The sequence below is a fragment of the Ruegeria sp. CF1 genome (genome assembly GCF_056537445.1).
The window spans coordinates 1-103,472 of sequence record NZ_JBQFRN010000013.1; the positions used below are offsets into that span (position 1 = coordinate 1).

The following is a 103,472-nucleotide window of genomic DNA, read 5'->3' on the forward strand; positions in this document are numbered from 1 at the left end:
ATGAGGGCGGCCCGCCTGGGGGCTTTGCGCCACATAGGGTGGGTCAAATTTAAATGCTGAAACCGGGTCAGTTTTGAACGCTCATTGACATCTTTGCGGGCCATTCCGGTCAGGTTGCGCTCAAGAAAAAGTATGACGAACTACGAAAAAAGAGAAAGCAAGCGCCTAATTCAGTCACCAGCGCTGCGATTTCTGCACCGGAAAGAGCTCAGCAGTTCGAAACCATCGTGACCGACTACTTCGAACGCTTTGGGGCGAAGTTGTTCAACACCAGTCATGTCACCATTCTCTCGGGCAAAGTCATCGAACCGGTCAAACCCGATCTTGTCGTGGACTGTGCAGACGGACGCCGGTTTGCAATCGAAACAAAGTCATATCGTAGTCAAGTCAACCGCCGCGATATTATCGGTATACTGGGGCAATTGGCGTTAATTCAAAAACTTGTGCCCGAAATTCTCATGATTGTGCCCGAAGGAAGCGCATATGACTTGCATAGGATGAACGACCTGCGCGACAAGCTCTCCTTAAAGGGTATTCGCTTTGCGACACTGCCCGAAAAGAGAGCTGAACGAGCTACAGACCTTAGGGTATCCGAATAAAGCTATTTGCTGTCAGCATCATGGGATACAGCATTTTCAAGGGTCTGGTGACTTTCAAGGACGACGGGACACCTAGGTTTTCGAGTAAATTGTCCGCACCGGCAATGAGCTCGTTTTCTGGACATTCCAAGCAGGTCTCTGGTCAAACTGCTGGGCACAAGGAGAACCTGATCTGGTATCGCGATCAGGTGTTCAATCCTTGAGCAACTGAAACCTATCCTTCGACACCCGCATAAGGCGATTTACTTGCTCTCCTCTGCACTATTATCGTGAAACAGTGCAAACTTATGGGCAAATCGTGCAAACTTATGGGGTGCGTGAAGGTTTGTGCGCGTCCCTACAACCGCTCAAAAATCCAAATTCTCCACACTCAGAGCATTCTTTTGAATGAATTCACGGCGTGGCTCTACCACATCACCCATGAGTTTGGTGAACAGATCATCGGCCTCGACCATATCATCCACGCGTACCTGCAACAGGGTCCGCGCGTCCGGGTCCAGCGTTGTTTCCCAGAGTTGATCGGGGTTCATCTCTCCCAAACCTTTGTAGCGTTGCAGCGACAAGCCCTTTTCGCCTTCTTCCAGAATCGCGCGCAGCAGGTCGAGCGGGCCGTGTATGACTTGACCCCGATCGCGACGCACCAATGTTGCGGGGGTGTTGTAGACCTCTTGCAGGCTTTGGGTGAAACTGCCGGTTTTGCGGGCCTCACCCGAACGCAACATGGGGCCGTCCAGTGTGCGTACTTCTTCCACACCGCGCAGGATGCGCGCGAGGCGGATGCCGTGATCCTGTGTGATGCGGCCTTGCCAGCCGCGTTCGTATTCCAGTGCGATCAAGTCAAGGCGCGCCGCGACCTTGTCGGCCACGCCCTGCAAATCGGCATCAACAGCGCCGGGCACGAAAGCACCGGCTACAGCAGCCTGCTCCAGAATATGGCGTGGATAATGCGTTGGGAAGGCGTCCAGCACACGCTTCAGCTGGCGCGCTTCATCCACTACGCGGGTCAGGTCCTGGCCGATGATTTCCTCGCCCGAGCCTAATTTAAGTACTGCGCCTTCGACGCCCTGATTGATCAAATAATCATCCAGCGCAGCCTGGTCCTTCAGGTAAACCTCTGATTTACCTCTAGAAACCTTGTATAGCGGTGGTTGAGCGATGTAGAGATACCCGCCCTCGATCAACTCTGGCATTTGCCGGTAGAAGAAGGTCAACAAGAGGGTGCGGATATGCGCGCCGTCAACATCTGCGTCCGTCATAATGACGATTTTGTGGTAACGCAGTTTTTCGATGTTGAATTCGTCGCGGCCAATGCCGGTGCCCAACGCCATCACGAGGTTACCGATCTCTTGGCTCGACAACATCCGGTCAAACCGCGCCCGTTCCACGTTCAAGATTTTGCCACGCAAAGGCAGAACAGCCTGAGTCAGCCGATCCCGACCGGTCTGGGCAGAACCACCAGCCGAGTCCCCCTCGACCAGGAAAACTTCAGTCTTGGACGGATCTTTTTCAGAGCAATCCTTCAGCTTACCAGCCAGATAGTTCACATCCATCGCAGTCTTGCGGCGGGTCAATTCGCGAGCTTTACGGGCGGCCTCGCGCGCTAAAGCCGCCTCGATGATCTTACCGACAATCCCCTTAGCCTCATTCGGGTTCTCTTCGAACCATTCAGCCAGCTTCTCGTTCATCAGACCTTCGACCGCCGGGCGAACCTCAGAGCTGACCAGCTTGTCCTTGGTCTGGGACGAGAATTTCGGATCGGGCACTTTCACAGACAACACGCAGGTCAGGCCTTCGCGTGCATCGTCACCGGTAAAGCTGACCTTTTCCTTCTTCGCGATCCCGCTGGACTGAGCATAGTTGTTGATCGTCCGGGTCAGTGCACCACGGAAGCCAGCCACATGGGTGCCGCCATCGCGCTGCGGGATGTTGTTGGTGAAGGGCAGCACGGTCTCATGATAACTGTCATTCCACCACATCGCGATTTCCACGCCGATATCGTCACGCTCGCCCTTGATATAAATCGGTTCGGGCATCGCCGGGGTCTTGGACCGGTCGAGATATTTGACAAACTCTTTGACGCCGCCCTCGTAGAACAGCTCGGTTTCCAGCCGCTCAGCAGGGCGCTCGTCGATCAGGATGATCCGCACGCCCGAGTTCAGGAAAGCCAGCTCGCGCAAGCGCTTTTCCAGCGTCTCAAACGAGTATTCGAGGTTCGAAAACGTGTTGGTCGAGGCCAGAAATCGTACCTCGGTTCCCGTGCGATCGCCACACTCGCCAACGACTTTCAGATGTTCCGCCGTCTCTCCACCTTCAAAACGCGCCACATGTTCCTTGCCGGCCCGCCAAATGCGCAGTTCCAGCCAATCGGATAGCGCATTCACCACCGAGACGCCCACCCCATGTAGACCGCCTGACACCTTGTACGAGTTGCTGTCGAACTTACCGCCAGCGTGCAGTTGGGTCATGATGACTTCAGCCGCTGAAACACCTTCCTCGGGGTGGATATCCACCGGGATTCCACGTCCGTTGTCGCTGACCGAAACGCTGGAATCCGCGTGAATTTTTACAGTCACATGGTCGGCATGACCGGCCAGTGCCTCGTCAATTCCGTTATCGACAACCTCGTACACCATATGGTGCAGACCCGAACCATCGTCCGTATCCCCGATATACATACCGGGACGTTTGCGAACTGCCTCTAAGCCTTTGAGAACTTTGATGGAATCAGCGCCGTATTCTTGGGGTGCCTGTGCGTCTTCGGACATGCCGTTAGTACCTATATTATTTTGGTAACTTATACGTTTTCTGGTGGGGATTGTCACGTGCTCCCCCTATATTTTGTGGTTCTGATCCGCTTAATTTGCGGATCAAAGCCGATCAAGGTCTGCTGCAATATCCTCGGCGATTTCTGCCGCGTTCACATCGTCCCGTTCGGCTGACAATCGCAACCCCAGAAGGTCGGATTGATAGCGCGCCGCCAAGCGATCCGGGTCATGACTTGGCGCGATTTCTCCGGCCTTCTGCGCGCGGCGAAAGAGGTTCGCAAAACAAGCTTTCATGTCAGCCATATGGCTCTGCGCCTGATCAGCCAAATCATGGTCTTTGGCTTGCAATTCCGCATAAGTCTTCGCCAACATGCAGGCTTTTGTTGGCAGCTCCGACGCCTCGATCACACGACGAGGTTGCACCTTAAGAGCACCAAGCGGGCCCAATTCCTGCGCCAAAGCGTTCATATTGGCAACCCCTTCCTGAGTATACCGCTCTAACGCCAGGGCGTAGAGCGCATCTTTCGACCCGAACGCCGCGTAGAAGCTACCCGGTTTGAGCTTCAGCTCTCGCTCGAGATCCTTAAGCGACGTCCCCGCCCAGCCGTGACGCCAGAAAATATCTCGCGCCTGCGCGATAAGCGCGTCTCGGTCATATGAGGGTTTGCGGGGCATCGTTTCACCAATTTTTGAACGTTCGCTCAAATATATACTTGAGTGATCGCTCAAGAAACCCTAAATACGACTCATCGCGCCAGAAACAGGAGTTTTGACATGGCCAATTTCCCGTCTCACGACCTAGAAACCGCCCCGGAAGGGTCCAAGCCGCTGCTTGAGAAATCTCAGGCTGCATTCGGCCGCCTGCCCGGTCTTCATAAAGTAATGGCTGAAAGCCCCCAGCATCTGGAAGGCTATCAGGTTCTGCACGGCCTGTTTCTGCAGACCGATTTCAACAACGACGAAAAAACCGTTGTCTGGCAAACCATCAATGTCGAAAACGAATGCCATTACTGCGTGCCTGCGCATACCGGCATCGCAAAGATGATGAAAGTCTCTGACGAGATCACCGAGGCGCTGCGCAACGAAACTCCGCTGCCCACGGCCAAGCTGGAAGCGCTACGCACCTTTACCCTGCAAGTGATGGAAACCCGTGGAAACCCGACTGAAGAACAGCTGCAGGCCTTCTTTGACGCTGGCTATTCCCACCGTGCGGTCCTGGATGTCGTACTGGGTCTGGCACAAAAAACCATGTCGAACTACGTCAACCACATGGCCAAAACCCCGGTCGACGAAGTGATGCGCGGCTTCCTTTGGGAACGCAAAGTCGGCGAGCCTGCCTAAACGCTGACGACCGAGCCCTCGTCGCCTTCGGTAACGACCAGCGTTTGGGCTCGATCCCCCAATTCCGCAAATAGCTCAGGCCCGGTGCCCGTCATCCAGGCCTGTGCGCCCAGCGCACAAATCTCATCATACAACGCAGCGCGCCGACCCGCATCCAGATGCGCGGCCACCTCATCCAGCAATACAATAGGAGGTGCTCCAACCATCTCCGCCAACGCTCGCGCGTTTGATAGGATCAGCGATACCAGCAGTGCTTTCTGCTCACCGGTCGAGCAATCTTTGGCAGGAACGCCCTTGGCGGAATATACACCATACAGGTCTGATCGATGCGGGCCGACCAAAGTCCGCCCGGCGGCCAGATCGCGAAACCGGCTTTCATCCAAAGCTTCTCGCAAGTCTTCCGCCGTCTCAGGCATTGCACCTTCGGTTTGAACCAATTCAAGATCCGCTGACGGAAAGGCCGTCTCAGCTTTATCCTGTGCTGAGCGCAGATACTCCAACGCACTCAACCGCGCGGCGTGGATGCGATGCCCCATCTCGGCCATCTGCCCTTCCAGCGCCGCGTACCAATGGGCATCGCGAACTTGTTCTTTCAGCAACCGGTTCCGCTCGCGCATCGCTTTTTCATAGGTCAGAGATGCCTCGGCATGTGCCGGATCAAAACTCAGCGCGATCCGGTCGAGGAACCGCCGCCGCCCTTCGGCCCCTTCGATCCAGAGACGGTCCATCGATGGGATTAACCAAACTACCCGCGCCAGCTTTCCCAATTCAATCTGGCTTGAGGTCTTCTCATCAATCCGCACCTGCCGCGCCGCACCACCTTCGGACCAAGTTTCAATCTCGAAATTCTGTCCTTGCGCATTCAATAGCCCAATCAGCTTCCACCCCAGCGCCTCGGGGCGCCGTGTCATCTCAGCGGCGCTTGCCCGCCGCATCCCGCGCCCGGGTGAGAACAGAGAAACCGCTTCCAGTATGTTGGTCTTACCGGCCCCGTTTGGCCCATGGATCGCCACCGGCCGCCCGTCCAACGACAGGCGCGCCAGCTTATGAGACCGAAAATGCGAGACCGTAAGCTCGGTCAGGGCCAGTCCCATGACCCCTCTCTTTCGTTAGAGATCACCCCGTCGAGGCAATCAGACGCGCATCGGCATTACGACGTATACTGCGCTTTGGTCGTTGCCTTCGCGCATCAGTGTCGGATCACCCGCCGAGTTGAACATAAACACCGCATTTTCACGATCCACCTGAGACGCGATTTCGAGCAGGTATTTAGCGTTGAACCCGATCTCCAGGCGCTCATCCCCGTAAGCAACTGCAAGCTCTTCCTCAGCCGCACCACTGTCGGGTGCATTCACTGACAGAACCAGCTTATCCGCATCCAATTGCAGTTTGACGGCCCGCGACCGCTCGGACGAAACTGTCGCCACACGATCCACGGCCTGCGCGAATTCAGCCGCGTCGACTTCTAACTTGCGCGTGTTACCTTGCGGGATGACACGTGTGTAATCTGGGAACGTTCCGTCGATCACTTTCGAGGTGAGCGTGATGTCAGGCGTTGCAAACCGCACCTTGGTTTCACTGACCGAGACGGCGATGTCCATCTCGTCATCATCCAGCAGCTTGCGCAGTTCGCCCACGGTTTTGCGGGGCACGATCACGCCCGGCATATCCGCTGCACCATCCGGCAGATCCGCATCGATCCGTGCCAAGCGGTGACCATCAGTCGCCACGCAACGCAGTACCTTGCCGCCCTCGGAACCATCCGCAACGTGCATGTAAACGCCGTTCAAATAATATCTCGTCTCTTCCGTGGAAATGGCAAACTTCGATTTATCGAACAGCCGGCGCAACAATGCCGCCGACGCCGTAAAGTTCGATTGGTATTCTGAAGACGCCATAACCGGGAAATCTTCTTTCGGCAGCGTGGCCAGAGAAAAATTCGAGCGCCCCGCTTCCACGGTCAACCGCCCAGCTGCACTATCTGCGGTCAGGGTCACCAGCGCCCCATCGGGCAGTTTGCGTACGATCTCATGTAGCGTTGTGGCCGCAACAGTCGTGGCGCCCGCTTTCTCGACCTGCGCAGGGGCCTTGTCGACCACTTCGATGTCCAGATCGGTGGCACGAAACAGCGCCTGATCGCCTTCGGCCTCGATCAGCACGTTGGCAAGTATGGGAATGGTGTTGCGACGTTCGACAACTGACTGGGCCTGCGAAACGGCCTTGAGAAGGGTGCCGCGTTCGATGCTGATCTTCATACCCTCTGTTCCTTTGACTTGCGTGCCGAAATAGGCGGGACTGGCACGTTAGCGTCTCAGCCCTGAGGCACAAGGATTTTTTACGGATTTCTGGGTCGGATTGCCTCGGTGGTCAAGAGCAGCGCGCGTGAAACACACCAGATCATTCTCAACCGTGGACAATAGCGCACAAGAAAACACCCCGAACGCAATAGCCCGGGGTGTTTTTCAAGGATTCAGTGCGGTTTAGGCTTCCAAGGCCCGGCGCAGCATCTCAACATCTTCGGCAATCTGGCCATCGGTCAACTTCAGCTCTTCGATGCGCTTCACGCCATGCATGACCGTGGTGTGGTCGCGCCCGCCAAATCGACGGCCAATCTCAGGTAGCGACCGACTGGTCAGTTGCTTGCACAGATACATCGCCACCTGACGCGGACGCGCATAGGACCGCAGGCGTTTAGGGCCGATGATATCGCTGAGGCGGATGTTGTAATAATCCGAGACCTTTCGCTGGATCTCTTCGACGGTGATCTTGCGCTCGGAGGCGCGCAGTACATCGGCCAGACAATCCTGCGTCAGCTCCATATCGATCTCGCGCCCGACCAGCGAGGCAAAGGCAAACAGGCGGGTCAGCGCCCCTTCCAGCACGCGCACATTGGTCGAGATGCGGTGTGCAAGGAACTCCAATACACCATCAGCAATGGTCAGATCGGGATAAGTGCTGCTGTACTGCTGCACTTTGTTCTGCAGGATTCCCAGACGCAATTCGTAGTCTGTGGGATGAAGATCGACGACAAGGCCACATTGCAGGCGTGACTTTACGCGGTCTTCAAGGTCCTTGATCTCGCCCGGCGCGCGGTCGGCCGAGATGATGATCTGCTTGTTCTGATCCACCAGCGCGTTGAACGTGTGGAAAAATTCTTCCTGCGTCGAATCCTTGCCAGCGATGAACTGCACGTCATCGACCATCAGCACATCGACCGAACGGAACAAGTGCTTGAAATCCATCATGCGGCGTTCACGCAAGGCCTGCACAAAGCGATACATGAACTGTTCTGCTGACAGGTAAAGCACATTCAACTCGGGGTGCTTGGTTTTCAACTCCCACGCAATCGCGTGCATCAGGTGGGTTTTACCCAGTCCAACACCGCCGTAGAGCACGAGCGGATTGAAAGTTACCGGGCCGCCCTCGGATACGCGGCGAGCTGCGGCATGTGCAAGTTCGTTGGGTTTGCCAACAACAAAGCTATCAAAGGTAAACCGTGCATCCAGTGGCGCAGCCTGTAGTGCTTCAAGTGCATCATTGGCTGTATCTGTAACAGCGGGCCGGGTTTCTGGCGCGGGAGATGGCTTGGACTCTTCCACCAATGTGGGACGGGCTGACGAATTGGCCGCTGTGCGAAACGCCAAGCGCTGAACCTTTTCGCCCGATGTGTTCAGCTCATAGAGAATAAGGTCCGCAAAATTCTGACTGACATAGTTGCCCATGAAGTTGGTCGGCACCGAGAACACCGCTACACCATCCTGCAACTCCTGAAACTCCAAGGGTTCAATCCAGGTGGTAAAATTGTTCTTCCCAACCGCCTTCATCAATTTGCTACGCAGTTGTCCCCATTTCTCTTGTGTCATTCGGCGCCTCACGCATCCCATTCATTATTGGCCTTAAGGCCTTTTTTAATGTGTCCCGAATTACGGGCCTTTATGGCGCTCACACACAAGGGAACGTTTCGCCAAACCTGATGGTCTGGCGGGTACGCTCGAATATCATCGCAGTCCAATACAGCACGGCCCCAAAATGGGGGCACACCCGGAATCCGGGATGCGCATGATATTCCAATTTATCGACAGGGCCAGGATCTTCGGCTAACCCGAGACCCAGAGCAGATCGTCCAACTGACCGAAGCCAGCTTTCGAACATTCGTTCCTAAATCTTTCCGATGCCCGTCGGTCAGATCCTTGGAACAGCCTGTCCCCCCAAGCGAGTGAATCGCTGACTAAGTCGTAGCAAGAGCCCAAGGGTCCGGGCAACGAAACTCTGATATTGACTCGGGGTTCTGGGCGAAAGAATCTCTCGGCTTCGTGAAGACGCGGCTTTCCGGCAACAATGAAAAAGGCGTCGCAATCAGCGACGCCTTTTTCGTAAATCAACGCTTGACGCGTTTTCCCAAAGAATCAGCCCAGCGCTTTGACGCGCGCCGACAGGCGCGACATTTTGCGGGCTGCGGTGTTCTTGTGGAAGACGCCTTTGGTGACGCCACGCATCAACTCGGGTTGAGCGGCGCGCAGGGCTGCGGTAGCTGCGTCCTTGTCGCCGGATGCGATCGCTTCCTCAACTTTGCGCAGGTGGGTACGGATGCGCGAACGACGCGCTTTGTTGACGGCGAAGCGCTTTTCGTTCTGACGGGCGCGTTTCTTTGCCTGGGGCGAATTTGCCATGTGTCTCTGACCTTTTGTTCGGTACGTTTATCTTGGGTTGCGCGCCACGGACATATCCGCACCGGATCAGAAATCACGAGTGTGAGTCGGGCCAAGCGGGCCGCACGCGCATGTATGACGGCGGTCTCTAACCAAGTTTGGCAGGTTTGCCAAGCTGATTCTTCCAGTATGTGATGAGGGAAAAAGGCGGGGTCTGCCCGCCTAATATCACTAAGCGACGATTATGATCACTTGTCGCGGAACTGAGCCGCACGTTTTTCCAGAAACGCGGCCATGCCTTCTTTCTGGTCCTCTGTCGCGAACATCGAATGGAATACCCGACGCTCAAACAGCATGCCTTCGCTCAGCGGCAGCTCATAGCTGCGGTTCACAGCCTCTTTGGCCGCGATGGCCGTGATCTGCGATTTCTCTGCAATCTTCTGCGCCGCCCCGGTTGCCTCTTCGATCAGCTTTTTGGCGGGCACGACACGACTGACCAATCCCGCGCGCTCGGCCTCTTCAGCGTCCATGAAGCGGCCTGTCAGGTTCATGTCCATCGATTTGGACTTACCAACGAAGCGGGTCAGACGCTGACTGCCACCAAGCCCCGCGATGACTCCCAGATTGATCTCGGGCTGGCCGAACTTGGCGGTGTCGGCAGCGATGATGAAATCGCACAGCATCGCCAGTTCACACCCACCGCCCAGCGCGTAACCGGCAACGGCGGCGATGATAGGTTTGCGGATCGCGGAAACCCTATCGTTGGCGTCTGCAAACAGATTGACGTCGAATACATCGACAAAACTCATCTCGGACATTTCCTTAATGTCCGCACCGGCGGCAAAGGCCTTGTCCGAGCCGGTGATGACGATGCAGCGCACCTTGTCATTGCTATCCGCATCTTCCAGCGCCTCGCACAGCTCACCCAGCAACTGGGTGTTCAGCGCGTTCATCGCATCGGGGCGGTTGAGCTTGATAAGGGCGACGTGGTCTTCGATTTCGACGATGATCGTCTCAAAAGCCATGAGGTGTAAGCTTCCGGTTGTTCCGTTCAGGTACGATTCCTTATCACGCGATTTCGCTGGATCAAGTTATCTTTGGCATTGCGCGCAATAGAAGGATGAGCGACCGGACTGGGTGATTCTCTTGATTTCAGCGCCACAACCCTCGGTTCGACAAGGCTCTCCTTCGCGGCCGTAGACGTCAAAGCTGTGCTGAAAATATCCAAGTTCTCCATCGGCTTGGCGGAAATCGCGCAGCGATGACCCCCCCGCTTCGATCGCGTCCTGCAACACTTTTCTGATGATCGGCACAAGGGCCGCAACGCGTGGCGCAGAAATCTGTCCCGCTTTGCGACGTGGCGACACCTTGCCGCGATAAAGCGCTTCGCAGACGTAAATATTACCCAAACCGGCAACGATTCCCTGATCCAACAACGCCGATTTGACCGGGCTGTTCTTGCCTTTGAAGGCGTCTATCAGGTGCTGTTCGTGAAAATCGTTACCCAACGGTTCAGGTCCCAGAACCGATAGCAGCTTGTGCTGCTCTGCCGTTGCCGTCGGCAGCAGATCCATTGCCCCGAACCGGCGCGGATCGTTGAAGGTGATGCGTGCGCCATTAGCCATATGAAACACCACGTGATCATGTTTCTGCGCCATCGGATGCTCATGCGCATACTGTCCGAGCGGATCGCCAGAGACCGTCATCCGCCCCGACATGCCCAGATGGATCAACAACGTCTCGCCACTGCTGAGATCCGCCAGAATGTACTTCGATCGTCGCCGCAGCCGATCCACCCGTTGCCCCGTCAGCCGCTCGGCCATCCGAGCCGGGAAAGGCCAACGCAAATCGGGGCGATTCACATCCGCCCTTTCGATCACTGCGCCCTCCATTGCGGGGCTCAGGCCGCGTCTTACTGTCTCGACCTCGGGCAATTCGGGCATTACAGGGCTCCTATTCCAAAGGGCCGCATTGTGCCCGCCTCTTATCGCCCTATAACAGAGGCGAAATTCGACAAACGGCAAGGCAAATGTCCGACACCAACGACAAGACCACCCATTTCGGGTTCGAAACCGTGCGCGAGGCTGAAAAAGCCGGCCGCGTGCAGGGCGTGTTCAATTCGGTCGCCTCGAAATACGACGTGATGAACGACGTGATGTCGATGGGCATCCACCGGGTCTGGAAAGACGCGATGATGGACTGGCTTGCCCCGCGCGCCGGTCAGCGGCTTCTGGATGTGGCGGGCGGCACCGGCGATATCTCGTTCCGCTTTCTGAAGCGCGCAGGCCACGGCCATGCTACCGTGCTGGACCTGACCGAGCCGATGCTGGTCGAAGGCCGCCAGCGCGCCGAGGCCGACCAGATGTCCGACAGCCTGAGTTGGGTGGTGGGCGATGCGATGGCGCTGCCCTTTGAGGATAACACCTTCGACGTCTACACCATCTCCTTCGGCATCCGGAACGTCACCCGCCCGCAAGAGGCGCTTAACGAGGCCTATCGCGTTCTGAAGCCCGGTGGTCGTCTGATGGTGCTTGAGTTCAGCCAGTTACCCAATGACGGGCTGCAGAAGCTTTACGACCTCTACAGTTTCAATGTCATCCCGCGTATGGGCAAGCTGATCGCCAACGACTACGACAGCTATCAGTACCTTGTGGAATCGATCCGCAAGTTCCCAGATCAGGAGACATTCCTGAACATGGTCCGCACCGCCGGGTTCGAAAACGCCAAATACCGCAACCTGAGCATGGGCATTGCCGCACTGCATTCTGGCTGGAAGATCTAGATGCGCGGCCCCCACAACATCATTCGCCTGGTCCGGACGGGCGCCACGCTGGAACGCACCGGTGCCATGAATGTGGTGCTGGACGCGTTTGAAGCGCCGCGCGCCGTACGTATTCTGGCGCATACGCTGGGCAAACCGTTCCAATGGCTGGGCTACAAGGGCGACCCCGAGATGCCGCCCGCCACCCGTGCCCTGACCGCATTGGGTCCGGCTTACATCAAATTCGGGCAGGTGCTTTCGACCCGCCCCGACGTAGTGGGAAATGAACTGGCCGAGCAACTGCGTGTTCTGCAAGACAAGCTGCCGCCCTTTTCCAAAGCTGAAGCAATGGCAGAGGTCGAGAAAGAATTAGGCCAACCGACGTCAGAGATATTCAGTGAGTTCAGTGAACCCATCGCCGCTGCCTCGATTGCTCAGGTTCACAAGGCCAAGCTGACCAGCACAGGCGAAGACGTTGCTGTCAAAGTCCTGAGACCGGGTATCGAGCGCGCCTTCCGCAAGGATGTAGACGCGTTCTATTTCGCCGCGCGTATGGTGCAACTTTGCGCCCCCGGAGCGCGCCGACTACGCCCGATGGAAGTGATCGAGCATTTCGACGGCGTAGTACGCGGCGAGTTGGACCTGCGTCTGGAAAGTGCCGCCGCCTCGGAATACGCTGCCAATACCAAGGATGATGCCGGATTCTGGCTGCCTCCGGTGGTCTGGTCGCTATCCGCACGCCGCGTCATGACGCTCAGCTGGGCTGATGGCATTCCCTTGGGAGATAACAACGCGCTGGACGCTGCCGGACATAATCGCCGCGATCTGGCTGAGCGCGTGCTCCGCCTGTTCCTATTGCACGCGCTACGCGACGGCTATTTTCACGCCGACATGCACCAAGGCAACCTCAAGGTCGCTGCGAACGGGGACATTATCGCCTATGACTACGGCATCATGGGTCATATCGATGAATATACTCGCCGGGTATATGCCGAGATTCTCTTTGGTTTCATCCGCCGCGACTATAAACGCGTGGCTGAAGTCCATTTCGAAGCAGGCTATGTGCCTGCCAATCAGGACGTCGACGAATTCGCCCGCGCCTTGCGCGCGGTAGGTGAGCCAATCTTCGGCATGGACGCCACCCATATCTCGATGGGTCGGCTGCTAAGCTACCTGTTCGAAGTCACTGAACGCTTTGGCATGGAAACCCGCACCGAGCTGATCCTGCTGCAACGCACCATGGTGGTGGTCGAAGGCGTCGCCCGCTCGCTTGATGATCACATGAACATCTGGGAAGTCGCCCGACCGGTGGTCGAGGATTACATCAAACAATCCATCGGCCCCCGCGCCGCCCTGCGCGATTTTGGTAAAACCGCCCTGGTGCTTGCCCGTTTCGGCCCCCGCTTGCCCGGTCTGGTGGAAAATGCCCTGATTGCCCAGACCCAAAAAGACGACCCAAAGACCCCTGGTTTCATCGCAAACCTTCTGCCAGCAGCGATCGGCGCGGCCGCAGGCATAGCCGCGACGCTTGTCATCTTCGCACTCAGCTAAACCAACCCGACCGCTTCATCTGGCCAAAAATACCTTCGGGGGGAATCGCGCCCCGGCGCGATGGGGGGCAGACAGCCCCCCCTTGCCCCGGTCCAACTCAGAGCCGCTCGATGGCGAGGGCAATCCCCTGACCTCCGCCGATGCACATGGTGATCAGACCTTTCGATCCGCCAATACGCTCCAACTCATACAATGCCTTAAGCGTGATAATCGCCCCTGTGGCGCCCACCGGATGGCCCAGCGCAATAGCCCCACCGTTCGGATTCACCTTTGCAGCGTCCAGACCCAATTCCTGATTGACGGCCAGAGCTTGCGCCGCAAACGCCTCGTTGCTTTCGATCACGTCGAAATCATCCGAAGACAGACCCGTCTTTGCGAACAGGTTCTGCACAGCTGGAACCGGGCCGATGCCCATCACCTCGGGTCGCACGCCGGCATGGGCATAGCCAATCACGCGCGCTTTAGGTTTCAAGCCCGCCTTTTCTGCAGCATCTGCTGTCGCCAAAACCATCGCCGCCGCGCCGTCATTGATGCCCGAGGCGTTGCCCGCCGTCACCCGCCCATCTTTCTGGAATACCGGGCGCAATCCGGCCAACGCCTCGGCAGTGGTGGCCTTGGGATGTTCATCGACCTTGAAGTCGACCATGTCGCGCTTGACCTTGACCTGCACCGGCGCGATCTGGCTGTCGAAATACCCGGCCTCAATCGCCGCAGCCGCACGGGTCTGGCTGGTCAGCGCAAACGCGTCCATCTGTTCGCGGCTGATTTGGTGTTCATCTGCCACATTCTCGGCGGTCACCCCCATATGCCCGGTGCCGAATGGGCAGTTCAGCGCACCTAGCATCATGTCGAGCGATTTGACATCGCCCATCTTCGCCCCCCAACGGGCCTGCGGTACGACATAAGGGCTGCGCGACATGCTTTCCGCACCGCCCGCCACGGCAAACTCGGCATCGCCTAGCATCAGCGCCTGCACCGCCGACACTACTGCCTGCGCCCCCGAACCGCACAGCCGGTTCACGTTCATCGCCGGAGTCCCGTTCGGAATACCCGCCTGCATTGCGGCGACACGCGATAGATACATGTCGCGCGGTTCGGTGTTGATCACATGACCAAAGACAACATGATCAATCTGCGCGCCTTCAACGCCCGAACGCTCCATTGCCGCCTCGGTCGCCACGGTCGCCAGATCGATCGGAGCGGTCGAGGCCAACGCACCGCCAAAGGTCCCGATGGCTGTGCGCGCACCGTCCAGTATTACTATGTCCGTCATGTTTTCTCCTCCAAGTCTCGCGCCCATTATGCACCTGCAGCATGATCTTCATATTAGACTCACTGTCACGCCGGAATTGACATTACGTTGCGCAACACCCATGGATTCCGTCATGACGGAAAACACAGACGATATTCTGACGCGCCTGCCCGCCCGATTGAAAGAGGCGCGCCGCGCCAAAGGCCTGTCGCTAGAGGCGGTCGCCAACCTCAGCGGCGTCTCGCGTTCCATGGTCAGCCAGATCGAGCGTGGTGAAAGCAGCCCCACAATTTCTACCCTGTGGAACCTGACGCGCGCTCTGCAGGTGGATTTCGCCGGACTGTTGGAAGACGCCAAAACGACCGACCAGATCGAAGTGCTGCGTCAAGCAGAAGTGCCCAGTATCGACAATATGGGCGAGAAATGCCGGATTCGCATCCTCTCTCCCCCCGAAGAGGCCGGAGGACACGAGGTCTATGATATTCAGTTTCAGGCCAATGGGAGCCTGAACAGCCAGCCTCATGCGCGCGGCGCACGAGAGCAACTGACTGTGCTGGAAGGCGCCGTCCGTGTCACTTCGGGAACGGCATCCAGCGATCTGAAACAAGGGGATACCGCCCGGTATGCCGCCGATATTACGCATTCGATAAGCGCTGAAAACCCGGCCCGCGTTTTCCTGATCGTAAAAAACGCCTGAACGGGCAAGATTCCGCCTTCACGGATATTTTTCCCAAATACTGTAATTCTCCTATTTGGGAATTTCATCCGCTATGTTAGACGTGCGACTCAGATTAACGGAGGTCGCCATGGCTGAAGCATTCCTGTCCCATATTTCGGATACACTCGCGCAGATTGAGGCAGAGGGTCTGTACAAGCGCGAACGGATGATCACCTCGCCTCAGGGCGGTGAGATTACGGTGGGCGACAAGCAGGTGATCAACTTGTGCGCCAACAACTATCTGGGTTTGGCCGATCACCCCGCGCTGATCAACGCCGCCAAAGGCGTCATGGAGCCCAAGGGGTTCGGCATGGCCTCGGTCCGGTTCATCTGCGGTACGCAGGACATTCATCGCGAACTTGAGCAGAAGCTGGCAAAGTTCCTGAACAAGGACGATTCAATTCTGTTCGCTGCCTGCTTCGACGCCAATGGCGGGTTGTTTGAGCCATTGTTAGGGCCCGAAGACGCCATCATCTCTGACAGTCTAAATCATGCCTCGATCATCGACGGGGTACGGCTGTGCAAGGCAAAACGCTATCGCTACATGAACAACGACATGAATGACCTCGAAGCGTGGCTGAAACAAGCGCGTGAGGACGGGGCGCGGCATATCATGATCGCAACCGATGGCGTGTTCTCAATGGATGGCTATCTGGCCAATCTGCCGAAGATTCGCGAGCTGGCCGACAAATACGACGCCATCGTGATGGTCGATGACTGCCACGCCACCGGCTTTATGGGGCCAAACGGAGCGGGCACGCCGGACCACTTCGGCGTCGACGTGGATATTCTGACGGGAACTTTGGGCAAGGCACTTGGGGGGGCAATCGGCGGTTATATCGCCGGGCCGCAGCCAGTGATCGACCTGCTGCGGCAGCGGGCGCGGCCCTATCTGTTCTCAAACTCGCTGCCGCCGTCCATCGTTGCCGCAGGGCTTGAGGCAATCCGTCTGGTTGAAGAAGGTGACATGCTGCGCGCCCAATTGTTCGGCAATGCCAAGTACTGGCGCGCCGGGTTAGAGAATCTGGGCTTCGACCTACTTCCGGGCGAACACCCGATCATCCCGGTCATGCTGGGTGAAGCGACCATGGCGCAGGATATGGCATCGCGATTGTTTGACGAAGGCGTCTATGTTTCGGGCTTTTTCTTCCCTGTCGTGCCGCGTGGTCAGGCCCGAATCAGAACGCAGATGAATGCGGCTCTAACACGCGACGAACTAGACCGGGCGCTCGCGGCATTTGGCAGGGTCGGCAAAGAATTGGGGATAATCTGATGCGGCCCAACACGATGAAAGCCCTTGAGAAATCCAAGCCCGAGGAAGGTCTGTGGATGGTGCAGGCCCCGGTACCCGAGATCGGCCCAGACGAGGTTCTGATCCGCATCAACAAGACCGGGATTTGCGGCACGGATATTCATATCTGGAACTGGGATGAATGGGCTGCGGCCACCGTGCCGATCCCGATGATCACCGGCCACGAGTTCGCGGGTGAAATTGTTGAATTGGGTCGCAACGTGACAGGGATGACGGTCGGCCAGCGCTGTTCAGGCGAGGGGCATCTGATCACCCCTGACAGCCGCCAGAGCCGTGCGGGCAAGTTCCACCTTGATCCCGGCACGCGCGGTATCGGTGTGAATGAACAGGGTGCCTTTGCGCAATACCTGAAACTGCCTGCCTTTAACGTGGTGCCCCTGCCTAACGACGTACCGGATGAGATCGGGGCGATCCTCGACCCGCTGGGCAATGCCGTGCACACTGCACTCAGCTTCGATCTGCTGGGCGAGGACGTATTGATTACTGGCGCAGGCCCTATCGGCATCATGGCCGCCGCCGTTGCCCGTCATGCCGGTGCCCGGCATGTAGTGATCACCGATATCAACCCCGACCGCCTGAAACTGGCCGAACACGTGGTACCAACGGTACGCACAGTTGATGTGTCCAAAGAGGATCTGCAGGATGTCATCGCGGAACTGGCCATGACTCAGGGCTTTGATGTCGGGCTTGAAATGTCGGGCTCGCAAGCCGCGCTGGACCAGATGGTTGAAGCGCTGGTTATGGGTGGCAAGATCGCACTGTTGGGGATTCCGCCCGGAAAATCTCCGGTGGACTGGTCGCGCATCGTGTTCAAAGCTATCACCATCAAGGGTGTCTATGGGCGCGAGATGTTCGAGACCTGGTACAAGATGATCGCCATGTTGCAGAACGGGCTGGATGTCAGCCGCGTAATCACCCACCAGTTCGCGGTCGATGACTTTGCCCAGGGATTCAAGGCCATGAAATCCGGTCAATCAGGCAAGGTGGTTCTGGACTGGACCTAACGCTCTGGAACCGTGCGGGTTTTGTCCCTAAACAGGGATAAACCCGCGCGTCTGGAGGAGCACATGGGCGACAAAGACAGGTATACAGAACGGGGAATCGAAGAGTCTCTGGTCACCGATTTCACAGAAACTCACCGCAAAAGCTATGGGGATTTTCTGCAACTTAAGACTCTGCTGAACCTGCAAAAGACCTTTCAGGACCCGGCCCAACCTGATGAGATGTTGTTCATCATCATTCATCAGGTCAGCGAACTGTGGCTGAAACTGATGCACCATCAACTTGTCGAAGTCCGCCGGTTCTTGCAGCAGGACGATTTCGGTCCGGCGATGAAGAACCTCGACCGGATCAAGGCGATCCAACGGCAATTGATCGCCGCGTGGGAGACGCTACTGACTATGACTCCCGCGGACTACATGACGTTTCGAGACGCATTAGGCAGTTCGTCAGGCTTTCAAAGCTATGGCTATCGCCAAATCGAGTTCATTCTGGGCAACAAAGATCCCGCGACCCTGAAAGTGCATGCGCATGACCCAGAAGTGATGGAGATGCTGAACGCGGCTCTTACCAAACCCTCGCTCTATGACGAAGTGCTGCGGATGCTGGCCCGGCAAGGGTTTGACGTGCCGCATGATCTGATCGAGCGGGATTACGCAAAGCCCTACTCCGGCGATCCGCGTATCGTCAAAATCTGGGTCGAAGTGTTCCGCAACACGGAGCAATACTGGGATCTTTACGCGCTGGCCGAAAAACTGATGGATGTGGAATCTCTGTTCCAGAGGTGGCGATTCGATCATGCAACCGCGGTTGAGCGCGTGATCGGAATGCAGCCCGGAACGGGTGGATCTAGCGGCGTGGCCTTCCTGCGCAAAGCGCTGGAGTTGCGGTTTTTCCACGACCTCTACGACGTGCGAACCGAACTGATGTATACTGGGGAATAGGCCATGCTGTATCGCGGATTCACCCAAGAAGAGCTTGAGCAGGAGTATTCCCCTAGCTCAATGATTGGCGGTGATCTGACGCCATATCTAGCCAGCTATTCTGCCCTCAGCGCACAGGCACGGTCTGAAATTAGGATGCACGAAAACCGTTCCTATGGCGACAGCCCGACGCAAGTTCTAGATTTCTTCCCCGCACCTGGCGCCAACGCGCCTTTGCATGTCTTTATTCATGGTGGCTATTGGCAGGCGCTTAGCCAGCGTGAGTCGGCCCCTATGGCACCGGTATTGCATGAGAACGGGCAAGCCTTTGCCACGCTGAATTATACGCTCGCCCCCGATGCCAGATTGGGGCAGATGGTCGACGAATGCCGTACCGCCTTGTTGTGGCTCGCGTCACAGGCCGAAACACTGGGTTTTGATCCATCAAACATCACACTTTCAGGCCATAGTGCAGGCGCCCATCTGGTCGCGATGGTCATGGCGACGTCTTCAAAGGCGTTTGCGCAGACCGGTCTGCGGGTACGTAATGTGATCCTGATCAGCGGGGTATATGACCTTGTCCCGATAAGCCTGACATCGGTGAATGATCCACTGCAGCTGACCAAGGTCGAGGTTCACGATCTCTCACCCTGCCTCAACCTGCCCGCACCGGGACCGCGTTACAGGGTAACCGTCGCCGAGCGGGATACGCCCGAGTTCATCCGCCAAAGCCGTGACTATGCGGAATTGCTGCGTAAGGCCGGACATTCGGTAAGTTTCGATCTGCAGAAGGGCAAGCATCACTTCGACATCATCATGCCATCGGGCACGTTTCTGTCGTCGCGCACGGACTAACCTAAATGAAAACAGCGGCCTAGTGGGGCCGCTGTTTCAAGTTTCTTTCTAGATCCGGATCAGTCCAGCGTACGCGTGACCTCTTCGCGTTCGAAAATCTCGATCACGTCGCCGGCGCGAATATCGTCGTAATTCTCGAACGCCATACCGCATTCCTGACCCGATTGAACTTCGGCCACTTCATCCTTGAAACGCTTGAGGGTCTTCAGCGTGCCTTCGTGGATCACCACGTTGTCGCGCAGCAGGCGTACGCCAGCCGAGCGGCGGGCAACACCTTCGGTGACCAGACAGCCAGCAACTTTGCCGACGCCGGTAACCTTGAAGACCTCTTTGATCTCGGCGTAACCGATGAACTTTTCGCGAATCTCGGCGCTCAGCAGGCCCGATGCGGCTGCTTTCACGTCATCAACCAGATCGTAGATCACCGAGTAATACCGGATCTCGACGCCTTTCTGGTTGGCGGTGTTCCGCGCCGATGCGTTCGCACGCACGTTGAAGCCAAAGATCGGTGCACCGGAGGCTTCGGCCAGGCCGACATCCGTCTCGGTGATCGCACCAACACCCGAGTGAAGAACGCGTACGCGCACTTCGTCGTTGCCGATCTTCTCCATCGCCTGAACGATGGCTTCGGCAGAGCCCTGCACATCCGCTTTCATCAGAATAGGCAGCTCGGTGACGTTTTCGTCTTCCTTCGCCTTCTGCATCAGCTGTTCAAGGGTGGTCGCGGCACCAGCAGCGGCGCGTTTGTCCTTGGCGGCTTGCTCACGATAAGCAGCGATCTCACGGGCCTGCGCTTCGGTCTCGGTCACGTTCAGAACGTCACCTGCTTCGGGCGTGCCGTTGAGACCCAGAACCTCGACCGGAACTGAGGGGCCAGCTTCTTTGACACGGTCGCCCTTGTCGTTGATCAGCGCACGGACCTTACCGTACTGCTCACCCACAACGAAGATATCGCCCTGACGCAGCGTGCCGTTCTGAACCAGAACGGTGGCGACGGGACCACGGCCCACATCCAGCTGCGCCTCGATCACGGCACCTTGGGCGGCGCGATCTGGGTTGGCTTTCAGTTCCAGAATCTCGGCCTGCAGTGCAATGGCTTCCAGCAATTCGTCCAGACCCTGACCAGTCATGGCCGAGACCTCAACGTCCTGAACCTCACCCGACATCTTCTCGACGATCACTTCGTGCTGCAGCAAGTCAGTGCGGACTTTGTCGGGATTCGCGTCGGGCTTGTCGATCTTGTTGATCGCCACGATCATCGGCACTTCGGCCGCTTTGGCGTGGTTGATCGCCTCAATCGTCTGCGGCATCACCGCGTCATCAGCGGCGACAACCAGAACCACGATATCCGTGACCTGAGCCCCGCGCGAGCGCATTGAAGTAAAGGCCGCGTGGCCCGGTGTATCCAGGAAGGTCAGCGTGGTGCCACCATCGGTTTTCACCTGATAGGCGCCGATATGCTGGGTGATGCCACCAGCTTCGCCGGCAACAACACGCGCGTCGCGGATCGCATCCAGCAGCGAGGTCTTACCATGGTCAACGTGACCCATGATGGTGATGACCGGCGGACGGGGCTGCAGATCGTCATCGCTGTCTTCGACCTCTTTGATGACGTCTTCAACATCCGAATCAGAGACACGCGTGACCTTGTGGCCAAATTCTTCGATGATCAGTTCAGCGGTGTCAGCGTCGATGGTCTGGTTCTGCGTGACCATCATGCCCATCTGCATCAGCGATTTGACAACGTCAGCGACACGCTCGGCCATACGGTTGGCCAATTCCGAGACCATGATCGCCTCGGGCAGCTGAACGTCGCGGATCACCTTTTCCCGCTCGACCGTGCCGCCCATGGCCTTCTGGCGCGCACGCTCCTGCTTGCGTTTCATCGCGGCCATCGAGCGTTGGCGATTGCCTTCGCCGCCAGTGGCCTGACCAAGTGTCAGCTTGCCCGAGCGGCGGTTGTCGTCACGGCCCTTGCCACGGCCACGCTGCTCACGCTCGCGATCCTGCTTGCGCGGTGCAGCAGCAGGTGCAGGCTTGCTGGATGGGCTGCGCGCGGCTTTGGGCTCGGCGGGTGCCGGGGCTGCGGCAGCACGCTGGGCTGCTTCCTCGGCCTCTTTACGCTTGCGTTCTTCCTCTTCGGCCTTGGCACGGGCACGCTCTTCAGCTTCACGCTGCTCGCGTTCCTTGGCCTCTTGTTCGGCCCGGCGGCGTGCGCGTTCTTCTTCGCGCGCCTTTTCCTGCGCCTCACGGGCAGCGGCCTCTTCAGCCTCGCGCGCTTTGGCGGCTTGCAACGCCTTCATACGACGCGCCATTTCCGCATCGGAAATACCCGCTGGGCGACGCGAAGGATCACCCGAAGGTGTCGCACCACCACTTGGTTTGGTCGCGCCCGGCTTGGGTACGACCACGCGTTTGCGTTTGGTCTCCACCACGACATTCTTGGTGCGTCCGTGGCTGAAACTCTGTTTCACATTTCCGGGGCGTGCCCCGCCACGAAGACCCAATGTCTTTTTGCCGTCACTATCGCTCATAAAGCTTCTTACCCTTCCGAGCGGCCCTTGCCGCCGTCATCCTTTTCGCGCAAGCCACGCAGGCGCTGCGCTTCCTCTACAACACGTTTGGCGAGTCCGCCAGAGGCCAAGGCCGCATGAATCACGGTTTGGCGCCCAAATGCCGCCCCAAGCTCGTCTGCGGTCAGCCAGCCGATGTATTTCCCGAAGTGCGGCGTGCTGAGTTTCGACTTGCCGCGCCCCGATCCGTCTGAGGCCTGAATCAGAACCTGGGCCTCTTCCCGGTCCAGCCAAGACTTGACCTTTTCATACCCGGCGACCGCATCTCCGGATTTGCGCGCCAGACTGATCAGTTCGATCACACGACGCGCCACCTGTTTCTCGACCTCATCGGTCAGGTCCTTGGCGGCACTCACCTGTGCCTTAAACCCGCGCGAGAACAGTTTCTTGTTCACCGCCTTGTCCAGCGCCGCACGATCCGCCGCCACGTAAACCCCACGCCCCGGCAATTTCGCCGCGACATCGGGAAAGACCTGACCATCCGGCCCCGTCACAAAGCGGATCAAGCCATATTTGGGCTGAACCTCGCCCGTGGCGATGCACTTGCGTTCAGGGCCTTCCGACCGATCCTTATGGACGCCACCGCGACCCATGTCAGCCACCCGAGGCCTGAGATCAGGCCTCGACCTCCTCATCGGTTGCTTCGCCGTCTTCTTCGGCCTGCTCCAGCTCGGCCGGATCAACCCAGCCCAGCATGATGCGCGCGGTCATGACCAGATCCTGCGCTTCTTCCAGCGTCACGCCGAAGGGCTCCAGTACACCATCATCTTTGATGCGTTCGCCATCGACCGTGGTCCAGCCACCGGCCAGTTCCCAGTCGGCGCAGGTTGCGAAGTCTTCCAGAGTCTTCACATCATCCTTGGCCAGCGCCTCTACCATCTGGGGTGTCAGGCCCTCGAATTCAATAAGACTGTCCTCGGCACCCAGCGCACGGGCTGCATCCAGCGCCGCCTTGGCCTGAGCTTCCAGGAATTCGCGTGCACGTGTCTGAAGTTCTTGCGCGGTACCTTCATCCACACCGTCGATGACCAGCAGTTCGTCGATTTCAACGTATGCCACTTCTTCGAGGTTGGTGAAGCCTTCAGAAACCAGCAGCTGAGCGAAGAATTCGTCCAGATCCAGCGTTTCCATGAACAACTGGGTACGAGCCTCGAATTCTTTCTGACGGCGCGCCGATTCTTCGGCTTCGGTCATGATGTCGATGTCCAGATTGGTCAGCTGGCTGGCCAGACGCACGTTCTGACCACGACGGCCAATGGCGAGGCTCAGTTGCTCCTCGGGAACCACAACTTCGATCTTGCCGGCTTCTTCGTCCAGAACCACCTTTGAAACTTCGGCGGGCTGCAGAGCGTTGACAAGGAAAGTCGGCTGATCTTCGTTCCACGGAATGATGTCGATCTTTTCGCCCTGCAGCTCGTTCACAACGGCCTGCACGCGGCTGCCGCGCATACCAACACAAGCGCCGACGGGGTCAATCGAGCCGTCATAAGAAATCACGGCAATCTTGGCGCGCGAGCCGGGATCACGAGCAACGGCCTTGACCTCGATGATGCCGTCATAGATTTCCGGTACTTCCATCTTGAACAGCTCAGCCATGAATTCCGGCGCAGTGCGCGACAGGAATATCTGGTGGCCACGAACCTCGCGGCGGACTTCCTTGATGTAGGCACGCACACGGTCGTTCGGGCGATAGCTTTCGCGACCGATCTTGTCATTGCGGCGCAGAACAGCCTCGGCACCGCCCAGATCGACGATCACATTGCCGAACTCTTCACGCTTGACCGCACCGTTGATGATGGTGCCTGCACGATCCTTGAATTCTTCGTACTGACGATCACGCTCGGCTTCGCGAACCTTTTGCAAGATGACCTGCTTGGCGGACTGAGCAGCGATACGGCCCATTTCCACGGGCGGGACTTCTTCAACGAAGACGTCACCAACCTCTGGCGCCTCCATGTACTGCTTGGCCTGCTCGACGGTCATCTCGGCCTGATAGTTCTCAAGCTCTTCATCCTCGACCACGGTGCGGACACGGGTAAAGGTCGCCTTGCCGGTCTTGCGGTCGATGCTGACGCGGATGTCCATCTCGGCGCCGTAACGGCTCTTGGCGGCACGGGCGAGCGATTCTTCCATCGCTTCGACAACCAGACCGGGGTCGATCATCTTTTCGCGGGCCACGGCCTCGGCGGTCTGCAGCAGCTCCAGCTGGTTGGCTGAGGTGATTGCCATCAGTTCGTCTCCTCTTCGGACCCTTCGGTCTCAATCTCGTCGAAAGCGTTTTCGTTCAGGGCACCAGCGTCTTTGCGCTGGCGCAGCATTTCCTTGATCAGGTCATCGGTCAGAACCAGCTTGGCGTCGCTCAGCCAGTCAAATTGCAGACCGATGGTAATGGTCTCGTCTCCCTCGGGGATGTTGATCAGAACCTCATCCCCTTCGATCCCGGCCAATTCGCCCTTGAAGCGGCGGCGACCGTCGATCAGTTCTGCGGTTTCGATCTTGGCCTCATACCCTTCGAACGTCTCAAAATCTTTGAGACGGGTCAGAGGACGGTCAATTCCAGGGCTGGAAACTTCAAGCGTGTAGGCGTCCAAAATGGGGTCTTCGACATCCAGCGTGGCGCTGACCGCATTGGAAATCTCGGCGCAGTCATCCACTTCGATTCCGCCATCGGGCTTGTCTGCCATTATCTGCATCGTGGTGGTCTTGCCGCTCATCAGCCGAATGCGAACAAGCTCATACCCCAGATCCTCGATCACAGGGGTGATGATCTCGGCCAGTCGCCGGTCGATGGCAGCTTTGGCTATCAGGTCGTTTGTCATTCAGGTTCTCTACCCTGTTATCGGGCACAAAAAAACGGGCGCGCGGCCCGTCGAATTTTCCGGTGGAGCCCCGGACCAGAAGTCCGACGCGCCGCTGTTGCAACTGCATATACGCAGGAGTTCCTGAGTCTGCAACCCCCGGCGCAAATCGTGATCAAATTTACGCCAGCCACCACCGTTCGGCGATGCGCCCATCATCCAGCGCAGCCCGGCTGATCTGGCGCGGCATACCGACATGAGAGGCCATTGCCAACGCCATCTCGGCCTCAGACGGATGAAATCGCAGCCCGCGTTGCGCGGTTAGCTCCTCACCAGCCGGGAGCGCTGCGATATCTACATATCCATCGCGCAATGCTTCGGCCCGCACCCCGGCGTCCGGGATCACGATAATCTCAAGCGTATCGACCCATCCTGCCGTTCCGCTTTTGTAGTGATTGGACACCCTGCGTGCGCGGAAATGACGTTCATCCTCGGCCCGCTCAACCCGGTAGCATCCTGTGCCGTTGGCCAGAGCCAGTGGCGTCACGCCCCCTCGCGCAATGACAAACCGTGACCCAGCCAGCAAGAATGGTAGTCCCGGGTTGCCCTCAGCCAATTGCAACTGCACACGATCAGGTGCAATGGCCTCGGCCTGACCAATATCTTCCAGTACAGCTAGAACATCGTTCACGTCCAGCTTGGTGCCATCGTGGAACACAGCATCATCGCGCAGATCAAAGTTCCAGACCCGCGCATCAGCATCTGTCTGCCAATTTGTAGCCAGCTCTCCGCGCAGGGTACCATCGGGCGCGATCTCGGTCAGGCTGTCAAAGACTGCGCCCCGAGCCACCTGTTCCAGACTGTTGTCGCGTGGCACCGCCAGCCGCAAGGTGCCACCCTGTTTCGGCGTATCGGCCAGAGACGCTCCTGTCGCCGCCAGCAAAGCGGCGGCGGCGCCCGAGGCAAATAATGCGCGACGGTCGATGCGAGTCATACCGTTTCCTCCGACACGCGATCCATGATCCGAACCAGTTCCGCGCTGATGCCCGGTTCTGACAGGGCGTGACCGGCCTGCCGCACCATCTTCAGTTCGACATTGGGCCAGCGCTCGGACAGGTTCCATGCAGCCTGCGGTGGGCAGATCATGTCATAGCGTCCCTGAACGATATGACCGGGAATATGGGCAATCCGGTCCATCTGATCCAGAATTTGCCCGTCATACTCAAGAAACGCCTTGTTCGTGAAATAGTGATTCTCAAGCCGCGCAAAAGTTCGCGCGTATTCGCCGGGGCTTTCCCCGACCGACCCGTTGGTGTGGATCGAGGCCAAAGCGTTTTCCCAATGTGACCAAGCGCGAGCATACAGGATCTCGGTCGCGCGGTCGCCCGAAAACAGGCGCTTGTTGTAGGCCGCAATTGCGTCATTTACTTCATGTTCGGGCAAGAGAGAGGTGAACTTGGCCCATTGTTCAGGCCAGAATTTGCCCGCACCACCGCCATAAAACCAGTCCAGCTCGGCCTGTGTGGCCAGAAACACGCCGCGCAATACCAGCCGATTTACCCGATCTGGATGTGTTTGGGCATAGATCAATGCCAGTGTCGCGCCCCAGCTGCCGCCAAAGACGATCCAATCTTCGATGTCGAACAATTTGCGCAGACGCTCGATATCCGCCACCAGATGCCATGTCGTGTTGTTTTCGACCGACGCGGTTGGCCGCGACCGGCCACATCCGCGCTGATCAAAGAGAATCACCCGATAGGCATCCGGATTGAAATAACGTCGCATCGCCGGGCTGCAGCCGCCGCCCGGCCCACCATGCAGGATCACCACCGGAATCCCGTTGGGATTACCGCATTGTTCCACATATATACGGTGCCCATCGCCCATATCGACCACGCGCTGATCGAATGGATCGATCGGCGGGTACAGATATTGAACTGCGCGCTTTTGGTCCGGGTACTTGTCCATTATGGCCCTATATAGTCCTTAAGCGTAAAAGAGCACACGGAGACAGGAATGCAAGCGCATCCGAACACAGTGGACCCGTCAGAGATCGCAAAATTCGAAGCGATGGCCGCAGAATGGTGGGACCCGCATGGGAAATTCAAACCTCTGCACATGCTGAATCCGTGTCGTCTGGATTATATCACACAGCAGATCGCAGGTGAGTTTGACCGTGATCTCAAAGTCGCGAAGCCATTCGAGGGCCTACGCCTTCTCGATATCGGCTGCGGCGGAGGGTTGCTGAGCGAACCCATGTCCCGCCTTGGGGCCGAAGTCGTCGGCGCCGACGCTGCTGAGGGCAACCTGCCCGTCGCGCGCATCCATGCCGAACAATCGGGCCTGCAGATCGACTACCGCCACACGACCGCCGAGGATATGGCCGCCGCAGGTGAACAGTTCGACGTCGTGCTGAACATGGAGGTGGTCGAGCATGTGGCCGACCCGTTGGGTTTCCTGACTGCATCGCAACAACTTCTGAAACCCGGCGGGTTGCTGATCTGCTCCACCATCAACCGCAATCCGAAATCCTATGCCATGGCCATTTTCGGGGCCGAGGTCGTCATGCGTTGGCTGCCCCGCGGCACGCATGAGTGGAACAAGTTCATCACACCCGATGAACTGTTCGACCTGCTGCGCCAGGCCGGGCTGGACCCGGTGGACCGTAAGGGGTTCGTTTTCAACCCGATCCTGTGGAGCTGGTCGATCTCGGACCGGGATTTGAGCGTGAATTACGTGACGGCGAGTGTGAAGCCTAGGTAGGATGGGTTTTCAACCCATCTTGCAAGCGTTTTCGATCTTAAGCGATGGGTTAAAACCCATCCTACGCTTGATTATTTTACGGCTAAACGGTGAAGGTAAAACGCTGAGGCAAAACCAGCTTCGTCCAACGAGCGTTTGAGACGCCCATTTAGAAAAACGCGATGTGGTACGCCCGGGTCGCGCCAAATGTCGATCCCGGACGCCGCATCTGCATTGCAGACAACGTCCCCGGGCTTGGCATCCCTCCATTCAGGAAGTCGAAAAAGGTCATCCCGGTCGGGTCGGGCTCGTCGAAGACTTTTTGACTCAGCAATGTTCAGCGTGCCGGATTTGTTTGCGATCCACAGGATCGAGTAGTCCTGCTCAATCGGTGTGATCTTGTCTCTTTCGAACAGGTTGACGGGATAAAGCCCCCCTTGCCCTAATTCGAGATTTTTGAGGATATCAGCCACATCTGATCGGATCGCCAGAATTCCAAACAAAGTGATTACAGGAGAATACTTCCCGTAGTGAGGCTCAAAATCATGATCTTCAGGAGCAACCTCTTGAAAGAAATCCGGCAAGATATCCTGCTGCTCCAGCGGCTCCCCGTGGCGCTGCCAACGATACAGATTCGCATGATAACCTGATCCGGGTTGCCACCTGAAGGCCTTGAAGCGTTCACTTGGTTCTTCAGGAAAATCATCGGGGACAAGCGCCCGGAATGGCCTCTGCAGGTCCATCCCGACGGTAATGTCTGAAACCCAAATTTCATCCGTCATCTTTTACGATCCTTTGGCGCAGTTGGCGTAAAGCCCCTACTCCCCCTCCAACTGCAACCGCAAATCCCGTAGCACGGGCAGCGTGCTGCGCACCCGCTCCAGCCCCAGCTCTCCGACCACGCGGTTGATCAGCGGGGCAATCGAGGAAATCGCCTGATCGCGTGCGCGTCGGCCTGCGGGGCTGATGGCGACCATCTTGCGGCGGGCGTCGTCCCAGTCGGGGCGGATGTGGATATAACCGGCCCATTCCAGCTTGGCCAAAGTGTTGGTCATCGCCCCGCGCGTCACATGGAACGTGTTGGCAAGTTGCGCCGGGGTGCGCTCGTCGCCGACAAACACCAGATGGTTCAGCACCGAGAAATGCGAGATTTCCATGCCCTTGGGCAGCACCCGGCTCAGCCGGTTGCGCAATAGCTGATCGGCGGTCAGGATCTCGCTGAACAGCGTGACCGCAAGGGCATTTTTTTCGTCAGTCATGGTCCGGTTCTGGATCAGGGTCCGTCAAAGGGGCGGACATGTGTTAGTGAAGGCACGCGTCGTCGCGCCTCTGTAACAGACCTATCATCCAAATCAAAAAAGTGAATGCCCGGATCGGTGCCTGCGTCGATCAGCACCTCTCCCCACGGGGCGACAACCATACTGTGGCCGTGTGTATATCGCGTCTTGCCACGAGTTTTAGGGTGCTCACCCGTTTGTGCCGGAGCCAGCACCCAGCAGCCGGTCTCAATGGCCCGCGCGCGTAGCAGCGCTTCCCAATGGGCCGCACCAGTGACCGGCGAAAACGCCGCCGGGACAGTGAGAATCCGCGCGCCTGCCTGCGCCAAAGCGGCATACAGGTAGGGAAATCGAATATCATAGCAGATGGTCAGTCCGACTTTATCGAAATCGGTGTCGGCAATCACCGCTTTCTGACCGGGGCGGTAGTTCTTCGATTCGCGGAAGGTCTCGGATTCCGTGACCTGCACGTCGAACATGTGAATCTTATCATACCGCGCCACGATCTGCCCCTGCGGGTCGATCATGAAGCTACGGTTGGCAAAGCGGCCATCGGCATCATGCGTTTTGATCGCTAGTGAACCGATGAGCAGCCACACACCCAAATTGGCGGCCTGTTCGCCAAGGCCCGCCAGAGTGATATCGTCTTCTTCATGCTGCAAAACCTCGCGCTGCCGAGTGGTGCTGGTTGAGACGCAATTCGTGACTTCAGGCGTCAGAATGAACTGCGCACCTTGCGCAGCTGCATCGGCCATCATGGTTCGCACCATGTCCAGATTCTCGGTCGGATCATCCGACGCGGTGATCTGCAGCAAAGCGGTTTTCATCAAGCCGCCAGCAGGCGGTCCAGCTTGCCCTGACGTTCAAGCTCGTAAAGATCGTCGCACCCACCAACATGGGTGGTGCCCACAAAAATCTGCGGCACAGTGCGTTTTCCTGCCGCGCGCTGGATCATTTCAGGTTTGCGTTTCGGATGCATCAGCACGTCGATTTCCTTGAATTCGACGCCTTTCTGTTTCAACAACCGCTTGGCCGCATGACAAAAGCCGCACAGCGGCGAGGTGTAGATTTCTACCGGCTTCATATTCCGTCCCTTTGGGTTTCGCACATTCTTGGGCGAATTAGGCATCCTTGGCAACGCGCGCCAGTACCAACACGAAAATATGATTTGCCCCTGACGCGCGACAGACACGCGCGCAGGCGTCCAACGTCGCACCCGAGGTCATAACATCATCGACCAGAAGAATATCCCGGCCTCTGATCATGGGAGCACGTTTTCGGTGCAGGGATATGGCGTTGGACAACGCAAGGGATCGCTCAACCGCAGTTTTTCCGTCCAGAACAGGGGTGCGGACCGTGCGAACCAGAAGATCGGGGCAGACACTCAACCCCGTTTGCCGGCCCAGATGCTGCGCCAGAAGCGCCGATTGGTTGTAGCGACGCTTGATCAGCCGGGTCCAGTGCAGCGGTACCGGCGCGATCAATATGTTCGGGCGCAACAGCTCGTGCCCGGCTTGAGCCATCCAGCGTGCGGCAGGGCGGGCCAACTCAGGCCGATCCCCGTGCTTAAAGGCAAGTATGAGTGCCTTCGCGCGCCCCTGATACAGCAACGCTGCCCGACCATGCTGCCACGCGCGTGGTGCCCTGAGGCAGTCATCACATTCAATCCGGTGTCCGTCCTGCGCGCCGGGAAGTGGCATGCCGCAGCTTTCGCAGACGGTGCCACCGATGAACGGCGTGTCGCGCCAGCATGCGCCGCAGAGGCCGAAATCGGATTCGGTCAGTGCTCCGCAGGACAGGCAACGCGGTGGGTAGATCATCTCGACAGCGGTTTGCATCCCCTGACGAATGCGATACTTGCGGCTTATGAAGCTTCCGTCCGACACTACACCCTCTCTGTTTGACCGCGCCGTCCTTGCGCTTCACCGCAGCCGCGCGCGGGACGACGCGCTTTTCCTGCACCATGCCGCTGTCGACGAAGTGCAGGATCGTCTGTCCATGGTTAACAAAACCTTTCAGGCACCCGCCGTCGTGACGCCCTTCCCTCATATCTGGGAGGGGTTGTGGCCCGAGGCCCGGGTGATCAGGGATGAAGATGTTCTCGACCTAACTCCAGGAGAGCATGATCTCTTGATACATGCGATGGCACTGCATTGGGCAAACGACCCGGTCGGCCAACTGATCCAATGCCATCGCGCCCTAAAATCCGACGGATTGCTGTTAGCGGTATGTTTAGGAGGCGACACCCTAAAGGAATTACGCGCGGCCTTGGGTCAAGCCGAGATCGAGGTGACTGGCGGTCTCAGCCCCCGTATTGCTCCCATGGCCGAGCTTCGTGATCTGGGGGGGCTGCTGCAGCGGGCCGGGCTGGCTTTGCCCGTCGCCGACAAGGCGACACTGTCTGCGGAATACCGCGATCTGCTGCATCTGATGCGTGATCTGCGTGCAATGGGAGAAACCAATGCATTGGCCGATCGCCTGAAACACGCGACCCGACGTGCTGTTTTTGACAAAGCGGAAGACATCTATGCCGGACATTACAAATCGCCACAGGGCCGCCTGGCGGCAACATTTGAATTGATCTGTCTGACGGGCTGGGCCCCCGATGACAGCCAACCCAAACCTTTGCGTCCGGGATCCGCCAAGATGCGGCTGGCTGATGCGCTAGGTACGGATGAGGGCAAACTGCCCGATTGACGACCGGCCTTTTCCCTATATCTCAGGCCAGACACCACAAATCAGGAAGCTTTCAATGTTCGATGCCACTCGTCCAACCCATGCCCCTGCAGACCATCCCAAGGTCAAGATGGGCCGCGTCGGCATCCTGCTGGCTAATCTGGGAACTCCAGATGACTACAGTTATTGGCCTATGCGGCGGTATCTGAACGAGTTCCTGTCGGACAAGCGCGTGATCGACTACCCGGCGTGGAAGTGGCAGCCGATTCTGCAAAGCATCATTCTGACCAAGCGGCCTTTCAGTTCGGGTGAGGCGTACAAGTCAATCTGGAATCACGATAAGGGCGAAAGCCCGTTGATGACGATCACCAAAGATCAGACTGCCAAGCTGCGCGCAGCGATGCAGCAGCGGTATGGCGATCGGGTGATGCTGGATTTTTGCATGCGCTACGGCAATCCTTCAACTCCGTCGAAGGTCCGAGAGATGGTAGAAGAAGGCTGTGATCGCATCCTGTTCTTCCCGCTCTACCCGCAATACGCCGGTGCCACGACTGCTACAGCAAATGATCAGTTCTTCCGCGCGTTGATGAAAGAGACATGGCAGCCTGCCAGCCGAACTGTTCCGGCCTATTTCGACGAACCTGCCTATATCGATGCGTTGGCGCGCTCTGTCGAGCGCGCCTATGCAGATATGGAGACAAAACCGGATGTCCTGGTCTGCTCGTATCATGGGATGCCCCAGCGCTATTTGCAGCAAGGGGACCCATATCACTGCCAATGCGTGAAAACATCAAGGCTACTGAAAGAGCGTCTGGGATGGACGGATGATCAGCTGATCTCGACCTTTCAATCGCGCTTTGGACCGGAAGAATGGCTGAAGCCCTACACCGTCGATCACGTGGCTGATCTGGCGCGTCAGGGTAAGAAGAACATCGCCGTCATCGCACCTGCCTTCTCTGCCGATTGCATTGAGACGCTGGAAGAGATCAACGAAGAGATCAAAGAGAGCTTCGAAGAGGCAGGCGGTGAATCGTTCACCTATATCCCTTGCCTTAACGACGATGATTCGCATATCGCCGCGCTGAGCAAGGTGATCGAAGACAATCTGCGTGGTTGGTTAGACTAATCGCGCGCTTTCACCAGACACGAAAAAAGGCGGTGGTTTGCACCACCGCCTTTTAAGTGCATAAAGTCTCGTCGACTTAGCTTGCTGCAACAGCTGCGGCAACAACAACCAGCAGGATCAGCGGCAGGATGATGCCCTGCGACGAACCTTGGGTCTCTTCGACAACAACAGGTGCTTCAACAACCGGCTCTTCCAGGTTGCCAGCATATGCGGTCGAAGCAGCAGCGGTCAGAGCAGCAGCGAGAACGAGTTTCTTCATATTAACCTCCAGAATTTGCGCGATTCCCAATAGCGAAACCACGCATCTAAGACTTACCTCGTGAGTTTTTCTAATCAGCAATGCAGGCGGATTGCAATTGCAACTTGTCCCGCAAGCGGGTTCGTGCGCGAAAATGTCGTCAAATTAGCAACACTTGCGTGCCGACCTTAGCCATAGAAAACAGTTCGGCGATGTCATCGTTGAACAAGCCAATGCACCCGTTCGACGACCGGCGTCCAATTTTACGCGTATCGTGGGTGCCATGGATGCGATAATACTTCCAGCTCAGATATAAAGCGTGTGTTCCCAGCGGGTTATCAGGACCCGGCGGAATATAATCCGGCCATTCAGGGTTGCGCTTCTTCATCGATGGCGTCGGTGACCAGCTTGGGCCTTCCACCTTGCGAATGACACTGGTGCGTCCGCGACGGGTCAATTCCTCGGTCAGAGGCACCGAAGAGGGGTACAGTTTGTATACGGATTGATCATCTGACCAATAATGCAGCGCTCTGGATACGGTATCCACCAGAATGGCACCGTTTCTTGTGTTCGAAAAATAGGGCTGCCAGTCCAGCGCGCGGAATCCAGACACATTGCGGCGTACCGGAGCTTCCGGTTCCGGGGCGGGGCGTAGCGGGTCGCCCGGAATATACTGAGCCAACGCAGGCGAGGCCAAGCTGGCGGTTGCACCGGCCAGGAATCCCCGGCGCGTCGAAGTAAGAATATGTTTCTTGACCATGGAGATCGGTCCTCTGCTAACAGCAAATGCAAAATCTAAGGCATTTTATGGCCAGAATGCTTCAGTCGCAAATCAAACCGGCAGAATCACGCAAGGTTGGGGCATTGTAGGTTTGCTCCGGGCGGTCAAGCAGGCTATTTCCCTTCTCGACACAATATTTAGGCCGATCATGACACGTATTCTTTCTCTACTAGCGATTTGTTTTGTCGCACTTGCGGCATGTACCGATTCGGGCACATCCGCTATTGGCGCCGATGGCAGGCCGCTGCCATCCGTGTACAAAATTCGTGGCAACCCTGAAAAGCTGCAGTTTAGAATGCTGGATTCGGTGAATGCCTTGCGGCAGGCATCTGGCCTGCAACAGGTCCAATTGAACTCGCAACTGAATGCAGCTGCCGCCACTCATGCGAAAGACATGGCGCGACAGAATCGGCCATGGCATTTCGGTTCGGACGGTTCGTCTCCGTTGGATCGCGCGGCGCGCGCCGGTTACTTCGGTACATTCCTGGGTGAAGCGATCTCGGAAACCTTTGAGACCGAGACCGAAACGCTGGCCGCATGGATGCAGGAACCCGGTCCTCGTGCCGTGATCATGGACCCGCGCGCCACCCAGATGGGATTCGCCTGGCACCAAGAAGGCGGTGGCAAGATCTGGTGGACGCTGGAGATGGGATCCGGCGGCTGATCACGCCAGATAAAGAAACAAAAAAAGCCCCCGACAAATCGGGGGCTTTTTTGTTGATAAGTGGGCCAATCAGGCAGCTTGCATCGATTGCGCTTCAGTCAGAATGGCATACAGCTTTACCGGGTCAGGGTTGGCCCGCAGCTTGGCGCAGACCGATTGCTCGCGCAGCGTGCGCGAGACCAACGCCAGCGCCTTAAGGTGTTCAACCCCCGCCTCTTCTGGCGCAAACAGGGAAAACGCCAAATCGACCGGCTGACGATCGACCGAGCCGAAGTCGATGGGCTTTTCCAGCATGACAAACACACCCGAAACCGATTCTAGTTCGGAAAGCCGTGCGTGCGGAAGTGCAACACCATGTCCAACACCAGTTGGGCCAAGGCTCTCCCTCTCAAGCAGGCTGTCTACGATCGTCTGAGCATCCAGCCCAAGCGTCGCGGCGCCCACATCGCCAATTTCCTGAAACAAACGCTTCTTGCTGGAAGCAGCGGACAGTACACGCACCGCTTCTGGCTTTAGAATGCTCGAAAGCTCCATCATTTTGCTCCTAAGCCGTGCCCCCAGCTATTCGGGGGCAGGCCGATTAGTCTTGCCTGTTACGGATCGATCCAACCGATATTGCCGTCCTCGCGGCGATAAACGACATTCAATCCGTCCTTGTTCTCATTTCGGAACACCAGTACCGGAGCACCAGCGAGTTCCATCTGCATGACGGCTTCACCAACACTGAGCGATGGGATCTTGGTTTCCATCTCAGCCACGATCATAGGCTGCAGCGATTCGGGTTCGTCTGCCGTCTCCGATTCGTCAGAGGCGAGGATATAAGAGGACGCGCCAAAGAGTTCAACCGGCTCGGACCGATCCTTGTGGTGGTCTTTCAGGCGGCGCTTATAGCGTCGCAGTTGTGTCTCCATCTTGTCGCAGCAGCCTTCGAATGCCGCGTAAATCTCGGTCGCGTGCGCCTTGGCCTGTGCGGTCAGGCCGGTCGACAGATGCACGGTGGTTTCGCATACATATTCATGCGCCGAACGGGAAAAGACGACGTTGGCGTCTGTAGGCCGCTGGGCATATTTGCCCACGACCTCGCCCAGTTCGGTCTGCACATGGGTCTGCAGGGCCGCACCGATGTCGATCTGTTTTCCGCTGATTTGGTAACGCATGTGATCTCCTTCACAATTCACACCCATTCTGACGTCGCGTAACGCGACTGACTTGTTTTTATCGGGTGGGGGGTATCGGCATGTTCTGCGGTTGCCGTTGGCCCGGCCCTTCAACGAAGGGAGATCGAGATCCAGTTTGGAACCGAAGAAATGCCATATGCCAATTGAGCCAAGAGGTGAGGGAAGAGTCAATCAAAACAGGTGTGTATATACGTGATTTCCGTCATGCATCAGGCGCATCTCCGCACAACCTTATGAAATACGGAAGTTTTCACCCAGATAGACCCGGCGAACATTTTCGTTTTCGACAACTTCATCGGGCGTGCCTGACATCAAAACCTGGCCGTCATGCAAGATATAAGCCCGATCCACAATCTCCAGCGTTTCCCGGACGTTATGATCCGTGATCAGCACTCCGATGCCACGCTTTTTCAGATCGGCCACCAGATGCCGGATATCACCGACACTGATCGGGTCGACACCCGCAAATGGTTCGTCCAACAGCAGATATTTCGGATCGGCGGCCAGACAGCGCGCAATTTCGACCCGGCGGCGTTCCCCGCCGGACAATGCCAATGCAGGCGCTCGGCGCAGGTGTTCGATGGAAAAGTCCGATAGCAGCTCTTCCAGCCGCTCCTTGCGGCGATGGGCATGTTTAACCGTGATATCTAGAACCGAAGCGATGTTGTCTTCAACGCTCATCCCGCGGAAAATCGACATCTCCTGCGGCAGATATCCGATCCCCATCCGTGCACGACGATACATCGGCAGGGTCGTGACGCTCTGCCCATCAATCGTGACCGTGCCCGCTTCGGGGAAAACCAGACCGGCGACAGAATAAAAAGTGGTGGTCTTGCCCGATCCGTTCGGGCCTAGCAACGCCACGACCTCGGAGCGGTTCAATTCCATGGACACATCGCGAATGACGGTCTTCTTGCGATAAGACTTTCGTAGCTTTTCGATCTTCAGACCAGAAGAACCTTCAGCGATGGAGAGTTCGGGCCGGTTCATCAGTTGCCACCTTGTTGCAGAATGGTTTTGACACGCCCTGACATCGTCGCAGTTCCCGTCGTCAGATTTGCAATCATCTCGTCGCCGCTGATGATACTTGGGCCCTGCGTCAGCAACACGTTGCCCTTCATCTCAATCACGCCGGAGTCGATGGTGTATTCTGCCCAATCGCCCTCGGCTGCGTCGGGCGGACTGACCAGAACCACGTTTTCGGTGGCCTCCATCCGTTCGATGGCCGAGCGTTCTTCGTTATAGATGACAAGAACCCGGTCTGCCGTCAGGCGCATCTCACCCTGGATGACAATGACGTTGCCGATAAACTCGGCCGATCCATCTTCCTGATTCACGTTCAATGTCTCGGACGTCACCTCGACCGGCAGCGTCGGGTCGGCATTGACAGAGCCGAACGCCACCTGAGCCTCTTGTGCAGAAACAGGTGTGGCTCCGACAGCCACGGCTAGACACAAAAAGGCGACACGTAAATCGAACACAAGTTATCTTTCTGCTTTTTGCGGCTCATATATCAACTTCACGCCGCCTGTAAAAAGAATATGAACCGGACCGTCCTTTTTTTCGGTCCCAAACACCATTCTTCCGGCAGTAAAGTCGCCAATCGGACCGGTTCCGTCAATCTGGCCAGGGCTATCACCACGTATTTCATCCAGTGACGTATTCAACAGGTCGGTGGTGACCTGGATGCCGTCTCTGGTGGTGATGACCACATCCCCTGCAAACGTTGCAGTACCCTTGTCTGGCCTGATGATGCCTGTGTTGGATTCGAGTGTGATCTCGCCCCCATTGCTTAGTCCAAAGCGGCCCTGCACTTCGGCTGCCGTCGGTGTGTCGCCATCGCCACCCTGACTGGCCCTTCGGGCTTCGACGCGGATTTCCTCGCCCTTGCGGGTGACACCTTTATAGTCGGGCCGCGTGACCACCTGGTCTGTCAGCCGGTCGTCAATATCCTGATCACTGAACGGCACCGAGACATTGGTGTCGACGCTGCGAGAAAGAAGAAAGACAGAAGACAGCAACAAAATCGCCACAAGCGGTAGCAGTACCTTCAGGAACTGCACCCATCGGGAATGGCGATCAACTTCAGCCATCTTCCTAACCCAATCCTACACGCAGACAGTCATGTATGTGCAGCAGACCCAAGGCTGGGCCATTTGTGTCAGGATCAACCACAAAGAGTGACGTGATCTTGCGATCGTTCATGATTGCAACCGCCTCCTCCGCCATAGCACTTGGCGCAATGGTCATTGGATTTTCGGTCATCACCTCTTCGGTGTTTTTGCTCAATAGCCCGTCCATGTTCCTGCGCAGGTCGCCATCGGTCACAATACCCAGCAAACGACCTGCCTGATCAGTGACTCCCACAACACCAAAGCTCTTCTGACTCATGACCAGCAGCGCCTCGCTCATCGGGGTGCCAGCGGTCACCAAGGGCAAATCTTCATGCATCAGATCACGCACAGTAGACAGTTGCGCCCCCAACTTTCCACCGGGGTGGTAAGCGCGGAAATCTTCGGGTTTGAAATCCCGGTACTTCATCAGCGCAATCGCCAGCGCGTCGCCCATCGCCAGTGTCAGCGTCGTCGAGATTGAAGGCACCATCCCAAAACCACAGGCCTCTCCCAGCGACGGGATCAGCAGATGCACATCCGCCTGTTTCATCAAGGTGCTTTCCGGCTTGCTCGACAACCCGATCAGCGGAATTCCAAAGCGACGCGTAAAGGCCAGCAAGTTCGCCAGTTCCGGCGCTTCACCTGAGTTCGAGATCGCAAGGACCACATCGCCTTTCGAGACCATGCCCAAATCACCATGGCTGGCTTCGGCGGGATGGACAAAATAGGCGGGCGTACCAGTGCTGGCCAGAGTCGCCGCGATCTTGTGGCCAATATGGCCGGATTTGCCGATACCACTGATAATGATGCGGCCAGTGGCCTGCAGGATCAGTTGCACGGCTTCGGCGAAATGCTCGTCCAAGCTTTCGGCAAGGACCTCCAATGCGCGGGCTTCGTCGGTAACGACCTGCCGGGCGGTTCTGAGGAATGCTTCGGTGTCAGTCATGAGTGCGCAAAAATATCAGTTTCGGGCCAGCCTGCGAGGTCAAGCTTCGCACGCATTGGCAAGAAGTCAAAACACGCCTGCGCCATTTCGGTGCGGCCTTCGCGGGCCAGACGTCCGTCCAGTGCATCCCGCAGTTGGTGCAGGTACAAAACATCCGATGCCGCATAGTCCAACTGGGCATCAGTCAGCGTTTCAGCGCCCCAATCGCTCATCTGCTGCTGCTTCGAGATATCGACGCCAATCAGTTCCTGACACAGGTTCTTAAGACCATGACGATCAGTATAGGTGCGCACCAACCGGCTGGCGATCTTGGTGCAATAGACCGGGGCGGCCAAAGCGCCGAAGGTGTGATACATCGCAGCAATATCGAAGCGGCCAAAGTGGAACAGCTTCAAAACATTCGGGTTTTCCAGCATCGCACAGAGGTTCGGCGCCTGCGTCTGCCCAATCTCGACCTGAACGATATGGCTGTTGCCGTCCCCTCCTGACATCTGGATTACGCACAGGCGATCTCGATGCGGGTTCAACCCCATGGTTTCACAGTCAATGGCCACGATGGGGCCCAAATCCAACCCGTCCGGCAGGTCATTTTTATACAGATGGTTCGCCACGGAATTGTCCTTTGTGCGCTTTCGGCCCCGAGATAGGCGGTTTGGCCCGCAAACTCAACGCCGTCCTTGGAAAAGCGGCACCCTTGACCTTATGGCCAACACGAGAACTATGGATGCGACACCGCGATTGAGAAATTCCGACAATGCTCAGCATCCTGAGAAACCGCACTTACAGACATCTGCTGGCCGCGCAGATCGTGGCGCTGACCGGAACCGGGCTGGCGACGGTTGCCTTGGGGCTGTTAGCCTTTGATCTGGCCGGAGAGGCCGCCGGGATGGTCCTTGGTACCGCTCTTACGATCAAAATGATCGCCTATGTCACCGTTGCCCCGCTTGCTGCTGCCTTTGCCGAGCAGCTGGATCGTCGCCGGATGCTGGTCGCACTGGATCTGGTGCGCGCTGTGGTTGCGCTCTGCCTGCCTTTCGTGTCCGAAATCTGGCAGGTCTACGTGCTGATCTTTGTGCTGCAATCCGCCTCAGCCGGATTTACACCCGCGTTTCAGGCCACCATCCCGGATGTGCTGACCAACGAACAGGACTATACCAAAGCCCTGTCCCTGTCGCGGCTGGCTTACGATCTGGAAAGCCTGTTGAGCCCAATGCTGGCTGCCACCTTGCTGCTGTTCGTCAGTTTCGACAGCCTGTTTCTGGGCACCTGTATCGGTTTTGTCGCCTCGGCCCTGCTTGTAGTGTCTGCAACCCTACCCTCACCCAAACCAACCCAGCCGCGCGGCATCTACGACCGCACCACGCGCGGCATACGGATTTACCTTAAGACCCCGCGCCTGCGCGGCCTGCTGGCGCTGAGTTGGAGCGCGGCCGCGCTCAGTTCGATGGTCATCGTCAACACGGTCGTGATCGTGCGCGGCGATCTTGGTCTTTCTGAAAGCGCCGTTGCCGTCGCGCTGGCCGGGTTCGGCGGCGGTTCGATGCTCGCGGCATTTGCACTGCCACGCCTTCTTGATCACATTCCAGAGCGTCGCGTCATGCTGGGTGGCGCATCATTGGCGACGGGCACCATGGCGGTGGCAGCGCTGCTATCTGTCACTCTGCCGATGACATTAGGTTTGCTGACAACGACATGGCTATTGATTGGTTTTGGGTATTCCAGCATGCTGACGCCTTCGGGCCGCCTGCTGACCCGATCCGCCCACCCCGAAGATCGACCCGCCGTGTTTGCCGCACAGTTCACTCTGTCTCATGCTTGCTGGCTGGTGCTTTATCCCCTGGCCGGGTGGCTGATGACCCGATTTGGCGCAACTGTGGCGATGGCCGGAATGGTAACTGCCGCGATTCTGGGTCTGGTTCTTGTGCTCATTGCCTGGCCACGGCGCGAAGACAATGCGGTGGTTCACGGCCATCCTGACCTCCCGCAGGATCACCCCCACCTGTCTGGGCCAAAACCTCATGCGCATCCGATTGTCATTGATGAACTGCATCCCCGTTATCCGCACCAGCCTTGAGCCCGGGCACCAAACTGCCCTAAACCGGGACTATACCGCCTGAATCCGGAGCCGTAATGGACCAGCTTGATCGACGCATCATCGCCGCCTTACAGCACAATGCGCGCGACTCGACGACCCGCATTGCAACAACACTTGGCGTCGCACGGACAACGGTGCATGAACGCATCAATCGAATGGAAGAGCGGGGCGTCATCGCTGGTTACTCGGTCGTCCTGCACGAAACCGAAGATACGCCACGCGTTCAGATCATCGTTCTGCTTGAAGTGCAGCAGAAAGAAACCACACGTATCATCAAGCGGCTTGAAGCTTATCCCGAGGTCAAATTGTGTTTGTCAATCAATGGCGAATTTGACCTGCTGCTTTCCGCCGAAGCGCCACGGATCGAAGACCTCGACATTCTGGTCGATGAACTTGCGCGCATCCCTGGCGTGTCGCGCACCAACACCAGCGTGGTCTTCGGTCGAAAGATTGATCGAAACTAAGGCACGCTAACTCTCTGTAAACAGGTAACTGGATAGCTTGGCCCGGACTGATCAGAATCCCGGACCGGCAGAATGCCAATTCAAAACCTCCTGATTGCGGCGCTTATGTTTTTGGCGCAGGCCGCAGACGCGGCGACAACGGCAGCTCTTTGTGACCGCGCAGCGCAACGGGCTGCGCTGGCCGAAGACGTTCCGCTCGATGTTCTAAAGGCAATTGCCCGCGTTGAAACAGGCCGCACGCTGGACGGGGTTCTGGAACCCTGGCCATGGACCGTCAATCGTGAAGGACAGGGATATTGGTTTGCCTCCGAGGTTGAGGCAAAGTCTTACGTGTTCGACATCTTCAAATCCGGTGTACGCAGCTTTGACGTCGGTTGCTTTCAGATCAACTATCGCTGGCACGGTAAGGCTTTTCGCTCGATCGACGCGATGTTCGATCCGGATGAAAACGCAACCTATGCAGCACGGTTTCTGGCCCAGCTTTATGCGGAACTTGGATCATGGCCTGCCGCTGTCGGGGCCTACCACTCGCGCAAGCAGCACCTTGCGGCCTCATATTCTGACCGTTTTCAGACCGTCCTGGCGCAACTGGATGGCTCGGGCACAGCCCACGAACGCGATCCATTCACCGCATCTGCCAGCCCACTCATCCCGCTGAACGCTCATCCGGTCGGCCAGAACGCGCTGGGGTCACTGGTTCCCGAAACCTCTACAGCCACCGCCTTTATCGCTTTCAATTAGGAGCAGATAGTGCCCCGTATCGATCCCCGCACCTTGTTCTCTCCGACCATACTGCTGGCGCTGGCGCTGATGGCGGTCATCGTGATGATGATCCTGCCCATGCCAGCCTGGGTACTGGACGTGGGGCTGGCGGCATCCTTTGCGCTGGCGATTCTGATCTTCACATTGACGCTGTTCATCGAACGGCCACTGGATTTCTCATCCTTCCCGACGATCCTGCTGGCCTCACTGATGTTGCGCTTGTCGCTTAACGTGTCCTCAACCAAGCTGATCATCGGTCAGGGGCACACCGGCACCAACGCCGCTGGTGACGTGATCGAAGGTTTCGCCCAGTTTGTCATGGGCGGCAGCATCTTTCTGGGCCTTGTGGTGTTTGGCGTTCTGCTGATCGTGAACTTCATGGTCATCACAAAGGGTGCGGCCCGCATGGCCGAAGTGGGTGCCCGGTTCGCGCTGGACGGGATGCCAGGCAAACAGTTGGCCATCGACAGTGACATGTCGGCTGGAGCCATCGATCACCAGCAAGCCAAAGAACGGCGCGAGCGCGAGCAGCAGGAAACCACCTTTTTTGGTTCGCTCGACGGCGCGTCGAAATTCGTCAAAGGCGATGCGATTGCCGGGTTGCTGATCACACTTCTCAACCTCGTGATGGGATTGGTCATGGGGGTCATCGTGCATGGGATGCCGGTATCGTCCGCCTTCGAAACCTATGCAATCCTGACCGTTGGGGACGGGTTGGTATCGCAGATACCAGCAGTGATCATCTCGATTGCGTCCGCCTTGCTGTTGGCGCGTGGCGGTACGCAGGGTGCAACCGACAATGCGATCTTCTCGCAGCTTGGACGCCACCCGGCGGCGTTGGGCACCGTAGCGGTTCTGATGGTGCTGTTCGCCCTGGTGCCCGGTTTGCCGTTCTTACCGTTCATTCTTGGGGCGGGGGTGCTGGGCTATGCGGCTTATTCAGGCCTCAGACAACGCAACGCCAGCGAGGCAGAGGCTCAGACCCCCGAGGCCGAGTCTGATACTCCGGTCTCGCAGGCTATCGGTGATATCCTGGACCTCGACGACGTTCACTTGGAATTCGCCCCTGATCTGGTCAGCATGGTGCTGAACCCCGGTACCGGCCTTGACGCGCGGATCGCCAACATGCGGACCTATGTCGCCTCAAGCTTTGGGCTTATCCTGCCCGAAATTCGATTGACTGACCGCGCCGATCTTCCGACCGGAACTTATGTGATCAAAGTACAAGGGGTCGAACAGGCGCGTGGTGTTCTGAATTCTGAACTCGTGCTCGCACTGGTACAGGACGGGCACGACTTTCTACCTGATGGCACCGATGTGACCGAACCCGTCTACGGTGCCCCGGCGCGCTGGATATTGCCCAAGGACCAGGAGGTCGCCGCACTGAATGGGGCCACCATCGTCACCCCTCCTGAAATTCTGGCAACCCATCTGCTGGAGATCATCAAACAGAATTTCTCGCGCCTTTTGACCCTGAAATCCCTTCGCCGCCTGCTGTCCGAGATGACGCGGCTCAGCGATCCGACCCGAGCCGAAGCCAACCGCAAAATGCTGGACGAATTGATCCCAGACAAGGTGCCGATCGACACACTGCATGCTGTTCTGCGGCTGTTGCTAGACGAACGGGTCTCGATCCGAAACATGGCGCTGATCCTTGAAAGCATGGCCGAAGCACGATTGACCACCACCCAGCCCGAAGGGATCTGCGAACTGGTCCGCCAGCGGCTGGGCTTTCAACTGGTTGCCGACATGAAGCGCGAGGACGGCTCGATCCCTCTGATCCAACTCGCGCCGGAATGGGAGGACACATTTGCCACCTACCAGATCGACGCCGCGAACGCAGGTATCGACGTGGCACTACCGCCCAACCTGTTCAATAAGCTGGCCGATGGAGTTGTCGATAGCGTCGCAAAATCAGCAGATCACGGGTTGTTCCCGGCGGTCGTAACCACGACCCGCCGACGCAGATTGCTCAGGACCATTATGCACGCGCGCGGCGTCGCCAACCCCGTCCTGTCTTTTGAAGAGATCGGGCTTGAGGCGCGCCCCGCCTTGGTCGGAACGGTGCCCGCGTGATCTCAGTCCCGTCAGAGCTTTTGCCACATCTGGGGCAAAACCTGTGGCATCTGTTCGCCGTATTTCTTCGTGTGTCCGCATTGGTTTCGCTGCTACCGGCCTTTGGTGAACGCAGCGTCCCTGTGCGGGTCAAACTGGGCGTGGCAGTTGCTTTCACAATGATTGTCATTCCCGCCATACCCGCATCGGGTGTTATGCCGGGCTTTCACAAAATGATTGGATTAATCACCATCGAAGTCTTGATCGGTCTTATGCTCGGCATCGGGTTGCGCCTTTTTGTCCTTGCATTACAAACTGCAGGTTCAATCGCGGCGCAAGCGACATCCTTGTCTCAGATCCTGGGCGGAGCGGCCGCAGAACCTGTCCCGGCGATGGGGTATCTGCTGACGCTGGCCGGCTTGGCGCTGGCGGTATTGCTTGGCCTTCATATCCGTGCAGCGCAGTTCATGATCCACAGCTATATGCTGTTTCCGATGGGCGCGCTTCCAACTGCGCCTGATCTGTCGCAATGGGGCGTTGCGCAAGTCGCCCGCAGCTTTGGACTGGCCTTTGCGCTGGCGACGCCCTTTGTCATCGCATCGCTGATCTACAACCTCGCACTGGGCGTAATTAACCGCGCCATGCCGCGGCTCATGGTCGCTTTTGTCGGTGCCCCAGCAATCACTTTCGCAGGCCTTTTCCTGCTTTTCGCCGGGGCACCATTGATCTTGGCAACCTGGTCTGACGCTTTGTTCACCTTTCTCCAGAACCCGCTTGGAGGGCTGCGATGAGCGCATCAGACGACGACAGTGATAAGTCATTTGAGGCGACCCCGCAAAAGCTGGAAAAAGCCCGCAAACAAGGCGAGGTGGCGAAGTCCAATGATCTGTCGGTTGTGGCTGCATACATGGGACTGCTCGTCGCACTTTTGCTCACGGGGCAATTCACGGCAGAGCATCTGGGGACTGTGTTCGTGGTCTTGATCGACCAATCAGATCAATTCGCAAGCTTGCTGACCGTCGGACCCGCGACATCCACCGTCGCTGGGATTCTGAGATCAACTATGGCACCAATCGCCGCGTTGTTTATCGTACCGGCAGTCGCGGTGTTGCTCAGCCTGATCGCCCAGCGCGCACTGATCTTCGCGCCGGAAAAGCTGAAACCACGCGGTTCACGCATCTCGATCGTCTCAAACGCAAAGAACAAGTTTGGCAGGGGCGGGTTGTTCGAATTCGCCAAGAGCTTTGTTAAATTGTTGATCTATGGAACATGCCTGACCCTATTTTTACACGTCCACCTGCCAGAGATTCTGACAGCTAGTGCAGCCGCTCCGAGATCCTCAATTCTGTTGATGATGAACTTACTAAGCCAATTTCTGTTTATCGCCATAATGATCGCGCTGGCGATCGGCGTGATCGACTATCTGTGGCAACATGCCGAACACCTTCGCAAAAACAGAATGTCACGCAAAGAAATTCAGGATGAAACCAAGGATTCCGAGGGTGATCCGCACGTCAAACAGCAGCGTCGCCAACGCGCGCAGGACATAGCAACCAATCAGATGATGGCGGATGTGCCCAAGGCCGATGTGGTGATCGTCAACCCGACGCATTATGCGGTGGCGCTGAAATGGTCGCGTGCAAGTGGCAGCGCTCCGGTTTGCGTCGCCAAAGGAGTAGATGAAATCGCGGCAACAATCAGGGCCACGGCCGGAGACGCAGGCATTCCTATTCATTCCGATCCACCAACAGCACGCGCATTGCACGCGACCGTCGGGATCGGACAGGAAATTACCGAAGAATACTACCGACCCGTTGCAGCTGCTATTCGGTTTGCCGAAGCCATGCGCAAACGAGCGAAGGGTCAGGTCGGATGACGCAAGATCGCATGGGCAACCTTTTGACCGTCGCCGAAGCTGTTTATCAACGGGAACACCAAAAATTGCACCCTTTGTTGCAGCGCGAAGCCCAGTTGCTTCAGCAATTGACGCGTCTGGATTCTCAATTAGCCGAAGTAAAATCGACGAGTTCACAGTCGGATGGCTATCAGGTCACCGGCGCAGACCTGTTGTGGCACGGCTGGGAATCTTTGACACGGCGCAACCTGAACACCGAGTTGGCGCGCCTGCGATCACAAAAGCTTGCGGCAATGGAAGAATTGCGTGGGGCATTTGGGCGCAAACTGGCCGTTGCCGATCTGTCGCGCCGCCTGCAGGAACACAAGCGACGCGTGCGACAATCTAAAGCTCAGGAATCGTAACCCCAACCCGTTCAGGTATCCTGTCGGCTGACACTCATGATCAGAACTTGCGAGACATCTTCGCCCAGATCCTTTCTCGCAACCTCCAGCAACGCATTGCGCAAAGCCGTCAGGTTGTCTGACCGCGTGAATGCGCCGTCAAACCCGCCGATATTGGCGTGATCAAACAGAACTTGCAGAAACCGGTCCCTTAATTTTGGCTCGATCTCATAAAACGCTTCGGCAATCCCCGGCCTCACCTCAAGGCTGAGGGACATGGTGACGAGCGCCGATATCTCGTCCTCGGAAACCACGGGGACCACGAACTGTTTGGTGAGTTTCAAATACTCATGTGTTTCTGATTGATCATCTTTGCCGGGTTTAGTTTTGTTTTTCTTGTCTTCATTGGGTTTTTGCCCAGCCTCCGCAAGATCTTCAGCTTCCCCGGACGGGGACAATAGGATCCGGGCGCCCGCACCGGCAGCCAGGCCGAAAACCAGAAAAACGATCGGTAGTAGTTTTCCCATCAGAGCGGCCCTCAGAACGGTAGCAAGGTATCAAGTATCTGTTGTCCATAGCGTGGTTGCTGCACATCCGTGATCTGCCCGCGGCCACCATAAGACACCCGCGCTGACGCGATCTTGTCATAGGTGATTTCATTCTGGCGCGAGATATCTTCGGGGCGGACATAGCCCGAGACCAGCAGTTCCCGAAGTTCGAAATTCACCCGCAGTTCTTGCGATCCAGAAATCGAAAGCACACCGTTTGGCAACACGTCGACGACCGTTGCCGCCACGCGCAAGGTCAATTTTTCTTTGCGTTTGACCGATCCCTTGCCTTTGCTGACCGAAGCCGAGTCAATTGAAACGGCATCATCAAGTGAGGCCCCTTCAGGTAGTCGTTCACCTGCGCGCTGAGGAAGGCCGAAGAGTTCCGGCACCGCAAGACTTTCTGACCCGGCCCGCGACCGGTTGGTGTCGTTGGATATTTCGGCCTTTTCATCCAGCTCGATCACGACTGTCAGAATATCCCCTTTTTTCATCGCCCGTTGATCACCAAGCAAGGAATGCTGACCGCCACTCCACAATGATGACTGATCAACGGTTCGCTGAGGCTGGCTGTGCAAAGGTAGTCCGGGCCACAGCATCGCAACATGCTCAGGCGATTCCGTGTTTGGTGTCAGGCTGGGCGGCTTGCCAAGGTGGTCCAATCGTCCACACGCCGCAACACTCAGAACGACAAGTAGCAGGGGTTTCGAAAGGCTCGGCATCATTTAACCTCAATTTGTCCATCGGGACGGATTACGCCCGTTACTGTTGTGCGAGACGCCAGATTCATGACACGGATACGCTCGCCTGCTGCGCCCCGGCCCAACGCGCGGCCTTCGGCAGTGATCGATAGCGCGACGTGATCGAACACCAGCGTCACCAGATCGTTTCGGTCCACGATCGCAGGCGGACCGACATCGGCAGGGCGGATTGGCCGACCTGGATAAAGCGCAACACGTGCCTCCTGACCGATAAGATCCTCTGGCCTACGAACCGCCCCATTGACCTCAGTGGTTTTGATTTCGAGGTCGGATGAGACAATGACCTCTTTGGCGCGGATCGTGCGGGTCGGCACAACGATCTCGGCCAAGCTTGGCATCGGCATCATGCATAGTATGAGGGTTAACAGGCGCATCACCGCACCTGCGTGGTCGCGCCCATCATCTGGTCGACGGCGGAAATAACTTTGGCGTTCATTTCGTAGCCACGCTGCGCTTCGATCAGTTCCGTGACCTCGCGCACCGCATCGACAGAGCTGTCCTCAAGATAGCCCTGCCGCAATGTGCCCAGCCCATCTTCGCCCGGGGTGCCGACCACCGGTGCACCCGAGGCTTCGGTTTCCTTGAAGAGGTTGCTACCAATGGCCTCAAGACCCTTGGCGTTCGAGAAGCTGGCCAGCGTAAACTCGCCCAGCAACTGCCCCTCGGCCGTATCATCGAAATAGGCATAGACCTCACCCGCCGCATTGATCGAGATCGATCTGGCATCGTCTGGAATGGTAATTTCAGGGGCAACGGCAAAGCCATCAGAAGTTACGATCAGACCTTCGGCCGAACGTTTCAGGCTTCCGTCTCGGGTAAAGGCGGATTGGCCATTCGGCATGGTGACTTCAAGGTAACCTCGCCCTTCGATGGCGATATCCAGATCACTGCCTGTTGCCGAGAGCCCACCCTGTTGCAGCTGTACGGTGACGGCGGCAGGGCGCACGCCCAACCCAAGCTGAATACCTGTCGGAAGGACCGTTCCATCCGAGGCATTGACCGCCCCGGCGCGCGCCATCTGTTGATAGTGCAGATCGGCAAACTCGGCCCGGCGGGTGTTGTAGCCGGTTGTATTCATATTCGCGAGGTTGTTTGAAATTGTCTCAACCCGCATCTGCTGTGCGGTCATGCCCGTAGCCGCGATCTTCAATGCTCGCATGTCGTATTCTCCTTCCGGTAATCAGCGCATCAATGCCTTAAGCGCCCCGCGAACCCGTTCGTCTTCGGCCTCAAGAAAACTCTGCCCGAGCTCGTAGGCCCGCTGAATTTCAATCATCCGGATCACCTGACCAATGGCATTGACATTCGATCCTTCGAGAAACCGATGCAGCACGACCGGCTCGTCCACCGGGTCCACCTGCCCGCCTGCACGGAAATGTGTGCTTCCTTCGCGCACCAGGTTTTCGGGATCGGCGACGTTGTAGACACCGATCTGGCTCAGAAGTTGTCCATCGACGCTCATCGTGCCGTCGCTGCCAACATCGATCGTTGCGGCGTCGGGCGGGACAAAGACCGACGCGCCATTGCTGTCCAGAACCCGGTGCCCGTCCATCGTCACCAGATCGCCCTCAGCATTGAGTGAGAAACTGCCGGAACGCGTCAGGCGGTTCCCAGCGGGCGTTTCGATCATAAAGAACCCGTCCCCTTCGATGGCAAAGTCGAAGGACCCGCCTGTCTCGGTCAGCACACCTTGTTGCAGAGAAGTGTTTCGAACCTGCGCACGGCTGAGCGATAGTGAAGGGTTGCCCGGCATATCCCGGACGAATTCGGAGAACACCAGCCCCTGCTGACGATACCCGGTCGTGTTGGCATTGGCGATATTGTTGGCCACCATTCGCATCTCATCCATGAGACCGGATTGGCGGGACAAGGTGACATAAGTGGTGTCCATCAGCGACCTCCGGCAATAAGCGGGACCAATGTCCCGGTAAAAAACGTAACAAGGGTCTGGGTCATGAAGCCCATCGACATCCAGAACACGACCACGATTGCAATCAGCTTAGGCACGAAGGTCAGGGTCATCTCCTGAACCGAGGTCAGCGCCTGAAACAAACCAACTGTAAGGCCCGAGATCAGCGCCACCGCCAGGATCGGAACCGACGTGATGACTGCAACCCAAAGCGCCTGGCGCACGATGTCGTAGAACAGACCTTCGCTCAGCATCGTTCAGACCGGCATCCGCAAGATTTCCTGATAGGCTTCAACGACTTTGTTCCGAACAATCACAGCCGTTTCCACTGCCAACTCTGTCTGCGCCAGCGCCTGAACCAAAGCGTGCGGGTCGGCCTGCCCAACCATCGAAGATTGCGTGACTTGCTCGCTTTGTTCCAGCGTCGCCACGAAATCCTGAAACGAGGATCGCAGCCCTTGCGCTGTCCCCTGATGTCCGGGGTCGGCCTGCGTTGCAGGGCGCGCACCCGTATAGTTCTGTGCGGCGGTAAGTGAGCGAACATCCATTCTGGTATTCCTTTATTTTCGGAGTAGATCCATCAGACTTGATGACATCTGCCGGGTCTGGTCGAACATCTTGAGGTTGGCTTCATAGCTGCGCTGTGCCTCTCGGGCGTCTGCTATTTCGATCATCAGATCGACGTTTGATCCTCTGTAATGGCCAGTCTCATCAGCCATAGGGTGGCCAGGATCATAAATTCGGCTCAGGTCGCGACGATCGAGTTTGACGCGCCCCGCCTGAACCATCTCTTTTCCGTCCCGTTCGACTGTCTCAAACGGGACTATCTTACGCCGGTATCCCGGCGTATCGGCGTTCGAGATGTTCTCGGACACATGACGCAACCGCGCTGCTTGCGCACGCAGTGCGCTAGCCGACGCGTCCAACGAGTAGGAAAAATCGCTCATCGTGAAACCCCCTATGCCCGGCCCAGACTCGTGCGCAGCACACCGATTGAAGACTTGTAGATCGCTAATGCCCGGTCATGTTGTCGCTTTACCTCGACAGCTTTCAGCATCTCTTCTTCCAATGAAACACCATTGCCATTCGGATCGCTCGAAGCCGCGACCGTGAATTCAGCCCAAGGCTGAGCGCGCACATCACCATTCAGATGACCCGTCCGAGTCGCGGTCATCGCGACCTCTCGGCTCGTGTTTTCAATCGCTGTCTGGAAGGCTTCAATATCGCGGGGCTTGTATCCCGGCGTATCCGCGTTGGCCATGTTGCGCGCAACAACCGCTTGCCGTTGTCCGGCATGGGTTGCCATTGCGTACGCAGTCTTAAAGACGTTCAGGTCATTGAACATCGGGGCTTCTCCCTCGATCAATTTCAATCAAGGCTTAACCCCGATTCCTTTAGAAACCGTTTTCAACAAATCTATTTGGAGGACCTGCGATGGCCGATCTCGATCCGATGCGTCTGAAATGCGAATTCGATAGGATGTCGGCGGTACACCATATCGGGCGTGTGACCGGTGTTGCGCGCGGCGTGGTTGAAATCGATGGTCTGACCGCCCAAGCCCGGATCGGGGATCATCTGACGCTGCGCCGACAAAAAGGCCCGGACCTGCCGGGCGAGGTCCTGCATGTCGAATCAGGCGCGATCCATATGCTGCCAGCCTCCGCACCCGATGGCGTAAGCCTGGGGGATCAGGTCTCTCTCAACCAGATGCCTACCTTTGCGCCCGGAATGCATTGGCTTGGGCGGGTGATCGATCCGTTTGGCAAACCTCTGGACGGCAAGCCCCTGCTGCCTGGCACGCTTGAACGTGACCTTATGCAGGCCCCGCCAACTGCGGTATCGCGCAAGCCGCTGGGCGGTCGTATGGAAACCGGGTTGGCCATCCTCAACACGATGCTGCCCATTGTCCAAGGTCAGCGAATCGGCCTGTTCGCTGGTTCAGGCGTTGGCAAATCAACACTTCTGGCGACGCTTGCCCGCTCAGTCCAGGCGGATGCTGTGGTCGTTGCATTGGTGGGCGAACGCGGGCGCGAAGTGAATGAGTTTGTCGAGAACGCCCTGGGTGCCGAAGGTCTGAAACGATCCGTCGTCGTGGCCGCAACCTCGGATCAATCGGCCCTGATACGCAGACGGTGCGCATGGTCGGCCATGTCGGTGGCGGAATACCTGCGGGATCAAGGGTTAAACGTTTTGTTTCTGACCGATTCAGTTACCCGCTTTGCCGAAGCGCACCGCGAGATTGCCGCCGCAATGGGTGAAGCCCCATCGCTACGTGGCTACCCGCCATCGGTCACGCCGCTGATTGCAAACCTGTGCGAACGGGCGGGTCCCGGAACTCCCGATCAAGGTGACATCACCGCAGTCTTCAGTGTTCTTGTCGCGGGTTCTGACATGGACGAGCCCATTGCGGACATTCTGCGCGGCGTCTTGGACGGACATGTCGTGCTGAGCCGAGACATCGCCGAACGCGGGCGCTTCCCGGCCATTGACCTCAGCCGATCCGTATCACGCAGCCTACCAGGTGCGGCGACCGCGGATGAGAACCAGTTGATTACAGAAACCCGCAAGCTGGTCGGCAGTTATGAGCAATCTGAGGTGATGATCAAAGCCGGCCTCTATGCCGAAGGAACAGATCCTTTGTTGGATCGCGCCGTCCGGGTCCACGAAGAGCTAGATAGCTTTTTTGCGAAGGCCGATCCCGATGGTATCGAAAACAGCTTCAATCGATTATCTCTGATTTTGAGGCGCGCTGGTGTAAACCCGGTGTCGCAGTCTTAGAATTCAGAACAGTTTTAAGTGTTAAGACCACCTTAACACCTGCCCTGCTAGGCCAGTAAGCGGGTGAATAGAAGGTGGTGGAGATGGGTGCGCAATCCAATGCGGCGCCAATCATCATCAAGAAGAAACGTGTATCGGGTGGCGATGCTCACCACGGTGGTGCGTGGAAGGTCGCTTATGCGGACTTTGTCACTGCCATGATGGCGTTCTTCATGTTGATGTGGCTGCTGAATGCAACGACCGAGACGCAACGCAAGGGTCTGGCGGATTATTTTTCGCCTACGATTCCGGTCAATCCGGTCTCGGGCGGTGGTGATGGTGCCTTCGGCGGTGACAACATGTTTTCGGAAAAAACCATGGTTATGGATGGATCAGGTGCCAGCAATCGGAACCCCACCGAGGCAAAACAGGCGCGCGGATCAACCGGCGTGGATGCGAAAGGCGGCGGTAAGGGTGCGTTCGAAGATTTCTCGTCGCTCGAGGCGCAGTTGCTGGGGCGCGCTGGGGAAAGCCTTGTTTCCGATAAGATGCGCAAGCACATCGTGACCCGCGTCACCGACGAAGGGCTGGTGGTCGAGCTGTTCGCCACTGAGGGACAACCGTTGTTCGAATCGGGGACAGACACGCCAACCCAAATGATGCGCGCGCTGACACTTTTGGTAGCGCGGTCTTCTGATCTGGTGACAAACGCAATCGCGGTTGAAGGGCATGTGCGGTCTGCGCCCGTCGTGTTGGCGAATAACCCGGTCTGGGATCTGTCGACCGCGCGGGCGCAAAGCACCCGCCAACTGCTGCAGAACAAAGGCATCCAGCCACAGCGGTTGGACCGCGTGACTGGGCACGCGGACCGAGAGCTTTCGGATAAAAACCCCATGGCGGTACGCAATAATCGGATTGAGATCATCTTTTTACGCAACCCTTAGCGGGTAAAGGATAGACAGCATTTTAGCTGTTAGCCGGCTGTTAAGGGCCAGTGCGGTACGTGTTGCATCAACGAATGACGCAACAAAAGGGCGTACCGATGACCATATCCTCTTCGCTGAATGCCGGTGTGGCAGCGTTGAAGGCCAACGCCAACAGGCTGGCCACGATCTCTGACAACATCGCCAATTCATCGACATTTGGCTATAAAAGGGTCGAGACCGACTTTCACTCCATGGTCACGTCTGGTCAGGGCGGCAGCTATTCGGCAGGCGGGGTCAGAACCACCAGCCAACGCCTGATAGATCAGCGCGGATCGCTGGTAACCACCAACAATTCAACCGATCTGGCCGTGCGCGGTAGAGGCATGCTGCCTGTCCGTCCCAGTTCGCAGATCGCGTCAGGTTCAAATGAGATGCTGCTGACCACGACAGGCTCATTCCGCACCAATGAGGAGGGGTATCTGGTCACACAATCCGGCCTTGTACTTCTTGGCTGGCGTGCCAACCCAGATGGCTCGATCCCCAGCGTCCCGAGGGATACGCCTGCCGCTCTGGAACCCATTCAGCTAAGCGTTAATCAACTTTCGGGCGCCCCCACAACATCCATGAACCTGCGGATGAACCTGCCTGCAACAGCGACCGACGCCGGTGCTCCGGGTGACACGCAGCCCTTGTCGGTCGAGTATTTTGACAATTTGGGCAAGTCTGAAAGCGTCGATATCGAATTGGTCCCCACCGTTCCTGCAACCGGCAGCAGCAATGAATGGACCATGACATTGCGCGATTCAGCCTCGGGCGGCGCTGTCATCGGAGAATATACCCTGACCTTCACCGATAGCCGTACAGCCGGTGGTACACTAGCCAGCGTCACCGCCGTGACCGGCGGTGCCTATGACCCGGCAAACGGCAGCGTTGTCGTCAACGTCGCCGGCGGACCAATGGAGATCAACATCGGCCAGATCGGCGATGCGGACGGCATTACACAGCTTTCCGATACCTTTGCTCCGGTTTCGATCACACGCGATGGTTCGGCCGTTGGCACGATGACAAGCGTACAGGTTGATGAGAACGGCTATGTCTATGCTTTCTATGATACTGGGGTCAGTCGCCGGATGTTCCAGATTCCACTGGCCGATGTGCCGAATCCAAACGGCCTGACGGCACTGGACAGTCAGACCTATGCCCCCTCGCGTGACAGCGGTACCTTCTTCTTGTGGAACGCAGGCGAGGGGCCGACGGGCGATCTTGTGTCTTTTGCACGCGAGGAATCGACCACCGATGTCGCCACCGAGTTGACTTCAATGATCCAGACCCAGCGGGCCTATTCCTCAAGCGCCAAGGTCATTCAGACTGTGGATGAGATGCTGCAGGAAACCACCAATATCAAACGCTGACATGATGATTGATCAACGAAAGGGATGCGTCCGATGAATATGTCGACAGCACTGAACAACGCTCTGGGCGGGCTGAGCGCAGCCAGCCGTGGTGCGGCGGTGGTTTCAGGAAACATCGCCAACGCGTTGACCCCGGGATATGCCCGCAGATCGCTTGAACTGGCGACCAGCACAGTTTCCGGTAATGGCGTTCGTGTCGTTGGTATCACTCGGCACCAGGATCCGGTACTGATCGCAAACCGCCGTGCGACCGATGCAGACCTGATGGCAGCCAAAACCGTGGCGCAATTTCATTCAAGTTACGAGAAACTGTTGGGGGCAGCCGACGATGCCACTTCGATCTCGTCCAGACTGGCCCAATTCGAAAGCAGCCTGATTACAGCTGCAAGCCTGCCCGGCTCAGCCCAACGGCTGGATCAGGCCGCCCGTGCAGGCGGTACATTGAGCACAGCGCTCAATACAGCGTCCGAAGGGGTGCGGCAAATGCGATCCGATGCGGATCGCACGATAGGCAAACAGGTCGATACGCTGAATCAGACTCTGAAAGACATCGAGAAACTGAATGCTCGTATCCCCGCTGTCCGCAATTCGGGCGGTGATATTGGCGCGCTGTTGGATCATCGTCAGATTCTGGTCGATCAAGTCAACGAGTTGGTGCCTGTCAACGCGATCGCGCGCGATAATGATCAGATTTCCCTCTATTCCGATGGCGGGTTGATCCTGCTGGAAGGAACCGCGGCCGAGTTTTCGTTCTCGACCACAGGCGATACCATGCCGCATATGACCGTTGGCAACGGGTTGTTGTCCGGGCTCGAGATCAACGGCCGACCCGTTCGCGTGAGCGGAGAGTTCGCCCAAATCCGAGGCGGCGCATTGATGGCCCAGTTCTCGGTCCGCGACGAACTGACCGTCGAAACGCAAGCCGATCTGGACGCCGTCGCCCGCGACCTGATCGAGCGCTTTGAAACCACCGGGTTGGACCCGACCGCTGCCGCGACCGATCCGGGCGTCTTCACGGATAACGGCAGCCGCTTTGATCCGGTTTCTGAAACCGGTCTTGCGTCGCGCATCTCACTAAATGTTGTGGTCGACCCGGATGCAGGGGGTGACAGCTGGAGATTACGCGCGGGTCTGGGGGCATTGACCCTCGGTGCGCCGGGTGATGCCAGCCAGTTGCAAGCTTTTGGGGCCGTTCTGACCGACTCGCGCCCGGCCCCCAGCGTGGGGTTTGGGACAGGCACGATGCGCGCGGCCGAGATCGCCGAGGCGTTGCTTTCCAAAGCCGGGGCAAACGCACACACAGCTGACCAGCGCAGCAGTTTTGCAGCAAACGCGCAGCTGGAGATGCAAAAAATCGTCGCGGAGCAAGGTGTTGACAGTGACGCGGAACTGCAGCGCTTGATGCAGATCGAGCAGGCCTATGCCGCAAACGCACGCATCGTCGCCGTCGTGGATGAACTGATGGATACCCTGTTGAGGTTATGAACATGACACTGAATTCGATCGGGGATCTGGCCCGCGGTCTTACCCTCAGAACTCGCAGCGCCGAGATCAAATCACAAATCGAAACACTGTCGTATGAGATGTCCACCGGCAAGGTGCAGGATATCTCGAGCCGTCTGGGTGGTGATTACTCGCACCTACTGGATCTAGATCGCAGCCTGGAACGGTTGGACGCGCTTTCCATCGCCACCGCCGAGGCGCGGCTATTCACGGACGCAATGCAATTGAGCCTGACAACGCTAAGCGGCTCGGTCGCCGAGATGTCAGCGTCGCTGCTATCATTCGGCACGGCGAACCAGACCGTGACACATGAACAAGCATCGGTTCAGGCACGAAATGAGCTCGACACAATGATCTCAGCCCTGAATACGCGGGCGGGAGGGCGCAGCCTGTATTCCGGAACGTCGACTGACGTCTCACCTCTGCCCTCCGCTGAAACATTATTGACAGCGCTGCAGGCCGAATTGACCGGACTGACCTCCCTAACAGATATCCAACAGGCCGCTGAGGATTGGTTCAACGACCCCGCCGGATTTGATGCGGTGATATATCAAGGTGGTACGGGCACCTTGGCTCCGATGCAGATTTCCGAGAACGAGCGGATCACGCTTCCGATCACTGCGACAGACCCCGCGCTCAAGGACGCTTTGCGCGATGTTGCGGTTGCGGCTCTGGCCACAAATGATGCGCTTGGATGGACGCCTGATCTACGAACCGCAATGTTCACGCAGCTTGGTGTTGAGCTGGCCAATACACAGGATGCGACGGTCAATTTGCGCGCCCAGGTCGGCGCGGCTGAGGCGCGTGTGGAGCAAGCCGCAACGCGCAACGCCGCCGCAAAGACCAGCGCTGAGCATGCGCGCAATGCGTTGATCGCTGCAGATCCCTATGAGACTGCGGCACAGTTGCAAACCGTGCAGTTCCAACTGGAGAGTCTGTATTCCGTGACCGTTCGCAATGCCAACCTGTCACTGGTGAATTTCTTAAGATGAAGATACTCGCATTCCTTTTGATAGTCTTACCGTGCATTGCCAATGCCGGGGCAATACGCCTGAAAGATCTGGTGGATTTCGACGGTGTCCGCGGCAATGATCTGGTTGGCTACGGCCTTGTGGTTGGCCTGAATGGCACCGGCGACGGCTTGCGCAATTCTCCGTTCACCGAAGAGATTATGTCCAACATTCTCGAACGGCTGGGTGTAAACGTGAATGGCGAAGATTTTCGCCCCAAAAACGTCGCCGCCGTTTTGGTCACCGCCACCCTACCACCCTTCGCGCGCGTCGGCGGTCAGATTGACGTCACCGTCTCTGCCATTGGAGATTCCAAAGGACTTCTTGGGGGGACATTGATCATGACACCCCTGAATGCAGCAGATGGTCAGATTTATGCCGTGGCGCAAGGGACAGTGCTAGCCGGAGGCGCTGCGGTTGAAGGCGAAGCAGCGTCGGTTGTAAGCGGGGTGCCGACATCGGGCGTCATACCCTCGGGCGCGCGTGTGGAGCGCGAGATCGATTTTCAGCTTGCTGATTTGACTCAATTCAGACTGGCGCTGAGAGAACCGGATTTCACGACCGCAAGCCGCATTGAGGCCGCCATCAACAGAGAATTCAACCGCGCCGTCGCACTCATGCGCGATTCCGGCACTGTGGAGTTGAGCATTGAGGCGACGCGGGCCGTATCAACCGCGCATGCGATTGGACGTATTGAAAACATACTGGTCGAACCCGAAAGCAAGGCCCGCGTCGTGGTGGATCAGAGATCCGGCACAATTGTTATGGGTCGGAACGTCAGGATTTCACGCGTCGCGGTATCGCAGGGCAACTTGACCCTCACAGTCGAGGAAGCCCCGATTGCTGTTCAGCCAAATCCGTTTGCGCGAGGCGAAACAGTCGTTGTTCCGCGCACCTACGCTGGGATCGAAGAGGAAGAAGGAACGGGGCTTGCAGAAATCCCCGAGGCAACCACCTTGTCCGAAGTGGTCGCCGGGTTGAACGCCTTGGGCGTGTCGCCACGCGATATGATCGACATCCTGAAAACCATCAAAGCTGCCGGGGCACTTCATGCAGAGTTCATCGTGAGATGAGCAGTCAGACCACAGCGCACGCCTTTTGGTGTACCACTTTACTTGGATTTCCAACTGTCCAGCCAGCGGCGAAAGCCCTTGCGCTTTTCATCTATTGCATCACCAGCGGCGTAAAGACCATCTTCCATGTTCTCCAAAACAGGATCGATCTTCTTTTGCCGAAACCGCCGCCATCGAACCCAGATGGCCCAAACCAGCGCAGCAAACACAGTCAGGAAGACGATATTGAACCACGGGATGATGCGGACATCCGGCCCCTCGACATGCCGGATGAAAATTGCGTTGGGAAAAATCGACATGAACTCATTGCGCCAGCCGTAATGCGTTACGACCACCCAATCGGGGTTATCTTTGGTCGACTTGGCATCGTTGGCCTCGGTGTAAAGATTCGCAGTGTCGAACTTGAAATAAGGCGGCCAGCCCCAACCGGTGTCTTCGTTGCGATAGACAATGGGCTTCCCGTTGGCGCGTACGGCCTGAATGAACTGTACATCGCGGTTTGACAGGCTGGTGGATTGATCTTCAGGCTCGGACCAGAAAATTCGCGTCCAGTCCGTCAGGTCCTGACGTTCCTCATAGGTGTTGACGATCCGCACCACATCGTGCTGCGGTAGGGAATACTGCAAGATCACGGCGATCGTGCCCCAGAAGATGATAATGAACGCCCATTTCACATAGGCCATGCCTTAACCCTCACATGTAATTCACGATGTAGATCAGCGCGCCAATCGCCACCCAAGGTACAATATAGACACCCAAAATCAGTTTGCGCCGGAATGAGTTGTCGTAGACGTGCAAACCACGCGCAACAAACGCTTCTTTGTTACCGGTTTTGCCCTTTTCGTCCCACCACGTCTCCAACTTTCGCCGCCTAACTCCTCGCGAATAAAAGGACAGCGCGAAATAGGCAATCGTCTGGATCACCAGCAGGATCAGAAACAGGCGCATCGCTCCGAACATCTTAATCTCTCCTGACCGCGCCCCAAGGGCCGACCCGTGCGATCACTGTTTCGCTGACCCGGTCATTGCCGGTCATATCCGGTTCATGACCAAATAGAGCCGCCCGCGCACCAGCCTTGTCCACCTGATACTCGCGGGCAAGGAAGTCGGCAACATAGGCTTTCTTGGTCTCGGGCCAGGTCCTGTAAGTACTATAAAACAATTCCTTGTGGCAGATGAACATCTGCCGCGGATCCAGCGGAGCCAATTCGGTCAACAGCATATTCACCAGATCGCGGTTCGGCGTATCGGCTGCGCGCAATGTGTAGAAATAGGCGGGATGATCCGAGGTGATGCGTGGCCAGCGCCCACCATCTGTCGCCCAGCGCAACAGTTGTGCGAGGCCGTGGTACGCCTCGGGCAGGCGATCCGCGTGGTTGCGTGCCAGTCGGCGCATGTCGCTGCGATCCAGCCCGCTCAGATCAACGTCTGCGTCAGCAGCCGCAGCAATGGTCAGAAAATCCATTTTCTGTTGCAGGATCGCGGCAGCATCCACGCCGCGCGCCTTAACGATAGGTTCAACCAGATCGTTGTAGTCGAGAAACTTGGCAATCTGGTTCCGCTGCGACGGGTCAAAAATGTATTTGATCGGCATATCGTCGGGCTTTTCGCCTATGCAAATCGCCGCCGGGTGATCCATATCCGGGAACAGGTAGAGCCCGCCAAAGTGTGCCGTCCAGAAATTACGCTGCTCGAAAGCGGTATGGCGCAGGCGCACCGGATTGCGCGTTACGTCGCCAGTTTCTTTGGCGGTTTCGATCATCTTGGCGATTAGCACATCGTCGAACCAAGCGTCCTCTTCGGTTTTGAAGCGTTCGACCATGCCCGCCAGTTGTTGCGCTTTGCGCAGAGTGCCGCCTGCGGTGTCTGCCTCGATCTCGATCTTGCGCAGGTTCAGCAGATCGCGGGGCGTGGTGAGTTTGATGACCGAGTTCACCAGCTCTCCGGCCACCGCATCGGTGGCGGTCAGGGCAAACAACTGTGCCTCGTTCATCTCGATGAATTCGCGCAGAATATCGCGCGAGGTCGAGAATTTGACGTTCAGCAAAGGCGCGTGCTTCTGCTCGGTCGTCAGCAGGATGAACTGCCGGTTGACCCCGTTGGGGTTGAGGTAGAGCTCATCCTCAAGCTCAATCCCCACTTCCGGAGAAAAACCCGAGATATCCACATGGAAATCCGTCAGCGCCGTGGTCTTGCCCGCCAGATGTTGCAGTGCGCGGTTATACCGCTCGACCAGAGCCGGGCTGGAGATGTGGACGAGGTTGCCGAACATCAGGCCTTTTTCGATGAGGCGGATCATGACATATGCCTTCCCGCGCAACGGTAGCGATGCACCCGGCACGAGGGTGGGTGCGGAACGCGCCCGCCCTGGGGGGCGGGTCGGGCGCGTCGCGGCTGCGCCGCGATTATTGAATGTGTCAAAGCTAAACTTGTCATTTCGAAACTCACCGCCAAAAATAGTACAATACTGTGGCGGCCACGCACAAAATGCCTGCAATTGTCAGAAAGCCAAAAAACACTTCGCTTGGTGGGTCCGTCACTGAGCATGTGCGAACAATACGAAAGTTCTCAGGTGATAAACCCTTCCAACCGCAAATCGTTACGGTCATGAAAATCGCTGGAACGAAAGAAAATATCGCGACGACGATGGCTAGTCGGAAAATACTCACCCCTTCCCCTCCAGATACCGCCGCTTGGCCTCCTCCATCCGGCCCATCTCGCGCACGGCGTTTTCGATGGCGACCTCGTCGCTCTTGTCAGCATAGCGGAACTCGCTGTCGGCGTAGCGGTTGATCTCTTGCATCACCATTTCCACCGTGATCGGCTGGCGCAGGTCTTCGATCATCGCCTTCTTGGTGTCGTAGTCGCGGAATAGGAACAGGTCGGGGTTTTCCATCCACTCATCGGGCAGTTCGAAATCCATCGCGCGGACCTTGACCGCGTCGGTGATGTTCTTGATCGCGCGGCCTGTAAAGCGCTCATCCGCCTGCTGGATCGCCTTGAGGTAGGTGCCCAGCTTGGCGATGGTGTCCATCTGGCCGATCTCGCCGGAGACCCGGTCATAGACCTGCAGCAAAGCGTCCTCATGCGGGCGGGAGTGGCTTTCGAAACTGGCGGCGACGGCCTTCTTGATCTCCTGCGCGGCATAGGCTTCGTGCTCGCCCAGCGGAATGTCGTGGTTGCGTCCCATCAGCAGGTGCAGGATGTCGATATAATCCTCCCGCGTTTGCGGGCCGTCCACCAGGAACCGCGCGCCCGCCCGCTGACGCAAGGCGTCGTCCACATTCTCGGGGTAGTTCGAGAACATGCCAAAGGTGCAGTTGCCGCGCACGACGGTGTTGGCGCCTGCAAAGCTCTCCATCAGCACGGCGGTGATTTCCAGCTGCCCGGCTGAGGACTGCCGGTCGCCGCGTTTGCCCGCCAGTTGGTCGATATCGTCGATGGTGCCGAAGCCGATAACCGTGGGGTCGATGATCGTATTGATAAACGCCTTGGCGTTCTGGCCGGATTTGCCCTGATAGCTGTCGATATTGTCGGTGCTCAGGTTTTGATAGCGAAACGGATAGCCCGCGTTCTGACAATAGTCATTGATCAGCCCGGCCATCATCTGGATCAGGGTGGTCTTGCCGGTGCCCGGTTTGCCGTCGCCCATGAAGGTAAAGATGAACCCGCCAAGTTCCGCGAACGGGTTCAGGCGGCGGTCGAAATCATAGGCCATCACCATCTTGGCCAGCTTCATCGCCTGATACTTGGCGATATGGTTGCCGACCACCTCGTTCGGCTTCTTGAACGTCATGGTCAGAGTGGTGGATTTGGCTTTTGAGGCGGGCTCGAACCCCCGGATCGTCAGATCATCGGCCTCGATATGCCAGGCGGCACTCTGGAACGGTGCCAGATGGCCTGCGGACTGGGCGCGTAGAGCGACCTTTTCCAACAGTTGCTCGGCATAGGCGCTGGTGGCCGCGATCAGGTGGGCATCATCGGGGGCGTGTTTGGCAAGGGTCTGGTCCAACTCCCACAGCGCGCCGTGCAAGGCGAGTTGGCCGTTGTCGGTCAGAACCTCTTCGATCTCACCGATATCGACAGTGGTCTCTCCCAGATGCGAGGACATCAAGTACGCCAGCGCATTGCCGAAGGTGTGCGAGGTGATCAGAGCCTCGGCCGTCAGCAGTTCAGAGAATTCGGTCTTGCGCGCGGCAGGCAGATCTCCGGCCAGATTGGCGCGTTTAAGATCGGCAAGCGGGGTCTGTTCCGCATAAGCCTCAGCCATGGCCAGAGCGATGGCGATGGCACGTCGTATCGCCTGTTGCGTGGTCGCCTGTGGTGGTGAGACCAGCGCATCGCCATCGTCCGATGCCTCGATTCGTTCAACCAGATGCACCCCGTCCTTGCGAGCAGTACGACGCGTCACCAACCCCGGCGTCGTCGACCGAAAGCGCCGCCCGGTAGAGACACCAGGAGACCGTTCGACAGTCGTTTCAACCGCTTTGGCAATCCGTGGAGCATGCTCGAAACCATTCAGCAAGGCAGTCGCTGCCGGATAGTGCTTACGAATGTCGTCTTCGCGCAATTCCATCTGATCTGACGTCAAACTCATCTTCTTCCTCGCAATGCCGGGCTGAAGCCCGGCCTACTCTAATCACGTAGGGCGGGCTTCAGCCCGCCACTGGTCTCAATATCTCAGCACCTGTCCGGCTTTGCTAACAACAAACTTGCGCACATCGGCGAATCCCGGCGGGTTGCGTTCGGCCAGCACCTGAAACGGGCGCTGGGGCAAGATGATCGACCGTTGTGTGCGGGTGGCCCCGGTTTCGGCCCCTTGCGCGCCGAATGGGTCGAGCGCAAAGACCTCGCGCTCAACAGTAGAAAACCAGCCGGCGCGTTCTTCGATCACCTCTTCGCTTTCCAACTCTTCTGTGGTCCAGGCCAGCGCCCAATCTTGACCTTGCGGAGATTGCGCATCCTCCAGCACCTGCCTCAAAGGACCAGATTGCTCGGTATAGGCCGAAGAATACATCGGCCCCACATGGATGCGGCGCAGGTGTTTGGGGTGCAGGTCGTCGAAATCCTGATCGAACCCTTTGGCTATGGTCACCAGTTTCAACCCGCCCAGAGACTGCGCCATCAGATGCGCCTGCACTTCGGGCCAGCGGCGTTGGTCTTTGGGAAGGGCGGTTTTGCCGCTATCCTCCAGCTGCATCAGATAGATCACCGGCAGGTTGATCTGGCTGTCATAGACCGCCCAGTGGATCATGAACTTGCGCCGTTCGCCCTCATTCCCGATCCAGTGGCATTCGGGATCGTTGCGGGCCCAGAACAGCTGACCTTTCAGCAATTCCTCATAGTAGAGCCTTTGTGACAGCGCGAATTGCAGCTTGGTGGGGATTTCCTGATCCCCAATGATCGTCCGCACCATGTCAGTTTTTAGGTCATCCTCGGACGGCATATTCGCCAGATGCACCTGCGCCTGCTGCGCGTCATTGGCCATGGTCAGCAGCTCAGCCGCCACCGGAAACCCGCTGTCACGCTTGTCCATCGCAAGGCTGCCAAAAAACCGTCCCGTATCGCGACCGACCAGCAGATACTTCATGGAAAGCGCGCGGAAGGTGTAGAGCAGCCCCGAGAGGTAGCGCGACACGATCCGCACCTCTTGCTTGCTGATTGCGCCCTCCGCCTCCATCGTCGCGGCCACGCGCAGGAGGTGGACGGTGATGACTTCGAATTTGCGGAAATAGCGGCGTGAGGCGAAGGTGTCGGTCAGGCCGACATGGTCTTGGGTGGGGTTGGTATCGGTCATCTTGGGGCGTCCAAGTCCTTCCCGTTTTTGTCGATATGAAACCACCATCTAAAGAGAGGCGAACCGACACTATGCAGTACTACTTGAGGGTTGATCCCAACCGAGTACTGAAAACGCCGCCCCCTTTCGCTGCCCCAACTCAACCAACACAGAAGTCGCATTAAGCAAGCCGCAATTAGTGCAATAAGCAATGCCTGTAGCACTTTAGGATAAGTCGGCTTCTGATCTATAAAACCAATTTTTTCCAAGAATCTCGGCACCTCCAAGGGACCAAGACTAACTGCTAGTAATAGAAATTGTTGGTGAGCGAAACGCACTTAACCACCATACAAATTCTTATCATGCTTCTCGACAATCGAGGCAAAGCGCCGCGCGAACCGCTCATCCGCCTTGGCCTTTTTCTCCAGCACGTCGCGGGCAAAGACCATGTGGTCCTCATGCGCCTCAAGCATGTCGGCCATTTTCTGGTTGGTCGCGGTGCCGATGGCGGCCATCGCCGTCTGCGCCTCTTGGTCAGTTTGCACGCCGATCTCGTTGATGCGGTGGGCCACGTCCTGCTGCTGCGCGGTTTTCAGCGATTTGGTCAGGGCATCATACAGCACCACGCGCTGTTGCGTATCTGTCTGCAGCTTGTTGATCAGCACCATCTGCGTCGCCGCCTGGTTCTGGAGTGAATCGACCCAGGTTTTACCCTTTTCGATATAGCGTTCCAGCGTCTGGGATTTGGCCAGCTTGACCTGCTCTTCCTGAACCTTGGCGTTGTATTGCTTATTCAGGTCAGCCAGTTCGGTTTCCAACTGAGTCCGCGCGGCGGCATCCTGTTCGACGCTGATCTTGTTTTCCAGCGTGATGATCGCCGGGTCCATGCCCTGAATCTCTGCCCGCAAAGCCTCCAGTTCGGCCACGGTCGCCTCGCGGTCGTCCAGCGTGACGGTCAGGTTGTCCTCGACCTTGACGCGCTGTTCTTCCAGCACGGCCAACTGTCCTTCAAGCAGTTTGACGATCACATCCGATTTAGCGATCAGGTCCTGTAGCTTGTCGTCGATATTGGCGGTGCGCATGCGTTCCTGCCGCATGGACTCGGATTTGGCCTTGGCGAAGATGCCGACGAACGACTCCCACCCGGTTTTCGAACGCATTTCGTCGAAATCCTTGGAAAACGCGTTGGTCACGTCGTCGAGCCCCATGATCAGCTCAGCGATGTTGGCGTTCATCACCTCGGTATGGGCGTGCACATCTTCCAAAGTGGCATTTTCAATGTCGATATCTGCCTCTGCGGTTCCGATCTTGGCACGCGCCGCTTCGATCCGTGAGGTCAAGCCTTCAATCTGCGACTGGCTTTCGCGGACTTTCTGTTGCGTCTCTTGAATCAATGCTTCGAATTGCTGGTTCGACATCTGCTATCCCTATTCTTCTTATCATCCAATGACATAGGGAATGTTATGGAAATTTACATCCCCTTAGGTCTCCAAATCACCAAGACTGTGACAAACTCGACGCTAAAAAGATAGACGCAGAGACAAGGCCGAGACACATTGCCCGCTGGTTTTCAGAAGGGAAAATAGAAGCTCTTGGATTTCTTAAGTTGAAGCTGCCGATGGCAAGCTCAGTAGTTCGAATACCGGAAATTAACCACAGAATCATCTTGAATAGCGCAATGGGCTTTTATGTGGCTCCGCGCATCATTGCTGTCCTTTGAGCGCGCGACCTCCAAATCAATCAGATCGATGCCATCAGAATTCGTCGTATAGGAAAGCGTCCGCTCAAAATCGACGGCATAGTAGCCCTGATTGCTCATGGCGGTGTGGGTCCGATGCATACAAAGCCCGATCGCATTCTCCTCGGGCGAAACGTGCGGATGCTTCTGGTATTTTGATCCGTGCTTGTGATGGTGTTTGGCGATCGACGCTCCCAGCACACCCAACGCGACCCCAGCGATAAGCGCTCCTGTATCGTTGGCACGGGTTGGTGTCGCGGTCAGTGTGGTCGATGCAACAACGGCACAGACCATAGCGGCAAAAACGGATTTCATTCGCATCTATTTCGTCTCCCTCTGAAGGCAATGAACGAAATTCAGTTCATTGAAGTGTTCCAGAAGAGACTAGCCTGACGACCTAAACTATTGCCAGATTTTCGTGAAAACGTGTTGCCCACCATGTGCGTGTTGCGATGGATACAACTTCGCCCCGCGCCTGGAGGAACGCGGGGCGTGTGGTGCGACAACCCAGAGAGGCGGGACTGTCGCTAAGTGATCAACAGCCTCAGTTCACGGCTTTGGCGTCAACCACGTCCTTTTCAATGGCCTTGCCAGACGAAATTTCGATCCGGCGCGGTTTCAGCGCTTCTGGCACTTCGCGCTTCAGATCGATGTTCAGCATGCCGTTTTCATGGCTCGCGCCGGTGACACGAACGTGGTCGGCCAGAGCAAAGCGGCGCTCGAACGCGCGGGTGGCGATGCCACGGTGCAGATAGCTGCGCTCTTTTTCGTCCGAAGCTTTCTTGCCGGAAACCACCAGAGAATTTTCCTTTACCTCAACCGACAGATCGGCCTCGGAAAACCCGGCAACAGCGACCGAAATGCGGTAGGTATCAGCATCGGTCTTTTCGATGTTGTAAGGGGGATAGCTGGGCTGAGCCACGTCATTGGTCAAAACCCGGTCCATCATGTCTGCAATCTGGTCGAAACCGATGGTTGCGCGGTGAAGTGGTGCGAAGTCAAATGTACGCATGTCGTATCCTCATCTTTGAGCGATTCACAAAATTGCCCTCCGAAATGGACGGGCGGTGATTTATGCCGGACCCCAGCTTTGGCGATCCGGTAAAACTCAGATGGGAAGTAAAAGGACCGGGTTCAAGACCCGCCCGCGCTGAGGAATTTAGCACCCGAACTGGACTTGGCTGAACCCGGCTGCAATCTGCGGATTGTTGCCGTGGGTCGGGGCGCGTCACGACGCAATATCGCCTTGAGTTCCGAGACAATCCCCGACAGCTCCATCCCGTAGCCGATCTTGCGTTGACCATCCGATGCGCCCGCCGAAACAACCGACAGGATCTGCCAACGCGGGCCTTTTTTTGCTAAAATAGCGGAGCCCGACGAACCGAATGTAATATCGCAATCAAAGCTGATCAGCCCCTGCCCGCGTTGCAGGATGCGGCAAGAGCGTTGGCGCGTGATCGCCTCGGCCCGACCGCGACCATACGAGGCGACGCTGATTTCGCTGTCGCTGACGCGGCCGCTGTGCAGGGCGAACGGATCAGCAATCGAATAGGGAATCGGCTCTTCCAGCCGCATTAGAGCCACATCAATTCGAACACGTGACGCCGATACCGGCGCATTGGCAACAAACTCGGGATGGGTCGCAATCTGGATGACCTTGCGATCCGCAAGCGCCTGACCGTCGCTCAAACCGGCGCGAAAGGTCAATTCACCGGGGGCATAGGGTTTTCCGGTGGCCTTGCTCACAGCGCAATGCGCCGCTGTCAGCACGATGTCCTTTGCGATCAAAGTACCGGTGCAAAAGCCCTGTTCGCCAATATCCAGACGTCCGACCGCCTCCCACCCATACAGATCATCGCGATCCGTCAGTCGGCGCTTGCCGCTGGTCTGGGCCTGCGCGGCAGTTGCGAGAATAGAAACAAGCAAGGTGATACTTAATAAAACACGCATCATGGCTTAAGGAACTTTGCTCCGAGGTTTTTGGTGTTGTTGTCCAATGTGGCGTTCATACCCCGCCCCTGCGAAAGCTCGGCCCGCAACAATTCCAGCGATTCATCCAAGGCGGTGCCCAGCGCAACGCGTTGACCCTGCAATTCGGCCTTCGCTGCAACGACCGACACAATGCGTGGCCGCTCGCCGTCAAACGAAAAGATCGGCGCGCCGGATGCCCCGAAATCCACGTTGCAGGACATAACCAGAATTCCAGCCTGTCGCCCAATGACGGAACAGACTTCCTGCAGTGCTGGCGCTTCGGCGCGGTCATGCGCGTACGAGACAACCCCCACCTCTTGACCGCGGGCAGGACGGCGTCCGGTTTCGAAAGGAATGACCGAGGTGTTGCGGATCGGCTGCCACAGCTCGATCAGCGCAATATCATGACGCACCCGCGTTGCAGAAACATTGCCTTCATAAACATAGTCGGGGTGAACCACTGTTCGACGCGCCGGACGATAAGCCGAGGCGGAACCAAGGCGCCAACCGGCCAGAAACTCGATCCGGGCCGGATTAATTCGCTGTTTCGTGGTTTTATCGTACAGACAATGCGCAGCCGTCAGTACCAGAGTCGGAGATATCAGCGATCCGGTACAAAACCCGGTGCCGTCGATATCCAGTCGACCAACTGCCATCCACTCGCGCCCAGCATCGGTGGTTTCCAGGCTCCTAAGCCCAGTATCCTGCGCCTGTCCTGCCAAGGGCAGCAAGCTGAAGACAATAGCCGTGATCCAGTTGCGCACGCGGGTCTCCGGTCATGAGGTCCGACCAAGATTCGTATGCCGTTGGTGCGGCGAAAATAGGGCAATTGCCCCTTGGATTAAATTCAACCGGACCTGATGCGCGGGTGCAGCAATCGATCAGCGCAGTTGGGGTACCCCAGCCATGCCGTCGCGCAATGCGCGCGGTTCCGGCCCTCCGGTGGCCCAGTCCAGCAGCTCGACTGTGTGGACAACGGGCGTGTCAGTCCCAGAGCCGATCTGCATCATGCATCCGATGTTACCTGCCGCGATAACATCAGGGTTCCTAGCCTCAAGCGTGCGCACTTTTCGTTGTTTCAACTGACCCGAAATCTCAGGCTGCATCAGGTTGTAGGTTCCTGCACTGCCACAGCACAAATGACTATCTTTAGGCTCTAACACTGTGAATCCAGCCGATTTCAGCAGGTTCTTGGGATAAGAGGTAACCTTTTGCCCATGTTGCAATGAACACGCCGCGTGGTAGGCAACAACCAGTTCTTTCTTGTCGCTGTCCGGCATCTCTAGCTGCACCAAAAGCTCACTGATATCCATCGCCATGGCGGATACACGCCCCGCATCCACCGCCAGCGGATCACTGCGGAACATGTGCCCATAATCTTTAACCGTGGTCCCACACCCCGAGGTGTTGATCACGATCGCATCCAGACCATCACCATCCATTTCGCGTGTCCAGGCCCGGATATTGGCTGCAGCAGACGCATGGCTTTCACCGGTTTTACCCATGTGATGGGTTAATGCGCCACAACAGCTGGCACCTTCGGCGACAACGACCTCGCAGCCCAACCGGGTCAGCAGACGAATCGTGGCGTCGTTGATATCGGTGTTCAAAGCCTTTTGCGCACACCCCGTCATCAGGGCGACGCGTTTCTTCTTAGCGCCTTTTGCTGCAAAGCTCTGAGGGTCATCATTGCGACTGACTGGTGGAATATATCTCGGCGCCATGTCCAGCATCGCCTTTAGCCGGGCATCCGGCATCAGAAACCGGAACGGACGACCCAGCTTTGCCCCGATTAGAGCCCAGCGAAAGCGTGTCGGATAAGGCAGGATTCTGGCCAATATCCAGCGCAGAGCCCGATCCGAGAACGGGCGCTTGTAGTTGTCTTCGATATATTCCCGTGCGTGGTCCACGAGGTGCATGTAATGCACGCCCGAGGGGCACGTGGTCATGCAGGCGAGGCAGGATAGGCAGCGATCGATATGCTTGACAGTCTTTTCGTCCGGAACACGCTCATTCTCCAACATGTCCTTGATCAGATAGATGCGCCCGCGAGGGCTGTCCAACTCATCGCCTAGCACCTGATAAGTCGGGCAGGTTGCTGTACAGAAACCACAGTGAACACAATTTCGGAGTATCTCGTTGGATCGCTGAATCGCTGGGTCTTGCAACTGCTTTTCGGTAAATTTCGTCTGCATCGCCTACCCCATCAGACCCGGATTGAACACGTTCCGAGGGTCAAATCTCTTCCGAATTGCCTTTGTTAGAGCCTGAATCTGCGTGCTCTCTGGTTGGAATCGCCCAAATTCAACGATGGTGTCAGCCTCTGCGCGTACCAGCGTTGCATGTCCTTCAAAGTGACCCAGTCGTGCACGCAGATCGGTGCCCTTTGGCACCAATACCCAGATCAAGCCCCCGCCCCAGTCAAATAAGGTTCGATCCGCGTCGATCCGTTCTGCAAGGCTGGCTGCATCGCCGGGTTTCACCGATAAGCGCCAGACATCACCTTCCAGATCCTGAAACGCACGCAGATCGCGCAGATCGACCCAGTGGTTGCTCGAATTCTCTAACTCGGTGCATTCGCCCCCAAGGATTTCGCGCAATCGACCTACCCGATAGGCAACCGAGTCGGCAAATCCTTCGATCCGCAACAAGGCCTGACCATCCAGTGGATCATAGGCTGCGCTGCTCACCTCGAAGGGGGATTTCAGGGCAGTGGACATGAGATCAACTGCGGTTCCTACATCAGCGGCCCCGACTGCCAGAGTGGTCTCGACCTCAGGTCTAGGCAGCACTTTCAGTGAGACCTCGGACAGCACCCCTAGCGTGCCCCAGGAACCCGCCATGAGCTTGACCAGATCGTAACCGGTGACGTTCTTCATCACCCGCCCGCCATTCTTGATCACCTGCCCCAACCCGTCGACATAACGTACGCCCAACAGGAAATCCCGGCACGCGCCCGCCTGAATTCGACGCGGCCCCGAGATGTTGGCCGCGACAACACCGCCGATTGTCGGTTCCCCCGTGGTGCCCAGCAAACCGCGATGATCCATCGGCTCGAACGCCAGTTGCTGACCCTCGGCCTCCAAAGCCGCTTCGATCTCAGTCACTGGAGTCCCGGCATGCGCGACCAGAGTCAATGCGCCCGGCTCATACTGTGTAATTCCGTGCAGTCCCGACAGGTTCAGCACAGGCTCGGGCCCATCAAGGCCGCGCGTGCCGCCTCCGGCAATACGCACTGGGCCATCCAGGCCGGCAACGATGTCCGCAAGTTCAGCCTCGGTTTCAGGTGTCATGGCACTTCATCTTTTCGCAAATACTCTGGGTATTGATGGGGAAGGCTCATCTATTCCGCGGCCATCCTGCGCGTGGCAGACGCCTTTAGCGGAAACACCTTGGCTGGGTTCAACAGCCAATGCGGGTCAAACACATCTTTCACCGCCATCTGCGCCTCAAGATCCTGTGGTTCATATTGGTGTGTCATCAGATCACGCTTTTCGATGCCGACCCCATGCTCACCAGTCAGGCAGCCCCCCGCATCAACGCAAAGCTTCAGGATGTCCGCCCCGAACGCTTCACATTTCTCAAGATCGCCGGGTTTGTTGGCGTCAAACAGGATCAAGGGGTGCATGTTGCCGTCACCGGCATGGAACACATTGCCGACTGGCAGGCCATAATCTTTGCTCAGCTCCCCGATCCGGCGCAGGACGAAGGGTAGCGATGAGACCGGGATCGTCCCATCCAGACACATATAATCGTTGATTTGCCCCATCGCGCCGAAGGCCGATTTCCGCCCCAGCCAGATACGGGCGCTTTCATCAGCCGATTGGCTTTCTCGCAGCTCAACCGGATTATGCCGCTTGGCGATCTCGATAATCTTCGACAACTGGCTATCGATCTCTGCCTCTGATCCTTCAACTTCGACAATCAGCAACGCCTCGCAATCAGGATAACCCGCTTGGGCGAAATTCTCGCAGGCTCGAATACAAAGGCGGTCCATGAACTCGATCGCGACAGGCAATATGCCCGATTTGATTATGTCAGAGACGCATTGACCGGCTACTTCATTATCGTCAAAGCCCATCAGAACAGGACGCGCGCCCTCAGGTTTGCGCAGGATGCGCAACATTGCTTCAGTTACGACACCCAATTGCCCTTCGGATCCGCAGATAACACCCAACAGGTCCAACCCGCCAGCGTCCAGATAGGCACCTCCAATTTCGACCACGCTGCCATCCATCATGACCATAGTCACACCCATCAGATTGTTGGTCGTCACCCCGTATTTCAGGCAATGCGCCCCGCCCGAATTCATCGCGATATTCCCTGCAATGGCGCAGGCAAGCTGAGATGAGGGATCGGGGGCGTAAAAGAAATCCTCTTCTTCAACGGCACCGGTTACACTCAGGTTGGTTCGGCCGGATTGCACTTTGATAAATCTGTTGTCGTAATCGATTTCCAGAACTTCGTTCATCCGTGCAACGCCTAGAATCACACAATCTGCCGTCGGCAGGGCACCACCCGCCAATGACGTGCCCGCGCCGCGCGGTACAACCGGCACACCCAGTTCATGGCAAATACGCAAGACATCGGAAACCTGCTGCGTGGTCGAAGGCAGTACAGCCAGCATTGGCGGGCATTTATAGGCGGTCAGCGCATCACATTCATAAGCCCTGGTCTCGGCCTCTTCATGGATAACAGCATCCTTCGGCAGCACTTGCTGTAGTCGCGCAACCAATGCCTGCTTGCGTGCTAAGACATCCGGATTTGGCTTGGGCATTTCCATCGCTGATCCTCCATTTGGTAAAATTATATTACCAATTTTATCGACTGGCAAGTTGCCGAATCCAACAATAGTGTCGCGGCATGACCTGGATCGACCGCACATTACTGTTTTCCTCGCTGGACTATGCTGCCGTTTTGCTGTTGTTCGCGACATGGCTAGGGATTGGGTGGAGGATCGAAAATCCGTCCTCTCAGAAACCGTCGGTTTCATTGATGATGGATGATTTCCGCAAGGTCTGGATGCGTGAAATGGTGACGCGCCAGCCGCGTGTGTTCGATGCACAAGTGATCTCGGCCATGCGTCAGGGCAGCACGTTCTTCGCTTCGACTATCATGATTGCAATAGGCGGCGGCTTGGCATTGCTTGGCAATACCGAACGCCTTGCTGGGGTTGCTGAAGATCTTGCCATCGGCCGTGCGCCTGCCATGGTTTGGGAAATCAAGATACTGATTATTCTGCTTTTTCTGTCGAACGCTTTTCTGAAATTTGTCTGGTCGCATCGCCTGTTTGGGTATTGCGCAATCCTGATGGCCGCTGTTCCAAATGATCCCGATGATCCACAGGCCTATCCACGCGCCACACAATCCGCTGATATCTGCATCACGGCGGCTCGTAGTTTCAATCGCGCGTTGCGGGCGACATATTTTGCGTTGGCTTCAATCGCATGGATACTTGGACCGGTAGCCCTGATCCTAAGCTCAATCGTCACATTCGGTGTGCTCTATCGTCGCGAATTCGCCTCGCATTCACGCACCGTAATCATGACTGCGCCACCAAACACAGAGTCGTGATCGCAATGCGATGCGCGAGCGCATAGTTTGACCCCATGCGATATCTGATTCTCAGCGCCTTACTGGCCAGCCCCGCATTCGCCGACCCTCCGACGGTCGAACAGGTTTCAGCCCAATCAAATGGGGATACCTGGCGGTTCGACGTCACGATCCGCCACTCCGACACCGGATGGGATGACTATGCCGATGGCTGGCGTGTTCTGGATATGCAGGGGAACGAGCTGGGGATGCGTGTGCTGCATCACCCTCATGTCGATGAGCAGCCCTTTACACGGTCACTTGGCGGGGTGGTGATTCCGGACGGGACCACGCAGGTGCAAATTCAGGCGCGCGACAATGTCGGTGGTTGGAGCGAAGACACGACCGTGGTCGATCTGAACTGACCCTCAGAACACCCCGAGGCTGAGACCTGCGGCCAAGGCCGCTCCAACCTCACGACAGTTTTCAAGTTGTTCTTCAGGAATGATCTTTTCGGCCAAGATCGCTTTGGGTGTTTGCGCATGAGTGCAGATGATCAGGGGCGGTTGCACCTCTTTCAACCGCCACCCCGTTGCGATCCGTGCCATCTGTCGCGCGGCATTCTCACCATCTGATCCGGCGCAGACCATCTGCGCATAGGGTCGACCTTCGATCTGACCTAGCACCGGATAATAGCAGCGGTCAAAGAACTCTTTCATCAGCCCAGAGATCGCGGCCAGGTTCTCGGGCGCGCAGAAGATATAGCCATCGGAGGCCAGCAAGTCGTTCGGACCGGCCTGATCGGCGGTTTTCAGGATGGTGTTCGCTTCATCCCGCGCTGCTTCGGCTGCGGCTTCAGCCATTTGCCGGGTGCCGCCGGTGCGCGAGTGGTAGACGATCAATAGCTGCGCCATGTCAGACCCGGTGATAAGGGCCGCCTGAAAGGATGGTCGCGGCCCGGTAAAGTTGCTCGGCCAGCATCACACGGACCAACATATGGGGCCAGACCATTGACCCAAAGGATAGGGAAAAATCAGCCTCCGCCCGCAGATTAGGGTCTATTCCGTCCGCTCCGCCGATGATCAGCGCCAGATCCTGTCGGCCCGCGTCGCGCCATCCACCCAGCTTTTTTGCAAAATCAGGCGAGGACAACACCCGTCCGCGCTCATCTAGCGTACAGATCACCACACCCTTGGGCAGCGCCTTGCGCAGCAGGGCCGCCTCGGCCCCCATGCCTGCGTTTTTCTTGTCTTCGACCTCGATCACCTTCGCAGGACCAAGGCCCAGCGCGCGGCCGGTCCTGTCAAATCGGGTCAGGTAGTCGTCAAGCAGGGATTTCTCCGGTCCGGCGCGCAATCGCCCAACCGCAACGATGCTGATACGCATGTCTCTCTCGCCTCCGGCCCCTCAATACAGGCCGGGATGGCGCCTCAATTCGCCGAGGCGCTGCCGCCCTGAGGCAGCCACATCTTTTCCAGCTGATAGAATTCACGCACTTCGGGGCGGAAGATATGAACGACCACGTCGCCCGTATCGATCAGCACCCAGTCGCCGGCATCCTTGCCTTCGACCTTCGAGGTGAAACCGAATTCCTGCTTGATGCGATCCGTCAGCTTTTCCGCCATGGCCGAGACCTGACGGGTCGACCGACCCGAGGCAATCACCATGTGATCCGCAACAGAAGACTTACCTTGCAGGTTGATCTGCACGACGTCTTCGGCCTTGTCATCGGAAAGTGAGGAAAGGATACGTTCAAGCAGCTTGTCGCTGATTGACTGAGAGTGGGCCATTACATCGGCCCCATCATCGGCGGGCAAACCCGCCTGTGTATGTAGAGACAGGACATAATCCTCCTTTGCTGCGCGCCGCCAAACCCCGGCGCCGGGGTACTAATAAGGTAACAAGGGGATTGCAACATTTCAATGAAAGGGCCGACGCGGTGCCGCACATCCGGTCACTCTTTGGCGAGATGTTGCACCTCAGCGTCGGCCTCCGGGCCGCCCAATACGCGGATTTCACGCTGCGGGAACGGAAGCGAGATGTCTTCGACCTTGAACGCATCCCACAGCGCCAGGAAGACATTGCCCCGAATGTTTGTCAGACCCTTGTTCGGATCACTGATCCAGAAGCGCAACACATAGTCCACGCTGCTGTCACCGAAACCAGTGATATGGCAGACAGGTTCATGTTTGCCTCCACTCAGTACTCGACCGACCGTCTTGACGGCACGGATCGCAGTCGCGCGGACTTTGTGTGGGTTGTCGTCGTAGCTGGTGCCGAAATCAAGATCCAACCGCACGAAACGGTCGGAATGCGACCAGTTTACAACCTGATTGGTAATCAGATCTTCGTTTGGAATCAGATATTCCCGACCATCCCGCGTAACCACCGAGACATAGCGCGCGCCCAGCGCGTTAATCCAACCGAATGTGTCCCCGAGTGAAATCACGTCGCCCGGTTTGATCGACCGGTCCATCAGGATGATGATGCCTGAGATCAGGTTCGAAACCACTTTTTGTAGGCCAAACCCGATCCCGACGCCAATGGCCCCGGACAGCAACGCTATGCCAGTCAGATCAAACCCGAGGGTGCGGATCGCCGCCATGAACACCGCCCCGTAGAGCAGCACCTGAATACCCTTGGCCAGAAGAACCTGCATCGATGGTGTTATGTCTTGATTGTTCGTAAGGCCGCGCTCAGCCGCGCGTGTGCCGACACGCGCCAAAGTCAGCAGGACGCCGATCAGCAGTACAGCCTTGATGATGCCCAGCGCCGAGATATGAAGATCACCGATAGAAATGGCGACGCCATCAAGGAACCCGGCTACATCATCCGTCAGGTTCAACGCAATCAACGTGGCATAGACCCACATAGACCATTTAAATATTTGTCGCAGCGTTCGGTTTCTCACCAATCGCGAAACCAACGCGATGGCCAGCCATGCGACAGCCAGCGTTGCGAAGACACCAAGTATATAGCTCCGCGACGGCCATGTGACCTGTTGCATCACCAGATAAAGCCCACCAGACAGCAACACAAAATACACCAGCGTCAGACGGCGCATCAGTTGGATCAATATCCGCAGACGCCATTTCGGCCATCCCACCCGGGCCCTCGCCCAGGTTTCCCATCGGCCCTGCGTCAGCAGTTTCAGCAAGAATGAGATTGCCCAGAGAAACAGGATGATGATGAGTTGATACTGCCGCCATCCTGGGGTGACGATCAACTCGACCAGACCTTCAATTTGCGAGGAAAACGCCGCCGTCATGTTGGCGTAAAGCTCCGAGAGCGTCTCCGGTAGTAAATCCTGGTTCATTCACCTCTCCTGCAGGTCAGCTTGGACAGCGATGCTGGATGATGCAAGCCCGCAGTGAGACGGTTGGGATTGAACCTTGATTGACACGAATGCCCGTTATATCTGGTGCGTATGAGACTCAATGTGGCCCAAGAACAGAATCTGGAAGATCGCGCGCGTCTGCGTGAACGGTTCTTTGGGGCTGCCCGCACGGTCTTGGCCCGCCTATCGGCGGCCTAAGCCAACTCGCCAGCTATTTCTCATTACATACGGGAGAGGACCGATGTCCCCCAAAACACTCTATGACAAGATCTGGGATGCCCATGTCGCCCACGAGGCCGATGATGGCACCTGCCTGCTGTATATCGACCGCCATCTGGTGCACGAAGTGACCAGCCCACAGGCATTCGAAGGCCTGCGCATGGCGGGCCGCAAGGTGCGCGCGCCAGAAAAAACCATCGCCGTGCCGGATCACAACGTTCCGACCACGCCGGACCGTGTGAATGGTATCGAAAACCCGGAATCACGCATTCAGGTCGAGGCACTGGACAAGAACGCCAAAGATTTCGGCATTCACTATTACCCTGTGCACGACGTCCGTCAGGGCATTGTGCATATCGTCGGCCCCGAACAGGGCTGGACCCTGCCCGGCATGACCGTTGTTTGCGGCGACAGCCACACGGCGACTCATGGTGCATTCGGCGCTCTGGCGCACGGCATCGGCACATCCGAGGTTGAACACGTTCTGGCCACCCAGACTCTGATCCAGAAGAAGTCCAAGAATATGAAGGTCGAAATCACCGGCAAACTGCAGCCGGGTGTGACCGCCAAAGATATCACTCTGGCTGTGATCGGCGAGACCGGTACTGCTGGCGGTACAGGTTATGTCATCGAGTATTGCGGCGAAGCGATCCGCGATCTTTCGATGGAAGGGCGCATGACCGTCTGTAACATGGCCATCGAAGGCGGTGCCCGCGCTGGCCTGATCGCGCCGGATGAGACCACCTTTGAATATGTCAAAGGCCGCCCGCATGCCCCCAAAGGCGCGCAGTGGGAAGCCGCGATGGACTGGTGGAAGACGCTTTACACCGACGAAGATGCGCATTTCGATAAAGTCATCACGCTGCGTGGTGAAGATATCGCGCCGGTCGTCACTTGGGGCACCAGTCCCGAAGATGTGCTGCCGATCACCGCATCCGTACCGCATCCCGAAGATTTCGAAGGCGGTAAAGTCGACGCGGCCCGCCGTTCGATCGAGTATATGGGCTTGGAAGCCGGTCAAAAGCTGAGCGATGTTGAAATCGACACTGTTTTCATCGGTTCTTGCACCAACGGTCGGATCGAAGACCTGCGCGCTGCGGCGGAAATCCTGAAGGGCAAGAAGATCAAGGACGGCATGCGCGCCATGGTCGTACCAGGCTCGGGCTTGGTGCGTGCACAGGCCGAAGAAGAAGGTTTGGCCGAGATCTTCAAAGATGCCGGTTTCGAGTGGCGTCTTGCGGGCTGTTCAATGTGTCTGGCGATGAACCCCGACCAGCTGCAACCGGGCGAGCGCTGTGCCGCGACTTCGAACCGAAACTTCGAAGGCCGTCAGGGTCGCGGTGGGCGTACCCATCTGCTGAGCCCCGCAATGGCTGCCGCTGCGGCAATCACAGGACGGCTGACAGACGTCCGTGAATTGATGTAAGAGTCTCTCATATCTAGATATTTGATGGAGAGACTAACATGAGTGATTGGGTCAAATGGCTACTGCTTGGACTTTTGTCCATAGCATTCGGGGTGTTCGTATTGGGCGCACCGGTCGTGGCGTCCGTTGCCGTAACAGTAGTAACTGGCGTGTTGCTATTGATTGCGGGCGGAATGCAGATCGTTGGTGGCTTCACGGTTGAAGGCACTGGCAACAAGATCCTGTCACTCATCATGGGTGCGGTCATGCTGTTTCTGGGCTGGTCCTTTCTGGATCACCCGCTGCAGGGCACGCTGACGCTGGCAACTGTGATGCTCATCCTGTTCATGGCAGGCGGCATCGCACGGGTCATTCTGTCGTTCCAGATGAAAGGAACGCAGTTTTTCTGGCCCACGATGATCTCGGGCATCTTGTCGATCATCCTCGCCGGCATCATCTGGACCTATGTGGGCAAGGAACCGGCTGCTCTGCTGAGTATACTGGGGATCTTCCTGGGCATTGAGATGCTGTTCAACGGGTTCGGATTGGTCTTCATGGCGTTCTTCGTCAAGAACGCACCCAAGGACGAAACAACAGAAGCGAAAGAAGCTTAAACGCGGAGCACGGGCGCGGCCCTACCCCGCAGGAGTGTAGAAATGGAAAAGTTCGAAAAAGTCCACGGGGTGGCCGCCCCAATGCCACTGATCAATATCGACACCGATATGATCATTCCCAAAGTGCACCTGAAAACCATCAAACGCTCTGGCCTGGGTGTCGTGCTGTTTGATGAGATGCGCTATCACGATCATGGTGGCGAGAACGAAGATTTCGTTCTGAACAAACCCGCTTATCGCAACACCGAGATTCTGGTGGCCGGCGACAATTTCGGTTGCGGCTCGTCGCGGGAACATGCGCCATGGGCGATCAAGGATTTCGGTATCAAGGTGGTGATCTCGACCAGCTTCGCCGACATCTTTTTCAACAACTGCTTCAAGAACGGCATCCTGCCCATCGTAGTCGAAGAAGAGCATCACGCGATTCTTATGGATGACGCGCACAAGGGTGAAAACGCCCGCATGACGGTGCATCTGGAAGATCAGCAGATTACCACTTCGGATGGCATGGTCATCGAGTTCGACATTGACCCACACCGCAAGCACTGCCTGCTGAACGGTCTGGACGATATTGGCCTGACGATGGAAAAAGACCATCACATCGACAAGTTCGAAGATCATGCGAGTCAGGCCCGCCCCTGGGTATGATTCTGGGGACGAATCTGTTGATACTCAACCTAACAGGGTCGCAAGCGCGGCCCTGTTCGCATTCTTGGGGCAAAAACCCAGTGCACCACAACATATAGGTATCAATTTGAGATACACGTCGGATTTGCGTCGAAATTGATGCAATCCCGCACCAGTTGCGCCATCATTTTGCCCGAAATTGCGTGTTATTTGCTCATTGGCTTGAGCGAAATACCGCTTATCGGCAAAGTTGGCACCCATGAGGTAGCCGCCAACGAACGAGCGGTGAGCACAAGTTGGACGATAAGTCGGCACAGAATCGACTACGCCGGTTTGGAAAAGGGTTCGGATTGTGATTGCACGCACAACGGGGGCGGCGATACGTGGATTATTGGTAGCACTTATGGTGCTTACCCCTGCGTTGTACCTGCCTACATCGACGTCGAATGGGACTGAGATTGTCGTCTTTCTGGCGATCCTTGCGTTTATCCTGACTTTCTCGGAATACAACTCGGCCTTTCCAAGCTTTATCGAATTTCGTGACGCACCACCTGTGAACAGGCTGCGCTTTGTCGGTTTGATGTCGATGGTTACCTTCCTGACGCTAATCTGCAAAAACGCCTATGCCCCCTCGGAACTTACTGGCCTGTTTTATTCAGTTGGCCTGATGGTCGCGAATGTGGTGGATTTCCCCTACTCCCCCGTTCGTCTTGTGGTTCTGATGCTGCCCGCCGATGCCAGCCAGCCCCTTGTAGATTTGGTGCGTATCTCCGCCAGCGTCGCTTATGTCGCGGCCTTGGTTACCATCGCCAGCTTTGCCTATGCAGTGAAGCTTCGGGGATGGCCAACAGGCAACGGCGCGTTCAACGTCTGGACCAATCTACCGCTGTTTGACCCAACCAAGGGTGGTGATGTGGTCACCCGTCTGCAGCGTGACGGGCGGCTCAACATCGCAATTGGGGCTTTGCTGCCTTTCCTGATTCCCGCCCTGATCAAGCTGATGGCTGCTTTCATCACGCCGATCGCGCTCAGCAATCCGCAGACATTGATCTGGACGCTTTGCGCATGGGCATTCCTGCCTGCCAGCATGATCATGCGAGGCATGGCGACACTGCGCATTGCCGGCCTGATCGTTGAGAAGCGCCGCGCATACTCAACTTCCGAGTCAACTCAGATCGCATGATCCGACTGCTGGTTCTGTTGCTGTTGCCGTTTACGGCACAGGCAGAGACATTGCGCATCGCAAGTTTCAATACAGAACTCAGTCGCGAAGGTCCCGGCCTGTTGCTGCGTGATATTCGGCGGAACGACCCTCAGGTCGCTGCGGTGATCGAGGTGCTGACGACAACCCGACCCGATATCGTCGCGCTGCAAGGCATCGATTGGGATTTAGACGGGCTTGCCCTTGCTGCGCTGGTCGAGGCGCTGAAAAGCAACGGCTTGGATTATCGATACAGTTACGCCGAGCAACCCAATTCCGGGATCGAAACCGCGTTGGATCTGGATGGGGACGGCGAGACGGGCGGTCCGGGCGATGCACAAGGCTGGGGGCGGTTCACCGGCCAGAATGGGCTGGCAGTGCTGTCCCGCTATCCTATCGCTACCGATCAATTGCGGTCATTCACCCAGATGCGGTGGCGCGACTTGCCGAATGCCCAGCTGCCAGCCAAGGATGGAGAGCCCTTCCCATCACCACAAGCGCAGGCTGTTCAGCGGCTGTCTTCTACATCGCATTGGGTCGTTCCGGTCGACACCCCGGGTGGTCGCCTAAACCTGATGACGTTTCACGCCAGCCCGCCTGTCTTTGATGGACCTGAAGATCGGAACGGACTGCGCAACAGGGATGAAATTCGGCTCTGGTCGCTTTTGCTGAACGGTGATCTGGGTGAGAAACCTACGGGGCGTTTTGTCATCGCAGGTGATGCGAACCAGGATCCTTACAAAGGCGAGGGTCGCAAATCGGCAATCCGTGATCTTCTGGCCAATCCGCAACTGCAGGATCCGATGCCTGTTGACCCTGCGGGGTCAACTTCAACAGTTTTGTGGAAGGGCGTTGGCGAGATGAGAGTGGATTATGTCCTACCTTCGGCGGATTGGCGTGTGCACGATGCGGGCATTTACTGGCCGGAACCCACATCCCGTGACGCGGCCGTCGCCGCAAGCCGTCACCGGCTTGTCTGGGTCGATCTATTCGACGAATAGGCTTCGATCATGACCGTATGACTGTGCCGAATCGCTGGCGGGATTCATATTGCACAGGTTCAGACACGGCGTTCCTCAACGCGTCATTTAGGTCGGTCTGCGCAAATTCCGGGAGCAGAGCATCAAAGAGGCGTGCGTCCAGCCGGTGAGAAGTATTCCATAGATACCTCATCTCAAGCAAATGAGGCGCCATACGCCAGAACGGGCGGGCCAGATGCAAAGGCCACCATGCCATCTGTTTAAGGGTGAGTTCACGCCCCGCAACCTGCGAAAGCGCCAATGCCATTTCATTGCCGGTCAAGGTGTATCCAGCATAGGGGACATCGCAGAAACGCGGTAGCAGGCTGCGCATTTCTGCCAACTCCACAGCAGCGCGAGTTAAATCGGGCAGATAGGCCCAAGCATGCTCGATATCCGGATTGCCGGGATACACAAAGCGCCCGCGCCGCAAGTGTTTGATGAGAATCTGATCGAACCAATTGCCAGAGGCCGTGGTGTCTATGAAATCACCTGCCCGCAACATGATGGTCCGAACCGACGAGGCACGATAAGCCTCTTCCATCTCGATCCGAATGCGTCCCAACGGATTTCGCGCAAGATGCGGTGTCCTGGTCGACCAGGGGCCGGGCGTATCCGCACCGAAAACATAAACGTTCCCCGGGACAATGACCGTCAAGTCACGCTCTGATGCAGCGGCGATTACCTGACGATGCAACTCTGGCACCTGCTCCGCCCAGTCGGGGTAAAGCGGGTTCCAGGCGTTCACGATGACGTCTACTCCACGTACCGCCGTGCGCAATTCCTCCCTGCGTCGATCAAACTTTTGCACAATCCATCCCGCATCCGAAAAGGCTCTTGCAGCGTTGCGTCCAAATCGACCGGTGGCCCCGAGAATAAGTACCGTTTGTGGCATTGATCCCTCCGTTCCGGATCAATCTATTCATTCACGATGTTTTGGAAATTGCGAAAAATCGCAGATTATGTATTCGTTTTTGAATGGCTAAAACACTCCAACTATCCGACTGGTCCTTAGTTCAAAGCTTTCTGGCGGTTGCCGAAACCGGCTCACTATCCGCAGCCGCAAAGCAACTGGGTCGCAGCCAGCCGACGCTTGGACGTCAGGTGCATGCGCTGGAAGAAGAATTGGGGGTCTCGCTGTTTGATCGTCACGCGCGTGGACTGACGCTCAGCGAGGTGGGGCAGCAAGTGCTGCCAATGGCGCAGCAGATGTACAGCGCAGTCAATGCCCTGGGGCTGACGGCAGCGGGTCAGGCGCAACAGCTGGAAGGGTCGGTCAGGATCACCGCTTCGGTATTTGTATCGCATCACCTGTTGCCGCCGATACTTGCCGCAATCCGTGAGGCAGAACCGGCGATTCAGCTTGATCTGGTCGCCTCGGATGCCAGCGAAAACTTGCTGTTCCGCGAGGCCGATATTGCCGTGCGCATGTATCGGCCCGAACAGGTTGACATCGTGGCAAAGCATATCGGTGAGGTTCCGTTATGTTTCTGCGCCGCCCAAAGCTATCTGGATCGTGCAGGGCGACCAACAACGCCGACAGAGTTGATGCAGCACGACCTTGTGGGATTTGACACCAATGAAGACATTATCACCGCTATGCGGAACAAGGGCTGGCCTGCCAGCCGGGGCAGCTTTGCCACGCGATGCGACAACCAGACCGCCTATTGGGAATTGATCCGCGCAGGGTGTGGGGTGGGCTTCAGCCAACTCAGCATCGCGCAGTCCGATCCTCTGGTCGAAGTGCTAGATATTGATGTCGAGATACCGGTGCTGCCGGTCTGGCTGGCTGCCCCTCAGGCGATGCGACAGACCCCGCGCATTCGCAGAGTCTGGGATTTGCTGGCCGACGGGTTGAAGGCCCGGCTTTAAAACCGCCTACAGCGCGCCGGTATAGGTGCCGCGCGCAGGATAGTTATTAGCCAAGGTGAATTTCAAACCGCCGACGATGTCCGACATCGGCGGTCGCGCAAAGGGCGTTGTCTGCTGCCAGACGTAATAGAGGGTCTGATCAGGTTTGATATAGAAATGTCCCGGCTCAGCGAACAACGCTGGCTCGGCACTACCTTCACGAGCCACCGAGATGTTCAGGCCCCAGACATCCCGCGCGTCGGCCATGGACAGGCCGTATCCTACGCGCAGCTTCGACACTCCGGCCTTCTCAACCGTCTCGGCCGCACGTTCGTCGGTATCCGTGGTGATCATGATCACCGCAATCCCCAGCTCGGCGAATTCATCCAGCGCAGCCTCGACCTCACCCATTTGGCGAACGCAGATCGGGCAATGCAGGCCGCGATACTGAATCACCAGCGTTCCGTTTTCGCCAGTGTCGCGCTCAAGATCAAAGGTGCCATGGCTTACTGTTTCGATTTTTAGCGATGGGGCCGGATTTCCGGGTGTCAGCATGTGGTTTCCTCGTGATTTGATGGGTTCGTCTCATTGACCCGATGCGCCGCAAACGCTAGGGCCTGTGCGACAAAACGCAAGGAGACTGTCGATGTCCAACCCCTCGCTCCTCATCCTGCCCGGAGACGGAATTGGCCCGGAAGTTATGGCCGAAGTGCGCAAAATCATCGATTGGTTCGGCGCCAATCGCGGTCTTCAATTTGACGTGAGCGAGGATCTGGTCGGCGGCGCTGCCTATGATGCGCACGGGAAGCCCCTATCGGATGAGACCATGGCCAAGGCACAAGAGGTCGACGCTGTGCTGCTGGGGGCTGTTGGCGGCCCTAAGTATGACGATCTGGATTTCAGCCTGAAACCCGAACGCGGACTGCTGCGTTTGCGCAAGGAAATGGACCTGTATTCCAACCTGCGCCCAGCTCAGTGCTTCGACGCGCTGGCGGATTTCTCGTCGCTGAAGAAGGATGTGGTCGCTGGCCTCGACATCATGATTGTGCGCGAGCTGACATCTGGCGTGTACTTCGGTGAACCGCGCGGCATCTTTGAAGAAGGCAATGAGCGCGTGGGCATCAACACCCAGCGCTACACCGAATCCGAGATCGAACGCGCCGCACGTTCCGCGTTTGAGTTGGCGATGCGCCGGAATAAGAAACTGTGCTCGATGGAAAAAGCCAATGTGATGGAATCGGGCATCCTGTGGCGCGAGGTCGTGACACGTGTCGGTCAGGAATACCCCGAGGTCGAGCTGTCACACATGTATGCAGACAACGGCGCGATGCAGCTTGTGCGCGCGCCCAAACAGTTTGACGTGATCGTCACCGACAACCTGTTTGGCGATGTACTATCCGATTGCGCAGCGATGCTGACCGGGTCTTTGGGCATGCTGCCGTCTGCCTCGCTGGGCGCACCGATGGCGAATGGCCGCCCTAAGGCCATGTATGAACCCGTTCATGGCTCGGCCCCGGACATTACAGGTCAAGGCAAGGCCAACCCAATTGCGTGTATCCTCAGCTTCGCCATGGCACTGCGCTACAGCTTTGACCAGGGCGACGAAGCGGATCGTCTGGAAACCGCGATCGAGAAGGTTCTGGCCGACGGCGTTCGCACGGCTGATCTGCTGGCCGAAGATGGTGTTGAGCCGGTTTCAACCAGCGAAATGGGTGATGCAATTCTGGCAGCGCTAGACGAAAGCGTCTGATCTTACGATCATTCAGACATCAAAGGCGGTGCTCAGCGCACCGCCTTTTTTTGTTGGTCAGTTTCCGAAGATGTTGTTCAGCAGGTTGTTGATCGCACGGTCCAAACCAGTTTGATTCTTACGGCGCTGTTGCTGCGGCTGCGCGGTTCTGACCGGTGGGTCCGGCGCCAGCATGGGCAACGGCGTGGGCGTCATCCCTTCTGTCACGCGCAGCATGGTCTCTTTCCATATCTCCGCCGGCAAGCCTCCACCCGTGACACCTGACAACGGCGTATTATCATCATACCCCATCCAAACGCCCGTAACGTAGTCCGCGGTAAATCCGATAAACCAGGCATCCCGCGCGGCCTGGGTCGTGCCGGTCTTGCCCGCCACCTGCCAGCCCGGCAGCTTCGCGCGCCCACCCGTACCTTCAGAGACCACACGCTCCATCATCCAGGTCAGTTGTTTGGCGGCCTTGTCGTTGATGACGCGTTCACCGATACCGGTTGTCGTGATCATAACTGGATCGGTCTCACCAAGCAGCTTCAACTCGGTCAGACCATAGGGTTCCACCGCTGAACCGCCGTTCAGGATACCGGCGTAAGCGCCCGTCATCTCTATCAGCGTGCTTTCCGATGCGCCGAGCGCCAGCGCGAGTCCCTCGGCCAGATCACTTGAAAGGCCGAAACCACTGGCAACCGTGCGCACGTTATCCAGCCCCGAGATATCCGCCACTTTGACTGCGGGAATATTCAACGAATTCTTCAACGCATCTGCTAATGTCACCCGGCCATAGAACTTATTGGTGTAGTTCTTCGGACACCACTGTCCTGAACCTGCGATGTTCCAGCACGTTGGTTCATCCATCACCGTGTCCAGCGGTGAATATCCCAACTCCAAGGCCGTCGCATAGACAAACGGTTTGAACGACGAACCCGTTTGACGCAGAGCCTGCGTAGCCCGGTTGAACGCCCCCGAAACACGGGTCTTGCGCCCACCGACCATACCTCGAACCGCGCCATCCGCTGACATCACCACAATAGCGGCCTGCGCTTTGGACCCTTCGCGCACTTTCTCCTGGAAGATGAATTTAAGCGCCTCTTCCGCCGACGTTTGAATGCGCTGATCCAGTGTGGTTCGGATCACCACGTCCTCGGTTGTGTTACGTGTGAAAAACTCTGGCCCGCTGGCCATGACCCAATCGGCAAAGTAACCACCAGCACGCGCGGCAGCGGCCTCGGACAACTGCGCCGGACGGCTGCGGGCCTCGCTGGCCTGCGCGCTGCTCAGATAGCCCTGAGTCTCCATTAGCCCAACCACCAAACGTGCCCGATCTTGTGAACGTTGCAGGTTGTTCGTTGGCGCATAGCGTGTCGGGGCCACCAATAGACCTGCCAGCATTGCCGCCTCGGCCGGAGACACTTCGGCTGCTGAAATACCGAAATACCGCTGGCTGGCGGCCTCGAAGCCGCGGGCTCCCGCACCGAGGAAGGCGCGGTTCAGATAGATCGTCAGAATTTCATCCTTGGAGTATTTGACCTCCATCGCAATGGCATAAACTGCCTCTTTCGCCTTGCGCCATAGCGAACCCTGACGGCAATCGGCTTCATATGCAGCCTCAGACTCCCATTCGCTGGGCTCATAAGGCACACCCAGGCATAGAAGTTTCGCGGTTTGCTGGGTGATCGTTGAACCACCGTGACCAGACAGCGGTCCACGTCCTTCGCTCAGGTTGATGCGTACCGCGCTGGCGACACCGCGCGGGCTGACGCCGAAATGGCGGTAGAACCGTTTATCCTCGGTTGCAATCACGGCGTTCTTGAGATGCGGCGAAACTGTATCCGCCGTAATCACGCCGCCAAACTGATCGCCGCGCCAGGCAAAGACCTTGCCGTCGCGATCCAGTAAGGTCACCGAACCACGTGCCCGCCCATCAAGCAGGGCATCGACATCCGGCAATGAGGTGTAAACAACACCCACCGCCAGCGCCAACAGCAACCCCGCCACTGCGCCGACCCTCCAAGTGATCCCCCAAATTATGCGCCAGAGCCAGCGGAACAGCCGGCGGAAAATGCCACCGCCCTTCCCACCAGAACTGCGCCGCGTTTTCTTCCGCGCCGTTTTGCGCGGAGCGGCTTTTCGGGCCGTCGACTTCTTACCAGCGGGTTTTGCAGCCCGCTTGGTCGCCGCAGGCTTTCGGCCTTTGGTCGGGTACCTTTTATCCGCGACAAGGCGCGATTTGCGACGGTTGGACTCAGTCATGCTCAAACTCTGCCCGGTTATGCTTTTGGGGCACCATACCCCGCCGGAACGGCCATGTAGAGGTGTGAAATACCCGTATTTCCCCTCACAAGTTTGCCTATATTTTCACCAAGTAGCGTGTTTTGTGCAAAAATTGTGCATAATTGCTGATTTTTTACCCTCATTTACCCTCCGAAAACGTTCCATCTGAACCTCTGTCGCGCATTTTTCTGCAGGTGCAAAATGCCGGGCCGCCCGGAGTAGTAGAGGGGAAAGACGTGAAACTGATCATTGCGACAATCAAACCGTTCAAGCTTGAGGAGGTGCGCGAAGCACTGACCAATGCAGGCGTGCGCGGCATGATGGTGACTGAGATCAAAGGGTTTGGCTCGCAATCGGGTCACACCGAGATTTATCGCGGTGCCGAATACGCCGTGAATTTCGTTCCCAAGATCAAGCTTGAGATCGTGGTGCCCGCCACCATGGCCGACCAGATCGTCGAAACCATCACCACAACCGCCAAGACCGGCAAGATCGGTGACGGCAAGATTTTCGTCCTCGATGTCGAGCAAGCCCTGCGCGTGCGGACCGGGGAAACCAACGAAGAGGCGCTTTAAGCGCGCTTACTCACAATCACTCGAGGACTAACAATGAACCTGATGAAATCTCTCATCCCTGCCGCTGCGATCGTCGCACTGCCGCAGATGGGTCTTGCGCAAGAGGCCGCTACCGGAGAGCCCGCGCAACACACCCAATATATATTCACCACGCTGCTGTTCCTGATGGGCGGTTTCCTGGTGTTCTTCATGGCTGCAGGCTTTGCCATGCTCGAAGGCGGGCTGGTGCGCTCAAAGAACGTCGCGATGCAGATGACCAAAAACATCGCGCTGTTTTCAATCGCCGCGATCATGTACTGGCTGATCGGCTTCAACCTGATGTACCCCGGTGATGGTTGGACCATTTCTGGCTGGCTGGGCCCGTTCTTCTCGACTACCGTGCTTGACCCAGTGGGTGTCGGTGCAGATGCTGCGGCGCTTGACTACGCCTCAATCGGTTCGGATTTCTTCTTCCAACTGGTCTTTGTCGCAGCGACCGCCTCGATCGTGTCCGGTGCGGTGGCTGAACGGATCAAATTGTGGCCCTTCCTTGCCTTCGTTGTTGTCCTAACCGGCATCATGTACCCGATCTCGGGCTCGTGGCAGTGGGGTGGTGGTTGGCTGTCCGAAGCAGGCTTCTCGGACTTCGCTGGTTCGACCATCGTGCACTCGGTCGGTGGCTGGGCGGCTCTGGCAGGTGCCCTCATCCTTGGGCCGCGCATCGGTAAGTACAAGGACGGTAAAGTGCACCCGATGCCTGGTTCAAACCTGGCTCTGGCCACTCTGGGTACCTTTATCCTGTGGCTGGGTTGGTTCGGCTTCAACGGTGGTTCGCAGCTGGCGATGGGCACTGTAGGAGATGTCTCGGACGTATCGCGCATCTTTGCCAACACCAACATGGCTGCTGCATCCGGTGCCGTTGCCGCCCTTATCATGACACAGCTGCTGTACAAAAAGCCCGACCTGACCATGGTGCTGAACGGCGCGCTGGCGGGATTGGTGTCGATCACTGCTGAGCCGCTGGCCCCAACCCTGTTCGGCGCTCTGTGGATCGGTGCTGTGGGCGGTATCATCGTGGTCTTCGCGGTTCCGATGCTGGACAAGTTCAAGATCGACGACGTAGTCGGCGCCATCCCGGTCCACCTGTTCGCTGGCATCTGGGGCACCATCGCCGTGATCTTCTATGGCGAAGCCAGCCTGATCACTCAGCTGACCGGGATCATTGCTTATGGTGTCTTCACCTTTGGTGCTGCTCTTATCCTATGGTCGATCCTGAAGGCCACCGTAGGTATCCGTGTTAGCGAAGAGGACGAGATCAACGGCCTCGACATGGCTGAACTGGGTATGGAAGCGTATCCGGAATTCTCCAAGGGCTAATAGCCAACCAAGTAAAAACAAAAAAAACCCGGGCGTTCGCGCCCGGGTTTTCCTTCATTCAAAGATATCGCTCAGACGCCGACATCTACAATCGCCTGCGCCAGAATGGGCACAGTATTGGCGTTCAAACCAGCGATGTTCAGGCGGCTGTCACCGACCATGTAAATGCCGTGATCGGCACGCAGCTTTTCAACCAGTTCTGGCGCGGCACCCAGTCGCGAAAACATGCCGCGATGCTGGGCGATAAATCCAAATCGATCCGATCCACTAAGGCTCTGCAACTCATCAGCCAGTTGCTGACGCAGGCCCAGCATGGAAAGGCGGACATCTTCCAATTCGGTCGCCCAATCTGCCCGCAGAGCATCGTCATTCAGGATCGTCGTCACCACCCGCGCGCCGTGATCAGGCGGGAATGAGTAGTTCTGGCGGTTCAGAAATGCCAGCGTAGACTGGTTCAGTGCAGTCTGTGCCGGATCGTCACTGATCGCCATCAGCAGGCCGGTGCGTTCACGGTAGACGCCGAAGTTCTTCGAACAAGACGCCGCGATCAGGCAGCGCTTCACTGACGATGCTACCAGACGGGTTGCCTGCGCATCTTCTTCCAGACCGTCGCCAAAGCCCTGATAGGCGATGTCGATCATTGCGACGAGGCCACGCGTGTTGATCAGGTTCACGACCTCTTGCCATTGCACCATATTTAAGTTGGCACCCGTTGGGTTGTGGCAACAGCCGTGCAGAAGAACCACGTCGCCTGCATTGGCAGTTTTCAGGTCCTCGATCATACCGTCGAAATCGACGCCACGCGATTCTCCGTCGAAATAACGGTATTGGACTGTCTCGATCCCTAGATAGTTCAGGATCGACAAATGGTTTGGCCATGTGGGGTTCGACACGAAAACACGCGCGGTGGGGTTGGCCATACGGATCATCTCAAACGCCTGACGACAGGCTCCGGTACCACCGGGGGTGGCTACGGCTGCAATGTTGCCACGCGGGACAGAAGTTCCGAGGATCAAGTCGATCATCGCGTCCGCAAAGGCTGGATCACCAGCCAGACCGGTATAAGCCTTGCTCTCCTGCTCTTCGAGAATACGCTTTTCAGCTGCTTTCACCGCGCGCATCACCGGAGTGACCCCCTCGGCGTTCTTGTAGACACCAACGCCCAGATCGATCTTCTGATCACGTGGGTCGTCGCGGTACATCTGCATCAACGCCAGAATCTTGTCTGCTGGCTGCGGTTTAAGGTTCTCGAACATCAGTTCTCTCCGGTTGCGACGGGCAGGGTTGGGAAGGCACCCCATTCAGCCCAGGAGCCGTCATATAGCGCGTGGTCTTTCTTGCCCATGCGTTCCAAGGCAAGGCTGAGAATTGCGGCAGTCACACCAGAGCCACAGGATGTGATCGCGGGTTTCGATAAGTCGACGCTGGCATCTTCGAAAACCGCGCGGCAGTCCTCGGGCGACTTCATCGTGCCATTCTTGTTCAACAGCATTCCAAAAGGCACGTTGCGCGAGCCTGGGATATGACCCGAGCGCAACCCCTCGCGCGGTTCAGCTTCGGTCCCGACGAAACGGGCCGCCGAGCGGGCATCGATGATCTCGTGATCCGCAAGCTTCGCGGCTGATGAAACTTGCGTCACATCGCGGACAAGGTGGTTCTGAACCCGCACCGTCATGTGACGGTCGCGAATAATGGGGGGCAGGTCTTCGATCTCGCGCCCTTCGGACTGCCATTTTGGCAGTCCACCATCCAGAACGGCAATATTGTCCTGTCCCATCAGACGGAACAACCACCAGACCCGCGCCGCCGACATCAGCCCCGCACCGTCATAGACCACGACCTGATGGCCATCGCCAACGCCCATCGCGCGCAGGCGCGACATGAACTTCTCGACCGGAGGTGCCATATGCGGCAAGTCGGAACGATGGTCGGATATCTCATCAATATCAAAGAACCGCGCACCAGGGATGTGGGCAGCGTCATACTCTGCCTTGGCGTCTCGCGCTTGCTGCGGCAGGTACCACGACCCATCCAGAATCCTTAGATCCGGATCCTTGAGATGTGCGGCAAGCCATTCGGTAGAAACGAGGGTTTTTGGATCGTCCTGCATCTATGCCTCCCCTAAGCGAGCTTGGGTTTTCCCTATACTTGGCAGGATGCAGGTTCAAGGCTGGATAGCGCTAGCGTCCCGACCACACTGGATTTATCGCAAACGACGCAGGCGATAATACTGGATGATCCCAATAACGCTGATGATGATCCAGAAGCCTTCGATCAGCATGGACGCAAGATTGAAGTTCTGCAGCAGTGAGAACACGATCAGCACCGAACCGATAAGATTCACCAGCGGAAAGGCCAGATCCTCCGAGTTCATCACTCGCATCTGGGTCGCAAAATATGCCGCAACAACGATCAAAGCCCCGAATGAGCCGATGGCATCGACGACGGTCAAACTGTCCAGTAGTGCGGTCATTGTATGGGGCTTTCCTATTCTGAAACTTCCGCTGGTTGCGAATAGTGGTGCATATTTAGAAAAGCAGCTCCCTGATCACCAGCGCGGTATCCATGCGGCACATCCGCAGAAAATCGCAATCCTTGACCGGATTGCAGCGGAACCCAGTTTCCATTTCGCAGCACGTCCAAAGCTCCGCTCAGAACAAAAACCTCTTCGGTTACGCCTGCTGCATGGGCCGGAGATTCGTGGCTTTGATTGGGTGACAACTCGACATGAAATGTTTCGGCCCCCAATGCGGGATCAAAGGGAAAGACAATCTTGACTTCGATGCTTCCTGGAAATCTCACGGTACTGAACACATCGGCATCTGTCGTGTCACGCATTGCAGCAGTACCAATCAAAGCACTCAGCGGGAGCTGGAAACCCTTCGCGATCTTCCACAGGGTCGCGATGGTCGGGCTTGATTCGCCACGCTCGATCTGGCCCAGCATAGCTTTGCTGACCCCGGTGAGTTCCGCGACTTTTGACAGGCTCAGCCCGGATGCCGCCCGCACATCCCTTAGTTTCAGCGTTAGTTCGTCCGATTCCATAGCCGCGCCCTGCGATTTGTCTTGTGCGTTATAACGTACATATGATACGTGCGCTATAACGTACACACCCAATATCGCAGTTTGGGCAATAGGGATACAGCATCATGCCAATGTACCGATCCAGAACCTCCACCCATGGCCGCAACATGGCCGGTGCTCGCGGCCTGTGGCGCGCCACCGGTATGGGAGACGACGATTTCGGCAAACCGATCATCGCCATCGTCAACTCGTTCACCCAGTTTGTACCCGGTCACGTCCACCTGAAGGACCTGGGACAGATGGTTGCGCGTGAGGTTGAGGCCGCTGGCGGTGTCGCCAAAGAGTTCAACACCATTGCGGTCGATGACGGCATCGCCATGGGCCATGACGGGATGCTGTATTCGCTGCCCTCGCGTGAGGTGATTGCGGATTCTGTTGAATACATGGTTAACGCCCACTGCGCGGACGCTATGGTCTGTATCTCGAACTGCGACAAGATCACGCCCGGCATGTTGATGGCGGCCATGCGTCTGAACATCCCTGCGATCTTTGTCTCGGGTGGACCTATGGAGGCGGGCAAGATCGACATCGCCGATCTGGACGCCAAGAAGATCGACCTTGTCGACGCCATGGTTGCCGCAGCGGATGATCGATTTACCGATGAGCAGGTGCAACACATTGAAGAAAACGCCTGTCCAACCTGTGGTTCATGCTCGGGCATGTTCACCGCGAACTCGATGAATTGTCTGGCCGAGGCACTGGGTCTGGCGCTGCCGGGCAATGGCTCGACCCTGGCCACACATGCCGACCGTAAAGAGTTGTTCTTGGAAGCTGGTCGCCGCATCGTCGAGATCACCAAGCGCCACTATGATCTGGACGAGAAAGGCTTCCTGCCGCGTGAAATCGCCACGTTCGACGCGTTCGAAAATGCCATGAGCTTGGATATCGCAATGGGTGGATCGACCAATACGGTGCTTCATTTGCTGGCCATCGCGCACGAAGGTGAAGTGCATTTCACCATGTCCGACATGGACCGCCTGAGCCGCCAAGTGCCCTGTTTGTGCAAAGTCGCGCCCAACATCGAAAACGTGCACATGGAAGACGTCCACCGCGCTGGTGGCATCTTCTCGATCCTCGGTGAACTCAGCCGCGCAGGCTTGCTGCATGAGGATTGCCATACAGTGCATTCGGGCACCATGGGCGAAGCAATTGCCAACTGGGACATCAAAGTCGCCAACAACCCGAAGGCTCAGGACCTGTTCAAAGCGGCGCCCGGCGGCGTGCGTACTACACAAGCCTTCAGCCAGTCGAACCGCTACAAGGAGCTGGACACTGACCGCGAAGGCGGCGTGATCCGCTCGAAAGAGCACGCATTCAGCCAGGATGGCGGTCTGGCAGTATTGTTCGGCAATATCGCGCGCGACGGCTGTATCGTGAAAACTGCGGGTGTGGATGAGAACATCCTGAAATTCACGGGCTCAGCTTATGTCTGCGAAAGCCAGGACCAGGCTGTCAATGACATCCTGACCGGCAAGGTCAAGGAAGGTGACGTGGTGGTGATCCGCTACGAAGGCCCGCGTGGTGGGCCGGGAATGCAGGAAATGCTGTATCCGACTTCGTATCTGAAATCCAAGGGGCTGGGCAAAGCCTGCGCGCTGCTGACTGACGGTCGTTTCTCGGGTGGCACCTCGGGCTTATCAATCGGCCACGTCTCGCCCGAAGCAGCGGAAGGTGGTGAGATCGGTTTGGTGAAAACCGGCGACACGATCGAAATCGACATTCCCAACCGCAGCATCCATCTGGCGGTCTCCGACGAAGACCTGGCCGCGCGGCGCGAAGAGCAGGACGAGAAGGGCTGGCAGCCCGTTGCACCACGTAAGCGTAAAGTGTCCACCGCGCTAAAAGCCTATGCCAAATTGACGACCAGTGCCGCAAAAGGGGCCGTCCGTCAGGTCTAAGCACTGCGGGTGGGCGAATACTCCCGCACCCGATACATGGAATCGGCTGCGCCGATTCCATGTATCGGAATTTGGGCCCGGCGCCGCGCTTTGCGCGGCGCCGGGCCCAACCAGAGGAGATGTCTCACAAGAGACATTGACGATGGGCGGGAGCCTCACACTTCGAGCGTCTTAATCACCCAGCTTGGCGTGAATCTCATCTAGATCGATCTCACCCGTCGGCATTTTGTTGGCGGGATTTTCGAAATCGTACTTGAACAGTTCAAAATCCTGTTTGTAGATCTCGTAGACCAGATGCATCGACAAATCGTCAAAGTAATCCTCGACCGGATGCACGCGTTTTGGCCCATGGCCTTCGGATTCGTTGAAGCGCGGGATTTCGGACAGAGTCACGGGATGCGAGGTTTCAAGATTGTCCAATACACCCTGCATCCCATCGTTGAACTTCTCGGTCCAAAAAATCCGATCATATCGCCCGCCATTAGCGATCAGCGTCGAGACATGGCCAGACATGGCCGACCAGTGAATGTCGGGGTCCATCGGACGCCGCCAACGGATCGTGTCACGTGCAAATAACAGAAACCGGCGGAAACTGGCGATCTGATCGAACTCGCCTTTGCCATCGTCACCGCCAACCTCGATTCCATAGTTGTAAATCAGCGTTGGCACCAGATTGCCGCGATATCGTTTGCCGTTGCGCTGGATGCCACAGATCTTGTCAAAAAAGGAACTGAGAATGCGTGTGTAGGGATTACGCACGCAGGTGAATGTATAGGACTGGTGCGATTGAACATTTCTGGCAATCGGATCCTGACTGGCACCAAAGGCCCACTTGTGCATTCCGTCCTTGGCATCGTGAATGTCACCATCAAAGAAGCTGCCATGATCCGAGAAATACATGATTTGCCCGATCGTCGAACAGGCGCATTTCGGCACAACACGGTAGACCATGCTTTGACTTTCGGTCATCCACGTTCCGGGAAAACCCATCTACTGCGCCTCCTTAGCCAGTTATCGCATTGATACTCCGGCATTTTGACCCAAAGAACCAAAAATATTCTGTTTATTCAATCGCTCATCCTCAGTATCACGGTTGCAATTGGGCAGAAACGGGGAATTACGAGACGCAAATGGCAAAGATTGCCTATATCTTGCTGTGCCACAAAGATCCTGACGCGATCATTGCGCAGGCACGTCAGCTGACGGCTGCCGGCGATTGTATGGCGATCCATTTTGACGCCCGCGCCAACGATACGGATTATGCGCAGATACGCGACGCCCTGAAAGATAACCGCAATGTCACATTTGCAACGAAGCGGATCAAATGCGGATGGGGCGAATGGTCACTGGTTCAGGCCACGCTCCATGCATTGCAGGCGGCGGTGGATCAGTTCCCGAGGGTCACCCATTTTTACATGCTGTCCGGCGATTGCATGGCAATTAAAACCGCCGAGTATGTGCACAGCTTCCTTGATGAACGCGACATGGATTTCATCGAAAGCCATGACTTCTTCGAAAGCAATTGGATTAAGACCGGAATGAAAGAAGACCGGCTGATCTATCGCCACTATTTCAACGAACGCAATCAGCCGCGCCTGTTCTATGCCGCATACGAAATGCAAAAGCGTTTCGGTCTGACCCGCGGCATACCTGCAGACCTGCAGGTCAAGATCGGCAGCCAGTGGTGGTGCCTGCGCCGTCGCACAGTCGAGATGATTCTGGACTTCCTGCACCAACGCCGCGATGTGGTCCGGTTTTTCTCGACCACCTGGATTCCGGACGAGACGTTCTTTCAGACGCTTGTTCGCCACCTCGTCCCGAAGCAGGAAATCGAAAACCGTACACTGACATTTTTGATGTTTTCCGACTATGGCATGCCTGTCACCTTCTACAATGATCACTATGACATGCTGTTGGGGCAGAACTACCTGTTCGCTCGCAAGATCAGCCCCGAGGCCCATGAGTTGAAGGAACGGTTGGGTCAGCTTTATGCCAGCGAAGGAGTCACGTTCCACATCTCGGACGAAGGGCGTAATCTGTATCACTTCCTTGCCGGTCGCGGTCGGGTAGGACGACGTTTCGCTCAGCGCTTTTGGGAGGTCGGCAATACGTTAGGCCCCGAGCGGCAGGCGTTTTTGATTGTTTGCAAGAAGTGGCATGTCGCCAAACGGCTTGTTGACCAGATCGCGTCGGAAACCCCCATTCCCTGTATCGAATACATCTATGATGAGCAGGATACGCCATTGCCCGATTTGGGTGGAATCGAGACGACCCTGATTAAGCGGTCGCGCCATCGGCGGGCCGTTGCACGTATGTTGTTCGATTATTTCCAAAGCGACAGGCTGGTACTCTGCGTAGATCCGGCCAATCTGGACGTCATTCAGGATTTCTGTGCAGACCAGGCCCAAACACGTGTTCTGGAAATCGAATGTGCCTATTCAGATGAATATCTGACCGGCCATGCCTATCGCGTCGGTCTTGCGGGCCAGAACAGCTCACAGGATTCTCTCGCACGTCTGCTACCGACCCTTCGCAATGCGCTGGCTTACGAATCTGAATTGATCCGCAGTACCCAGAATGATGGGCTGTTCCATTTGCGCGAAGCGGCGGAACGTTCGGAGAATGAGGTGATTATCGCGGAATTTCTGGGGATCAGTGCCGATCAGGCCAAAGCGATCATGCAACTGGATTACCTGTTCGCTGATTGAATCCGGCGGCACGATCAGGTGCCGCCGGACATTCGAGTTCAGATGTCGAATTTGACACCTTGCGCCAATGGCAACTCGGCCGAATAGTTTACCGTGTTGGTCTGACGGCGCATGTAGGCTTTCCAGGCATCTGATCCGCTTTCGCGCCCGCCTCCGGTTTCCTTCTCGCCACCAAATGCGCCACCGATCTCGGCCCCGGACGGGCCGATGTTCACATTGGCAATCCCGCAATCCGACCCGGCCGCTGTCAGGAATTGCTCGGCTTCGCGCATGTTCAGTGTAAAAACGCAGGACGACAAGCCCTGTGGCACGTCGTTCTGAATCTCGATCGCCTCGGCAAAATCGTCATAGCCCATGACGTAAAGGATCGGAGCAAAGGTCTCGGCCTTCACAGTCGCGGTCTGGCCCGGCATCTCAACGATGGCCGGTTGCATATAAACACCGCCCGGCACACCTTCGGTCACGCGCTGACCTCCGAACACGGCACCACCCTCGGCCTTTGCTGATTCAAGCGCTGCGGTCATCGCATTGCCCGAAGCTTCATCCACCAACGGCCCAATCAACGTACCCTCGGTCAACGGATTACCGATGGGCAGACCTGCATAGGCTTTCTTCAGACGCCCAACCAGTTCCTCGCGGATCGAGTTGTGTACAATCAACCGCCGCAGTGTCGTACAGCGCTGCCCCGCTGTCCCGACAGCCGAGAATACGATCGCGCGCACCGCCATTTCCAGATCAGCCGACGGCCCAACGATCATCGCGTTATTTCCGCCGAGCTCAAGAATACACTTGCCAAAGCGCTGCGCCACGATCGGCGCAACCGCGCGGCCCATCCGGGTCGAGCCGGTGGCTGAAATGATCGGCACATCCTCGCTTGCAACCAGCGCCTCACCCAGATCGGCACCACCGATCAGGGTCTGCAAAAGCCCCTCGGGGGCGTCACCAAACCGGGCCAACGCCCGCTCAAAGATTTTCTGGCAAGCCAACGCGGTCAGAGGCGTTTTCTCGGACGGTTTCCAAACTACCGGATCACCACAGACCAGGGCCAGCGCAGCATTCCACGACCATACCGCCACCGGGAAATTAAAGGCCGAGATCACTCCGACCGGTCCCGCCGGATGCCACGTTTCCATCATCCGATGACCCGGGCGTTCCGAAGCAATGGTCAGACCATAAAGCTGCCGCGACAGACCAACAGCAAAATCACAGATGTCGATCATCTCCTGCACTTCGCCCAGACCTTCCGAGGTGATCTTGCCTGCCTCCCAACTGACAAGCGCGCCAAGGTCGTCCTTGGCGGCCCGCAGCTCTTCGCCCAGCAGTCGGATCAACTCACCCCGGCGCGGAGCCGGCACAACGCGCCATTCCTTGAACGCCGCTTTCGAGCGGGCAAAGATGGCCCCCATCTCGGAAACCGGAGTTTCGTGAACCTCGGCCAACAGGCTGCCATCTATCGGAGAGGTCACCCGCAGCGACCCGCCGCTAAGCTCAGCTGCAGTCAGGTCCAAATTCGCAAGCGTGGTTTCAGCAGTCATTATAATGTCTTTCATATCTCAAGCCGCCTTGTTTTGTTCGGTAACGTCACCGGCGCGATAAAGCCGGCCAAATTCGGTGTTCAGGAAATCGGCAAGCTTTACCTGCTCTTGCCGAACAAAGCCTTTCGAGGGCAGAACCCCTGTCCGCATCAGATCGACGACACCCAATACGCCTGCCGCAGTGGTTACTTGGATCGCACTCCAGACTTGTCCATCGATGGTGCGCGCAAAGGACTTGTTGATCAGGGATTTCTCACGCAACGTGCCGTCAACGATGCCCTTTGCAGTGCAATAGACCAACACGACGTCTTGATCCGTACGCGGCAAGGCCGTTTCAAAAATCTCTTTCAGCAGATCGCGGCGACGCTCTAGTCCCAGGTCACTGAGCAACAAGCGCAAGATATCCCGATGGCCCGGATAGCGGATCGAGCGATAGGATACCGCCTTCGCCTTACCGTCTAGCGTCTCGGGCAAGGTGCCCAGCCCGCCCGATGTATTGAAGCACTCGTACTCGACTCCGTCATGGCCGATCAGCTCATAATCTTCGAGGGGGGCTGTCTTAACCCTCTCGCCATTCACAATGGCATCGCAGAGGTTGCAGTATTCGTTGATTAGCCCATCGGTTGACCAAGTCAGGTTATATTTCAACGCGTTGGTCGGATAGAGCGGTAACGCCCCGACCCGCATATGCAGGCTGTCGATTTCATCGAACTCCGCCGCCAGCGCAGCGCCTGCAATCCCGACAAACCCGGGGGCCAACCCGCATTGCGGCATAAATGCCGTCTCGCTGTTCTGCGCCAGCTCGCGCACCGCGTTGGTGGCGGCGACATCTTCGGTCAGGTCAAAGTAATGCGCCCCAACAGTTTTGGCCGCGCTCGCAATCGCCGGTGTCAGAAAGAACGGCGCAGCAGAGATCACCGCATCAAACCCTTTAAGGCCTTTCTCCAAGCCCGCGCTATCGCTGGCATCAATCTGCCGCGTAGAAATGCCCCGTTTCTTGAATGCTGACAGGGCCGCAAGATCGTGATCGGCAACAGTCACCGTGTAATGTGCCGAGGTTTTCAGCAAAGTCGCGATCATCTGACCGATCTTCCCCGCCCCGACTACGCAAATATTCCAGCTCAAAACGCGCCTCCATTCTGTGTTTCTTTTGATTATGAAGGGCGACTTGTTCGGATTGCAGATCGTATCTTGACGAAATGAGGTAATATTCCGTCATTTTGCCATATTATACGTCACTTTGCTAAATAACTTACTCGAATATGACTTCGAACATGGTCGAATTCACAATCGTTTCAGCGCTCCTTTGAAGTGATTGTACTATCAGGTATGAGAGGACCATTGTCGGCTATACAACGCGGGCAATCGCGGTTCGCCCAAGCATATAGGTGCCTTCAATGGGATCTCTCCGTGTCCTGCTTACCTGTTTCGCATGCCTGCTTCCTTTTGCAGCTCTGGCCCAATCCGCTGAGGCGCCTGTCGCTGAGATTTCGTTAGAGCTCAATGCGTTGGAAGACGTTGGTAGTGCCTGCAGATTGACCTTTCTGGTGACCAACCAATCCGGAGCCACTATCGATGAAGCCGTATTCGAGACGGTGATATTTGACACCGAAGGCAGTGTCGTTACCCTCTCGCTTTTTGATTTTCGCGACTTACCTTTGGATCGCCCACGTGTCCGTCAGTTCGATCTGCCAGAGATGTCTTGCACGACTGTTGGGCGCGCATTGATCAATGGCGCGAGTTCATGCGTGGTAAAAGGCTCTCAGAGCGACATCTGTCAATCGACCCTAACGCTCAGCAGCCGGATTGAAGTGGAGTTGCTTGGATGAATATTCTCTCTTCTCTTCGAGAGATCCTGACCCTTGGCGGGCCCGTTGTGGCTATCCTTATTGTCATGTCGGTCCTGACCTTAGCAGTTACTCTTTACAAGCTTTGGCAGTTCGCTGCCTGTGGCGTAGGGCGGCACAAGGTTCTGTCACAAGCGCTGCAAGCCTGGGATGCTGGAGATCGAGCCACTGCACGCGCGCGCCTCGCTCGGAGCAGCAGCTATCTTGCACCGCTTGTCGAAGCCGCGATGGACGCGCCGGACACTCCTGATCTGGACGCTCGACTGGATGCCGAAGCTGGATTGGCACTGGCCGGGCTGGAGCGCGGATTTCGGCTTTTGGATACGGTCGCCCAGCTTGCACCCCTGCTTGGATTGTTCGGAACAGTTTTGGGAATGATCAATGCATTCCAAAGCCTTCAGTCTGCCGGGTCTTCTGTCGATCCCTCATTGTTGGCAGGTGGCATCTGGGTTGCTCTGGTAACAACAGCCGTTGGCCTTGCGGTGGCAATGCCGACTTCAATGGTCTTGTCTTGGTTTGAAAGCCGAACTGCCCGGGAACGGGTGTTTGCGGACAAAGCACTGCGCACGGTTCTGGTCCCGAACAGCTCGAACCAGCCCGCCTCAGGCAGGACCGAGATTCTGAACGCTGAACATGCGTAACACGGCGCCCTTTGTCAGACGACCGATGTCGATGACCCCGCTCATCGATGTCATCTTTTTGCTGTTGCTGTTTTTCATGTTGTCTTCAACTTTCTCAAAGTTCGCGGAGATCGAAATCAGCAGCGCAACCTCAGGCGCATCAGAATCGGCTGAACCCGTCGAGCGAATATTCATCCAGATCGGTACCGAGCGCGTGACTTTGAATGGCGAAACACTGGCGCTGGATGAACTGTCTACGCGGATCGGGGCCGGTCAGGCACTGGTAAGCCTTGATGCGGATACATCCGCCCAACGACTTGTGGATTTGCTGGTTGTTTTGCGTGGCCGCGATGGCTTGACCGTCACGGTGTTGGAGTAGACCGATGATCCGCTTTGGTCGCCCAAGCCGCAAACGAGACTCGACCATCCCTCTGATCAACGTCGTCTTTCTGATGCTAATCTTCTTTCTGATTGCAGGCACCCTGGCACCACCGCTTGATCCCGAGCTTCAGCTTGTCGACACATCGGAACTCGAAGGCCGCGACCCTCCCGATGCGCTTGTCTTGAACGCTGATGGCATCCTCAGCTTTCGCGGAGTGCAAACCGACCCTGAGGCTTTTATGGCCAGCCATGATGACGGACCCGTCAGGATTGTCCCCGACCGCAATGTTTCAGCCCAACGATTGATGGAGGTAACCGGTGCCCTTCGACGGCATGGGGCGCCATCTGTGTACCTCGTGACCCAGCAGGCTTTATAATGATCCGGAAGTCAGCAGCCATCGCTGCGTTGGCGGGTGTGCTTTCGCTTGTCCTGCATATCTTTGGGATCAGTTTCTACGGTTCCAGTCTGCCAGAACTGCGGGCCAATGAGGAATCGGTCAGTTTGATCGAGCTTGGCAACACATTCGAGGAATTCACCGAAGACACGACGGACCCGGTGCAGCCGGACTCTGCTGAAACACCCGAGCCTCCGGTTGAAGACACTGTTAAGCCCGATACTGCCGACATCCCGATCAGCGATACACTCGTCGCTTCCCCCAATCCTCAGCAGGTATCTTCACCCGATGTCGGAGCGCCCGTCGCCCCACGATCAGAGCTACAGGAAGAGGTGCCGACCAAACCGGTCGCCCCGTCCAATCCGGAACCAGCCACAGACGCAGATACCTCCGTAACGTCAGCGGTCGACCCGGAACCCGAGCGCTTGGCAGCTTTACCGCCCACAGACGCCTCTACTGCGCCGGTCCCTCCACTTGAGAGTACGGCAGTCGAACCAGAAATCCCAAGTTCGGTCGATGAGCCAACAAACGAGCCACCAGAAGAACAAGCCGCGCCTTCCGATCAGGCTGTATCTGTTTCCAAACGCCCCCGCCTCCCGGACAGAAGGCCCGCAACGGATACGCCAAAATCGCTCGATGGGTTCAGTAACTTCGACAATTTGCGCAACCCTTCGCGGACAGTAGAGTCGCCCTTAAGCCTGTATCAAAAGGAAGGGGCTGATCCGTTCCGAACCAGCAGTGGCCGAAATCAATCCTCGGGTCGCGGCGTTGGAAACTCCGATACCACTAACTATGCCGGACAAGTCCTGGTCCACCTCAATCAAACGCCCGTCGTCTATGTACCGGTCCGCGGGTTTGCGCAGGTATTCTTCGAAATTAATCCTGATGGATCACTGGCTTGGGTTGATATCGTCGATAGCTCTGGCTCACCTGAAATCGAACGCGCCGCCAGAGATCAAGTCATCCGCGCCGCTCCATTTCCCCGCCCACCAAGCGGGTCAAGCCGCAGGCTATCGTTTTATTACCAAAATAGTTGATACCAAAGACAGCAGTTCGCCGAACCAGTTGTTCGTTCCCTGAATGCTTCAACACGCTCTAAGGAGAGGATTTCCATCGGTCGTCACGGCAAGGTCACCGTGGGCGAAGCACAGAAGTTGGCAAAAAAGAGCTGAGGGGGTAAGTGGCTAGTTACGAAAAGAAGTTTCCTATCGTTGCTTCCACAGTGCTTCTAGAAGTATTGGTGCAAATAGAAACACCGCCCTAGGGCGGTGCGTAAACATCTGATGTTGCACGGTGTATTTTTATTTGCGGGAGTAGGAATTGAACCTACGACCTTCATGTTATGAGCCTGACGAGGTTTGATCGTTAAGCAATTGATCGGGTTGATCAATTGTAGTCCGCACGGGCTGTGTTTGGA

At 57.1% G+C, this 103,472-nt stretch carries 110 protein-coding genes; 45 read left to right on the forward strand and 65 right to left on the reverse strand.

Features of this window, described 5'->3' with window-relative positions; all coding sequences use genetic code 11:
• Nucleotides 1-227: 227 nt before the first annotated feature.
• Nucleotides 228-599, forward strand: coding sequence for a hypothetical protein (locus ACRZ96_RS18175; RefSeq protein ID WP_480814911.1), 372 nt, complete (start codon nt 228-230; stop codon nt 597-599).
• A gap of 347 nt (nt 600-946) precedes the next feature.
• Here the strand turns inward: ACRZ96_RS18175 and gyrB are convergent, their stop codons facing one another.
• Both gyrB and ACRZ96_RS18185 read right to left on the reverse strand, forming a co-directional pair.
• Nucleotides 947-3,364: a DNA topoisomerase (ATP-hydrolyzing) subunit B gene (gene gyrB / locus ACRZ96_RS18180; RefSeq protein WP_170395385.1), complete on the reverse strand. Its 2,418-nt coding sequence runs from the start codon at nt 3,362-3,364 to the stop codon at nt 947-949.
• Between the two features lie 102 nt (nt 3,365-3,466).
• A complete protein-coding gene (locus ACRZ96_RS18185) occupies nt 3,467-4,039 on the reverse strand; it encodes a TetR/AcrR family transcriptional regulator (protein WP_480707585.1) in 573 nt (190 codons plus the stop codon).
• Nucleotides 4,040-4,138: 99 nt separating this feature from the next.
• Here ACRZ96_RS18185 and ACRZ96_RS18190 point away from each other — a divergent pair, with 99 nt between their 5' ends.
• Nucleotides 4,139-4,705, forward strand: coding sequence for a carboxymuconolactone decarboxylase family protein (locus ACRZ96_RS18190; protein WP_170423365.1), 567 nt, complete (start codon nt 4,139-4,141; stop codon nt 4,703-4,705).
• Here ACRZ96_RS18190 and recF read toward each other — a convergent pair.
• The 6 genes from recF to mutM form a co-directional block, all read right to left on the reverse strand.
• A complete protein-coding gene (recF, locus tag ACRZ96_RS18195) occupies nt 4,702-5,799 on the reverse strand; it encodes a DNA replication/repair protein RecF (protein ID WP_170515653.1) in 1,098 nt (365 codons plus the stop codon). The genes ACRZ96_RS18190 and recF overlap by 4 nt on opposite strands.
• Before the next feature lie 39 nt (nt 5,800-5,838).
• Entirely contained in the window at nt 5,839-6,960 is a 1,122-nt protein-coding gene (gene dnaN / locus ACRZ96_RS18200) for a DNA polymerase III subunit beta (protein WP_010442547.1), read from the reverse strand.
• 225 nt (nt 6,961-7,185) lie between these two features.
• Entirely contained in the window at nt 7,186-8,568 is a 1,383-nt protein-coding gene (gene dnaA, locus ACRZ96_RS18205) for a chromosomal replication initiator protein DnaA (RefSeq protein WP_170395377.1), read from the reverse strand.
• A gap of 543 nt (nt 8,569-9,111) precedes the next feature.
• Complete coding sequence (gene rpsT / locus ACRZ96_RS18210) at nt 9,112-9,375, reverse strand: 30S ribosomal protein S20 (RefSeq protein WP_010442545.1); 264 nt, start codon at nt 9,373-9,375, stop codon at nt 9,112-9,114.
• A 227-nt stretch (nt 9,376-9,602) separates the two neighbouring features.
• Complete coding sequence (locus ACRZ96_RS18215) at nt 9,603-10,379, reverse strand: enoyl-CoA hydratase (protein WP_170395375.1); 777 nt, start codon at nt 10,377-10,379, stop codon at nt 9,603-9,605.
• 66 nt (nt 10,380-10,445) lie between these two features.
• Nucleotides 10,446-11,297 (reverse strand): bifunctional DNA-formamidopyrimidine glycosylase/DNA-(apurinic or apyrimidinic site) lyase, encoded by an 852-nt coding sequence (gene mutM, locus ACRZ96_RS18220; RefSeq protein WP_170626310.1) that lies wholly within the window; start codon nt 11,295-11,297, stop codon nt 10,446-10,448.
• A gap of 86 nt (nt 11,298-11,383) precedes the next feature.
• Here mutM and ubiE point away from each other — a divergent pair, with 86 nt between their 5' ends.
• Nucleotides 11,384-12,136, forward strand: a complete 753-nt coding sequence (ubiE, locus tag ACRZ96_RS18225; RefSeq protein WP_223117462.1) for a bifunctional demethylmenaquinone methyltransferase/2-methoxy-6-polyprenyl-1,4-benzoquinol methylase UbiE — start codon at nt 11,384-11,386, stop codon at nt 12,134-12,136.
• A complete protein-coding gene (ubiB, locus tag ACRZ96_RS18230; RefSeq protein WP_170408659.1) occupies nt 12,137-13,666 on the forward strand; it encodes a 2-polyprenylphenol 6-hydroxylase in 1,530 nt (509 codons plus the stop codon).
• A 97-nt stretch (nt 13,667-13,763) separates the two neighbouring features.
• Here ubiB and ACRZ96_RS18235 read toward each other — a convergent pair whose 3' ends face one another.
• A complete protein-coding gene (locus ACRZ96_RS18235) occupies nt 13,764-14,939 on the reverse strand; it encodes an acetyl-CoA C-acyltransferase family protein (RefSeq protein WP_170647239.1) in 1,176 nt (391 codons plus the stop codon).
• Between the two features lie 112 nt (nt 14,940-15,051).
• On the opposite strand from ACRZ96_RS18235, the gene ACRZ96_RS18240 reads away from it, so the two are divergent.
• From ACRZ96_RS18240 to ACRZ96_RS18260, 5 genes are all read left to right on the forward strand, one after another.
• Nucleotides 15,052-15,615 carry a helix-turn-helix domain-containing protein gene (locus ACRZ96_RS18240; protein WP_170395365.1) on the forward strand — a complete coding sequence of 188 codons (564 nt, stop codon included), beginning with the start codon at nt 15,052-15,054 and terminating at the stop codon, nt 15,613-15,615.
• Between the two features lie 109 nt (nt 15,616-15,724).
• A complete protein-coding gene (locus ACRZ96_RS18245) occupies nt 15,725-16,909 on the forward strand; it encodes a glycine C-acetyltransferase (RefSeq protein WP_480772283.1) in 1,185 nt (394 codons plus the stop codon).
• 14 nt (nt 16,910-16,923) lie between these two features.
• Nucleotides 16,924-17,952 carry an L-threonine 3-dehydrogenase gene (gene tdh, locus ACRZ96_RS18250; RefSeq protein WP_480707599.1) on the forward strand — a complete coding sequence of 343 codons (1,029 nt, stop codon included), beginning with the start codon at nt 16,924-16,926 and terminating at the stop codon, nt 17,950-17,952.
• 63 nt (nt 17,953-18,015) lie between these two features.
• A complete protein-coding gene (locus tag ACRZ96_RS18255) occupies nt 18,016-18,891 on the forward strand; it encodes a tryptophan 2,3-dioxygenase (RefSeq protein ID WP_170515673.1) in 876 nt (291 codons plus the stop codon).
• A gap of 3 nt (nt 18,892-18,894) precedes the next feature.
• The gene (locus tag ACRZ96_RS18260) at nt 18,895-19,725 is read left to right on the forward strand and encodes an alpha/beta hydrolase (protein ID WP_170395361.1); all 831 of its coding nucleotides are present in this window, start codon (nt 18,895-18,897) and stop codon (nt 19,723-19,725) included.
• Nucleotides 19,726-19,784: 59 nt separating this feature from the next.
• Here the strand turns inward: ACRZ96_RS18260 and infB are convergent, their stop codons facing one another.
• From infB to pip, 6 genes are all read right to left on the reverse strand, one after another.
• The gene (gene infB / locus ACRZ96_RS18265; RefSeq protein ID WP_170395359.1) at nt 19,785-22,259 is read right to left on the reverse strand and encodes a translation initiation factor IF-2; all 2,475 of its coding nucleotides are present in this window, start codon (nt 22,257-22,259) and stop codon (nt 19,785-19,787) included.
• A gap of 8 nt (nt 22,260-22,267) precedes the next feature.
• Complete coding sequence (locus tag ACRZ96_RS18270) at nt 22,268-22,891, reverse strand: RNA-binding protein (protein ID WP_170395356.1); 624 nt, start codon at nt 22,889-22,891, stop codon at nt 22,268-22,270.
• A 22-nt stretch (nt 22,892-22,913) separates the two neighbouring features.
• A complete protein-coding gene (gene nusA, locus ACRZ96_RS18275) occupies nt 22,914-24,527 on the reverse strand; it encodes a transcription termination factor NusA (protein ID WP_170423355.1) in 1,614 nt (537 codons plus the stop codon).
• Nucleotides 24,527-25,117, reverse strand: coding sequence for a ribosome maturation factor RimP (rimP, locus tag ACRZ96_RS18280; protein ID WP_010442531.1), 591 nt, complete (start codon nt 25,115-25,117; stop codon nt 24,527-24,529). Before rimP ends, nusA begins: the two co-directional genes overlap by 1 nt.
• A gap of 160 nt (nt 25,118-25,277) precedes the next feature.
• Nucleotides 25,278-26,090, reverse strand: a complete 813-nt coding sequence (locus tag ACRZ96_RS18285) for an ABC transporter substrate-binding protein (protein ID WP_170734142.1) — start codon at nt 26,088-26,090, stop codon at nt 25,278-25,280.
• Nucleotides 26,087-27,064 carry a prolyl aminopeptidase gene (pip, locus tag ACRZ96_RS18290; RefSeq protein WP_170734143.1) on the reverse strand — a complete coding sequence of 326 codons (978 nt, stop codon included), beginning with the start codon at nt 27,062-27,064 and terminating at the stop codon, nt 26,087-26,089. Before pip ends, ACRZ96_RS18285 begins: the two co-directional genes overlap by 4 nt.
• Before the next feature lie 48 nt (nt 27,065-27,112).
• Between pip and ubiG the strand changes: the two genes are divergently transcribed.
• A complete protein-coding gene (gene ubiG, locus ACRZ96_RS18295; protein WP_480707579.1) occupies nt 27,113-27,859 on the forward strand; it encodes a bifunctional 2-polyprenyl-6-hydroxyphenol methylase/3-demethylubiquinol 3-O-methyltransferase UbiG in 747 nt (248 codons plus the stop codon).
• A gap of 71 nt (nt 27,860-27,930) precedes the next feature.
• Here the strand turns inward: ubiG and ACRZ96_RS18300 are convergent, their stop codons facing one another.
• Genes ACRZ96_RS18300 through ACRZ96_RS18320 form a run of 5 tightly spaced genes read right to left on the reverse strand, consistent with a single transcriptional unit; the run spans nt 27,931 to nt 30,953 of the window.
• Nucleotides 27,931-28,620 (reverse strand): hypothetical protein, encoded by a 690-nt coding sequence (locus ACRZ96_RS18300; protein ID WP_480772282.1) that lies wholly within the window; start codon nt 28,618-28,620, stop codon nt 27,931-27,933.
• A gap of 36 nt (nt 28,621-28,656) precedes the next feature.
• Nucleotides 28,657-29,097 (reverse strand): MarR family winged helix-turn-helix transcriptional regulator, encoded by a 441-nt coding sequence (locus ACRZ96_RS18305; RefSeq protein ID WP_170395340.1) that lies wholly within the window; start codon nt 29,095-29,097, stop codon nt 28,657-28,659.
• Nucleotides 29,098-29,111: 14 nt separating this feature from the next.
• On the reverse strand, nt 29,112-29,942 hold the full coding sequence (locus ACRZ96_RS18310) for a carbon-nitrogen hydrolase family protein (RefSeq protein ID WP_170515687.1): 831 nt from the start codon (nt 29,940-29,942) through the stop codon (nt 29,112-29,114).
• Nucleotides 29,942-30,199 carry a glutaredoxin 3 gene (grxC, locus tag ACRZ96_RS18315; RefSeq protein WP_170395334.1) on the reverse strand — a complete coding sequence of 86 codons (258 nt, stop codon included), beginning with the start codon at nt 30,197-30,199 and terminating at the stop codon, nt 29,942-29,944. The genes ACRZ96_RS18310 and grxC overlap by 1 nt, the downstream gene beginning before the upstream one ends.
• A 37-nt stretch (nt 30,200-30,236) precedes the next feature.
• Nucleotides 30,237-30,953, reverse strand: coding sequence for a double zinc ribbon domain-containing protein (locus ACRZ96_RS18320; RefSeq protein WP_480707598.1), 717 nt, complete (start codon nt 30,951-30,953; stop codon nt 30,237-30,239).
• A 28-nt stretch (nt 30,954-30,981) separates the two neighbouring features.
• Between ACRZ96_RS18320 and ACRZ96_RS18325 the strand changes: the two genes are divergently transcribed.
• Nucleotides 30,982-31,812 carry a methyltransferase domain-containing protein gene (locus tag ACRZ96_RS18325; RefSeq protein ID WP_480772281.1) on the forward strand — a complete coding sequence of 277 codons (831 nt, stop codon included), beginning with the start codon at nt 30,982-30,984 and terminating at the stop codon, nt 31,810-31,812.
• A gap of 55 nt (nt 31,813-31,867) precedes the next feature.
• Entirely contained in the window at nt 31,868-32,917 is a 1,050-nt protein-coding gene (gene hemH / locus ACRZ96_RS18330; protein WP_480772280.1) for a ferrochelatase, read from the forward strand.
• Between the two features lie 76 nt (nt 32,918-32,993).
• Here hemH and ACRZ96_RS18335 read toward each other — a convergent pair whose 3' ends face one another.
• Both ACRZ96_RS18335 and ACRZ96_RS18340 read right to left on the reverse strand, forming a co-directional pair.
• The gene (locus ACRZ96_RS18335) at nt 32,994-33,176 is read right to left on the reverse strand and encodes a hypothetical protein (protein WP_010442520.1); all 183 of its coding nucleotides are present in this window, start codon (nt 33,174-33,176) and stop codon (nt 32,994-32,996) included.
• Between the two features lie 139 nt (nt 33,177-33,315).
• Nucleotides 33,316-33,915, reverse strand: a complete 600-nt coding sequence (locus ACRZ96_RS18340) for a L,D-transpeptidase (RefSeq protein ID WP_170395325.1) — start codon at nt 33,913-33,915, stop codon at nt 33,316-33,318.
• Between the two features lie 169 nt (nt 33,916-34,084).
• On the opposite strand from ACRZ96_RS18340, the gene dalA reads away from it, so the two are divergent.
• Nucleotides 34,085-34,600 (forward strand): divisome-associated lipoprotein DalA, encoded by a 516-nt coding sequence (dalA, locus tag ACRZ96_RS18345; RefSeq protein ID WP_255611997.1) that lies wholly within the window; start codon nt 34,085-34,087, stop codon nt 34,598-34,600.
• Nucleotides 34,601-34,669: 69 nt separating this feature from the next.
• On the opposite strand, the gene ACRZ96_RS18350 is transcribed toward dalA, so the two are convergent.
• From ACRZ96_RS18350 to ACRZ96_RS18380, 7 genes are all read right to left on the reverse strand, one after another.
• Complete coding sequence (locus ACRZ96_RS18350; protein WP_170395318.1) at nt 34,670-35,134, reverse strand: PTS sugar transporter subunit IIA; 465 nt, start codon at nt 35,132-35,134, stop codon at nt 34,670-34,672.
• Nucleotides 35,135-35,193: 59 nt separating this feature from the next.
• Complete coding sequence (gene hpf, locus ACRZ96_RS18355; protein WP_039541074.1) at nt 35,194-35,757, reverse strand: ribosome hibernation-promoting factor, HPF/YfiA family; 564 nt, start codon at nt 35,755-35,757, stop codon at nt 35,194-35,196.
• Between the two features lie 252 nt (nt 35,758-36,009).
• Nucleotides 36,010-36,768 carry an LPS export ABC transporter ATP-binding protein gene (gene lptB / locus ACRZ96_RS18360; RefSeq protein ID WP_170395315.1) on the reverse strand — a complete coding sequence of 253 codons (759 nt, stop codon included), beginning with the start codon at nt 36,766-36,768 and terminating at the stop codon, nt 36,010-36,012.
• Complete coding sequence (locus tag ACRZ96_RS18365) at nt 36,768-37,259, reverse strand: LptA/OstA family protein (RefSeq protein WP_255611996.1); 492 nt, start codon at nt 37,257-37,259, stop codon at nt 36,768-36,770. Before ACRZ96_RS18365 ends, lptB begins: the two co-directional genes overlap by 1 nt.
• Before the next feature lie 3 nt (nt 37,260-37,262).
• Nucleotides 37,263-37,871: an LPS export ABC transporter periplasmic protein LptC gene (locus ACRZ96_RS18370; protein WP_170408672.1), complete on the reverse strand. Its 609-nt coding sequence runs from the start codon at nt 37,869-37,871 to the stop codon at nt 37,263-37,265.
• A 4-nt stretch (nt 37,872-37,875) separates the two neighbouring features.
• Nucleotides 37,876-38,838, reverse strand: a complete 963-nt coding sequence (locus ACRZ96_RS18375; protein ID WP_170395309.1) for a KpsF/GutQ family sugar-phosphate isomerase — start codon at nt 38,836-38,838, stop codon at nt 37,876-37,878.
• Nucleotides 38,835-39,449 (reverse strand): ribonuclease D, encoded by a 615-nt coding sequence (locus ACRZ96_RS18380; protein ID WP_480707575.1) that lies wholly within the window; start codon nt 39,447-39,449, stop codon nt 38,835-38,837. The genes ACRZ96_RS18375 and ACRZ96_RS18380 overlap by 4 nt, the downstream gene beginning before the upstream one ends.
• A 143-nt stretch (nt 39,450-39,592) precedes the next feature.
• Here ACRZ96_RS18380 and ACRZ96_RS18385 point away from each other — a divergent pair, with 143 nt between their 5' ends.
• The 7 genes from ACRZ96_RS18385 to ACRZ96_RS18415 all read left to right on the forward strand — a co-directional run bounded on the left by ACRZ96_RS18385 (nt 39,593) and on the right by ACRZ96_RS18415 (nt 46,473).
• The gene (locus tag ACRZ96_RS18385) at nt 39,593-40,912 is read left to right on the forward strand and encodes an MFS transporter (RefSeq protein ID WP_480707574.1); all 1,320 of its coding nucleotides are present in this window, start codon (nt 39,593-39,595) and stop codon (nt 40,910-40,912) included.
• Nucleotides 40,913-40,968: 56 nt separating this feature from the next.
• Nucleotides 40,969-41,397 (forward strand): Lrp/AsnC family transcriptional regulator, encoded by a 429-nt coding sequence (locus ACRZ96_RS18390; protein ID WP_480707573.1) that lies wholly within the window; start codon nt 40,969-40,971, stop codon nt 41,395-41,397.
• A gap of 72 nt (nt 41,398-41,469) precedes the next feature.
• Nucleotides 41,470-42,138, forward strand: coding sequence for a lytic transglycosylase domain-containing protein (locus ACRZ96_RS18395; protein ID WP_480814912.1), 669 nt, complete (start codon nt 41,470-41,472; stop codon nt 42,136-42,138).
• A 9-nt stretch (nt 42,139-42,147) separates the two neighbouring features.
• The gene (gene flhA, locus ACRZ96_RS18400; RefSeq protein ID WP_480707571.1) at nt 42,148-44,235 is read left to right on the forward strand and encodes a flagellar biosynthesis protein FlhA; all 2,088 of its coding nucleotides are present in this window, start codon (nt 42,148-42,150) and stop codon (nt 44,233-44,235) included.
• Entirely contained in the window at nt 44,232-45,005 is a 774-nt protein-coding gene (locus tag ACRZ96_RS18405; RefSeq protein WP_480707570.1) for a flagellar biosynthetic protein FliR, read from the forward strand. Before flhA ends, ACRZ96_RS18405 begins: the two co-directional genes overlap by 4 nt.
• Nucleotides 45,002-46,090, forward strand: coding sequence for a flagellar type III secretion system protein FlhB (gene flhB, locus ACRZ96_RS18410; protein ID WP_480814913.1), 1,089 nt, complete (start codon nt 45,002-45,004; stop codon nt 46,088-46,090). The genes ACRZ96_RS18405 and flhB overlap by 4 nt, the downstream gene beginning before the upstream one ends.
• Before the next feature lie 23 nt (nt 46,091-46,113).
• Complete coding sequence (locus ACRZ96_RS18415; RefSeq protein WP_480437394.1) at nt 46,114-46,473, forward strand: hypothetical protein; 360 nt, start codon at nt 46,114-46,116, stop codon at nt 46,471-46,473.
• 11 nt (nt 46,474-46,484) lie between these two features.
• Here the strand turns inward: ACRZ96_RS18415 and ACRZ96_RS18420 are convergent, their stop codons facing one another.
• From ACRZ96_RS18420 to ACRZ96_RS18460, 9 genes are read right to left on the reverse strand one after another with little or no spacing between them, the layout of a single operon-like run.
• Nucleotides 46,485-46,979: a flagellar basal body-associated FliL family protein gene (locus ACRZ96_RS18420; protein ID WP_170408681.1), complete on the reverse strand. Its 495-nt coding sequence runs from the start codon at nt 46,977-46,979 to the stop codon at nt 46,485-46,487.
• 11 nt (nt 46,980-46,990) lie between these two features.
• Nucleotides 46,991-47,722: a flagellar basal body L-ring protein FlgH gene (gene flgH, locus ACRZ96_RS18425; protein ID WP_480707597.1), complete on the reverse strand. Its 732-nt coding sequence runs from the start codon at nt 47,720-47,722 to the stop codon at nt 46,991-46,993.
• Nucleotides 47,722-48,135 (reverse strand): flagellar basal body P-ring formation chaperone FlgA, encoded by a 414-nt coding sequence (gene flgA, locus ACRZ96_RS18430; RefSeq protein ID WP_480571223.1) that lies wholly within the window; start codon nt 48,133-48,135, stop codon nt 47,722-47,724. Before flgA ends, flgH begins: the two co-directional genes overlap by 1 nt.
• Nucleotides 48,135-48,920 carry a flagellar basal-body rod protein FlgG gene (gene flgG, locus ACRZ96_RS18435; protein WP_170408683.1) on the reverse strand — a complete coding sequence of 262 codons (786 nt, stop codon included), beginning with the start codon at nt 48,918-48,920 and terminating at the stop codon, nt 48,135-48,137. The genes flgA and flgG overlap by 1 nt, the downstream gene beginning before the upstream one ends.
• 21 nt (nt 48,921-48,941) lie before the next feature.
• Nucleotides 48,942-49,652, reverse strand: a complete 711-nt coding sequence (locus tag ACRZ96_RS18440) for a flagellar hook-basal body complex protein (RefSeq protein ID WP_480814914.1) — start codon at nt 49,650-49,652, stop codon at nt 48,942-48,944.
• Nucleotides 49,652-49,924 (reverse strand): flagellar biosynthetic protein FliQ, encoded by a 273-nt coding sequence (locus tag ACRZ96_RS18445; RefSeq protein WP_170395271.1) that lies wholly within the window; start codon nt 49,922-49,924, stop codon nt 49,652-49,654. The genes ACRZ96_RS18440 and ACRZ96_RS18445 overlap by 1 nt, the downstream gene beginning before the upstream one ends.
• A 3-nt stretch (nt 49,925-49,927) precedes the next feature.
• On the reverse strand, nt 49,928-50,218 hold the full coding sequence (gene fliE / locus ACRZ96_RS18450) for a flagellar hook-basal body complex protein FliE (protein WP_480707568.1): 291 nt from the start codon (nt 50,216-50,218) through the stop codon (nt 49,928-49,930).
• A 12-nt stretch (nt 50,219-50,230) separates the two neighbouring features.
• Entirely contained in the window at nt 50,231-50,617 is a 387-nt protein-coding gene (flgC, locus tag ACRZ96_RS18455; protein WP_480707567.1) for a flagellar basal body rod protein FlgC, read from the reverse strand.
• Between the two features lie 11 nt (nt 50,618-50,628).
• Nucleotides 50,629-51,015 carry a FlgB family protein gene (locus ACRZ96_RS18460; protein WP_480707566.1) on the reverse strand — a complete coding sequence of 129 codons (387 nt, stop codon included), beginning with the start codon at nt 51,013-51,015 and terminating at the stop codon, nt 50,629-50,631.
• Between the two features lie 107 nt (nt 51,016-51,122).
• Between ACRZ96_RS18460 and ACRZ96_RS18465 the strand changes: the two genes are divergently transcribed.
• The 6 genes from ACRZ96_RS18465 to ACRZ96_RS18490 all read left to right on the forward strand — a co-directional run bounded on the left by ACRZ96_RS18465 (nt 51,123) and on the right by ACRZ96_RS18490 (nt 58,351).
• Nucleotides 51,123-52,448: a FliI/YscN family ATPase gene (locus tag ACRZ96_RS18465; protein ID WP_480707596.1), complete on the forward strand. Its 1,326-nt coding sequence runs from the start codon at nt 51,123-51,125 to the stop codon at nt 52,446-52,448.
• 83 nt (nt 52,449-52,531) lie between these two features.
• Complete coding sequence (locus ACRZ96_RS18470; RefSeq protein ID WP_480707565.1) at nt 52,532-53,371, forward strand: flagellar motor protein MotB; 840 nt, start codon at nt 52,532-52,534, stop codon at nt 53,369-53,371.
• 98 nt (nt 53,372-53,469) lie between these two features.
• Nucleotides 53,470-54,765 (forward strand): flagellar hook protein FlgE, encoded by a 1,296-nt coding sequence (locus tag ACRZ96_RS18475; protein ID WP_255611994.1) that lies wholly within the window; start codon nt 53,470-53,472, stop codon nt 54,763-54,765.
• A gap of 33 nt (nt 54,766-54,798) precedes the next feature.
• Nucleotides 54,799-56,250, forward strand: coding sequence for a flagellar hook-associated protein FlgK (flgK, locus tag ACRZ96_RS18480; protein ID WP_480814915.1), 1,452 nt, complete (start codon nt 54,799-54,801; stop codon nt 56,248-56,250).
• Nucleotides 56,251-56,252: 2 nt separating this feature from the next.
• On the forward strand, nt 56,253-57,260 hold the full coding sequence (locus tag ACRZ96_RS18485) for a flagellin (protein ID WP_480814916.1): 1,008 nt from the start codon (nt 56,253-56,255) through the stop codon (nt 57,258-57,260).
• A complete protein-coding gene (locus ACRZ96_RS18490) occupies nt 57,257-58,351 on the forward strand; it encodes a flagellar basal body P-ring protein FlgI (protein WP_480707562.1) in 1,095 nt (364 codons plus the stop codon). Before ACRZ96_RS18485 ends, ACRZ96_RS18490 begins: the two co-directional genes overlap by 4 nt.
• A 38-nt stretch (nt 58,352-58,389) precedes the next feature.
• Here the strand turns inward: ACRZ96_RS18490 and ACRZ96_RS18495 are convergent, their stop codons facing one another.
• From ACRZ96_RS18495 to ACRZ96_RS18555, 13 genes are all read right to left on the reverse strand, one after another.
• A complete protein-coding gene (locus ACRZ96_RS18495; RefSeq protein WP_170395244.1) occupies nt 58,390-59,034 on the reverse strand; it encodes a DUF1523 family protein in 645 nt (214 codons plus the stop codon).
• Nucleotides 59,035-59,044: 10 nt separating this feature from the next.
• Nucleotides 59,045-59,311: a hypothetical protein gene (locus tag ACRZ96_RS18500; protein WP_170395242.1), complete on the reverse strand. Its 267-nt coding sequence runs from the start codon at nt 59,309-59,311 to the stop codon at nt 59,045-59,047.
• Nucleotide 59,312: 1 nt separating this feature from the next.
• Nucleotides 59,313-60,650 (reverse strand): DUF6638 family protein, encoded by a 1,338-nt coding sequence (locus ACRZ96_RS18505; RefSeq protein ID WP_480707561.1) that lies wholly within the window; start codon nt 60,648-60,650, stop codon nt 59,313-59,315.
• Between the two features lie 366 nt (nt 60,651-61,016).
• Nucleotides 61,017-62,948, reverse strand: coding sequence for an AAA family ATPase (locus tag ACRZ96_RS18510; protein ID WP_480772276.1), 1,932 nt, complete (start codon nt 62,946-62,948; stop codon nt 61,017-61,019).
• A gap of 75 nt (nt 62,949-63,023) precedes the next feature.
• Nucleotides 63,024-64,148 carry a hypothetical protein gene (locus ACRZ96_RS18515; protein WP_480772275.1) on the reverse strand — a complete coding sequence of 375 codons (1,125 nt, stop codon included), beginning with the start codon at nt 64,146-64,148 and terminating at the stop codon, nt 63,024-63,026.
• Nucleotides 64,149-64,465: 317 nt separating this feature from the next.
• On the reverse strand, nt 64,466-65,545 hold the full coding sequence (locus ACRZ96_RS18520; protein WP_480707558.1) for a hypothetical protein: 1,080 nt from the start codon (nt 65,543-65,545) through the stop codon (nt 64,466-64,468).
• Between the two features lie 209 nt (nt 65,546-65,754).
• Complete coding sequence (locus ACRZ96_RS18525; protein ID WP_170515464.1) at nt 65,755-66,186, reverse strand: hypothetical protein; 432 nt, start codon at nt 66,184-66,186, stop codon at nt 65,755-65,757.
• A 223-nt stretch (nt 66,187-66,409) separates the two neighbouring features.
• Nucleotides 66,410-66,877, reverse strand: a complete 468-nt coding sequence (locus tag ACRZ96_RS18530; protein ID WP_170395206.1) for an Hsp20 family protein — start codon at nt 66,875-66,877, stop codon at nt 66,410-66,412.
• A gap of 122 nt (nt 66,878-66,999) precedes the next feature.
• On the reverse strand, nt 67,000-67,815 hold the full coding sequence (locus ACRZ96_RS18535; protein WP_480772274.1) for a trypsin-like serine peptidase: 816 nt from the start codon (nt 67,813-67,815) through the stop codon (nt 67,000-67,002).
• On the reverse strand, nt 67,815-68,600 hold the full coding sequence (locus tag ACRZ96_RS18540; RefSeq protein ID WP_170423291.1) for a trypsin-like serine peptidase: 786 nt from the start codon (nt 68,598-68,600) through the stop codon (nt 67,815-67,817). The genes ACRZ96_RS18535 and ACRZ96_RS18540 overlap by 1 nt, the downstream gene beginning before the upstream one ends.
• Nucleotides 68,601-68,717: 117 nt before the next feature.
• Complete coding sequence (glcF, locus tag ACRZ96_RS18545) at nt 68,718-70,031, reverse strand: glycolate oxidase subunit GlcF (RefSeq protein ID WP_170408701.1); 1,314 nt, start codon at nt 70,029-70,031, stop codon at nt 68,718-68,720.
• Nucleotides 70,032-70,034: 3 nt separating this feature from the next.
• Entirely contained in the window at nt 70,035-71,129 is a 1,095-nt protein-coding gene (locus tag ACRZ96_RS18550; RefSeq protein WP_480707556.1) for an FAD-binding protein, read from the reverse strand.
• 50 nt (nt 71,130-71,179) lie between these two features.
• The gene (locus ACRZ96_RS18555; protein ID WP_480772273.1) at nt 71,180-72,619 is read right to left on the reverse strand and encodes an FAD-linked oxidase C-terminal domain-containing protein; all 1,440 of its coding nucleotides are present in this window, start codon (nt 72,617-72,619) and stop codon (nt 71,180-71,182) included.
• An 80-nt stretch (nt 72,620-72,699) separates the two neighbouring features.
• Here ACRZ96_RS18555 and ACRZ96_RS18560 point away from each other — a divergent pair, with 80 nt between their 5' ends.
• Complete coding sequence (locus ACRZ96_RS18560; protein ID WP_170395190.1) at nt 72,700-73,410, forward strand: DUF599 domain-containing protein; 711 nt, start codon at nt 72,700-72,702, stop codon at nt 73,408-73,410.
• 35 nt (nt 73,411-73,445) lie between these two features.
• Nucleotides 73,446-73,793, forward strand: coding sequence for a hypothetical protein (locus ACRZ96_RS18565; protein WP_170395187.1), 348 nt, complete (start codon nt 73,446-73,448; stop codon nt 73,791-73,793).
• A gap of 3 nt (nt 73,794-73,796) precedes the next feature.
• On the opposite strand, the gene ACRZ96_RS18570 is transcribed toward ACRZ96_RS18565, so the two are convergent.
• From ACRZ96_RS18570 to ACRZ96_RS18585, 4 genes are all read right to left on the reverse strand, one after another.
• Nucleotides 73,797-74,282, reverse strand: coding sequence for an NAD(P)H-dependent oxidoreductase (locus ACRZ96_RS18570; protein ID WP_170664335.1), 486 nt, complete (start codon nt 74,280-74,282; stop codon nt 73,797-73,799).
• A 1-nt stretch (nt 74,283) separates the two neighbouring features.
• Nucleotides 74,284-74,754, reverse strand: coding sequence for a 23S rRNA (pseudouridine(1915)-N(3))-methyltransferase RlmH (rlmH, locus tag ACRZ96_RS18575; protein ID WP_170515483.1), 471 nt, complete (start codon nt 74,752-74,754; stop codon nt 74,284-74,286).
• A 44-nt stretch (nt 74,755-74,798) separates the two neighbouring features.
• Nucleotides 74,799-75,158, reverse strand: a complete 360-nt coding sequence (gene rsfS / locus ACRZ96_RS18580) for a ribosome silencing factor (protein ID WP_039541351.1) — start codon at nt 75,156-75,158, stop codon at nt 74,799-74,801.
• 164 nt (nt 75,159-75,322) lie between these two features.
• A complete protein-coding gene (locus ACRZ96_RS18585) occupies nt 75,323-76,684 on the reverse strand; it encodes a mechanosensitive ion channel family protein (RefSeq protein ID WP_480772272.1) in 1,362 nt (453 codons plus the stop codon).
• A 123-nt stretch (nt 76,685-76,807) separates the two neighbouring features.
• On the opposite strand from ACRZ96_RS18585, the gene ACRZ96_RS18590 reads away from it, so the two are divergent.
• From ACRZ96_RS18590 to ACRZ96_RS18615, 6 genes are all read left to right on the forward strand, one after another.
• The gene (locus ACRZ96_RS18590) at nt 76,808-76,903 is read left to right on the forward strand and encodes an isopropylmalate isomerase (RefSeq protein ID WP_260023663.1); all 96 of its coding nucleotides are present in this window, start codon (nt 76,808-76,810) and stop codon (nt 76,901-76,903) included.
• A gap of 43 nt (nt 76,904-76,946) precedes the next feature.
• Entirely contained in the window at nt 76,947-78,350 is a 1,404-nt protein-coding gene (gene leuC, locus ACRZ96_RS18595) for a 3-isopropylmalate dehydratase large subunit (protein ID WP_170395174.1), read from the forward strand.
• Nucleotides 78,351-78,388: 38 nt separating this feature from the next.
• Nucleotides 78,389-78,943 (forward strand): HdeD family acid-resistance protein, encoded by a 555-nt coding sequence (locus tag ACRZ96_RS18600; protein WP_170395171.1) that lies wholly within the window; start codon nt 78,389-78,391, stop codon nt 78,941-78,943.
• A 42-nt stretch (nt 78,944-78,985) separates the two neighbouring features.
• The gene (gene leuD, locus ACRZ96_RS18605; RefSeq protein WP_170395169.1) at nt 78,986-79,591 is read left to right on the forward strand and encodes a 3-isopropylmalate dehydratase small subunit; all 606 of its coding nucleotides are present in this window, start codon (nt 78,986-78,988) and stop codon (nt 79,589-79,591) included.
• A 331-nt stretch (nt 79,592-79,922) separates the two neighbouring features.
• Entirely contained in the window at nt 79,923-80,753 is an 831-nt protein-coding gene (locus ACRZ96_RS18610; protein WP_170395166.1) for a hypothetical protein, read from the forward strand.
• Nucleotides 80,750-81,772: an endonuclease/exonuclease/phosphatase family protein gene (locus ACRZ96_RS18615; RefSeq protein WP_480772271.1), complete on the forward strand. Its 1,023-nt coding sequence runs from the start codon at nt 80,750-80,752 to the stop codon at nt 81,770-81,772. Before ACRZ96_RS18610 ends, ACRZ96_RS18615 begins: the two co-directional genes overlap by 4 nt.
• A 7-nt stretch (nt 81,773-81,779) precedes the next feature.
• On the opposite strand, the gene ACRZ96_RS18620 is transcribed toward ACRZ96_RS18615, so the two are convergent.
• On the reverse strand, nt 81,780-82,685 hold the full coding sequence (locus ACRZ96_RS18620) for a sugar nucleotide-binding protein (protein ID WP_480615143.1): 906 nt from the start codon (nt 82,683-82,685) through the stop codon (nt 81,780-81,782).
• Between the two features lie 83 nt (nt 82,686-82,768).
• On the opposite strand from ACRZ96_RS18620, the gene ACRZ96_RS18625 reads away from it, so the two are divergent.
• Nucleotides 82,769-83,662 carry a LysR family transcriptional regulator gene (locus tag ACRZ96_RS18625; RefSeq protein WP_480772270.1) on the forward strand — a complete coding sequence of 298 codons (894 nt, stop codon included), beginning with the start codon at nt 82,769-82,771 and terminating at the stop codon, nt 83,660-83,662.
• A gap of 6 nt (nt 83,663-83,668) precedes the next feature.
• On the opposite strand, the gene ACRZ96_RS18630 is transcribed toward ACRZ96_RS18625, so the two are convergent.
• The gene (locus tag ACRZ96_RS18630; RefSeq protein WP_480772269.1) at nt 83,669-84,196 is read right to left on the reverse strand and encodes a redoxin domain-containing protein; all 528 of its coding nucleotides are present in this window, start codon (nt 84,194-84,196) and stop codon (nt 83,669-83,671) included.
• Nucleotides 84,197-84,287: 91 nt separating this feature from the next.
• Here ACRZ96_RS18630 and leuB point away from each other — a divergent pair, with 91 nt between their 5' ends.
• Nucleotides 84,288-85,391 (forward strand): 3-isopropylmalate dehydrogenase, encoded by a 1,104-nt coding sequence (gene leuB, locus ACRZ96_RS18635; RefSeq protein WP_480753824.1) that lies wholly within the window; start codon nt 84,288-84,290, stop codon nt 85,389-85,391.
• A gap of 57 nt (nt 85,392-85,448) precedes the next feature.
• Here the strand turns inward: leuB and ACRZ96_RS18640 are convergent, their stop codons facing one another.
• The gene (locus ACRZ96_RS18640) at nt 85,449-87,635 is read right to left on the reverse strand and encodes a transglycosylase domain-containing protein (protein ID WP_480707549.1); all 2,187 of its coding nucleotides are present in this window, start codon (nt 87,633-87,635) and stop codon (nt 85,449-85,451) included.
• A gap of 257 nt (nt 87,636-87,892) precedes the next feature.
• Here ACRZ96_RS18640 and ACRZ96_RS18645 point away from each other — a divergent pair, with 257 nt between their 5' ends.
• Nucleotides 87,893-88,231, forward strand: a complete 339-nt coding sequence (locus tag ACRZ96_RS18645) for a P-II family nitrogen regulator (protein ID WP_039541190.1) — start codon at nt 87,893-87,895, stop codon at nt 88,229-88,231.
• Between the two features lie 33 nt (nt 88,232-88,264).
• Nucleotides 88,265-89,587, forward strand: coding sequence for an ammonium transporter (locus tag ACRZ96_RS18650; protein ID WP_170395150.1), 1,323 nt, complete (start codon nt 88,265-88,267; stop codon nt 89,585-89,587).
• A gap of 71 nt (nt 89,588-89,658) precedes the next feature.
• Here ACRZ96_RS18650 and ACRZ96_RS18655 read toward each other — a convergent pair whose 3' ends face one another.
• The 4 genes from ACRZ96_RS18655 to ACRZ96_RS18670 all read right to left on the reverse strand — a co-directional run bounded on the left by ACRZ96_RS18655 (nt 89,659) and on the right by ACRZ96_RS18670 (nt 92,632).
• A complete protein-coding gene (locus ACRZ96_RS18655; protein WP_480562687.1) occupies nt 89,659-90,843 on the reverse strand; it encodes an amino acid aminotransferase in 1,185 nt (394 codons plus the stop codon).
• Nucleotides 90,843-91,697, reverse strand: coding sequence for a 3-mercaptopyruvate sulfurtransferase (gene sseA, locus ACRZ96_RS18660; RefSeq protein WP_480562686.1), 855 nt, complete (start codon nt 91,695-91,697; stop codon nt 90,843-90,845). Before sseA ends, ACRZ96_RS18655 begins: the two co-directional genes overlap by 1 nt.
• Nucleotides 91,698-91,790: 93 nt before the next feature.
• Nucleotides 91,791-92,060 carry a CBU_0592 family membrane protein gene (locus ACRZ96_RS18665; RefSeq protein ID WP_170395139.1) on the reverse strand — a complete coding sequence of 90 codons (270 nt, stop codon included), beginning with the start codon at nt 92,058-92,060 and terminating at the stop codon, nt 91,791-91,793.
• Nucleotides 92,061-92,074: 14 nt separating this feature from the next.
• Nucleotides 92,075-92,632 carry an XRE family transcriptional regulator gene (locus tag ACRZ96_RS18670; protein ID WP_170395136.1) on the reverse strand — a complete coding sequence of 186 codons (558 nt, stop codon included), beginning with the start codon at nt 92,630-92,632 and terminating at the stop codon, nt 92,075-92,077.
• 104 nt (nt 92,633-92,736) lie between these two features.
• Here ACRZ96_RS18670 and ilvD point away from each other — a divergent pair, with 104 nt between their 5' ends.
• Complete coding sequence (gene ilvD, locus ACRZ96_RS18675) at nt 92,737-94,569, forward strand: dihydroxy-acid dehydratase (RefSeq protein ID WP_170395133.1); 1,833 nt, start codon at nt 92,737-92,739, stop codon at nt 94,567-94,569.
• Between the two features lie 171 nt (nt 94,570-94,740).
• Here the strand turns inward: ilvD and ACRZ96_RS18680 are convergent, their stop codons facing one another.
• Complete coding sequence (locus ACRZ96_RS18680) at nt 94,741-95,559, reverse strand: sulfotransferase family protein (protein ID WP_170423261.1); 819 nt, start codon at nt 95,557-95,559, stop codon at nt 94,741-94,743.
• 140 nt (nt 95,560-95,699) lie between these two features.
• On the opposite strand from ACRZ96_RS18680, the gene ACRZ96_RS18685 reads away from it, so the two are divergent.
• The gene (locus tag ACRZ96_RS18685; protein WP_480772266.1) at nt 95,700-97,277 is read left to right on the forward strand and encodes a DUF5928 domain-containing protein; all 1,578 of its coding nucleotides are present in this window, start codon (nt 95,700-95,702) and stop codon (nt 97,275-97,277) included.
• A gap of 38 nt (nt 97,278-97,315) precedes the next feature.
• On the opposite strand, the gene amaB is transcribed toward ACRZ96_RS18685, so the two are convergent.
• On the reverse strand, nt 97,316-98,827 hold the full coding sequence (gene amaB, locus ACRZ96_RS18690; protein WP_480707547.1) for an L-piperidine-6-carboxylate dehydrogenase: 1,512 nt from the start codon (nt 98,825-98,827) through the stop codon (nt 97,316-97,318).
• Nucleotides 98,828-98,830: 3 nt separating this feature from the next.
• Complete coding sequence (locus ACRZ96_RS18695; RefSeq protein WP_170626354.1) at nt 98,831-99,937, reverse strand: saccharopine dehydrogenase NADP-binding domain-containing protein; 1,107 nt, start codon at nt 99,935-99,937, stop codon at nt 98,831-98,833.
• 272 nt (nt 99,938-100,209) lie between these two features.
• On the opposite strand from ACRZ96_RS18695, the gene ACRZ96_RS18700 reads away from it, so the two are divergent.
• The 5 genes from ACRZ96_RS18700 to ACRZ96_RS18720 are packed head-to-tail and all read left to right on the forward strand — an operon-like array spanning nt 100,210 to nt 103,092.
• Nucleotides 100,210-100,641 (forward strand): hypothetical protein, encoded by a 432-nt coding sequence (locus ACRZ96_RS18700; RefSeq protein ID WP_480814917.1) that lies wholly within the window; start codon nt 100,210-100,212, stop codon nt 100,639-100,641.
• On the forward strand, nt 100,638-101,300 hold the full coding sequence (locus ACRZ96_RS18705) for a MotA/TolQ/ExbB proton channel family protein (protein ID WP_480707545.1): 663 nt from the start codon (nt 100,638-100,640) through the stop codon (nt 101,298-101,300). Before ACRZ96_RS18700 ends, ACRZ96_RS18705 begins: the two co-directional genes overlap by 4 nt.
• 31 nt (nt 101,301-101,331) lie before the next feature.
• Nucleotides 101,332-101,658, forward strand: a complete 327-nt coding sequence (locus ACRZ96_RS18710; protein ID WP_170395115.1) for a biopolymer transporter ExbD — start codon at nt 101,332-101,334, stop codon at nt 101,656-101,658.
• A 4-nt stretch (nt 101,659-101,662) separates the two neighbouring features.
• Nucleotides 101,663-102,037, forward strand: a complete 375-nt coding sequence (locus ACRZ96_RS18715) for an ExbD/TolR family protein (RefSeq protein ID WP_480814918.1) — start codon at nt 101,663-101,665, stop codon at nt 102,035-102,037.
• Nucleotides 102,037-103,092 carry an energy transducer TonB family protein gene (locus ACRZ96_RS18720; protein ID WP_480772264.1) on the forward strand — a complete coding sequence of 352 codons (1,056 nt, stop codon included), beginning with the start codon at nt 102,037-102,039 and terminating at the stop codon, nt 103,090-103,092. The genes ACRZ96_RS18715 and ACRZ96_RS18720 overlap by 1 nt, the downstream gene beginning before the upstream one ends.
• The last annotated feature ends 380 nt before the right edge of the window (nt 103,093-103,472 follow it).

What these genes read in the sequence shown, in the direction of transcription:
- ACRZ96_RS18215 (WP_170395375.1), bottom strand. Translation starts at nt 10,379, where the DNA reads ATGGCTTTTGAGACGATCATCGTCGAAATCGAAGACCACGTCGCCCTT.
- ACRZ96_RS18655 (WP_480562687.1), bottom strand. Translation starts at nt 90,843, where the DNA reads ATGTTCGAGAACCTTAAACCGCAGCCAGCAGACAAGATTCTGGCGTTG.
- ACRZ96_RS18440 (WP_480814914.1), bottom strand. Translation starts at nt 49,652, where the DNA reads ATGGACACCACTTATGTCACCTTGTCCCGCCAATCCGGTCTCATGGAT.
- ilvD (WP_170395133.1), top strand. Translation starts at nt 92,737, where the DNA reads ATGCCAATGTACCGATCCAGAACCTCCACCCATGGCCGCAACATGGCC.
- ACRZ96_RS18375 (WP_170395309.1), bottom strand. Translation starts at nt 38,838, where the DNA reads ATGACTGACACCGAAGCATTCCTCAGAACCGCCCGGCAGGTCGTTACC.
- sseA (WP_480562686.1), bottom strand. Translation starts at nt 91,697, where the DNA reads ATGCAGGACGATCCAAAAACCCTCGTTTCTACCGAATGGCTTGCCGCA.
- ACRZ96_RS18445 (WP_170395271.1), bottom strand. Translation starts at nt 49,924, where the DNA reads ATGCTGAGCGAAGGTCTGTTCTACGACATCGTGCGCCAGGCGCTTTGG.
- dalA (WP_255611997.1), top strand. Translation starts at nt 34,085, where the DNA reads ATGACACGTATTCTTTCTCTACTAGCGATTTGTTTTGTCGCACTTGCG.
- nusA (WP_170423355.1), bottom strand. Translation starts at nt 24,527, where the DNA reads ATGGCAATCACCTCAGCCAACCAGCTGGAGCTGCTGCAGACCGCCGAG.
- ACRZ96_RS18305 (WP_170395340.1), bottom strand. Translation starts at nt 29,097, where the DNA reads ATGACTGACGAAAAAAATGCCCTTGCGGTCACGCTGTTCAGCGAGATC.
- ACRZ96_RS18385 (WP_480707574.1), top strand. Translation starts at nt 39,593, where the DNA reads ATGCTCAGCATCCTGAGAAACCGCACTTACAGACATCTGCTGGCCGCG.
- flhB (WP_480814913.1), top strand. Translation starts at nt 45,002, where the DNA reads ATGAGCGCATCAGACGACGACAGTGATAAGTCATTTGAGGCGACCCCG.
- ACRZ96_RS18510 (WP_480772276.1), bottom strand. Translation starts at nt 62,948, where the DNA reads ATGAGTTTGACGTCAGATCAGATGGAATTGCGCGAAGACGACATTCGT.
- rimP (WP_010442531.1), bottom strand. Translation starts at nt 25,117, where the DNA reads ATGACAAACGACCTGATAGCCAAAGCTGCCATCGACCGGCGACTGGCC.
- flgA (WP_480571223.1), bottom strand. Translation starts at nt 48,135, where the DNA reads ATGCGCCTGTTAACCCTCATACTATGCATGATGCCGATGCCAAGCTTG.
- ACRZ96_RS18715 (WP_480814918.1), top strand. Translation starts at nt 101,663, where the DNA reads ATGATCCGCTTTGGTCGCCCAAGCCGCAAACGAGACTCGACCATCCCT.
- ACRZ96_RS18310 (WP_170515687.1), bottom strand. Translation starts at nt 29,942, where the DNA reads ATGAAAACCGCTTTGCTGCAGATCACCGCGTCGGATGATCCGACCGAG.
- ACRZ96_RS18460 (WP_480707566.1), bottom strand. Translation starts at nt 51,015, where the DNA reads ATGTTCAATGACCTGAACGTCTTTAAGACTGCGTACGCAATGGCAACC.
- ACRZ96_RS18520 (WP_480707558.1), bottom strand. Translation starts at nt 65,545, where the DNA reads ATGTCGAACCAGCAATTCGAAGCATTGATTCAAGAGACGCAACAGAAA.
- ACRZ96_RS18420 (WP_170408681.1), bottom strand. Translation starts at nt 46,979, where the DNA reads ATGGGAAAACTACTACCGATCGTTTTTCTGGTTTTCGGCCTGGCTGCC.
- flgK (WP_480814915.1), top strand. Translation starts at nt 54,799, where the DNA reads ATGAATATGTCGACAGCACTGAACAACGCTCTGGGCGGGCTGAGCGCA.
- ACRZ96_RS18710 (WP_170395115.1), top strand. Translation starts at nt 101,332, where the DNA reads ATGACCCCGCTCATCGATGTCATCTTTTTGCTGTTGCTGTTTTTCATG.
- rsfS (WP_039541351.1), bottom strand. Translation starts at nt 75,158, where the DNA reads ATGGCCCACTCTCAGTCAATCAGCGACAAGCTGCTTGAACGTATCCTT.
- lptB (WP_170395315.1), bottom strand. Translation starts at nt 36,768, where the DNA reads ATGAACCGGCCCGAACTCTCCATCGCTGAAGGTTCTTCTGGTCTGAAG.
- ACRZ96_RS18625 (WP_480772270.1), top strand. Translation starts at nt 82,769, where the DNA reads ATGGCTAAAACACTCCAACTATCCGACTGGTCCTTAGTTCAAAGCTTT.
- ACRZ96_RS18600 (WP_170395171.1), top strand. Translation starts at nt 78,389, where the DNA reads ATGAGTGATTGGGTCAAATGGCTACTGCTTGGACTTTTGTCCATAGCA.
- ACRZ96_RS18240 (WP_170395365.1), top strand. Translation starts at nt 15,052, where the DNA reads ATGACGGAAAACACAGACGATATTCTGACGCGCCTGCCCGCCCGATTG.
- ACRZ96_RS18190 (WP_170423365.1), top strand. Translation starts at nt 4,139, where the DNA reads ATGGCCAATTTCCCGTCTCACGACCTAGAAACCGCCCCGGAAGGGTCC.
- ACRZ96_RS18705 (WP_480707545.1), top strand. Translation starts at nt 100,638, where the DNA reads ATGAATATTCTCTCTTCTCTTCGAGAGATCCTGACCCTTGGCGGGCCC.
- hemH (WP_480772280.1), top strand. Translation starts at nt 31,868, where the DNA reads ATGTTCGATGCCACTCGTCCAACCCATGCCCCTGCAGACCATCCCAAG.
- ACRZ96_RS18255 (WP_170515673.1), top strand. Translation starts at nt 18,016, where the DNA reads ATGGGCGACAAAGACAGGTATACAGAACGGGGAATCGAAGAGTCTCTG.
- ACRZ96_RS18585 (WP_480772272.1), bottom strand. Translation starts at nt 76,684, where the DNA reads ATGAACCAGGATTTACTACCGGAGACGCTCTCGGAGCTTTACGCCAAC.
- ACRZ96_RS18245 (WP_480772283.1), top strand. Translation starts at nt 15,725, where the DNA reads ATGGCTGAAGCATTCCTGTCCCATATTTCGGATACACTCGCGCAGATT.
- tdh (WP_480707599.1), top strand. Translation starts at nt 16,924, where the DNA reads ATGAAAGCCCTTGAGAAATCCAAGCCCGAGGAAGGTCTGTGGATGGTG.
- leuB (WP_480753824.1), top strand. Translation starts at nt 84,288, where the DNA reads ATGTCCAACCCCTCGCTCCTCATCCTGCCCGGAGACGGAATTGGCCCG.
- ACRZ96_RS18650 (WP_170395150.1), top strand. Translation starts at nt 88,265, where the DNA reads ATGAACCTGATGAAATCTCTCATCCCTGCCGCTGCGATCGTCGCACTG.
- ACRZ96_RS18640 (WP_480707549.1), bottom strand. Translation starts at nt 87,635, where the DNA reads ATGACTGAGTCCAACCGTCGCAAATCGCGCCTTGTCGCGGATAAAAGG.
- grxC (WP_170395334.1), bottom strand. Translation starts at nt 30,199, where the DNA reads ATGAAGCCGGTAGAAATCTACACCTCGCCGCTGTGCGGCTTTTGTCAT.
- pip (WP_170734143.1), bottom strand. Translation starts at nt 27,064, where the DNA reads ATGGACAAGTACCCGGACCAAAAGCGCGCAGTTCAATATCTGTACCCG.
- ACRZ96_RS18285 (WP_170734142.1), bottom strand. Translation starts at nt 26,090, where the DNA reads ATGACTCGCATCGACCGTCGCGCATTATTTGCCTCGGGCGCCGCCGCC.
- ACRZ96_RS18335 (WP_010442520.1), bottom strand. Translation starts at nt 33,176, where the DNA reads ATGAAGAAACTCGTTCTCGCTGCTGCTCTGACCGCTGCTGCTTCGACC.
- ACRZ96_RS18565 (WP_170395187.1), top strand. Translation starts at nt 73,446, where the DNA reads ATGCGATATCTGATTCTCAGCGCCTTACTGGCCAGCCCCGCATTCGCC.
- ACRZ96_RS18325 (WP_480772281.1), top strand. Translation starts at nt 30,982, where the DNA reads ATGAAGCTTCCGTCCGACACTACACCCTCTCTGTTTGACCGCGCCGTC.
- ACRZ96_RS18370 (WP_170408672.1), bottom strand. Translation starts at nt 37,871, where the DNA reads ATGGCTGAAGTTGATCGCCATTCCCGATGGGTGCAGTTCCTGAAGGTA.
- ACRZ96_RS18490 (WP_480707562.1), top strand. Translation starts at nt 57,257, where the DNA reads ATGAAGATACTCGCATTCCTTTTGATAGTCTTACCGTGCATTGCCAAT.
- leuC (WP_170395174.1), top strand. Translation starts at nt 76,947, where the DNA reads ATGTCCCCCAAAACACTCTATGACAAGATCTGGGATGCCCATGTCGCC.
- flgC (WP_480707567.1), bottom strand. Translation starts at nt 50,617, where the DNA reads ATGAGCGATTTTTCCTACTCGTTGGACGCGTCGGCTAGCGCACTGCGT.
- ACRZ96_RS18550 (WP_480707556.1), bottom strand. Translation starts at nt 71,129, where the DNA reads ATGACACCTGAAACCGAGGCTGAACTTGCGGACATCGTTGCCGGCCTG.
- rpsT (WP_010442545.1), bottom strand. Translation starts at nt 9,375, where the DNA reads ATGGCAAATTCGCCCCAGGCAAAGAAACGCGCCCGTCAGAACGAAAAG.
- mutM (WP_170626310.1), bottom strand. Translation starts at nt 11,297, where the DNA reads ATGCCCGAATTGCCCGAGGTCGAGACAGTAAGACGCGGCCTGAGCCCC.
- flgH (WP_480707597.1), bottom strand. Translation starts at nt 47,722, where the DNA reads ATGCCGAGCCTTTCGAAACCCCTGCTACTTGTCGTTCTGAGTGTTGCG.
- gyrB (WP_170395385.1), bottom strand. Translation starts at nt 3,364, where the DNA reads ATGTCCGAAGACGCACAGGCACCCCAAGAATACGGCGCTGATTCCATC.
- rlmH (WP_170515483.1), bottom strand. Translation starts at nt 74,754, where the DNA reads ATGCGTATCAGCATCGTTGCGGTTGGGCGATTGCGCGCCGGACCGGAG.
- ACRZ96_RS18615 (WP_480772271.1), top strand. Translation starts at nt 80,750, where the DNA reads ATGATCCGACTGCTGGTTCTGTTGCTGTTGCCGTTTACGGCACAGGCA.
- ACRZ96_RS18395 (WP_480814912.1), top strand. Translation starts at nt 41,470, where the DNA reads ATGCCAATTCAAAACCTCCTGATTGCGGCGCTTATGTTTTTGGCGCAG.
- ACRZ96_RS18720 (WP_480772264.1), top strand. Translation starts at nt 102,037, where the DNA reads ATGATCCGGAAGTCAGCAGCCATCGCTGCGTTGGCGGGTGTGCTTTCG.
- flgG (WP_170408683.1), bottom strand. Translation starts at nt 48,920, where the DNA reads ATGCGAGCATTGAAGATCGCGGCTACGGGCATGACCGCACAGCAGATG.
- ACRZ96_RS18515 (WP_480772275.1), bottom strand. Translation starts at nt 64,148, where the DNA reads ATGACCGATACCAACCCCACCCAAGACCATGTCGGCCTGACCGACACC.
- ACRZ96_RS18525 (WP_170515464.1), bottom strand. Translation starts at nt 66,186, where the DNA reads ATGCGAATGAAATCCGTTTTTGCCGCTATGGTCTGTGCCGTTGTTGCA.
- ACRZ96_RS18505 (WP_480707561.1), bottom strand. Translation starts at nt 60,650, where the DNA reads ATGATCCGCCTCATCGAAAAAGGCCTGATGTTCGGCAACCTCGTCCAC.
- ACRZ96_RS18700 (WP_480814917.1), top strand. Translation starts at nt 100,210, where the DNA reads ATGGGATCTCTCCGTGTCCTGCTTACCTGTTTCGCATGCCTGCTTCCT.
- ubiE (WP_223117462.1), top strand. Translation starts at nt 11,384, where the DNA reads ATGTCCGACACCAACGACAAGACCACCCATTTCGGGTTCGAAACCGTG.
- ACRZ96_RS18260 (WP_170395361.1), top strand. Translation starts at nt 18,895, where the DNA reads ATGCTGTATCGCGGATTCACCCAAGAAGAGCTTGAGCAGGAGTATTCC.
- ACRZ96_RS18350 (WP_170395318.1), bottom strand. Translation starts at nt 35,134, where the DNA reads ATGGAGCTTTCGAGCATTCTAAAGCCAGAAGCGGTGCGTGTACTGTCC.
- ACRZ96_RS18620 (WP_480615143.1), bottom strand. Translation starts at nt 82,685, where the DNA reads ATGCCACAAACGGTACTTATTCTCGGGGCCACCGGTCGATTTGGACGC.
- infB (WP_170395359.1), bottom strand. Translation starts at nt 22,259, where the DNA reads ATGAGCGATAGTGACGGCAAAAAGACATTGGGTCTTCGTGGCGGGGCA.
- ACRZ96_RS18530 (WP_170395206.1), bottom strand. Translation starts at nt 66,877, where the DNA reads ATGCGTACATTTGACTTCGCACCACTTCACCGCGCAACCATCGGTTTC.
- ACRZ96_RS18235 (WP_170647239.1), bottom strand. Translation starts at nt 14,939, where the DNA reads ATGACGGACATAGTAATACTGGACGGTGCGCGCACAGCCATCGGGACC.
- fliE (WP_480707568.1), bottom strand. Translation starts at nt 50,218, where the DNA reads ATGGATGTTCGCTCACTTACCGCCGCACAGAACTATACGGGTGCGCGC.
- ACRZ96_RS18485 (WP_480814916.1), top strand. Translation starts at nt 56,253, where the DNA reads ATGACACTGAATTCGATCGGGGATCTGGCCCGCGGTCTTACCCTCAGA.
- leuD (WP_170395169.1), top strand. Translation starts at nt 78,986, where the DNA reads ATGGAAAAGTTCGAAAAAGTCCACGGGGTGGCCGCCCCAATGCCACTG.
- ACRZ96_RS18665 (WP_170395139.1), bottom strand. Translation starts at nt 92,060, where the DNA reads ATGACCGCACTACTGGACAGTTTGACCGTCGTCGATGCCATCGGCTCA.
- ACRZ96_RS18475 (WP_255611994.1), top strand. Translation starts at nt 53,470, where the DNA reads ATGACCATATCCTCTTCGCTGAATGCCGGTGTGGCAGCGTTGAAGGCC.
- ACRZ96_RS18560 (WP_170395190.1), top strand. Translation starts at nt 72,700, where the DNA reads ATGACCTGGATCGACCGCACATTACTGTTTTCCTCGCTGGACTATGCT.
- ACRZ96_RS18680 (WP_170423261.1), bottom strand. Translation starts at nt 95,559, where the DNA reads ATGGGTTTTCCCGGAACGTGGATGACCGAAAGTCAAAGCATGGTCTAC.
- amaB (WP_480707547.1), bottom strand. Translation starts at nt 98,827, where the DNA reads ATGAAAGACATTATAATGACTGCTGAAACCACGCTTGCGAATTTGGAC.
- ACRZ96_RS18320 (WP_480707598.1), bottom strand. Translation starts at nt 30,953, where the DNA reads ATGCAAACCGCTGTCGAGATGATCTACCCACCGCGTTGCCTGTCCTGC.
- ACRZ96_RS18500 (WP_170395242.1), bottom strand. Translation starts at nt 59,311, where the DNA reads ATGTTCGGAGCGATGCGCCTGTTTCTGATCCTGCTGGTGATCCAGACG.
- ACRZ96_RS18535 (WP_480772274.1), bottom strand. Translation starts at nt 67,815, where the DNA reads ATGCGTGTTTTATTAAGTATCACCTTGCTTGTTTCTATTCTCGCAACT.
- ACRZ96_RS18630 (WP_480772269.1), bottom strand. Translation starts at nt 84,196, where the DNA reads ATGCTGACACCCGGAAATCCGGCCCCATCGCTAAAAATCGAAACAGTA.
- ACRZ96_RS18185 (WP_480707585.1), bottom strand. Translation starts at nt 4,039, where the DNA reads ATGCCCCGCAAACCCTCATATGACCGAGACGCGCTTATCGCGCAGGCG.
- glcF (WP_170408701.1), bottom strand. Translation starts at nt 70,031, where the DNA reads ATGCAGACGAAATTTACCGAAAAGCAGTTGCAAGACCCAGCGATTCAG.
- recF (WP_170515653.1), bottom strand. Translation starts at nt 5,799, where the DNA reads ATGGGACTGGCCCTGACCGAGCTTACGGTCTCGCATTTTCGGTCTCAT.
- ACRZ96_RS18470 (WP_480707565.1), top strand. Translation starts at nt 52,532, where the DNA reads ATGGGTGCGCAATCCAATGCGGCGCCAATCATCATCAAGAAGAAACGT.
- ACRZ96_RS18670 (WP_170395136.1), bottom strand. Translation starts at nt 92,632, where the DNA reads ATGGAATCGGACGAACTAACGCTGAAACTAAGGGATGTGCGGGCGGCA.
- ACRZ96_RS18270 (WP_170395356.1), bottom strand. Translation starts at nt 22,891, where the DNA reads ATGGGTCGCGGTGGCGTCCATAAGGATCGGTCGGAAGGCCCTGAACGC.
- ACRZ96_RS18495 (WP_170395244.1), bottom strand. Translation starts at nt 59,034, where the DNA reads ATGGCCTATGTGAAATGGGCGTTCATTATCATCTTCTGGGGCACGATC.
- ACRZ96_RS18465 (WP_480707596.1), top strand. Translation starts at nt 51,123, where the DNA reads ATGCGTCTGAAATGCGAATTCGATAGGATGTCGGCGGTACACCATATC.
- ACRZ96_RS18570 (WP_170664335.1), bottom strand. Translation starts at nt 74,282, where the DNA reads ATGGCGCAGCTATTGATCGTCTACCACTCGCGCACCGGCGGCACCCGG.
- ACRZ96_RS18390 (WP_480707573.1), top strand. Translation starts at nt 40,969, where the DNA reads ATGGACCAGCTTGATCGACGCATCATCGCCGCCTTACAGCACAATGCG.
- hpf (WP_039541074.1), bottom strand. Translation starts at nt 35,757, where the DNA reads ATGCGTTACCAAATCAGCGGAAAACAGATCGACATCGGTGCGGCCCTG.
- ubiB (WP_170408659.1), top strand. Translation starts at nt 12,137, where the DNA reads ATGCGCGGCCCCCACAACATCATTCGCCTGGTCCGGACGGGCGCCACG.
- ACRZ96_RS18300 (WP_480772282.1), bottom strand. Translation starts at nt 28,620, where the DNA reads ATGACGGATGAAATTTGGGTTTCAGACATTACCGTCGGGATGGACCTG.
- dnaN (WP_010442547.1), bottom strand. Translation starts at nt 6,960, where the DNA reads ATGAAGATCAGCATCGAACGCGGCACCCTTCTCAAGGCCGTTTCGCAG.
- ACRZ96_RS18685 (WP_480772266.1), top strand. Translation starts at nt 95,700, where the DNA reads ATGGCAAAGATTGCCTATATCTTGCTGTGCCACAAAGATCCTGACGCG.
- ubiG (WP_480707579.1), top strand. Translation starts at nt 27,113, where the DNA reads ATGCAAGCGCATCCGAACACAGTGGACCCGTCAGAGATCGCAAAATTC.
- ACRZ96_RS18555 (WP_480772273.1), bottom strand. Translation starts at nt 72,619, where the DNA reads ATGGAAATGCCCAAGCCAAATCCGGATGTCTTAGCACGCAAGCAGGCA.
- dnaA (WP_170395377.1), bottom strand. Translation starts at nt 8,568, where the DNA reads ATGACACAAGAGAAATGGGGACAACTGCGTAGCAAATTGATGAAGGCG.
- ACRZ96_RS18340 (WP_170395325.1), bottom strand. Translation starts at nt 33,915, where the DNA reads ATGGTCAAGAAACATATTCTTACTTCGACGCGCCGGGGATTCCTGGCC.